108 protein-coding genes and 2 pseudogenes (1 of these 110 cut by a window edge) are annotated in these 114,160 nt (G+C 60.4%); 92 read left to right on the top strand and 18 right to left on the bottom strand.

Annotated elements, in window-relative coordinates:
• From flgK to M2401_RS20075, 60 genes and pseudogenes are all read left to right on the top strand, one after another.
• Positions 1–1,588: the 3' portion of a flagellar hook-associated protein FlgK gene (flgK, locus tag M2401_RS20370; RefSeq protein ID WP_259105505.1), read on the top strand. 482 nt of this gene lie to the left of the window's left edge; only the last 1,588 of its 2,070 coding nucleotides appear in the window; its start codon lies off the left edge, out of view; the stop codon is at positions 1,586–1,588.
• Positions 1,589–1,600: 12 nt separating this feature from the next.
• Positions 1,601–3,250 carry a flagellar hook-associated protein 3 gene (locus M2401_RS20365; RefSeq protein WP_259105503.1) on the top strand — a complete coding sequence of 550 codons (1,650 nt, stop codon included), beginning with the start codon at positions 1,601–1,603 and terminating at the stop codon, positions 3,248–3,250.
• Positions 3,251–3,353: 103 nt separating this feature from the next.
• Complete coding sequence (locus M2401_RS20360; protein ID WP_259105501.1) at positions 3,354–6,932, top strand: glycosyltransferase; 3,579 nt, start codon at positions 3,354–3,356, stop codon at positions 6,930–6,932.
• A 288-nt stretch (positions 6,933–7,220) separates the two neighbouring features.
• Complete coding sequence (rfbF, locus tag M2401_RS20355) at positions 7,221–7,994, top strand: glucose-1-phosphate cytidylyltransferase (protein ID WP_259105499.1); 774 nt, start codon at positions 7,221–7,223, stop codon at positions 7,992–7,994.
• The gene (gene rfbG, locus M2401_RS20350) at positions 7,976–9,058 is read left to right on the top strand and encodes a CDP-glucose 4,6-dehydratase (RefSeq protein ID WP_259105497.1); all 1,083 of its coding nucleotides are present in this window, start codon (positions 7,976–7,978) and stop codon (positions 9,056–9,058) included. The genes rfbF and rfbG overlap by 19 nt, the downstream gene beginning before the upstream one ends.
• Entirely contained in the window at positions 9,055–9,615 is a 561-nt protein-coding gene (locus M2401_RS20345; protein WP_259105495.1) for a dTDP-4-dehydrorhamnose 3,5-epimerase family protein, read from the top strand. Before rfbG ends, M2401_RS20345 begins: the two co-directional genes overlap by 4 nt.
• Positions 9,612–10,868: a class I SAM-dependent methyltransferase gene (locus M2401_RS20340; RefSeq protein ID WP_259105493.1), complete on the top strand. Its 1,257-nt coding sequence runs from the start codon at positions 9,612–9,614 to the stop codon at positions 10,866–10,868. The genes M2401_RS20345 and M2401_RS20340 overlap by 4 nt, the downstream gene beginning before the upstream one ends.
• A gap of 127 nt (positions 10,869–10,995) precedes the next feature.
• The gene (locus M2401_RS20335; RefSeq protein ID WP_259105491.1) at positions 10,996–11,853 is read left to right on the top strand and encodes an NAD(P)-dependent oxidoreductase; all 858 of its coding nucleotides are present in this window, start codon (positions 10,996–10,998) and stop codon (positions 11,851–11,853) included.
• Positions 11,843–12,910 carry a class I SAM-dependent methyltransferase gene (locus M2401_RS20330; protein WP_259105490.1) on the top strand — a complete coding sequence of 356 codons (1,068 nt, stop codon included), beginning with the start codon at positions 11,843–11,845 and terminating at the stop codon, positions 12,908–12,910. The genes M2401_RS20335 and M2401_RS20330 overlap by 11 nt, the downstream gene beginning before the upstream one ends.
• Before the next feature lie 18 nt (positions 12,911–12,928).
• The gene (locus M2401_RS20325; protein ID WP_259105489.1) at positions 12,929–13,663 is read left to right on the top strand and encodes a cephalosporin hydroxylase family protein; all 735 of its coding nucleotides are present in this window, start codon (positions 12,929–12,931) and stop codon (positions 13,661–13,663) included.
• Between the two features lie 68 nt (positions 13,664–13,731).
• Positions 13,732–16,659 (top strand): TIGR00180 family glycosyltransferase, encoded by a 2,928-nt coding sequence (locus M2401_RS20320; RefSeq protein WP_259105487.1) that lies wholly within the window; start codon positions 13,732–13,734, stop codon positions 16,657–16,659.
• 28 nt (positions 16,660–16,687) lie between these two features.
• On the top strand, positions 16,688–17,689 hold the full coding sequence (gene pseB, locus M2401_RS20315; RefSeq protein WP_259105486.1) for a UDP-N-acetylglucosamine 4,6-dehydratase (inverting): 1,002 nt from the start codon (positions 16,688–16,690) through the stop codon (positions 17,687–17,689).
• Positions 17,686–18,843, top strand: a complete 1,158-nt coding sequence (gene pseC, locus M2401_RS20310; RefSeq protein ID WP_259105484.1) for a UDP-4-amino-4,6-dideoxy-N-acetyl-beta-L-altrosamine transaminase — start codon at positions 17,686–17,688, stop codon at positions 18,841–18,843. Before pseB ends, pseC begins: the two co-directional genes overlap by 4 nt.
• Before the next feature lie 2 nt (positions 18,844–18,845).
• Positions 18,846–19,556: a pseudaminic acid cytidylyltransferase gene (gene pseF / locus M2401_RS20305; protein ID WP_259105482.1), complete on the top strand. Its 711-nt coding sequence runs from the start codon at positions 18,846–18,848 to the stop codon at positions 19,554–19,556.
• Positions 19,553–20,596: pseudogene (gene pseG / locus M2401_RS20300) on the top strand (UDP-2,4-diacetamido-2,4,6-trideoxy-beta-L-altropyranose hydrolase); the annotation flags it as partial. The gene pseF and the pseudogene pseG, both read left to right, overlap by 4 nt.
• Positions 20,597–20,632: 36 nt before the next feature.
• Positions 20,633–21,685, top strand: coding sequence for a pseudaminic acid synthase (gene pseI, locus M2401_RS20295; protein ID WP_259105479.1), 1,053 nt, complete (start codon positions 20,633–20,635; stop codon positions 21,683–21,685).
• A 416-nt stretch (positions 21,686–22,101) separates the two neighbouring features.
• A complete protein-coding gene (locus M2401_RS20290) occupies positions 22,102–23,028 on the top strand; it encodes a ketoacyl-ACP synthase III (protein ID WP_259105477.1) in 927 nt (308 codons plus the stop codon).
• A 56-nt stretch (positions 23,029–23,084) separates the two neighbouring features.
• Positions 23,085–24,380 (top strand): motility associated factor glycosyltransferase family protein, encoded by a 1,296-nt coding sequence (locus tag M2401_RS20285; RefSeq protein ID WP_259105476.1) that lies wholly within the window; start codon positions 23,085–23,087, stop codon positions 24,378–24,380.
• Positions 24,377–24,634 (top strand): hypothetical protein, encoded by a 258-nt coding sequence (locus M2401_RS20280; RefSeq protein ID WP_259105474.1) that lies wholly within the window; start codon positions 24,377–24,379, stop codon positions 24,632–24,634. The genes M2401_RS20285 and M2401_RS20280 overlap by 4 nt, the downstream gene beginning before the upstream one ends.
• 320 nt (positions 24,635–24,954) lie before the next feature.
• Entirely contained in the window at positions 24,955–25,806 is an 852-nt protein-coding gene (locus M2401_RS20275; RefSeq protein WP_259105473.1) for a flagellin domain-containing protein, read from the top strand.
• 370 nt (positions 25,807–26,176) lie between these two features.
• On the top strand, positions 26,177–27,025 hold the full coding sequence (locus M2401_RS20270) for a flagellin domain-containing protein (protein ID WP_259105470.1): 849 nt from the start codon (positions 26,177–26,179) through the stop codon (positions 27,023–27,025).
• 72 nt (positions 27,026–27,097) lie between these two features.
• On the top strand, positions 27,098–27,502 hold the full coding sequence (locus M2401_RS20265; RefSeq protein WP_259105468.1) for a flagellar protein FlaG: 405 nt from the start codon (positions 27,098–27,100) through the stop codon (positions 27,500–27,502).
• Positions 27,503–27,582: 80 nt separating this feature from the next.
• Positions 27,583–29,061, top strand: a complete 1,479-nt coding sequence (gene fliD / locus M2401_RS20260) for a flagellar filament capping protein FliD (protein WP_259105466.1) — start codon at positions 27,583–27,585, stop codon at positions 29,059–29,061.
• Positions 29,062–29,219: 158 nt separating this feature from the next.
• Positions 29,220–29,618 carry a flagellar export chaperone FliS gene (gene fliS / locus M2401_RS20255; protein ID WP_259105465.1) on the top strand — a complete coding sequence of 133 codons (399 nt, stop codon included), beginning with the start codon at positions 29,220–29,222 and terminating at the stop codon, positions 29,616–29,618.
• Between the two features lie 10 nt (positions 29,619–29,628).
• Complete coding sequence (gene fliT, locus M2401_RS20250; RefSeq protein WP_259105463.1) at positions 29,629–29,925, top strand: flagellar protein FliT; 297 nt, start codon at positions 29,629–29,631, stop codon at positions 29,923–29,925.
• 165 nt (positions 29,926–30,090) lie between these two features.
• Complete coding sequence (gene fleQ, locus M2401_RS20245; RefSeq protein WP_259105462.1) at positions 30,091–31,566, top strand: transcriptional regulator FleQ; 1,476 nt, start codon at positions 30,091–30,093, stop codon at positions 31,564–31,566.
• Positions 31,567–31,690: 124 nt separating this feature from the next.
• Positions 31,691–32,902, top strand: a complete 1,212-nt coding sequence (locus tag M2401_RS20240; protein ID WP_259105461.1) for a PAS domain-containing sensor histidine kinase — start codon at positions 31,691–31,693, stop codon at positions 32,900–32,902.
• Complete coding sequence (locus tag M2401_RS20235) at positions 32,899–34,314, top strand: sigma-54 dependent transcriptional regulator (protein WP_259105761.1); 1,416 nt, start codon at positions 32,899–32,901, stop codon at positions 34,312–34,314. The genes M2401_RS20240 and M2401_RS20235 overlap by 4 nt, the downstream gene beginning before the upstream one ends.
• A 263-nt stretch (positions 34,315–34,577) precedes the next feature.
• Positions 34,578–34,904, top strand: a complete 327-nt coding sequence (gene fliE / locus M2401_RS20230) for a flagellar hook-basal body complex protein FliE (RefSeq protein WP_259105458.1) — start codon at positions 34,578–34,580, stop codon at positions 34,902–34,904.
• Between the two features lie 14 nt (positions 34,905–34,918).
• The gene (gene fliF / locus M2401_RS20225; protein WP_259105457.1) at positions 34,919–36,712 is read left to right on the top strand and encodes a flagellar basal-body MS-ring/collar protein FliF; all 1,794 of its coding nucleotides are present in this window, start codon (positions 34,919–34,921) and stop codon (positions 36,710–36,712) included.
• On the top strand, positions 36,705–37,721 hold the full coding sequence (fliG, locus tag M2401_RS20220; protein WP_259105455.1) for a flagellar motor switch protein FliG: 1,017 nt from the start codon (positions 36,705–36,707) through the stop codon (positions 37,719–37,721). The genes fliF and fliG overlap by 8 nt, the downstream gene beginning before the upstream one ends.
• A gap of 9 nt (positions 37,722–37,730) precedes the next feature.
• Positions 37,731–38,537, top strand: coding sequence for a flagellar assembly protein FliH (gene fliH / locus M2401_RS20215; RefSeq protein WP_259105453.1), 807 nt, complete (start codon positions 37,731–37,733; stop codon positions 38,535–38,537).
• Positions 38,527–39,885, top strand: a complete 1,359-nt coding sequence (gene fliI, locus M2401_RS20210) for a flagellar protein export ATPase FliI (RefSeq protein WP_259105451.1) — start codon at positions 38,527–38,529, stop codon at positions 39,883–39,885. Before fliH ends, fliI begins: the two co-directional genes overlap by 11 nt.
• Positions 39,886–39,891: 6 nt before the next feature.
• Positions 39,892–40,341: a flagellar export protein FliJ gene (gene fliJ, locus M2401_RS20205; RefSeq protein ID WP_259105450.1), complete on the top strand. Its 450-nt coding sequence runs from the start codon at positions 39,892–39,894 to the stop codon at positions 40,339–40,341.
• Between the two features lie 286 nt (positions 40,342–40,627).
• Entirely contained in the window at positions 40,628–40,930 is a 303-nt protein-coding gene (locus M2401_RS20200; protein WP_259105448.1) for an STAS domain-containing protein, read from the top strand.
• A gap of 3 nt (positions 40,931–40,933) precedes the next feature.
• Positions 40,934–42,640 carry a fused response regulator/phosphatase gene (locus tag M2401_RS20195; RefSeq protein ID WP_259105447.1) on the top strand — a complete coding sequence of 569 codons (1,707 nt, stop codon included), beginning with the start codon at positions 40,934–40,936 and terminating at the stop codon, positions 42,638–42,640.
• Positions 42,641–42,721: 81 nt separating this feature from the next.
• Entirely contained in the window at positions 42,722–43,036 is a 315-nt protein-coding gene (locus M2401_RS20190; RefSeq protein ID WP_310504143.1) for an Hpt domain-containing protein, read from the top strand.
• 91 nt (positions 43,037–43,127) lie between these two features.
• Entirely contained in the window at positions 43,128–44,621 is a 1,494-nt protein-coding gene (locus tag M2401_RS20185) for a flagellar hook-length control protein FliK (protein WP_259105442.1), read from the top strand.
• 315 nt (positions 44,622–44,936) lie between these two features.
• The gene (gene fliL, locus M2401_RS20180; protein WP_259105441.1) at positions 44,937–45,443 is read left to right on the top strand and encodes a flagellar basal body-associated protein FliL; all 507 of its coding nucleotides are present in this window, start codon (positions 44,937–44,939) and stop codon (positions 45,441–45,443) included.
• A gap of 9 nt (positions 45,444–45,452) precedes the next feature.
• Positions 45,453–46,421 carry a flagellar motor switch protein FliM gene (gene fliM, locus M2401_RS20175; RefSeq protein ID WP_259105439.1) on the top strand — a complete coding sequence of 323 codons (969 nt, stop codon included), beginning with the start codon at positions 45,453–45,455 and terminating at the stop codon, positions 46,419–46,421.
• A 62-nt stretch (positions 46,422–46,483) separates the two neighbouring features.
• On the top strand, positions 46,484–46,948 hold the full coding sequence (fliN, locus tag M2401_RS20170; protein ID WP_259105437.1) for a flagellar motor switch protein FliN: 465 nt from the start codon (positions 46,484–46,486) through the stop codon (positions 46,946–46,948).
• Entirely contained in the window at positions 46,949–47,452 is a 504-nt protein-coding gene (gene fliO, locus M2401_RS20165; protein ID WP_259105435.1) for a flagellar biosynthetic protein FliO, read from the top strand.
• Positions 47,452–48,210 carry a flagellar type III secretion system pore protein FliP gene (gene fliP / locus M2401_RS20160; RefSeq protein ID WP_259105433.1) on the top strand — a complete coding sequence of 253 codons (759 nt, stop codon included), beginning with the start codon at positions 47,452–47,454 and terminating at the stop codon, positions 48,208–48,210. The genes fliO and fliP overlap by 1 nt, the downstream gene beginning before the upstream one ends.
• A 166-nt stretch (positions 48,211–48,376) precedes the next feature.
• Positions 48,377–48,646, top strand: a complete 270-nt coding sequence (fliQ, locus tag M2401_RS20155; protein WP_259105430.1) for a flagellar biosynthesis protein FliQ — start codon at positions 48,377–48,379, stop codon at positions 48,644–48,646.
• A gap of 6 nt (positions 48,647–48,652) precedes the next feature.
• Positions 48,653–49,438 (top strand): flagellar biosynthetic protein FliR, encoded by a 786-nt coding sequence (gene fliR / locus M2401_RS20150; RefSeq protein ID WP_259105428.1) that lies wholly within the window; start codon positions 48,653–48,655, stop codon positions 49,436–49,438.
• Position 49,439: 1 nt separating this feature from the next.
• Positions 49,440–50,576 carry a flagellar biosynthesis protein FlhB gene (gene flhB, locus M2401_RS20145; protein ID WP_259105426.1) on the top strand — a complete coding sequence of 379 codons (1,137 nt, stop codon included), beginning with the start codon at positions 49,440–49,442 and terminating at the stop codon, positions 50,574–50,576.
• A gap of 284 nt (positions 50,577–50,860) precedes the next feature.
• A complete protein-coding gene (gene flhA, locus M2401_RS20140) occupies positions 50,861–52,990 on the top strand; it encodes a flagellar biosynthesis protein FlhA (protein WP_259105424.1) in 2,130 nt (709 codons plus the stop codon).
• A gap of 11 nt (positions 52,991–53,001) precedes the next feature.
• Positions 53,002–54,330, top strand: a complete 1,329-nt coding sequence (gene flhF, locus M2401_RS20135) for a flagellar biosynthesis protein FlhF (RefSeq protein ID WP_259105420.1) — start codon at positions 53,002–53,004, stop codon at positions 54,328–54,330.
• A gap of 115 nt (positions 54,331–54,445) precedes the next feature.
• Complete coding sequence (fleN, locus tag M2401_RS20130) at positions 54,446–55,279, top strand: flagellar synthesis regulator FleN (RefSeq protein WP_259105418.1); 834 nt, start codon at positions 54,446–54,448, stop codon at positions 55,277–55,279.
• Entirely contained in the window at positions 55,276–56,019 is a 744-nt protein-coding gene (fliA, locus tag M2401_RS20125) for an RNA polymerase sigma factor FliA (RefSeq protein ID WP_259105417.1), read from the top strand. Before fleN ends, fliA begins: the two co-directional genes overlap by 4 nt.
• A gap of 256 nt (positions 56,020–56,275) precedes the next feature.
• A complete protein-coding gene (locus M2401_RS20120) occupies positions 56,276–56,650 on the top strand; it encodes a chemotaxis response regulator CheY (protein ID WP_259105415.1) in 375 nt (124 codons plus the stop codon).
• A gap of 19 nt (positions 56,651–56,669) precedes the next feature.
• Entirely contained in the window at positions 56,670–57,458 is a 789-nt protein-coding gene (locus tag M2401_RS20115) for a protein phosphatase CheZ (RefSeq protein WP_259105413.1), read from the top strand.
• Between the two features lie 33 nt (positions 57,459–57,491).
• Complete coding sequence (locus tag M2401_RS20110; protein WP_259105412.1) at positions 57,492–59,789, top strand: chemotaxis protein CheA; 2,298 nt, start codon at positions 57,492–57,494, stop codon at positions 59,787–59,789.
• A 53-nt stretch (positions 59,790–59,842) separates the two neighbouring features.
• Positions 59,843–61,009 (top strand): chemotaxis response regulator protein-glutamate methylesterase, encoded by a 1,167-nt coding sequence (locus M2401_RS20105; protein ID WP_259105410.1) that lies wholly within the window; start codon positions 59,843–59,845, stop codon positions 61,007–61,009.
• Positions 61,009–61,749: a flagellar motor protein gene (locus M2401_RS20100; RefSeq protein WP_259105409.1), complete on the top strand. Its 741-nt coding sequence runs from the start codon at positions 61,009–61,011 to the stop codon at positions 61,747–61,749. Before M2401_RS20105 ends, M2401_RS20100 begins: the two co-directional genes overlap by 1 nt.
• 5 nt (positions 61,750–61,754) lie before the next feature.
• Positions 61,755–62,642: a flagellar motor protein MotD gene (motD, locus tag M2401_RS20095; protein WP_259105407.1), complete on the top strand. Its 888-nt coding sequence runs from the start codon at positions 61,755–61,757 to the stop codon at positions 62,640–62,642.
• Between the two features lie 46 nt (positions 62,643–62,688).
• On the top strand, positions 62,689–63,480 hold the full coding sequence (locus M2401_RS20090) for a ParA family protein (RefSeq protein ID WP_259105406.1): 792 nt from the start codon (positions 62,689–62,691) through the stop codon (positions 63,478–63,480).
• Between the two features lie 108 nt (positions 63,481–63,588).
• Positions 63,589–64,521, top strand: coding sequence for a CheW domain-containing protein (locus tag M2401_RS20085; RefSeq protein ID WP_259105404.1), 933 nt, complete (start codon positions 63,589–63,591; stop codon positions 64,519–64,521).
• A gap of 57 nt (positions 64,522–64,578) precedes the next feature.
• Positions 64,579–65,058, top strand: a complete 480-nt coding sequence (locus tag M2401_RS20080) for a chemotaxis protein CheW (protein WP_259105403.1) — start codon at positions 64,579–64,581, stop codon at positions 65,056–65,058.
• Positions 65,059–65,460, top strand: coding sequence for a DUF2802 domain-containing protein (locus M2401_RS20075; protein ID WP_259105401.1), 402 nt, complete (start codon positions 65,059–65,061; stop codon positions 65,458–65,460).
• Between the two features lie 152 nt (positions 65,461–65,612).
• Here M2401_RS20075 and M2401_RS20070 read toward each other — a convergent pair whose 3' ends face one another.
• The gene (locus tag M2401_RS20070; protein ID WP_259105400.1) at positions 65,613–65,936 is read right to left on the bottom strand and encodes an EscU/YscU/HrcU family type III secretion system export apparatus switch protein; all 324 of its coding nucleotides are present in this window, start codon (positions 65,934–65,936) and stop codon (positions 65,613–65,615) included.
• Entirely contained in the window at positions 65,936–67,615 is a 1,680-nt protein-coding gene (locus M2401_RS20065) for a flagellar hook-length control protein FliK (RefSeq protein ID WP_259105399.1), read from the bottom strand. Before M2401_RS20065 ends, M2401_RS20070 begins: the two co-directional genes overlap by 1 nt.
• 254 nt (positions 67,616–67,869) lie before the next feature.
• On the opposite strand from M2401_RS20065, the gene ccmA reads away from it, so the two are divergent.
• The 10 genes from ccmA (at position 67,870) to M2401_RS20015 (ending at position 75,458) form a co-directional block, all read left to right on the top strand.
• Complete coding sequence (gene ccmA / locus M2401_RS20060; RefSeq protein ID WP_259105398.1) at positions 67,870–68,511, top strand: cytochrome c biogenesis heme-transporting ATPase CcmA; 642 nt, start codon at positions 67,870–67,872, stop codon at positions 68,509–68,511.
• Positions 68,508–69,179: a heme exporter protein CcmB gene (gene ccmB, locus M2401_RS20055; protein ID WP_259105397.1), complete on the top strand. Its 672-nt coding sequence runs from the start codon at positions 68,508–68,510 to the stop codon at positions 69,177–69,179. The genes ccmA and ccmB overlap by 4 nt, the downstream gene beginning before the upstream one ends.
• A gap of 73 nt (positions 69,180–69,252) precedes the next feature.
• The gene (locus M2401_RS20050; protein ID WP_259105396.1) at positions 69,253–70,062 is read left to right on the top strand and encodes a heme ABC transporter permease; all 810 of its coding nucleotides are present in this window, start codon (positions 69,253–69,255) and stop codon (positions 70,060–70,062) included.
• Positions 70,059–70,235, top strand: a complete 177-nt coding sequence (gene ccmD, locus M2401_RS20045; protein ID WP_259105395.1) for a heme exporter protein CcmD — start codon at positions 70,059–70,061, stop codon at positions 70,233–70,235. Before M2401_RS20050 ends, ccmD begins: the two co-directional genes overlap by 4 nt.
• Positions 70,232–70,696, top strand: a complete 465-nt coding sequence (ccmE, locus tag M2401_RS20040) for a cytochrome c maturation protein CcmE (RefSeq protein ID WP_259105393.1) — start codon at positions 70,232–70,234, stop codon at positions 70,694–70,696. Before ccmD ends, ccmE begins: the two co-directional genes overlap by 4 nt.
• A 6-nt stretch (positions 70,697–70,702) precedes the next feature.
• Positions 70,703–72,676 carry a heme lyase CcmF/NrfE family subunit gene (locus M2401_RS20035; RefSeq protein ID WP_259105392.1) on the top strand — a complete coding sequence of 658 codons (1,974 nt, stop codon included), beginning with the start codon at positions 70,703–70,705 and terminating at the stop codon, positions 72,674–72,676.
• Complete coding sequence (locus M2401_RS20030) at positions 72,673–73,206, top strand: DsbE family thiol:disulfide interchange protein (RefSeq protein ID WP_259105390.1); 534 nt, start codon at positions 72,673–72,675, stop codon at positions 73,204–73,206. Before M2401_RS20035 ends, M2401_RS20030 begins: the two co-directional genes overlap by 4 nt.
• Positions 73,203–73,676 carry a cytochrome c-type biogenesis protein gene (locus M2401_RS20025; protein WP_409033958.1) on the top strand — a complete coding sequence of 158 codons (474 nt, stop codon included), beginning with the start codon at positions 73,203–73,205 and terminating at the stop codon, positions 73,674–73,676. The genes M2401_RS20030 and M2401_RS20025 overlap by 4 nt, the downstream gene beginning before the upstream one ends.
• Positions 73,673–74,872, top strand: coding sequence for a c-type cytochrome biogenesis protein CcmI (gene ccmI, locus M2401_RS20020; RefSeq protein ID WP_259105389.1), 1,200 nt, complete (start codon positions 73,673–73,675; stop codon positions 74,870–74,872). The genes M2401_RS20025 and ccmI overlap by 4 nt, the downstream gene beginning before the upstream one ends.
• Positions 74,873–75,071: 199 nt before the next feature.
• Positions 75,072–75,458 (top strand): hypothetical protein, encoded by a 387-nt coding sequence (locus M2401_RS20015; RefSeq protein ID WP_259105387.1) that lies wholly within the window; start codon positions 75,072–75,074, stop codon positions 75,456–75,458.
• Between the two features lie 116 nt (positions 75,459–75,574).
• Here the strand turns inward: M2401_RS20015 and M2401_RS20010 are convergent, their stop codons facing one another.
• The 4 genes from M2401_RS20010 to M2401_RS19995 all read right to left on the bottom strand — a co-directional run bounded on the left by M2401_RS20010 (position 75,575) and on the right by M2401_RS19995 (position 80,410).
• The gene (locus M2401_RS20010) at positions 75,575–76,573 is read right to left on the bottom strand and encodes a sulfate ABC transporter substrate-binding protein (protein ID WP_259105386.1); all 999 of its coding nucleotides are present in this window, start codon (positions 76,571–76,573) and stop codon (positions 75,575–75,577) included.
• Between the two features lie 178 nt (positions 76,574–76,751).
• Positions 76,752–77,585, bottom strand: a complete 834-nt coding sequence (locus M2401_RS20005; protein WP_259105384.1) for an ion transporter — start codon at positions 77,583–77,585, stop codon at positions 76,752–76,754.
• A gap of 87 nt (positions 77,586–77,672) precedes the next feature.
• Positions 77,673–79,304, bottom strand: coding sequence for a methyl-accepting chemotaxis protein (locus tag M2401_RS20000; protein WP_310504142.1), 1,632 nt, complete (start codon positions 79,302–79,304; stop codon positions 77,673–77,675).
• Positions 79,305–79,798: 494 nt separating this feature from the next.
• Complete coding sequence (locus tag M2401_RS19995) at positions 79,799–80,410, bottom strand: TetR/AcrR family transcriptional regulator (protein WP_259105383.1); 612 nt, start codon at positions 80,408–80,410, stop codon at positions 79,799–79,801.
• A gap of 139 nt (positions 80,411–80,549) precedes the next feature.
• On the opposite strand from M2401_RS19995, the gene M2401_RS19990 reads away from it, so the two are divergent.
• Together M2401_RS19990 and M2401_RS19985 are read left to right on the top strand one after the other, a co-directional pair.
• Positions 80,550–80,771, top strand: coding sequence for a hypothetical protein (locus M2401_RS19990; protein WP_259105381.1), 222 nt, complete (start codon positions 80,550–80,552; stop codon positions 80,769–80,771).
• A 126-nt stretch (positions 80,772–80,897) separates the two neighbouring features.
• Positions 80,898–81,605 (top strand): SDR family oxidoreductase, encoded by a 708-nt coding sequence (locus tag M2401_RS19985; protein WP_259105379.1) that lies wholly within the window; start codon positions 80,898–80,900, stop codon positions 81,603–81,605.
• Here the strand turns inward: M2401_RS19985 and M2401_RS19980 are convergent.
• Complete coding sequence (locus tag M2401_RS19980; protein WP_259105377.1) at positions 81,602–82,051, bottom strand: multidrug/biocide efflux PACE transporter; 450 nt, start codon at positions 82,049–82,051, stop codon at positions 81,602–81,604. The two genes, M2401_RS19985 and M2401_RS19980, sit on opposite strands and share 4 nt — an antisense overlap.
• A gap of 89 nt (positions 82,052–82,140) precedes the next feature.
• Here M2401_RS19980 and M2401_RS19975 point away from each other — a divergent pair, with 89 nt between their 5' ends.
• Positions 82,141–83,025, top strand: coding sequence for a LysR family transcriptional regulator (locus M2401_RS19975; protein ID WP_259105375.1), 885 nt, complete (start codon positions 82,141–82,143; stop codon positions 83,023–83,025).
• Positions 83,026–83,179: 154 nt separating this feature from the next.
• On the opposite strand, the gene M2401_RS34635 is transcribed toward M2401_RS19975, so the two are convergent.
• The 3 genes and pseudogenes from M2401_RS34635 to M2401_RS19965 all read right to left on the bottom strand — a co-directional run bounded on the left by M2401_RS34635 (position 83,180) and on the right by M2401_RS19965 (position 86,320).
• Complete coding sequence (locus M2401_RS34635) at positions 83,180–83,989, bottom strand: methyl-accepting chemotaxis protein (protein ID WP_409033959.1); 810 nt, start codon at positions 83,987–83,989, stop codon at positions 83,180–83,182.
• Positions 83,990–84,034: 45 nt separating this feature from the next.
• Positions 84,035–85,063, bottom strand: a pseudogene (locus tag M2401_RS34630) (cache domain-containing protein); the annotation flags it as partial.
• 327 nt (positions 85,064–85,390) lie between these two features.
• Positions 85,391–86,320 carry a LysR family transcriptional regulator gene (locus tag M2401_RS19965; RefSeq protein ID WP_259105370.1) on the bottom strand — a complete coding sequence of 310 codons (930 nt, stop codon included), beginning with the start codon at positions 86,318–86,320 and terminating at the stop codon, positions 85,391–85,393.
• A 287-nt stretch (positions 86,321–86,607) separates the two neighbouring features.
• On the opposite strand from M2401_RS19965, the gene M2401_RS19960 reads away from it, so the two are divergent.
• From M2401_RS19960 to M2401_RS19950, 3 genes are all read left to right on the top strand, one after another.
• Positions 86,608–87,843, top strand: coding sequence for an OprD family porin (locus M2401_RS19960; RefSeq protein ID WP_259105368.1), 1,236 nt, complete (start codon positions 86,608–86,610; stop codon positions 87,841–87,843).
• 261 nt (positions 87,844–88,104) lie between these two features.
• A complete protein-coding gene (locus tag M2401_RS19955; protein WP_259105366.1) occupies positions 88,105–88,842 on the top strand; it encodes a DUF969 domain-containing protein in 738 nt (245 codons plus the stop codon).
• On the top strand, positions 88,839–89,789 hold the full coding sequence (locus M2401_RS19950) for a DUF979 domain-containing protein (protein WP_259105365.1): 951 nt from the start codon (positions 88,839–88,841) through the stop codon (positions 89,787–89,789). Before M2401_RS19955 ends, M2401_RS19950 begins: the two co-directional genes overlap by 4 nt.
• 85 nt (positions 89,790–89,874) lie before the next feature.
• Here the strand turns inward: M2401_RS19950 and M2401_RS19945 are convergent, their stop codons facing one another.
• Entirely contained in the window at positions 89,875–90,102 is a 228-nt protein-coding gene (locus tag M2401_RS19945) for a hypothetical protein (protein ID WP_259105363.1), read from the bottom strand.
• 575 nt (positions 90,103–90,677) lie between these two features.
• On the opposite strand from M2401_RS19945, the gene M2401_RS19940 reads away from it, so the two are divergent.
• Complete coding sequence (locus M2401_RS19940) at positions 90,678–91,409, top strand: CatB-related O-acetyltransferase (RefSeq protein ID WP_259105362.1); 732 nt, start codon at positions 90,678–90,680, stop codon at positions 91,407–91,409.
• Between the two features lie 3 nt (positions 91,410–91,412).
• Here M2401_RS19940 and M2401_RS19935 read toward each other — a convergent pair whose 3' ends face one another.
• Positions 91,413–92,357, bottom strand: a complete 945-nt coding sequence (locus tag M2401_RS19935) for an alpha/beta hydrolase (protein ID WP_259105361.1) — start codon at positions 92,355–92,357, stop codon at positions 91,413–91,415.
• Between the two features lie 103 nt (positions 92,358–92,460).
• Positions 92,461–93,369, bottom strand: coding sequence for a LysR family transcriptional regulator (locus M2401_RS19930; RefSeq protein WP_259105360.1), 909 nt, complete (start codon positions 93,367–93,369; stop codon positions 92,461–92,463).
• A gap of 144 nt (positions 93,370–93,513) precedes the next feature.
• Here M2401_RS19930 and M2401_RS19925 point away from each other — a divergent pair, with 144 nt between their 5' ends.
• The 8 genes from M2401_RS19925 to dctM all read left to right on the top strand — a co-directional run bounded on the left by M2401_RS19925 (position 93,514) and on the right by dctM (position 102,673).
• Entirely contained in the window at positions 93,514–94,353 is an 840-nt protein-coding gene (locus M2401_RS19925; RefSeq protein ID WP_259105359.1) for a MaoC family dehydratase N-terminal domain-containing protein, read from the top strand.
• A gap of 184 nt (positions 94,354–94,537) precedes the next feature.
• Positions 94,538–95,701, top strand: a complete 1,164-nt coding sequence (locus M2401_RS19920) for an acyl-CoA dehydrogenase family protein (protein ID WP_259105358.1) — start codon at positions 94,538–94,540, stop codon at positions 95,699–95,701.
• Positions 95,702–95,711: 10 nt separating this feature from the next.
• Positions 95,712–97,061, top strand: coding sequence for an MmgE/PrpD family protein (locus M2401_RS19915; protein WP_259105357.1), 1,350 nt, complete (start codon positions 95,712–95,714; stop codon positions 97,059–97,061).
• 169 nt (positions 97,062–97,230) lie between these two features.
• Positions 97,231–98,430 (top strand): CaiB/BaiF CoA-transferase family protein, encoded by a 1,200-nt coding sequence (locus M2401_RS19910; RefSeq protein WP_259105356.1) that lies wholly within the window; start codon positions 97,231–97,233, stop codon positions 98,428–98,430.
• A 234-nt stretch (positions 98,431–98,664) separates the two neighbouring features.
• Positions 98,665–99,483 carry a CoA ester lyase gene (locus tag M2401_RS19905; RefSeq protein WP_259105355.1) on the top strand — a complete coding sequence of 273 codons (819 nt, stop codon included), beginning with the start codon at positions 98,665–98,667 and terminating at the stop codon, positions 99,481–99,483.
• Positions 99,484–99,671: 188 nt separating this feature from the next.
• Positions 99,672–100,670 carry a TRAP transporter substrate-binding protein gene (locus M2401_RS19900; protein WP_259105354.1) on the top strand — a complete coding sequence of 333 codons (999 nt, stop codon included), beginning with the start codon at positions 99,672–99,674 and terminating at the stop codon, positions 100,668–100,670.
• A gap of 87 nt (positions 100,671–100,757) precedes the next feature.
• Positions 100,758–101,390, top strand: coding sequence for a TRAP transporter small permease (locus M2401_RS19895; protein WP_259105353.1), 633 nt, complete (start codon positions 100,758–100,760; stop codon positions 101,388–101,390).
• On the top strand, positions 101,390–102,673 hold the full coding sequence (dctM, locus tag M2401_RS19890; RefSeq protein ID WP_259105351.1) for a C4-dicarboxylate TRAP transporter large permease protein DctM: 1,284 nt from the start codon (positions 101,390–101,392) through the stop codon (positions 102,671–102,673). The genes M2401_RS19895 and dctM overlap by 1 nt, the downstream gene beginning before the upstream one ends.
• Positions 102,674–102,884: 211 nt before the next feature.
• On the opposite strand, the gene M2401_RS19885 is transcribed toward dctM, so the two are convergent.
• Both M2401_RS19885 and M2401_RS19880 read right to left on the bottom strand, forming a co-directional pair.
• Entirely contained in the window at positions 102,885–103,670 is a 786-nt protein-coding gene (locus M2401_RS19885; RefSeq protein WP_259105350.1) for an aldolase, read from the bottom strand.
• Positions 103,660–104,388, bottom strand: a complete 729-nt coding sequence (locus M2401_RS19880; RefSeq protein WP_259105348.1) for an HAD family hydrolase — start codon at positions 104,386–104,388, stop codon at positions 103,660–103,662. Before M2401_RS19880 ends, M2401_RS19885 begins: the two co-directional genes overlap by 11 nt.
• A gap of 98 nt (positions 104,389–104,486) precedes the next feature.
• Here M2401_RS19880 and M2401_RS19875 point away from each other — a divergent pair, with 98 nt between their 5' ends.
• The 3 genes from M2401_RS19875 (at position 104,487) to M2401_RS19865 (ending at position 106,595) form a co-directional block, all read left to right on the top strand.
• Positions 104,487–105,350: a LysR family transcriptional regulator gene (locus M2401_RS19875; RefSeq protein ID WP_259105346.1), complete on the top strand. Its 864-nt coding sequence runs from the start codon at positions 104,487–104,489 to the stop codon at positions 105,348–105,350.
• A gap of 104 nt (positions 105,351–105,454) precedes the next feature.
• Positions 105,455–105,940, top strand: a complete 486-nt coding sequence (locus M2401_RS19870; RefSeq protein WP_259105345.1) for a GNAT family N-acetyltransferase — start codon at positions 105,455–105,457, stop codon at positions 105,938–105,940.
• 385 nt (positions 105,941–106,325) lie between these two features.
• On the top strand, positions 106,326–106,595 hold the full coding sequence (locus M2401_RS19865) for a DUF1652 domain-containing protein (RefSeq protein ID WP_259105343.1): 270 nt from the start codon (positions 106,326–106,328) through the stop codon (positions 106,593–106,595).
• A gap of 175 nt (positions 106,596–106,770) precedes the next feature.
• Here M2401_RS19865 and M2401_RS19860 read toward each other — a convergent pair whose 3' ends face one another.
• Positions 106,771–107,106 carry a hypothetical protein gene (locus M2401_RS19860; protein ID WP_259105342.1) on the bottom strand — a complete coding sequence of 112 codons (336 nt, stop codon included), beginning with the start codon at positions 107,104–107,106 and terminating at the stop codon, positions 106,771–106,773.
• A 49-nt stretch (positions 107,107–107,155) separates the two neighbouring features.
• Positions 107,156–108,085 carry a LysR substrate-binding domain-containing protein gene (locus M2401_RS19855; protein WP_259105341.1) on the bottom strand — a complete coding sequence of 310 codons (930 nt, stop codon included), beginning with the start codon at positions 108,083–108,085 and terminating at the stop codon, positions 107,156–107,158.
• Positions 108,086–108,205: 120 nt separating this feature from the next.
• On the opposite strand from M2401_RS19855, the gene hutH reads away from it, so the two are divergent.
• The 4 genes from hutH to M2401_RS19835 all read left to right on the top strand — a co-directional run bounded on the left by hutH (position 108,206) and on the right by M2401_RS19835 (position 113,233).
• Positions 108,206–109,732, top strand: a complete 1,527-nt coding sequence (gene hutH / locus M2401_RS19850) for a histidine ammonia-lyase (protein ID WP_259105339.1) — start codon at positions 108,206–108,208, stop codon at positions 109,730–109,732.
• Between the two features lie 655 nt (positions 109,733–110,387).
• Positions 110,388–111,803, top strand: coding sequence for a pyridine nucleotide-disulfide oxidoreductase (locus M2401_RS19845; protein ID WP_259105338.1), 1,416 nt, complete (start codon positions 110,388–110,390; stop codon positions 111,801–111,803).
• 175 nt (positions 111,804–111,978) lie between these two features.
• A complete protein-coding gene (locus M2401_RS19840) occupies positions 111,979–112,917 on the top strand; it encodes a ketopantoate reductase family protein (protein WP_259105337.1) in 939 nt (312 codons plus the stop codon).
• 76 nt (positions 112,918–112,993) lie between these two features.
• Positions 112,994–113,233: a DUF465 domain-containing protein gene (locus tag M2401_RS19835; protein ID WP_259105336.1), complete on the top strand. Its 240-nt coding sequence runs from the start codon at positions 112,994–112,996 to the stop codon at positions 113,231–113,233.
• A 108-nt stretch (positions 113,234–113,341) separates the two neighbouring features.
• Here M2401_RS19835 and csrA read toward each other — a convergent pair whose 3' ends face one another.
• The gene (gene csrA / locus M2401_RS19830; protein WP_259105756.1) at positions 113,342–113,530 is read right to left on the bottom strand and encodes a carbon storage regulator CsrA; all 189 of its coding nucleotides are present in this window, start codon (positions 113,528–113,530) and stop codon (positions 113,342–113,344) included.
• Positions 113,531–114,160: the final 630 nt, after the last annotated feature.

Genomic DNA, 114,160 nt, shown 5'->3' with positions numbered 1-114,160 from the left:
TCAGTTGACCGACCAGGTCAACCAGATCAACTCCATCGCCGCGTCCATTGCCAGCCTGAACAAGCAGATCACTGCATCGTCGGCCGGCGGCACCAACCCCAACAGCCTGCTCGATGCGCGTAACGAAGCGGTACGTTCGCTCAACGAACTGGTTGGCGCCAAGGTGGTGGAAAACAACGGTAACTACGACGTTTATGTCGGCAACGGCCAGTCTCTGGTCAGTGGTACTACATCCTTCCAGATGAGCACCGGCCCGAGCACTGACGATCCGACCCAGTTCGCCGTGAAGATCAGCTACGGCGCCGGTAACACCACGGATGTCAGTTCGGTGGTCAGCGGCGGCAGCATGGGCGGCCTGTTGCGTTATCGCAGCGACGTACTGACGCCTGCGGTCAACCAGCTGGGCCAGGTGGCCCTGGCGCTGTCCGATACAGTCAACAGCCAGTTGCAGCAGGGTATCGATGCCAACGGTGACTTCGGCACCGCCCTGTTCAAGAGCATCAACGATCCGAGCATGACCAGCCAGCGCAGTATCGGCAAGGTCGGCAACACGGCGGGCTCCAGCAACCTGGATGTGAAGATCAGCGACACCAGCAAACTGACCGCCAGTGACTACTCGGTGGTGTTCTCCGACTCCGACAACTACACCGTGCGCTCGCTGCCCAATGGTGCGCTGGTCGGTACCGGCAAGATCAGCGATAACCCGCCGAAATCCTTCGACGGCTTCCAGCTCGCCCTGCAGACGCCATCGGCGACTCCGTTGCAGGCGGGCGATACCTTCAAGGTGACACCGACCCGCAATGCGGCGGCCGGTATCACCACGGTCATGACCGATCCCAAGGACATCGCGGCTGCGGCGCCATTGACCGGTTCGACCAGCGGTGCCAACCAGGGTAATTCAGGGTTTACCCAGCCGGTGGTCAACACCCAGGCCAATATCTACAACCCTACCGCCACCACCGACCTGCAGAACGCTCTCAAGGGCGCAACGCCGATGCGTGTGGTGTTCGGTGCGGTCGCCGCCGACGGTACCCAGCCCTACAGTCTGCTGGATGCCAAGGGCAACGCGGTCATGAACAACGCCACGCCTGCGGTCGCCATTACCGGCACCATCGTTCCGGGTCAGAGCAACACCCTGACCTTCGACCTGGGCTACACCGACTCGGCCAGTGCCAAGCAGACCCTGTCCATCAGCACCACGGTGACCGGCTCGCCGACTGCCAACGACACCTTTACCATCGGCCTGACCGCCGCCGGCTCGGCCGACAACCGTAACTCCAGCGCTGTGCTGGCGCTGCAAACCAAATCCACGGTCAATATCGGCGCGGCCGGCACGGGCAACAGCATGTCCGGCGCCTATGGTGCGCTGGTATCCAGTACCGGTTCCAAGGCTGCCCAGGGCAAGAGCGATGTCACGGCGACCACCGCCGTGGTTGCCAGCGCCAAGGCAGCACGTGACGGCGTGTCGGGCGTGTCCCTCGATGAAGAAGCGGCCAACCTGGTCAAGTACCAGCAGTACTACACCGCTTCGTCGCAGATCATCAAGGCCGCACAAACCATTTTCAGCACGCTGATCAACAGTCTTTAAGGAGTCGTAGACATGCGTATTTCAACTGCACAGTTTTACGAAGTCAGCGCTGCCAACTATCAGCGCAACTACGCCAACGTCATCGCCACCAACCAGGAAGTGTCGAGCCAGGTCAAGCTCAACACAGCGGCGGATGATCCGGTCGGCGCGGCCCGCTCCCTGCAACTGACTCAGCAGAATGCCCTGTTGAGCCAGTACAAGACCAATATCAATACCATCAACCAGAACGCCACCCAGGCGGAAACGGCGATGACTGGTATTCAGAATTCCCTGCAGCGTGCGCAGGAACTGATTATCGACGCCAGCACCGGTGCCAAGACCGACGCCGACCGCAAAGCCAATGCCGATGAGCTGGCGCAGATCCAGGCGACCGTACTGGGCCTGATGAACAGCCAGGACGCCAACGGCGACTACATTTTCTCCGGCTCCAAGGCCAAGACGCCACCTTACGTCATGGGCGCGGATGGCACCTACAGCTATCAGGGCGACCAGACCCAGATCAAGCTGTCGGTGGGTGATGGTATTTCCCTGGCCAGCAACTCCACCGGTTGGGATGCCTTTGAGCAGGCGGTCAACACTACCCGTACGGCCACTACCTGGACCGGCACCGGCGCCGACGACGGCAAGGCCGTGCTGTCCGGCGGTATCGTGACCAACGCCTCGGCGTACCAGGCTTCGTTTGCCCAGGGCCAGCCCTACGCAATCACCTTTACCAGCGGCAGCCAGCTGAAGATCGTCGACTCCGCTGGCAATGACGTGACCACAGAGGCCAGTCAGGGCGGTGCCTTCAACCCGGCCAACGCCAGCAACCAGACCATTACCTTCCGTGGCCTGGAACTGAACCTGAACATCAACCTGACCGATGCCGAAAAAGCCAGCCCGGCGGCCGAGAGTCTGGCCCTGGCCGGTGACCCGAGCGCTGTGCCGCCGGTCGCGCCGCACTCCTTCAGCCTGAGCCTGACGCCCAGCAGCGTGTCGACCACCCGAAGCGCCGGTAACCCGAGCACCACTGTGGTTTCCCAGGTTGCCGTGAGTAACCAGACCGCCTACAACAACGCCTTCCCGGCCGGTGGTGGCGCGGTCCTGCGTTTCGATTCGCCTGCGCCTCCGGCCCTGGCGACTGACCCGAGCACCACCTTCAGCCTGTATGCCGCGCCTTATGTGGCCGGCGCCACGCCAGTGGGCACCGGGACCATCACAGGTACGCCGCCTACCGCCACCGCGGCAGGCGTGACCTTTACCCTGGCCGGCACCCCGCGGGGCACCGATCAGTTCTCGGTACAGGCCAACACCACCCAGACCCAGAACGTGCTCAACACCCTGGGCGCGGCGGTCAAGGCGCTGTCGACTCCGGCTGACGGTAACGTGACGGCTACCCAGGCGCTGCGTGCCGCCATGGACTCGGCTCTGGGTAACGTCAAGAGCGCTATGGAGCAGCTCGGTTCGACCATTTCAGCAGGTGGTGCACGGCAGAACGCCGCCACCGACCAGGGGACGACCAACGATTCGCTGTCGAGCAACAACTCCCTGGAGCAGGCGGATATCGTCAACGCCGACCCTGTGGAGTCGATTGCCCGCCTGACCCTGCAGCAAACCATGCTGACCGCCTCGCAACTGGTGTTCACCCGCATGTCCTCGCTGAACCTGTTCAGCAAGCTGTAACAGGCGTTGCCTGGTTTGACCGAGCATCGACCGTTTTCTTTTTCAGCGGTTAAGGGGTGCTCACTCGTTTGAGTGAGTGCCCGCCGCTCGTGAGTCCCCCGCCGTGAATTCAGTGCCTCTCGTCAGCATCGTCATCCCCGCCTATCACGCCCGCTTTTTCCAGAAAGCGCTGCACAGCGCCATTGTGCAGAGCTACCCCAATATTGAAGTGGTTATCTGTGATGACAGCCGCGGTGATGAGATCCAGGACATCGTCGAGCGCCTGACGGTTGGCTGCGAAGTGCCCTTGCGTTACGTGCGCAACCCGCAGCGCCTGGGGTTTACCGGCAACTTGCTGGCGTGTCTGAACGAGGCGTCGGGCGAGTACATCAAGTTTCTCTGCGATGACGACCTGTTGTTTCCGGCCTGCGTCAAAATGCAGGCTGAGCTGCTGATCGAGCATCCCGATGTCACCATGGCGTTTGCCCAGCGTTTTATCTGGGACGCTGAAGATATCCAGTTGCCTCAGCGCCTGGAAAACACGCCACTGTTGTACACCGCCGGGATTTTCAAGGGCGATGACCTGCTGTCGCTGTTCGAGGGCTTTCCGTTCAACGTCCTGGGCGGCCTGAGCAGCGGGCTGTTGCGTCGGGCCGATGTGCAGGACTTCTTGCCGGCGCTGATCGAGTCCACGCCCGGCTTCACCGCAATGATCGACCTTGCGCTGTATGTCTGCCTGCTGCGCCGGGGCAACGTGGCGATGCTCAATACCATCCTCAGCGCCGAGCGGGTTCATGCCGAGCGCCTCAGCCACCTTCAGGAAGCGCGTGTACTGGTGCCTGACGAGCTCGACCTGTTGGTCGAAATGCTCAAGGCACGCAGTGGCGAGGACGCACCGGCCAAGGGCTGGGCGCGTTTTGTCACCCTCGATAACGCCGGGGGCGGCGCACGCGAGTGGCAAGAGCTGGCGCTGAACCGCAACCTGGGTAATCGTCAGGCGCTCATCCCGATGCGGGTGGGCACGTCCAGCGATAGTTTCGCCGAGGTCTACGCCCAGTGGCTGGCGTGTCGCTGCATGAGCGCGGTGCAGCTCAAGCTGCTGCCGGACACCCTGGCCAGTTGGCCAAGCCAGCCGAAAATCGTGCCGATCATCATCAATGACGGCAACGCCAATGCGGCCTTGAACATCACCCTGGACAGCCTGGCGGCGCAACACTATCCGCCGGAACTGATTTTGGTGCTCTCGGCCACTTGTACTGAAGGCGGTCTCGACGGGCACATTTTCAGCCTGCCCCTGCAGGACGATGGCCTGGCCCAGATCAATGGCATCCTGCCGCAGCTCGACGGTGCGGACTGGTTCTACCTGCTGCGCGCTGGCGACCGCCTGATCGACACGGCGCTGCTGGTGTTGGCCGACCGCATCGTCAACAACCCGCAGCTGCAGTGCTTGTACAGCGACGAAGATGCCTTGCTTGATGGCGAGTCGTCGCAGCCGGTATTCAAGCCGGACTTCAACCTCGACTTCCTGCGCAGTTACCCCTATATCGGTCGGCTCATGGCGCTGCGCCGTGAACCGTTCCTGGCGGCCGGCGGTTTTGCCGTGGAACATACGATTCTGGCGGCTCATGACGCGTTGTGGCGGATGATCGAGCGGGCCGATGCCGATGTGGTCGAGCGGGTCGCGGAAGTCCTGGTGTCATCGCAATTCAGCTTCCTGCAATGGCTGGCGCAGCCTGAACTGCCAGCGCTCAATGCCGACATCGTCGGCAATCACTTGCAGCGCTGCGGTATCGAATTCCACATGCAGCGCGGCACGTTGCCGTTGATCAACCGTATCGACTATCAGCACGCGGCGCGGCCGCTGGTGTCGATCCTGATCCAGCACAAGGACCAGCTTGCGGCCCTGCAGCGCTGTGTCGAGCTGCTGCTGGAGAAAACCGCCTACAGCCATTACGAAATTCTCATTATCGACAACGGCAGCACCTCGGCCGATGCCTGCGCCTGGCTTGAAAGCATGGCCCAGGTGGGTGGCGACAAGGTGCGGGTTATCTACACCCCCGCGTCCGACAACGCCGCACAGCTCTACAACCTGGGCGCGCAGCAGGCTCGCGGTGAGTACCTGCTGATGCTCACGCCGTATGCCGTGATCACCCAGCCCCAGTGGCTGGACGCCTTGCTCAACCATGCTCAGCGTGCCGAGGTCGGCGCGGTTTCAGGCAAATGGTTCAACCCCGATGGCGTGGTCATTCACGCCGGCATGACCCTTGGGCTGCAGGGGCCGGCCGGGCTGCACTTTTTCGGCGAGTCGGCGCGGGCCGATGGATACATGCAGCGCTTGCAGATCGACCATGACCTGAGCGCCGTGGGCACTGACTGCCTGATCGTGCACAAGCCGCTGTTCGAGCAATTGGGTGGGATGGACGAGGGGTTCAGCGAAGTGCTGTGGGGCGTGGACCTGTGTCTGCGCATCCGCCGCAGTGGTCATCTGGTGGTCTGGACCCCTTACGCGCAGATGGTCATCGGTGCCCGTCCGACGCCCGAGGATGATCTGGCTCGTTATCAGCGCCAGGTCGAGGAGCAGAAAGCCGTTTATGAACGCTGGATGCCGATCATCGCCCGCGACCCGGCCTACAACACCAACCTCAAGCTCACCGGCAGCAGTTTCAACCTGGAGCCGGGCCTGCGCAGCGGCTGGAGCCCGTTCACCCGGCATTCGTTGCCCTTTGTCCTGGCCCTGCCTATCAATACCTCGGCTATCGGCCACTATCGCGTGGTGCAGCCTTTTATCGAGCTGGAAGCGGTAGGCCGCATCGTTGGCCGGATTACCTACGAGTTGCCGCCGTTGCATGAGATCGAGCGTCATTCTCCTGACGTTGTCGTGTTCCAGGGCCGCTATGGCGATGGCTCGGTAGGCGAGGTCGAATCCCTCAAGCGTTATTCCAATGCCCGGCGCATCTATGAGCTGGACGACTATGTGATCGACGTGCCGAAGAAGAATGCCCACGCCCGTGGCATGCCTCCTGAAACCGGCAAATACATGCGTGAAGCCATCGCCCTGTGTGATCGCGTGGTCGTGTCGACGCCGGCGCTGGGCGATGCGCTGTCATCGATGCACCACGACATCCGTGTGGTTCCCAATATGCTCGCGCCGAAAATGTGGGAGCACCTGCGCGGCAAGCGGCGTATGGCGAAAAAGCCTCGGGTCGGTTGGGGCGGCGGCACCAGCCACACCGGCGATCTGGAGATCATTGCTGACGTAGTGCGCGAGCTGGCCGACGAAGTCGAGTGGGTGTTCTTCGGCATGTGTCCAGACAAGCTGCGGCCGTATGTCCATGAGTTTCATGGCTCGATTCCCCTGGCCAGCTACCCGGCGAAACTGGCCAGCCTGAACCTCGATCTGGCCGTGGCCCCGCTGGAATTCCACCTGTTCAATGACTGCAAGAGCAACCTGCGCCTGCTGGAATACGGTGCCTGCGGCTTTCCGGTGGTGTGCACCAACACCCGGGCTTATCAGGACTTCCTGCCTTGCACGCGGGTCATGACTAACAGTACCGAGGAATGGATTCAGGCCATTCGCATGCACCTGGCCGATCCCGAGGCCAGCTATCGCATGGGTGACCAACTGCGTGAGGCTGTGCATCGCGACTTCATGCTGCGGGGCGACAATCTGCACCACTGGGTGCATGGGTGGCTGGAAGACTGATCAGGGCTGCGGATTAATCATCTCTGTCCCGCAGAAACATCTGATGGGGGCGAACTGTGGGAGCCAATTCATTCGCGAATGAATCCGCTCCCACAATTCATTTGCGCCTGTCGTGCATATTGATCTCAAGGTTCGGGCAATCCGAGCTGGCGCGTTTCCTGCAAGTTCCCCAAAGATCGCCATAAATCGTGCATTTCCGTCGCGCACTGGCGAGTGCCGTGCCGTTTTTCCGGCGTGTGCTGCTCGACATGGAGTTGGCTGGGTGCTGTGGAACAAGAAGGGAACCAGATGAAGGTAGTCATTCTCGCGGGTGGTCTCGGTACTCGCATCAGCGAAGAGTCGCATCTCAAACCCAAGCCCATGATCGAAATTGGCGGCAAGCCAATTCTCTGGCACATCATGAAGCAGTACTCGGCTCACGGTATCCATGATTTCGTGATCTGCCTGGGCTACAAGGGTTATGCCATCAAGGACTTCTTCGCCAACTATTTCCTGCACACCTCCGACGTGACGTTCGACATGCGCAACAACCGCATGGACGTACACCAGAACTACAGCGAACCCTGGCGCGTCACCCTGATCGACACCGGTGAAGAAACCATGACCGGCGGCCGCCTGCTGCGTGCGCGGCGCTATCTGGAAAACGAAGAAGCCTTCTGCTTTACCTACGGCGACGGCGTCTCTGACTTGAATATCAGTGCCCTGGTCAATTTCCATCTGCAGCACGGCAAACATGCCACCGTCACGGCGGTACAGCCGCCGGGACGCTACGGCGCGCTGGATCGTGACGGCGACCGGGTGCTGGGCTTCACCGAAAAACCCCGTGGCGACGGCGGCTGGATCAACGGCGGCTTCTTTGTTCTGTCGCCCGAAGTGCTGCCATTGATCGACGACGACAGCACCACCTGGGAAGCCAGTCCGCTGATCAAACTCGCCGAGCAGGATCAGCTGCGCGCCTTCCAGCACGAGGGTTTCTGGCACCCCATGGACACCCTGCGTGACAAGAATTACCTCGAAGACCTCTGGCAGAAAGGGGAGGCCCCATGGAAACAATGGGACTGACCGCCGCGTTCTGGCAGGGCAAGCGCGTCCTGCTGACCGGCCATACCGGCTTCAAGGGCAGTTGGTTGACGCTCTGGCTGCAAAGCCTGGGTGCTCAGGTGACGGGCTTTGCCCTGGCACCGAATACCGAGCCGAATCTGTATGAACTGGCCCGGGTCGAGGAGGGCATCGACGATCAACGCGGTGACCTGCGCGACCTCGGCGCCTTGCTCGAGCTGATCGCCGAAGCGCAGCCGGAAATCGTCCTGCATCTGGCGGCCCAGCCATTGGTGCGTGAAGGTTATCGCGATCCGCTGGGCACCTATTCCAGTAACGTCATGGGTACCCTCAACCTGCTCGAAGCGATTCGTCAGGTCGGCGGCGTGCGTGCCTGCGTACTGGTGACCACCGACAAGGTCTACGCCAATCAGGAATGGTTGTGGCCGTACCGTGAAAACGAACCTCTCGGCGGTCACGACCCTTACAGCAGCAGCAAAGCCTGCTGCGAGCTGTTGGCACAATCTTATGCGGCGTCATTCTTCCCGGCTGACAAGTACGCCGAGCACGGCCTGGCCCTGGCCACGGCGCGAGCGGGCAATGTGCTGGGCGGTGGGGACTTCGCCCCGGAGCGCTTGATTCCCGACGTGCTCAAGGCCTGGTCCGCAGGAGAGCCGGTGACCTTGCGTTACCCACAGGCCGTACGCCCCTGGCAGCATGCGCTGGAGCCTTTGGCTGGTTATCTGCAACTGGCTGCGGCGCTCTATGAGCACGGTCCGGACTATGCCGGCGCCTGGAACTTCGGCCCCGGTGACAACGACATGTGCAGCGTCGGCCAGGTGGTCTCGACACTCGCCGAGCGCTGGCCGGACGCGCCGGGCCTCAAGGTCGAAAGCAGTGATCTGCACGAAGCCGGGCTGTTACGCCTGGATAGCAGCCGCGCCCGTCAGCGTCTTGACTGGAAGCCGCGCTGGTCGCTGCAGGACTGCCTGCGTCACACCCTGGACTGGCACCTGGCCTGGCAGGCCGGGCAAGACATGCGCGCTTTCACCCTGGAGCAACTGGACCTGTACCGGGAGCATTCATGAGTGACCTGCACTTGCAGGCTTTGCCGTTACCCGGCTTGTTCAGCCTGCAGCACAAGCGCCACGCCGACGCGCGCGGGCAGTTCTCGCGGTTGTTCTGCGAGGGCAGCCTGAGCGCGTTCGGCCGCGATTTTCATATCCGCCAGATCAATCATTCGGTGACCCGTGAGCAGGGCAGTGTGCGCGGGCTGCATTACCAGACCGCTGCCCAGCCAGAAGCCAAGCTGATCACCTGCCTGCGCGGCGCGGTATGGGATGTGGCGGTGGATCTGAACCCGGATTCGCCGACCTTCCTGCGCTGGCACGCTGAACGCCTGGAAGCCGGGGACGGTCGGAGTCTGTTATTGCCCGCCGGTTTTGCCCATGGTTTCCAGACCCTGACCGACGATGCCGAGTTGCTCTACCTGCACAGCGCCGACTATGCGCCGGAGCATGAGGGCGGTCTGTCGCCCCTGGACCCACGGCTGGCCATTGAGTGGCCGCTGGACGTCAAGAATTTGTCGGCGCGCGATGCCGGTCATCCGCTGCTGGACGCGAATTTTGCTGGAGTGCGTGTATGAATTGCCGAGGTTGTGGCGCCCATCTGACGTTGCCTTTGATCGACCTGGGCACTTCGCCGCCTTCCAATGCCTATCTGCGTGCCGAGCAACTGAGCCAGGCCGAGCAGTGGGTGCCGCTGAAAGTCGGGGTTTGCGAGCAGTGCTGGCTGGTGCAGACCGAGGACTACACCAGCGCGGAAAGTCTGTTCGACGCCGATTATGCGTATTTCAGTTCCTATTCCAGCTCTTGGCTGGCCCATGCCGAGCGTTATGTCGACGAAATGGTTGAGCGCTTCGGCCTCGGCGCCGACAGCCGTGTCGTGGAAATCGCCGCCAACGACGGCTACCTGCTGCAATACGTGGCCGCGCGCAATATTCCATGCCTGGGCATCGAGCCGACCCGCAGCACCGCAGCGGCGGCGCGGGACAAGGGCCTGGAGATTCGCGAAGTGTTTTTCGGCCGTGAAGCGGCCGAAAGCCTGGTCAGTGACGGTTGGTCCGCCGACCTGATGGCGGCCAACAACGTGCTCGCCCATGTCCCGGATATCAACGATTTCCTGCGGGGCTTCGCGACGTTGCTCAAGCCCACGGGCGTTGCGACCTTCGAATTTCCGCACCTGTTGTCGCTGATGGCCGATCATCAGTTCGATACCCTGTACCACGAGCACTATTCCTACCTGTCGTTGACCGCAGTGAAGACCTTGTGCGAGCGCAATGGCCTGGAAGTCTTCGACGTCAGTCTCCTGTCGACCCATGGCGGATCGCTGCGGGTGTTTGTCCAGCGCGTCGAGCCGTTGCGTCTTGACGGCCTGGGGCTGCATGACCAGAGCCGTCCGGTACAAGCCGCTGTGCAGGCGCTGCTCGATGAAGAGCGTGAGGCCGGGGTCATGACGACGGCGTTCTACGCCACCCTGGCGCCTGCTGCCGAGCGCATCAAGCACCAACTGTTGAACTTCCTGCTGCAGGCCAAGGCCGAAGGCAAGCGCGTCGCCGGTTACGGCGCGGCGGCCAAGGGCAATACCCTGCTCAACTATGCCGGGGTCAAGCCGGACCTGCTGGCCTGGGTCGCCGACGCCAACCCGCACAAGCAGGGCAAGTTCCTGCCGGGCAGCCGGATTCCCGTGGTTTCGCCCGAGCGCATCGCCGAAGAAAAACCGGATTACCTGCTGGTCCTGCCGTGGAACTTGCTGCATGAAGTCAGTGAGCAACAGGCGCAGTTACGCAGATGGGGCGGGCGTTTTGTGATTGCTGTGCCTGAGTTGACGCTGTTATGACGGCACACTCCTTTGTTGTGGGAGCGTGGCTTGCCCGCGAATCGGTTTGTGTGGCCAGCCAGGTATACCGCGTTACCGTTCTTCGCGGGCAAGCCACGCTCCCACAACTTGTGCTGCGAGGCGCTCAATGAACGTGCTCGTCACCGGCGCCACCGGCTTCGTCGGCCGCCATCTGGTCGCGGCCTTGCTCAAGCAGGGCTGCAAGGTACGTGCGGTCGCGCGCAATGTCGAAACAGCCCGGCACATGCCGTGGTTCGATGATGTGGAATTTATCGCCGCCGATATCCACAAGGCCGGACTGGATATCAGCGCCTTGGTCGACGCGATCGATGTGCTCGCTCACCTGGCCTGGCCCGGTCTGCCGAACTATCAGGGGCTGTTCCATTTCGAGCACAACCTGCCGGCCGACTATGCCTTTATCAAGGCGGCGGTCGAGGCGGGTGTCGGCCAGGTATTGGTCACCGGTACCTGTTTCGAGTACGGCATGCAGGATGGTTGCCTGAGCGAGTCCATGGCGGTCTTGCCGGGTAATCCCTACGGGTTGGCGAAGAACACTCTGCGTCTGTTTCTCCAGGCCCTGCAGAAGCAGACGCCGTTCACCCTGCAATGGGCGCGGCTGTTTTACCTGCATGGCCAGGGACAGAATCCCAACAGCCTGCTGGCAGCTCTCGACCGGGCCATCGATGCCGCAGACGCATCGTTCAACATGTCGGCGGGTGAGCAGCTGCGTGACTACCTTGCCATTGAAGACGCCGCTGCGCGTCTGGCCGGGCTGATTCGGCAGCCGGCGTTCGACGGCGTGATCAACTGTTGCAGCGGTCGGCCGGTATCGGTACGCGCACTGGTCGAAGGGCACATCCGCCAGCGCGGCGGCGCCATTGATCTCAATCTCGGCCACTATCCTTATTCCGTGCATGAACCCCTGGCGTTCTGGGGCGATGCGACGCTACTCAATCAGTTGCTGGGAGCCGACCATGGCTTATGAGCTGTACCGCGCCGCGGGCCTGCCGGTCTTGCAGAACCGTACATTCGCCGACGCTGCGACAGCCAGGGCTTCGGCCAGTGGCGATATGCTGCTGGTTCAGGACGAGCACAGCGGTCTGGTGCATAACCAGGCCTTCGATCCGGACTTGCTCAGTTATGACAGCGACTATCAGAACGAACAGGCGCTTTCCCCGGCTTTCAAGGCGCATCTGGAAGCCGTCGAAGGTGTGGTGGCCAAACATTTCAGTGGCCGTAGCCTGATCGAAGTCGGCTGCGGCAAAGGCTATTTCCTCGAGCAACTGCGCGGCCACGGCTACGACATTGTCGGCATCGACCCGGCCTACGAGGGCGACAGCCCTGACGTGATCAAGGCGCCGTTCACCCGCGACTCGGGGCTGACCGCCGATGCCGTGATCATGCGTCATGTGCTGGAGCACATCCGCGATCCGCTATCGTTCCTCGCCGAGATTGCCGCAGCCAATCAGGGCGGGCTGATCTATATCGAAGTGCCATGCCTGGACTGGATTCTGGAAAACCGCGTGTGGTTCGACGTGTTCTACGAGCATGTGAATTACTTTCGAATCGAAGATTTCCGCCGCCTGTTCGGCACCGTGCTGGAAGCCGGGCACCTGTTCGGCGGCCAGTACCTGTACGTGGTCGCTGACCTCGCCAGCCTGCGTCAGGCGCCGCTCGAGCCCGGCCCTCGGGTGCTGATGCCGACGGATTTCCTGCACAGCATCGAGCACGCCGTGCAGATCATTCAGGCGGCGCCGGAGCGTGGCTCGGCCATCTGGGGCGCGGCGTCCAAGGGCGTGATCTATTCGTTATTCCTCCAGCGCGCCGGTGTCGCGGTGGATCAGGTGATCGATATCAACCCGGCCAAGCAGGGGCGTTACCTGCCCCTGAGCGGCCTGCGCGTGTCCTCGCCCGAAGAGGCGCGGCTGACGCTGCCCGAAGGTGCCAACCTGTTTGTGATGAACTCCCGTTACCTGGAAGAGATCAAGCGCATGTCGGACGGCCGTTACAGCTATCACGCTGTGGACACCCATTCTTTCTAATTTCGTCGAGGCAGAAAAATGAACAAGACAGTAGCCCAGCAGTTCGAGGCTGAATGCAAGGCAGAGATCGCAGCCCAAGGTGCCGATCAGAAGCTGCAAGGCCTGGCCCGGGATTTCTATAACGAGTCGGCCCGGCACAAGTACACCTACCACTATTCCTGGATGGGCCGCCCGATCATCCAGCTGCCCCAGGACATGCTGGCCATGCAGGAACTGATCTGGCGCCTCAAGCCGGATCTGGTGATCGAGTGCGGTATCGCCCATGGCGGCTCAATCATCTACTACGCCTCGTTGCTGGAGTTACAAGGCCACGGCGAAGTGCTGGGCATCGATCGCGATATTCGCCCGCACAACCGCGAGGCCATCGAGTCGCACCCGATGAGCAAGCGTATCCGCATGATTGAAGGCTCCAGTATCGATCTGGCGACTGTCGAGCAGGTGCGTGAAATTGCCGCCGGCAAGAAAGTCATCGTCGTGCTGGACTCCAACCACACCCACGATCACGTTCTCGAAGAACTGCGCCTGTACTCGCCGCTGGTGTCCGCAGACAGCTACTGCGTGGTCATGGACACCATCGTCGAAGACATGCCGGCCGACGCTTTCCCGGATCGCCCGTGGGGCCATGGCGACAATCCGAAGACTGCGGTCTGGCAGTTCCTCAAGGAAGACGACAGCTTTGAAATCGACTACGAGATGCAGAACAAACTGCTGATCACGGTCGCCCCGGATGGCTACCTGCGCCGGGTCAAATAAGCAGTCGGTTTAGTCAAAAGACAGGTCTGGCCGGATAAGGGCCGATTCGAACGGTTGTGGGGAAAGTTATGCAAGGCAATTACGATTCTGAACATGCGACATATCTGCGCGAGCGCCTGACCATTGTGCTGTTGAGCCACAATCGGTCGGCCTTCCTGCGTCGGGCCATCCATTACTACAGCGCTTACCCTTGCACGTTGATGGTGCTGGATTCTTCGCCGACGCCGGTGGAAAACATTGACCTGTACCCCGAGGTCGATTATCGCCATGTGCCGCAGTTCACCTACTCGGCAGTTCAGGACAAGATCACCTACGGCCTGAGCCAGATCACTACGCCGTACATGGTGTTCGCCGCCGACGATGACTTCCTGCAATTCGATGCCCTGACCGAATCGGTGGACTTCCTTGGCCGCAACCCGGACTACAGCATCTGCCACGGCTACTGCCTGATGTACGTGGCTCACGGCAATCGAGTGGGTTACTACCGGCGTGACAAACAGGTTCAGGAAGATTACTCCTCGCCTGTGCCCCAGGAGCGCGTACTGGATTTCATGAGTCAGTACGTCCCGCCGTTCTATGCGGTAACCAAGACCTCCCTGCAATTGCAGTGGTTCTCCTCGCTGCCCCCCGCCACCCGTTTCGAGTGGAACGAAATCGGCCACGCCTACTTCATGCTGGCCAATGGCAAGGCGCGGATCCTGCCGATTCCGTATGTATTGCGTGAGCTGAATATCGGCGGTTCGGAGCACAACACTGACGTTATGACTGTGCTGGGCCATACCGATAATGCTTCAGTGGTCGAACGCGAGCGATTTGCCGAGTGGCTGGCCGAGCAGCCGACCGCGATCAAGGGCCTGGACGCTGAGCAGGCCAAGGCCTTTGCCATGGAAAGCTTCGCGGTCATGCTGGAGTCCCTGCAGAACCGCGTCGGCCTGACCGTGGAATACCTCTGGGATTCGACCTGGACCAATCCGCTTAACGGCCCGACCCGCAAGTTCGGCCCTCGGCAATATGTCGAGATGCCGTTTTACAACCAGACCTTTTTCGATCAACTGACGGCCATGGAATTCCTCGTGCATGCGATGCCGGCCGGCCGCCTGCAGCTCGAAGAACTCGAAGGCGTCTGGGTTCGCCAGGTCGAGCTGTTGCGTCTGCATGACAACGACACCGATGAAACCATCGTCAGTCGCCTGTGGCAGGCCTTTGACCAGAACCCGTTCGATCAACAGGTGGTCGACAGCCTGGCCAAGCGCCTGGAAACATTCGATGAAAGCGGGCTGGCCGACGAACTGGGCAGTTGGTCCGAGCAACTGCAGGAAATCCCTAAGGCGCTTGAAGGCGAGGGTTTCCCGGCGACGACTTCGGGCCATCTGTTGAGCTGGCTGGAAACCCGCGTTCCCGAGCCGGATCAATCGCAAGCCATCAGCCTTGCCCTGGCCGAGCGCGAGGACAAACTGCAATTCGGCATCATGATCCTGGATATGGACCACGATATCGACAAATTGCAGGCCACCCTGGACAGTCTTGTCGAAGGCCACTGCAAGTCGTTCAAGATCGTTGTGTTCACCACTGGCGAGCCGCTGGCCCTGACCACGGCGCAGAACACCCTGCACTTTATCCGGGTCACCCCGGCCAACTACATCGACAAGCTCAATCAGGTCGTGCGCCAGTCCACCAGCGACTGGATGCTGCTGGTCGAGGCCGGTGATCAGTTCACCCAGGCCGGTCTGTTGCGTGCCAGTCTGGAACTGCTGGGCGCGCCGGAGTGCCGTGCGGTGGCGGCGGACGAGATCCAGCGTCAGGAAAACGGCGCGTTGCGTGACGTGTTGCGCCCTGGCTTCAACCTTGATCTGCTGCAAAGTGCGCCGGGCTTGATGGCCCGCCATTGGTTGATTCGTCGTGACGTGTTGCTCGATGCCGGTGGTTACTCCGCCGAATTCAAGCAGGCGATGGAATTCGAACTGCTGCTGCGCATCATCGAGAAGGGCGGCCTGTCGTGGCTGGCCCACATGGACGAGCCGCTGCTGATCTGTCAGGCCCAGAGCCTGGAAGAAGAAAACGCCGACGAACGCCAGGCCCTGCTGCGTCATCTGACCGGCCGAGGCTATCGCGCCCAGGTCAGCGCCGGTGCGCCGGGCACCTGGCATGTGGATTATCGCCACACCGAACGCCCGCTGGTGTCGATCATTCTGCATCTCGATGACGACCTGGAATTACTGCAACGCTGTCTGACCGGCGTGCAACTGCGCACCCGTTATTCGCGTCATGAGGTACTGATCGCGGCCAATCCCGAGCAGTCTGCCGAGGCCAGCCAATGGCTGGAAGCGCTGGAGCGCCAGGGCGGCCGCGTGCGGGTGATCCGCAGTGCACAGGCCCTCAGCGGCGTTGCCCTGCAGAACCTGGCCTGTGCCCATGCTCAGGGCGAATACCTGGTGCTGCTGGAGAACGAAGGCGAAGTGGTCAATGCCAACTGGCTCGAACTGCTGCTTAACCAGGCCCAGCGTCCGGAAGTCGGCGTGGTCGGTGGCAAGCTGATCGATGGCTACGGTGTCGCGACCCAGGCCGGCCTGATCCTCGGCATGCGCGAGGGTGTCGGCTCGGCGTTCGTTGGCGCGGCAAGGGACGCGGCGGGTTACATGAACCGCTTGTTGGTTGAACAGAATTACTCGGCGGTTTCCGGCGTTTGCCTGATGGTGCGCAAGTCGCTGTTTGACGCGGTTGAAGGCCTGGACGAAGGCTTTGTCGGCGGCTACAGCGATGTTGATCTGTGCCTTAAAGTCGGCCAGCTTGGCTTCCTGACGGTGTGGACGCCCAAGGTTCAGGTCATTCATCCGGGTCATCTGCCCGAGGCCCCGCAGGCATTGGCAGCGCTGCGCGAGAAGTGGGCTGGGGCGTTCGATCATGACCTGGCCTACAACAAGAACCTGGCCCTGACCGGCAAGGGCTTCACTCTGGATCGCGACAACCGTCTCGACTGGGCACAGTTGCTCGCTTAAGGCCGTTCTCGGTCAAAGGATTCAAGGGATGTTCAACGGCAAATCGATTTTCATTTCAGGCGGCACCGGTTCGTTCGGGCGCAAATTCATCCGTATCCTGCTTGAGCGCTACCAGCCCAAGCGGGTCGTGGTGTTTTCCCGGGACGAGCTTAAACAGTACGAGATGCAGCAGGAATTCAATGAACCCTGCATGCGTTTCTTCCTGGGCGACGTGCGCGATGCCGAGCGTCTGCATCAGGGTATGCGCGGCATCGACTACGTGGTCCATGCCGCGGCGCTCAAGCATGTGCCGGCGGCGGAGTACAACCCCACGGAGTTCATCCGCACCAACGTCAATGGCGCGGAGAACATCATTGCCGCCGCCATCGCCAATGGCGTCAAGGGCGTGATTGCCTTGTCCACCGACAAGGCCGCCAGCCCGATCAATTTGTATGGCGCGACCAAGCTGCTGTCCGACAAGCTGTTTGTCGCCGCCAACAATATTGCCGGTGATCAGGCCACCCGTTTTGCTGTGGTGCGCTACGGCAACGTCGCGGGCTCGCGGGGCTCCATCGTGCCGTTTTTCAACAAGCTGATTGCTCAAGGCGCCAGCGAGCTGCCGATTACCGATGTGCGCATGACCCGCTTCTGGATCACCCTGGAACACGGCGTGGACTTTGTCATGAAGAGCTTTGCGCGGATGCAGGGCGGTGAAGTGTTCGTGCCCAAGATCCCGTCCATTCGTATCGTCGACCTGGCCCAGGCCATGGCCGCCGACCTGCCGCACAAGCTGGTCGGCATCCGTCCCGGCGAGAAGCTGCATGAGCTGATGGTGCCGCTGGACGATGCACGGATGACCCTGGAGTTCGCCGATCACTACACCATCGTGCCGTCGATCCGCTTCAATAACGTCGACGCTGATTTCAGCCTCGACGGGCTGGGCGAGCAGGGCAGGGCGGTGGCGGACGAGTTCGAGTACCGTTCCGACACCAATCCGCATTTCCTCACGGTCGAGCAGATCGCCGCCCTGCACGCTGATATCAAGCCATGATTCCGTATGGTCGGCAGAGCCTGGATCAGGCGGATATCGACGCCGTTGTGCAGGTGCTCGAATCGGACTGGCTGACCCAGGGGCCGACCCTCGAACGTTTTGAAGCAGCGGTGGCCGGGTATTGCGAAGCGGCTTATGGCGTGGCGGTATGCAATGCCACGGCGGCGCTGCACATCGCTTGTCTGGCGGCCGATCTGGGGCCGGGTGACTGGCTGTGGACCAGCCCTAATACCTTTCTTGCGTCGGCCAACTGCGCGCGCTTTTGCGGGGCCAGTGTCGATTTCGTCGATATTGATCCGCTGACCTGGAACCTTGATGTCCAGGCTCTGGCGCGCAAGCTCGAACAGGCCGAGCAGCAGGGGCGTCTGCCCAAGGTACTGATCCCGGTGGCCTTCAGCGGCCAGAGCTGCGACATGCGCGCCATCGCCGCCCTGGCCGAGCGCTACGGGTTTATCGTCATCGAAGACGCTTCCCACGCCGTGGGTGCCCGCTATGCCGGGCGTCCGGTGGGCAGTGGCGAGTATGCGGCGATGACGGTATTCAGTTTTCACCCGGTGAAGATCATCACCACCGGCGAAGGCGGCATGGTCCTGACCAATCGTCCCGAACTGGCCGAGCGCCTGCGGCGCCTGCGCAGCCACGGCATGACCCGCGACCCGGCGCAGATGGACGAAGCCAGTCATGGGCCGTGGTACTACCAACAGGTCGAGTTGGGTTTCAATTACCGCATGACCGACATGCAGGCCGCGCTGGGGCTGTCCCAGCTCGGCAAGCTTGACGCTTTTGTCGAGCGTCGTCGCGAACTGGCGGCACGTTATCACCGCCTGCTCGCCGGGCTGCCCCTGCAATTGCCTGCGGCCCAGACGGACGCCGAGTCGGCCTGGCACTTGTACGTGGTGCGTTTGCAGACCGAACGCATCGGCAAAAGCCATCGCGAAGTGTTCGAAGCACTGCGAGAAACTGGCATTGGGGTAAACCTGCATTACATTCCTGTGCATCTGCAGCCGTATTATCGCGCCCTGGGTTTTGCTCCCGGCGACTTTCCCGAGGCCGAGCGCTATTACGGGCAAGCGCTGACCCTGCCGCTTTATCCGGCAATGAGCGAAGCCGAACAAGACACCGTCGTCAGGCAGTTGCAACAGTCAGTGAGGTAACCATGAGCGCCGTCGCGATCATTCCTGCCCGTGGGGGCAGCCAGCGCATACCGCGCAAGAATCTCAAAAGCTTCAACGGCGCGCCGATGATCGTCTGGTCGATCCGCGCGGCTCTGGACAGCGGCGTATTTGAGCGGATTGTGGTCAGTACCGATGATCCGGAGATAGCCGAAGTCGCTCTGGCCCATGGCGCCGATGTGCCGTTCATCCGTCCCGCCGAGCTATCCGACCACCATACCGGCACCAGCCCGGTGATTCGCCATGCCGTACAGGCGTTGGCCGAGCAAGGCATGACCTTCGACTTCGCCTGTTGTCTCTACGCTACGGCGCCGCTGTTGCGCCCGCGCTATCTGCGCCAGGGTTTGCAAGCGATCGAGGGCGCCCTCGACAAGTCCTTTGCCTTCTCGGTGTGCACCTTTGCCTTCCCGGTGCAGCGGGCGTTGGTGCTGGAACCTTCCGGTGGCGTCGAGCCGATGTATCCCGAGTTCAGTGCCGTACGCTCCCAGGACCTGCCGCAGGCCTATCAGGATGCCGGGCAGTTCTACTGGGGGCGCAGCGCTGCGTGGCTGCGTGGCGACCCGGTGTTTTCGCCCCTGGGCGTGCCGATCATCCTGCCCCGGCATCTGGTGCAGGACATCGACACTGAGGAAGACTGGCTGCGCGCCGAATACATGTACGCGGCCCTGTTGGCCAGCGGCGAGTTGCACGGATGAGAGCACTGGTCCGGGCGGACGCCTCACTGGCGATCGGCAGCGGCCATATCACCCGCTGCCTGACCCTGGCCAATACCTTGCGCAGCCAGGGCGCCGAGGTGGTGTTCGCCTGTCGGGAACTGCCGGGGCATCTGCTTGAGCGGCTGCGGGAACAGGGTTTTAGCGCTTATGGCCTGCCGGGGCATTATCCCGATGAAGCACTCGAGGCCGATATCGAGAGCTTGCTGCCATGGCAGGCCGATATCGACGCCATGGCGACGGCACTGGCTGCCGAAGCGGCCTTCGACTGGCTGATCGTCGATCACTATGCCCTGGATGCCCATTGGCAAACCCTGGCCCGGCGTTTTGCACCCAGGTTGATGGCCATTGATGACCTGGCGAACCGCCGTCATGCCGTGGATCTGCTGCTGGACCAGAATTTTTCCGGCACCGCCCAGGCCTATGCGCCCTGGATCGACAAGCGCTGCCGTACCTTGCTCGGCCCGCACTACGCGCTGATGCGCGAGGCTTTCCAGTGCGAGCCGGTGGCAATCAAGCCCAGCGTACGAAGGGTTATTGTTAATTTCGGCGGCTTCGATGCCGTCGGCCAGACCTACGAAGCCATGAAGGCGATGACAAATTTTCCGCGCCTGGAGGTGGATTTCATCGCCGGGCTCGGCAACCCGGCCTGGGCCACCATGCAGGCGTTGGCCGAAGGTCGCTCCAACTGGCGCCTGCAAACCCACGTCAGCGATTTTGCCCCGCTGATGGCCGAGGCCGACCTGTTTATCGGTGCTGGTGGTGGCACTACCTGGGAGCGCGCCGCCTTCGGCCTGCCGACCATCTGTGTCGCCGTGGCCGCCAATCAGCAGCGTAATGCCGAGCTTTTGGCCGAGGCGGGCATGCACTTGTATTTGGGCACCAGCCAGCAGGTCAGTGTCGAACGCTTCCAGCAAGCCATCGGCCTGTTGGTGGATAATCCCTGGTTGCGCCACAGCTTTGCCCGCCAGTCCCGGCAACTGGTCGATGGCCGTGGCGCCCAACGCGTCGCCGAAGCCCTGCTGGCGCGCCCCTGAATCTTCAACGAGTACAGCGCAATGAGCAGTTTCAAGATAGGTTCACGTTTGATCGGTCCTGACGCGCCGCCTTTCGTCATCGCGGAAATGAGCGGCAATCACAACCAGTCTCTGGATCAGGCGCTGCGCATCGTCGAAGCGGCTGCCAAGGCCGGCGCCCACGCCTTGAAGCTGCAGACCTACACCGCCGACACCATGACCCTGGATATCGACGAGGGCGAGTTCTTCATCAAGGACCCGAACAACCTGTGGGCCGGTTCGTCGCTCTATGCGCTGTATGAAAAGGCCCATACGCCGTGGGAATGGCATGCACCGATCTTTGCCCGGGCGAAGGAGCTGGGGATGCTGGCGTTCTCCACGCCTTTCGATGAAAGCGCCGTCGACTTTCTCGAGAGCCTCGATGTGCCCGCCTACAAGATCGCCAGTTTTGAAAACACCGACCTGCCCTTGATCCGGCGCGTGGCCGCCACCGGCAAGCCGATGATCATCTCCACCGGCATGGCCAGCATCGCCGAACTCGACGAAAGCGTGCGTGCGGCGCGGGCGGCGGGCTGTACCGATCTGGTGTTGCTCAAATGCACCAGCACCTACCCGGCGACGCCACAGAACAGTCATATCCGCACCATTCCCCATTTGCGCGAACTGTTTGGCTGCGAGGTCGGGCTGTCGGATCACACCATGGGCGTGGGCGTCTCGGTGGCAGCGGTGGCCATGGGCGCCACGGTCATTGAAAAGCACTTCACCCTTGATCGTGCCGATGGCGGCGTCGATGCCAGCTTCTCTCTGGAACCTGCGGAAATGGCCAGTCTGGTCATGGAAACCGAGCGCGCCTGGCAGGGCCTGGGGCATGTGCAATACGGCGCCACGCAAGCCGAGCGCAACTCCCTGCAATACCGGCGCTCTCTCTATGTGGTGCGGGATATGGCCGAGGGCGAGGTGTTCAGCAAGGATAATGTCCGCGCCATTCGCCCTGGCCTGGGGCTGGCGCCCAAGCATATCGATGCGGTTATCGGACGTGCGGCACGGCAGGCCATCAAGCGGGGGACGGCGTTGGGTTGGGATGTCGTCGAGTAGAAAATTTGCAATCGCGACGTTTTTTTTCCAGGCGTCTGTGGGAGCGAATTCATTCGCGAAGGATCTTGAAAGCGCTACATCTCCATCGACTGTACTGGCCTGTTCGCGAATGAATTCGCTCCCACAGTTGCTCACAGCCCTTAGAGTGTTTGTGTAGCCAGTGAAGGTCATCCATCACCTTTGCGTAGGATCTGGCCTCCTACCATTGTCAGCCGATTCGTGAAAAGCGTATAAAACTTAGTGACCTATGAGTCACGAAGGGCATCTTCACTGTATCGTGCTCGCGGGCGAGGTCGACGCTTGGCTGAATTCATGACGTTTTGAAGTCATTCCGGCAGTCCCGCAGCCATCTGATTCGCAATGCCTCTCAATCTCAGAGCGGTGATATTCAAGATTTTTTATATTGGGAAGCCATGATGATTGGCATAAAAAGCATAGCGAGTTATGTGCCCACGGCCGGCATTGACAACTACGCGCAGGGCGCCAAATTCGGCAAGGATGATGAATTCATTCTTGGCAAGATCGGCTCAGCTTTTCTGCCGCGCAAGGATCAAGCCCAGGAAACTTCCGATTTGTGCGTCGAGGCGGTTAACGCCTTGTTCGCCGCCAATCCGCAACTCAAGCGCGAATCCATCGATGCACTGATCGTCATCACCCAGAACGGTGACGAAGACGGACTGCCGCATACCTCGGCCATCGTCCAGGACAAACTGGGCCTGCCGACTCACGTTGCGGCGTTCGATATTTCTCTGGGTTGCTCCGGTTACGTCTACGGGCTGTATGCGATCAAGGGCTTCATGGAAGCGGCAGGGTTGAAAAATGGCCTGCTGGTCACGGCTGACCCGTATTCGAAAATCGTCGACCCGGAAGACCGCAACACCACTATGCTTTTCGGTGATGCAGCCACCGCCACCTGGATGGGCGAAGACGCCGTCTGGCAACTGGGCAAGGCCAAGTTCGGCACCGACGGTTCCGGTGCGCCGCACCTGAAGGTCAATGACGGCGTGTTCTTCATGAACGGCCGCCAGGTGTTCAACTTCGCCCTGATCAAGGTCCCGGCGCATCTGCACGAACTGCTCGACGACTCGGGGCTGCAAAGCGCCGATATCGATGCGTTCTGCATCCACCAGGGCAGTGCGGCGATTGTCGATGCCGTGGCACGGCGCTTCGAGGGTGAGCCGGAGAAGTTCGTCAAGGACATGCTCGAGACCGGCAATACCGTCTCGTCGAGCATTCCACTGCTACTGGAAAAGCACCTGGACAACGGCAGCTGGAAGCGCGTTGCCCTCAGTGGCTTCGGTGTTGGATTGTCTTGGGGGTCGGCAATCATTTATCGTCAGTGATCCTGAACGATCTGAAACGGCGACATTGATGTCGCCGTTTTGCTTTGAGTGTGTCTATGAGTGAGATTTTTCAGCGCAATATCGCCGTACTGGGACAACGCTGGCCAGACCTGTTGCAGCGTCTGCTGGCCGAAGACCCGGACGTGCTGGACGCGCAATTGGTCAACGGCCAAGGCTCGACCCTGAGCATTAATGGCATCCAGCTGACCAGCCGCCATGACCGCATCAAGGAAGCGCAGTTGCAGGCCGACAGCCTGCCGCCCGACAGCCCGCTGCTGCACCTGTACGGCTGCGGCCTGGGTGATCTGCAACGCATAGCCCTGTCTTCAGCCACGCTGCAGCGCTTGCATGTCTATGTGCTCAATGGCGCGGTTTTCACCCTCGTGCTGCAATTGCTTGAGCAAGACGACTGGCTGAGCGACCCCCGGGTCGAGTTGTCTTACGCGGGTGACCACCGGGAAATCAGCCTGCCTTTCTTCGCCCTGCCTGCCGAACTGGTCCTGGCCGACGATTTCAATGCGCGGATTCGTGATCGACTGATCAGCGAGATTCACCTGACGTTTACCAATCGCGATTTCTCTGGCGAAGATCCGCAGATCCTTGAGCAATTGGCCCAGGGTATGGATTTGCTGCGCCAGGATGCCGATGTCGCCGACCTGTTTGGCAGTCAGCCGGGCAGGGAGGTCTTCGTGATCGCCACGGGGCCGAGTCTGGCCCAGCATCTGCCACGTCTGCTCGAGACCCGTGGATTGGCTGAGCGACCGCTGTTCATCTGCGTCGATACGGCCTATGTGCCCTTGCTAAACAGCGGCATCGCACCGGATATCGTCGTCAGCATCGATCACCGGATCACCCACTGGCATCTTCCCGTATATGATTCGCAGCATGTCTCACTGGTGTATATGCCGCGGATCGACGCGACGCTGCTGGGCGCCTGGAAAGGCCCCCGGTATGCCGGTTATTCATACAGCCCGCTGTACCAAAGTGTTCGTGAGCAAGTGCCCAAGGGCCAGCTCTACGTGGGTGGCAGCGTGATCCATCCGGCCATCGATCTGGCGGTGCGCATGGGCGCGGGGCGCGTCACCCTGTTCGGCGCGGATTTCGCTTTCCCCAACGACAAGACTCATACCGGCTGGGGCGACGGCACCCTGGGGCCCAAGTTGCACGAGTCCCGTCACTGGCTGCTGGACGGAAGCGGAAAGCGTGTACGCACCCAGTTGAATTTCCGCAGCTACCTGATCGAACTCGAGCGCTATATCGCCCTGCACCCGGAAGTGGAATTCTTCAACACCAGCCGCGACGGCGCGCTGATCGCAGGCACTGGCTTCGACCCTGAATGGACCCCGGTATGACTGACCTGCCTTCCCTCATTACCGCTGCTCAGCAATGCGCCCAGCTATTTCGCCTGGGCCGGGATATCGAAGCGGCGCTGGAAATGGTCGAGCTTTTTGAGCGTGCCATGCCAATGTTGGCTGAGCGCCCGGCTGCCGAACGGGAGTACGGGACGCAACTGCTGGAGCGGATGCTGGAGTGTCAGCAGCGGCAGGACTGGCTGGCGTTGGCGGATTATATGGAATATGAATGGGTGGAGTGTTTGCGGGGATAAATAGAGCGTTTTCCGTATTTACTTTTGGAAAACTCCTACAAAGTGGCTGTAGGAAAGTTAAATAAGTGGTCGGGAATTAATTTTTCCGGCCATTTTTTTTGAAAAAAATACAGTGTTGAAAAAGCCTTTTTAAATCAAAAGGAGAAGGTGTTTTTATACCCTGCACTTGTCGTGGTGGCGATTGTGTAATGTGCGGATTATGTGAATTTTTTCCGTTAAGTCATTGAAAAGAAAGTCGATAAATGGACTGTAGGCTTTCGGGTGAAATGGACTTCGCCCTGTTTTGAAAGCCAGCCGTTTCCATAACGAGGGACTTTCCAATGGCTATGACTGTTAATACCAATATTGCTTCTTTGACGGTACAAAAGAACTTGAATCGCGCCAGCGATGCGCTGTCGACTTCCATGGCTCGCTTATCTTCCGGATTACGCATCAATAGCGCGAAGGATGATGCGGCGGGAATGCAGATTGCCACGCGGATGGATAGTCAGGTGCGTGGGCAAAGTATCGCAATCAGAAACGCCAATAACGCTATATCGATGGCGAACACAGCAGAAGGCGCGCTCAGGCAGGTCAGCGAAATTGTCCAGCACATGCGTGGTCTGGCTCTGCAGGCCCGCAACGACGATAACGGGGAGGAGCAACGCCTTTCACTTAATCAGGATTTCGCGCAGAAGAGCGATGAGCTGACCCGAATCGCCGGTTATACCAATCTCGGGGGCAAGAATCTGCTGGATGGCTCGGCCGGGATCATGGAGTTTCAGGTGGGCGCCAACGTCGGGGAAGTCAATCGCGTCTCCTTGACCCTGGACAAGCAATTCGATGCAACTAGCTTGGGTATTGCCAGCACCCTCGCTTCGCTTAGTGGCGCGACCAACGCTGATGCTCACGCCAACATCGATAATGCTCTCACCGCTCTTGATGCGGCGATCACGCAGATCAACGCGAGCCGGGCCGAACTGGGAGCCGTTACTAACCGCCTCTCCAGCACCATTTCGAACCTGCAGAACATGAACGAAAATGCCGGAGCGGCTCTGGGACGTATTCAGGATGTCGACTTCGCTGCCGAAACAGCAGAACTGACCAAGCAGCAAACCCTGCAACAAGCGTCGACGGCGGTGCTGGCCCAGGCCAATCAGTTGCCGGCGGCGGTGTTGAAGCTGCTGCAATAGATAGAAGGCGCGACCGAGGCTTTTATATAGGAACACTAGCCTCGGTCTGCGCTTTCGATGATTTACTGTAGGAGCTGCCGAAGGCTGCGATGGCGGTTTACCCCGCAACCTTCGTTCGCAGCCTTCGGCGGCTCCTACAAAACCTCATTGGCATTCAACCGGCACAGGCTGCCAACTGGTTGAAAAGTAAAGGAGAACGGGCGATGGCGACGCCGACAAATGTCGGGATGTCGCGGTGATGGCAAAATTTTTGAAAAAAGCCCTCAAGGTCCCCGCACTCCCGACGATAACTATTACGAAGGTTCTCTAGGCCAACCCGGCGGTTGCCAGGGCCGGATAGCCGCAGCACCCAACCAATGAGGAATTCATCATGTCTTTAGGCGTAAACACTAACGTTGCTTCCCTGGCCGTTCAGAAAAACCTGGGCAAAGCATCCGACGCACTGTCGACCTCCATGACCCGTCTGTCTTCCGGTCTGAAAATCAACAGCGCAAAAGACGACGCAGCCGGCCTGCAGATCGCTACTCGTGAAACCGCTCAGATCCGCGGCCAGACAGTAGCCATCAAAAACGCCAACGACGGTATCTCGATGGCTCAGACCGCTGAAGGCGCTCTGCAAGAATCGACCAACATTCTGCAACGTATGCGTGAACTGGCAGTTCAGTCGCGAAACGACACTAACGGCACTGCAGACCGTACCGCTCTGAACGCTGAATTCGGTCAAATGTCTGACGAATTGACTCGTATCTCGGCTTCGACCAACCTCAACGGCAAAAACCTGCTGGACGGTTCGGCCGGTACCATGACTCTGCAAGTTGGTTCGAACACCGGTTCGGCTAACCACATTGACCTGGTTCTGAGCAGCAAATTCGACGCCGCCAGCCTGTCGGTTGCTTCGAGCTCCGTTTCGATCACCGGTACCAGCGCCACTGCAAGCACCAACATCGACAACGCGATCACCGCAATTGACGCCGCTCTGGCAGCGATCAACGCCACTCGCGCAAACCTGGGTGCTTCGCAAAACCGTCTGACCAGCACCATTTCCAACCTGCAAAACGTCAACGAGAACGCCACTGCTGCACTGGGCCGTATCCAAGACACCGACTTCGCAGCGGAAACTGCTAACCTGACCAAACAGCAAACTCTGCAACAGGCTTCGACTTCCGTCCTGGCCCAAGCTAACCAACTGCCTTCCGCTGTACTGAAACTGCTTCAGTAATTTCGGAATGAGTTTTAGCGGGGGAGTGTGCTTGCATGCTCTCCTGCTTTTTTACTTTGCGAGGTAGTGGATATGGACATGAGTACCAATCTGAACTTGTCTTACCCAGTCGTAAAACCGGTTCCAGCAACAACAGAACAGCCGGTCGCGACACCTCAAGTCGCATCCGCTGCGGTATCGGCTCCGGCACCTGTTGCCAAGTCGTCTTCGGATTCGTCGGCAAGTAATGACTCCAAGAAAGAAGCGCAGCAAAGCGCAGAAAAATTGAAGGCCGCGGTGCAGGAAATCGACAAGTTCGTCAAATCGATCCAGCGCAATCTCGAGTTTTCGATTGATGAGGACTCCGGAAAGGTAGTCGTCAAGGTCATTGCCAGCGACACCGGTGAGGTGGTTCGACAGCTTCCATCGGCTGAAGCACTGAAAATCGCAGACAGTCTGCAAAATGCGCACAGTCTGTTATTTGAAGCCAAGGCCTGAAACTGGCGTGAAAGATGCACCTGGTATCTTTTGATCATTGCTGTTGTCAAAAGATCGACGAAAACTGAAAGGAGATCCACATGGCAAGCCCAATTACGTCTACTACCGGTTTAGGTTCAGGTCTTGATATCGGCAGCATCGTCAAGGTGTTGGTGACTGCTCAGACCCAGGCCAAGACCGATCAGATCAGCAAAACCACCACGGACATCAGCACCAAGATTTCTGCGGCTGCGACGCTGAAAAGCGCGCTGACCACTTTCCAGACGTCATTGACCAATCTGGGTGATGTCACCAAGGGTGCGTTCAACGCCTATGCGGCGACGTCGAGCAATACCAGTACGCTGACTGCGACTGCCAGCAACACTGCAGTTGCCGGTACGTTCAAGATCCACGTTAACTCGCTGGCCACCGCTTCCAAAGTCGGCACTGCTGCTTTCTCCGGCGGGGCGACGAGTGCTATTCCGAGTGGCAATCTCACTGTCACTCAAAATGGCACTTCCACCAGCTTTACCATTGGCGCGGACGCGACCCTGCAGTCGGTGCGCGACCAGATCAACGCCAAGTCCAACACCAGTGGCATCAGTGCCAACGTGGTGACCGATTCCAACGGTTCTCGCCTGGTATTCAGTGGCGTTGACGTTAAGACCGGCAACCCGATTACGGGCGCTGGCTCGGATATCACTACTTCCAGTGATATCGCCGGTTTCACGATTGCGGCGGGGAGCACGCTTGATCCGACCTCTCCCACCAGCGCCGGCATTATTGGTGCGGCTGCGACCGATGCCTCGCTGACCGTCGATGGCCTGCCCATCACCAGCAAAAGCAACACCATCGATAAAGCGATTGGTGGCTTGTCGTTCAATTTGTTGTCAGCGGGAACGCAGACTACTGATAAGGATACTGGCGTCAGCACTTTTAGCGGCGCTGATTCGACGATTACCGTTGCCAGCAACACCAGCGGCCTGCAAACTTCATTGCAGTCGTTTGTCGACTCCTACAACGCGCTGGTCAAGACCATCAACAGTCTGACCACGGCGACGACTGATCCGACCACTGGTCAGCTGACCGTTGCCGCGGCTTATACCGGCGATTCGATGCCTCGCAACCTGTTGTCCGATCTGCGTCAGCAGTTGGTCAGCCCGGGTCCTGGCAGCGCGCTTTCGGTATTGTCGCAACTGGGCGTCAACACGGCCCAGGGTGATGGCACCTTGAGCATTGATGCTACCAAGTTCACAGCAGCGATGAGCAAGAACCTGGGTGGTCAGATCCAGCAGTTGTTCAGTGACACTACCGCGGGTCTGTCCAAGCGTATGACGGCGGTTCTCACGCCGTATACCCAGACCGGCGGTATCCTCGATACACGTACCACCCAGCTGAACAAGCAGCAGGATGATGTGGACAAGCAGAAGCTCTCTCTGGACCTGCTGACCACTAACCTGACTGCCAGTCTGACGGCCAAGTACAACGCGATGGACCTGGTAGTGGGGCAGTTGAAAGCCACCAACACCAGCATCACCTCGTTCTTCTCGTCGTTGAACGCACAGCAGAGCGCAAGCTAAGCTTTCTCTGTCTGGCGGCAAACAAAAACCCGGCAGCGCCCATCGCGTGCCGGGTTTTTGGCTTTATGAGACGGGCTAAAGTTTTCTTGTGTTGCGTCGATACACTGGTTATGCGACACAGTGGTTACATGAATTTTTGCAGTTTAATGAGGTAGAACATGAACCCGATGTTAGCCCTTCGGCAATACCAGAAAGTTAACAATCATGCCCAGACCTCGGAAGCCAGTCCGCACCGTCTGGTGCAGATGCTGATGGAGGCGGGTCTTGACCGTATCGCCCAGGCCAAGGGCGCCATCCAGCGCAAGGACATTCCTACCAAGGGCGTCCTGATCGGCAAGGCCATTGGCATTGTCGGTGGCCTGCGTGAAGGTCTGGACATGGAAAACCAGGCAGCGACCCTGGCCCGTGTCGATAACCTGTACGTTTACATGATGCAGCGCCTGGCTGAAGCCAATATCAAAAGCGACCCGCGCATCCTTGATGAAGTCAGCAGCCTGTTGACCACCGTCAAGGAAGGCTGGGATGCCATTGCGGACCAGGCGCCGCCAGCGGTCTGAGGAGAGAGTCATGAGTGCTGCGCTCAAGCGTATCGAAGAAACCCGTGAGGCGCTGGTAGATGCACTGGCCGAGCGCGACTGGGAGGCGATCGTCAAACTTGATCTGGCCTGTCGTGCCTGTGTTGATGATGTGATCAGCGAGGGCGCCCAGAACGAGCCGGAACTTCGCAGCAATCTGGAGGAGTTACTGGGGGTTTATCGTCAATTGATCGACGTTGCCACCGGTGAGCGTCAAGCGGTTGCCGATGAAATGGCTCAAGTGCGCAACGCGCAGAATGCAGCCAAGGTTTACCATCTGTTCGGTTAATAATAAAGATAATCGAAAAGATCTGCGCCATAAATTTGACTGTGCGTGGTTTTATAACTTAACTAGTGGTGTTACTATTTTCTGGCGTCCCAGAGCCATTTTGGCCGGATTGCCAAGCTTGCCCATCTCAATGGGCATTGAGTTGACTAGGGAAGTTGCTATTGCATGTGGCGTGAAATCAAGATTCTGCTGATCGATGACGATAGCCAGCGCCGCCGCGATCTGGCGGTCATTCTGAATTTTCTTGGCGAAGAAAATTTGTCCTGTTCCAGTCAAGACTGGCAGCAGGTTGTCGGTTCCTTGGCGTCTACCCGCGAAGTCCTTTGCGTACTGGTCGGCAGCGTTAATGCGCCGGGCAGCCTTCAAGGACTGCTTAAGACCATCGCTGCATGGGATGAGTTCCTTCCTGTTTTGCTGATGGGCGAAAATTCTTCCGTCGACCTTCCCGAAGACCTGCGCCGTCGCGTCCTGGCCACCCTGGAAATGCCGCCGAGCTATAGCAAATTGCTGGATGCCCTGCACCGTGCCCAGGTCTATCGCGAAATGTACGATCAGGCCCGCGAGCGTGGCCGCCATCGTGAACCGAACCTGTTCCGCAGTCTGGTCGGCACCAGCCGGGCGATTCAGCACGTCCGGCAAATGATGCAGCAGGTTGCCGACACCGACGCCAGTGTATTGATCCTCGGCGAATCCGGGACCGGCAAGGAGGTGGTAGCGCGCAACCTGCACTATCACTCCAAGCGTCGCGACGCGCCTTTCGTTCCGGTTAACTGCGGCGCCATCCCGGCCGAGCTGCTCGAAAGCGAGCTGTTCGGTCACGAGAAGGGTGCGTTCACCGGTGCCATCACCAGCCGTGCCGGCCGCTTCGAGCTGGCCAATGGCGGCACGCTGTTCCTCGACGAAATCGGCGACATGCCGCTGCCGATGCAGGTCAAGTTGCTGCGCGTGTTGCAGGAGCGCACCTTCGAGCGCGTGGGCAGCAACAAGACCCAGAGCGTCGACGTGCGCATCATCGCCGCGACCCACAAGAATCTCGAGGTCATGATCGAAACGGGCAGTTTCCGTGAAGATCTGTATTACCGCCTCAATGTGTTCCCGATCGAAATGGCGCCGTTGCGTGAGCGCGTGGAAGATATCCCGCTGCTGATGAACGAGCTGATTTCGCGCATGGAGCACGAAAAGCGCGGCTCGATCCGTTTCAATTCGGCAGCGATCATGTCCTTGTGCCGTCACGGCTGGCCGGGCAACGTCCGTGAGCTGGCCAACCTGGTGGAGCGCATGGCGATCATGCATCCCTATGGTGTGATTGGCGTGGCTGAGCTGCCGAAGAAATTCCGCTATGTCGATGATGAAGACGAGCAGATGGTCGACAGCCTGCGTAGCGATCTGGAAGAACGCGTGGCAATCAACGGCCATACGCCTAACTTCGCCACCGGGGCGATGCTGCCGCCCGAAGGTCTGGACCTCAAAGACTACCTGGGTGGCCTTGAGCAAGGGCTGATTCAGCAGGCGCTGGACGATGCCAATGGCATTGTGGCCCGCGCCGCCGAACGCCTGCGCATCCGTCGTACCACCCTGGTGGAGAAGATGCGCAAGTACGGCATGAGCCGACGTGAAGGTGACGAACAGGCGGATGATTGACGCCTGGGCTCGCGGTAAAAAATCAAACCTCTGAATTTTCAGGGGTTTTTTTTCGGCACGGGGATTGCTAAGTCTCTACCTGAACATACCGTTTAATGACGGTTCGCCACGCGAGAGATTATTTATGTCCCAGGCCGCCCAGTCGTCGTCCGATCTTACCGGTGAAGCCCAGCAGTCCCCTGAGCTGGAAAGCCGACAAGGGCTTGAGCAGGCCTTCCTGCTGTTTAACCAGATGTCTGCGCAACTGACTGATTCCTACAGCCTGCTGGAAGCCCGGGTCACCGAGCTCAAGGGGGAGCTGGCGGTGGTCAGTGCGCAGCGCATGGCAGAGTTGGCGGAAAAAGAGCGCCTGGCTTATCAACTGCAGAACCTGCTCGATCTGTTGCCGGGCGGGGTGATCGTGATCGACGGCTCAGGCATGGTCCGCGAGGCCAATCCGGCGGCAATCGATCTGCTCGGGCAGCCACTGATCGGTGAGCTGTGGCGCCATGTCATCAGCCGCTGCTTTGCGCCTCGCGAGGATGACGGTCATGAAGTTTCTCTCAAGGACGGTCGTCGTCTGTCCATCGCCACCCGTTCCCTGGATGCCGAGCCTGGCCAGTTGGTGTTGCTCAACGACCTGACGGAAACCCGCCATTTGCAGGATCAGCTCGCGCGTCATGAGCGTCTGTCGTCCCTGGGGCGCATGGTTGCGTCCCTGGCGCATCAGATTCGCACGCCACTGTCGGCCGCGTTGATCTACGCGAGTCACCTGCTGGAGCAGGAGCTGCCTGCAGCGACGCAACAGCGTTTTGCCGGGCGCCTCAAGGAGCGCCTGCACGAGCTGGAGCATCAGGTGCGCGATATGCTGGTGTTCGCCCGTGGCGAGCTGCCGCTGACTGATCGCCTGCCACCTGACGCGCTGTTTCAGGCATTGCAGACCGCCGCTCAGACCCATGTGCAGGATGTCCAGGTGCGTTGGCAATGCGACACCCGCGACGGCGAAGTGCTGTGCAATCGTGACACGCTGGTCGGCGCGTTGCTCAATCTGATCGAAAACGCCATTCAGGCCAGCAGTGCGCCTGCGCGCCTGAAGGTTCACGCTTATAGCCGCGGCAACACACTGCGGCTGTGCGTCAGTGATAACGGCAGTGGCATTGATGCTGCTGCCCTGGCGCGCATTGGTGAGCCGTTCTTTACCACCAAGACCACCGGCACCGGCCTGGGGCTGGCGGTGGTGATGGCAGTGACCCGTGCTCATCAGGGCATCGTTCAGTACCGCTCGCGTCTGGGGCGCGGTACGTGTGCCATTGTGACCTTGCCACTGATCCCGGCCAGCGCGGCGGACACACACTGATGATCAAGGTATTGCTGGTCGAGGACGATCGGGCGTTGCGCGAGGCGCTGGGGGAAACCCTGGAGCTGGCCGGTCATGACTATCACGCAGTAGGTTCGGCGGAAGAAGCCTTGAGTGCGGCTGCCGACGAGTCTTTCAGCCTGGTGCTCAGCGACGTCAACATGCCGGGTATGGATGGCCATCAGCTGCTGAGCGCTTTGCGCAGCCGCCATCCGCAATTGCCGGTGCTGCTGATGACCGCTCATGGCGCTGTGGATCGTGCCGTGGATGCCATGCGCCAGGGCGCTGCCGATTATCTGGTCAAACCGTTCGAACCCAAGGCGCTTGTGGCCCTGGTGGCGCGGCATGCCCTTGGGTTTCTCGGGCCTGTGGATAAAAGTGAAGGGCCGATTGCGGTCGAGCCTGCCAGTGCGCAGTTGCTCAATCTGGCCAGTCGGGTCGCGAAAAGCGATTCGACGGTGCTGATTTCCGGCGAGTCGGGCACTGGCAAGGAAGTACTGGCGCGTTTCATTCATCAGAACTCGCCCCGTGCCAGCAAACCTTTCATTGCCATCAATTGCGCGGCGATCCCCGACAACATGCTCGAAGCGACGCTGTTCGGTCATGAGAAGGGTTCGTTCACCGGCGCCATTGCTGCCCAGGCGGGCAAATTCGAACAGGCTGACGGCGGGACCATCCTGCTCGACGAGATTTCCGAAATGCCCATGGGCCTGCAAGCCAAGCTACTGCGGGTGCTGCAGGAGCGGGAAGTGGAGCGGGTGGGCGCGCGCAAACCGATCAACCTGGATATCCGCGTACTGGCCACGACCAACCGTGATCTGGCCGGTGAAGTGGCGGCAGGGCGTTTCCGTGAGGATCTGTACTATCGCCTTTCCGTGTTTCCGCTGGCCTGGCAGCCTCTGCGTCAACGAACTGCCGACATCCTGCCACTGGCCGAGCGATTGTTGACCAAGCACGTCAATAAAATGAAACATGCGCCAGTACGACTATCGGCCGATGCTCAGGCGTGTCTGGTGGGTTACGCTTGGCCGGGCAATGTGCGGGAATTGGACAATGCTGTGCAGCGAGCGCTGATTTTGCAGCAGGGCGGGGTTATTCAGGCTGAAGACTTCTGTCTGGTAGGGCCGGTGACCTGCGCGCCGCTGGCAAAAGCTGCGATTGCGCCTCAGCCTGTGGCCGTGGCGGCCGATAGCCTGCCAGTGGAGATGGGCGCCGGTGAGTCGGCGGGCGGCCTGGGTGACGATCTGCGTCGGCGCGAATTCCAGATGATTATCGATACCCTGCGCGCTGAGCGCGGTCGCCGTAAGGAAGCCGCCGAGCGCCTGGGGATCAGCCCCCGTACGCTGCGCTACAAGCTGGCACAGATGCGCGACGCGGGCATGGATGTAGAAGCTTATTTATTCGCGACGTAATGTGCATCCGATAGAGTTTGCCCTGCGTACATCGCAAGGAAGGGCTACAGAAAATTTTGCCTGCGCTGCAGGTCCCGGATTTACGGGGGTGTGGCGCAATGCATCGAGATGCTCGGGTTGTCGTGCGGTCAGTCATACCGCGACAACGGTTTTAAGTTCAAAGATGGCCTTTTGCCTTTATTTAGCTGGCACTCTTGTTGCTATGACTTTAGTGACCGCTTGATCGGTGTCAAAAAATTGCGGCCTTAACGAGAGATACGTCCATGAGCCAAGGTGTTGAATTTAATCGCTTGATGTTGGATATGCGCTCCATGCAAATGGAAGCGATGTCTGCACCCAAGACTACCGAAGCGCAAAACGTGGGCGGCAGCAGCTTTGCCGACATGCTTGGTCAGGCCGTGAACAAGGTCAACGACACGCAACAGGCGTCCAGCCAATTGGCCAACGCCTTCGAAATCGGCAAGACCGGTGTCGACCTGACCGACGTGATGATCTCGTCGCAGAAAGCCGCCGTTTCCTTTCAGGCCTTGACCCAGGTGCGTAACAAGCTGGTTCAGGCTTACCAAGACATCATGCAGATGCCGGTTTAAGGACGTATTGAGTCATGGCAGATGCAATCGCCGATAGCGTACCGGCCAAGTCCGGCGCCCCATCCAGCAAGCCGCCGTTGTTCGGCATGGCGTTTCTGGAAAATCTCTCCGAGATGACCATGTTGCGTCAGGTCGGCCTTATGGTCGGTCTGGCAGCGAGCGTGGCGATTGGCTTTGCCGTGGTCCTCTGGTCGCAGCAGCCTGATTACAAGCCGCTTTATGGCAGCATGACCGGGATGGATGCCAAGCAGGTCATTGACACCCTGACCCAGGCGGATATTCCCTACACGGTCGAACCCAATTCCGGCGCTTTGCTGGTCAAGTCCGAGGACCTCGGCCGTGCGCGCATCAAGCTTGCCGGTGCCGGTATTTCCCAGAACGACGGCAACGTCGGCTTTGAAATCCTCGACAAGGACCAGGGCCTGGGCACCAGCCAGTTCATGGAAGCCACCCGCTATCGTCGCGGCCTCGAAGGTGAACTGGCTCGGACTATTTCCAGCCTGAACAACATCAAGGCTGCACGGGTGCACCTGGCCATTCCGAAAAGCTCGGTATTCGTGCGTGACGAACGCAAGCCAAGCGCTTCGATTCTGGTTGAACTCTATGCAGGCCGCTCTCTGGAGCCGAGCCAGGTCATGGCCATCGTCAACCTGGTCGCCACCAGTGTGCCTGAGCTGAGCAAATCGCAGATCACCGTGGTCGATCAGAAGGGCACCTTGCTCTCCGACCTGGGCGAAAACAACGAATTGACCATGGCTGGCAAGCAATTCGACTACACCCGCCGCATGGAAGGCATGCTCACTCAGCGTGTGCAGAACATCCTGCAACCGGTGCTGGGCAATGACCGCTACAAGGCTGAAGTGTCGGCCGATGTGGATTTCAGTGCCGTCGAATCGACCGCCGAAAGCTTCAATCCCGATCAGCCTGCCCTGCGCAGCGAGCAGTCGGTCAATGAGCAGCGCTCGGCCAGTTCCGGCCCGCAAGGTGTGCCGGGCGCCCTGAGCAACCAGCCTCCAGGTCCGGCCACCGCACCGCAGACTACCGGTGGTGCAGCAGGTGGTGCAGCGCCGGCCATTGCTCCGGGTCAGCCACTGGTTGATGCCAACGGTCAGCAGATCATGGATCCGGCCACCGGCCAGCCCGCTCTGGCGCCATACCCGGCTGACAAGCGTGTGCAGTCGACCAAGAACTTCGAGCTGGACCGTTCCATCAGCCACACCAAGCAGCAGCAGGGTCGTCTGACGCGTCTGTCGGTTGCAGTAGTGGTGGATGACCAGGTCAAGATCAACGCGGCCAACGGTGAAACCACCCGCTCGCCATGGACTGCCGATCAATTGGCGCGCTTCACTCGCCTGGTGCAGGACGCCGTCGGTTTCGACGCCAGCCGCGGCGACAGCGTCAGCGTAGTCAACGTGCCGTTCTCCACCGAACGTGGCGAAGTGATCCCGGATATTCCGTTCTACTCGCAACCCTGGTTCTGGGACATCGTCAAGCAGGCCATGGGCGTCATCTTCATCCTGATTCTGGTCTTCGGCGTACTGCGTCCGGTGCTGAACAACATCACCAATCCGAAGAGCAAGAACCTCGATGGTTTCGGCGATTCCGAGCTGGGCGGTGGCATGGGCGGCATCGGTCACGACGGCGAACTGTCCAACGACCGCGTCAGCCTGGGTGGTCCGCAAAGTATTCTGTTGCCTAGCCCGAGCGAGGGTTATGACGCACAGCTGAACGCAATCAAGAGTCTGGTGGCCGAAGATCCGGGTCGTGTGGCCCAGGTCGTGAAAGAGTGGATTAACGCAGATGAATGATCGTGCGCTCGTAACCAAGCTGACCAAAGTCGACAAGGCCGCCGTGCTGCTGCTGTCGCTGGGTGAAACCGATGCGGCCCAGGTGCTGCGTCACATGGGACCCAAGGAGGTCCAGAAGGTCGGCGTGGCCATGGCCCAGATGCGCAACGTGCATCGTGAGCAGGTCGAAGAGGTGATGAGCGAGTTCGTCGACATCGTCGGCGATCAGACCAGCCTGGGCGTCGGTTCCGACGGCTATATCCGCAAAATGCTCACCCAGGCCCTGGGCGAAGACAAGGCCAACGGCCTGATCGACCGCATCCTGCTCGGTGGCAACACCAGCGGCCTGGACAGTCTAAAATGGATGGAGCCACGCGCGGTCGCCGACGTTATCCGCTACGAGCACCCGCAGATTCAGGCCATCGTTGTGGCTTATCTGGACCCGGACCAGGCCGGTGAAGTCCTTGGCCATTTCGATCACAAGGTGCGCCTGGATATCATCCTGCGCGTATCATCGCTCAATACCGTGCAACCTGCGGCACTCAAAGAGCTGAACCAGATTCTCGAGAAGCAATTCTCCGGCAACGCCAATACGTCCCGTACCACGCTGGGCGGTATCAAGCGGGCTGCCGATATCATGAACTTCCTCGACAGCTCCGTCGAAGGCACCCTTATGGACTCGATCCGCGAGATCGACGAGGACCTGTCGGTACAGATCGAAGACCTCATGTTCGTGTTCAACAACCTGGCCGATGTCGACGACCGCGGTATCCAGGCACTGTTGCGCGAAGTGTCCTCGGACGTGCTGGTCCTTGCCCTCAAGGGTTCGGACGAAGCGATCAAGGAAAAAATCTTCAAGAACATGTCCAAGCGTGCCGCCGAGCTGCTGCGCGACGACCTGGAGGCAAAAGGTCCGGTGCGAGTCAGCGACGTGGAAACCGCACAGAAAGAAATCCTCACCATTGCTCGCCGTATGGCCGAGGCCGGGGAGATCGTTCTCGGCGGCAAAGGCGGCGAGGAAATGATCTAAGGATCCAGCATGTCCAAGAAAGAACCGGCCAGCGAGCTGATCCGGGCCAAGGACCTTATTGGTCTGGACGTATGGTCCTTGCCCAGTTTCGACCCGCATGTCCCGGAGCCTGAGCCCGAGCCCGAACCGGTTGTTGAAGAACCGATCGAAAGCGAGGAAGTGCCGCTGGAGGAAGTCCAGCCGCTGACCCTCGAAGAGTTGGAGAGCATTCGCCAGGACGCCTGGAATGAAGGCTTTGCCACGGGTGAGAAAGAAGGCTTCCACAGCACCCAGCTTAAGGTTCGCCAGGAGGCCGAGGTGGCCCTGGCGGCCAAGATCGCCAGCCTGGAAGAGCTGATGACGCATTTGCTCGAGCCCATTGCCGGGCAAGATGCGCAGATCGAAAAGCACATCATCGGCCTGGTCGAGCATATTGCCCGGCAAGTGATTCAGCGTGAGTTGCAGACCGACTCGCAGCAGATCGCTCACGTCTTGCGTGATGCCCTGAAATTGCTGCCCATGGGCGCCAATAACATCCGCATCTTCGTCAATCCTCAGGACTTCCTGCTGGCCAAGGCCTTGCGCGAGCGGCATGAGGAAAACTGGCGGATTCTCGAAGACGATACCTTGCTGCCGGGCGGCTGCCGGATCGAAACCGAACACAGTCGTATCGATGCCAGCATCGAGACGCGCATCAGCCAGGCTTTCGCCCGTCTGCACGATCAGCAACACGAACAGGCCATGCACCCGGCGGCGGCCGACCTGCATGTCGATCTCGAAGCGCCCGTTGCCAAGGCCAGCCCGCAAGTGGCCACCGAGGCCAACGATGCGCCTTGATCGCACCAGTTTCGGCAAACGTTTCGGCGCTTATGCCGAAGCCATTTCCCTGCCGACCCAGCCCGTGGTAGAAGGGCGCCTGCTGCGCATGGTCGGCCTGACCCTGGAAGCCGAAGGCTTGCGGGCCGCCATGGGCAGCCGTTGTGTGGTCATCAACGACGACAGTCATCATCCGGTGGAAGTCGAAGCCGAAGTCATGGGCTTTTCCGGCGGCAAGGTGTTCCTGATGCCGGTGGGCAGCGTCGCCGGTATCGCGCCCGGTGCGCGAGTCGTGCCGCTGGCCGATACCGGGCGCCTGCCCATGGGCATGTCGATGCTCGGCCGCGTTCTTGATGGCGCCGGTCGTCCCCTGGATGGGCGCGGCCAGTTCAAGGCCGAAGACTGGGTGCCGATGGATGGCCCGCAGATCAACCCGCTCAAGCGCAACCCCATCAGCCAGCCGCTGGATGTAGGGATTCGCTGCATCAACGGATTATTGACGGTGGGCCGCGGTCAGCGTCTGGGCCTGTTCGCCGGTACTGGCGTGGGTAAGAGTGTGCTGCTGGGGATGATGACCCGCTTTACCGAAGCCGACATTATTGTCGTCGGCCTGATCGGCGAGCGGGGCCGCGAGGTGAAGGAGTTCATCGAGCATATTCTTGGCGAGGAAGGTCTCAAGCGCTCGGTGGTGGTGGCGTCCCCTGCGGATGATGCGCCATTGATGCGTCTGCGCGCCGCGATGTACTGCACGCGCATTGCCGAATATTTCCGCGACAAGGGCAAGAACGTCCTGTTATTGATGGATTCCCTGACCCGTTTCGCCCAGGCCCAGCGGGAAATCGCCCTGGCTATTGGTGAGCCGCCAGCAACCAAGGGTTATCCGCCATCGGTGTTCGCCCGTCTGCCCAAGCTGGTGGAGCGCGCCGGTAATGCCGAGGCCGGGGGTGGGTCGATCACCGCTTTCTATACCGTGCTTTCCGAAGGCGACGATCAGCAGGATCCGATTGCCGACTCGGCGCGCGGCGTGCTCGACGGCCACATCGTGCTGTCGCGGCGCCTGGCCGAAGAGGGGCATTACCCGGCTATTGATATCGAAGCGTCCATCAGTCGGGTCATGCCTGCGGTGGTCGACGCCGACCATATGGCCCGGGCGCAGTATTTCAAACAGTTGTGGTCGCGTTATCAGCAGGCTCGCGACCTGATCAGTGTCGGTGCCTATGTCGCCGGTGGCGACCGCGAAACCGATACGGCGATTTCCCTGCACCCGGCGCTGGTTCGTTATCAGCGTCAGGGCCTCAATGACAACGAAAGCCTGGAAACCAGTCGTACTCAGTTGGCTGCCGTATTCGGCCCCGCACCAGGCGGTTGATAAATCATGGCTCAGAGTCGCGCAACACGCTTGGCGCCAGTAGTCGAAATGGCGGAGTCCGCCGAGCGCACCGCTGCCCAGCGCCTGGGCCATTTTCAGGGCCAGGTGCGTGTTGCCGAAGGAAAACTGGGCGAGCTTGAGCGCTTTCGCTATGACTACCAGTTGCAGTGGATCAGCAAGGGCTCGGAAGGTGTATCCGGGGAATGGCTGATGAATTACCAGCGCTTTCTCAATCAGCTCGAAACCGCCGTTGGCCAGCAGAAACAGAGCCTGGCCTGGCACCAGGCCAACCTGGACAAGGCCCGAGATGCCTGGCAGCAGTGTTATGCCCGGGTCGAGGGGCTGCGCAAACTGGTGCAGCGCTACATAGATGAAGCCCGTGCCCTGGAAGACAAGCGTGAGCAGAAGCTGCTGGACGAACTGTCCCAGCGTTTGCCGCGGCATTCGCCGTTCTGACAGGTGCGCAATGTGCGAGGCCGAAGTCTGTGGGGTGAATTCTGTAGGAGTGAAATCTGTGGGAGCGAATTCATTCGCGAAAGCGTTATCCCAGACGCCACAAATGCGTCGGATGTACCGACCTCTTCGCGAATGAATTCGCTCCCACCATTTGCCTCCCGCAATTCGCTCCTGTCAGCCATCAGGTCCATTGAGGAATCTGGAGGGCCGACGTTTATTTGCTGGCGCCTGAGGACAGTGCTACACCTTCCTCAGGCGACGGTCATTCATTTCAGGAATACTTTCGATGCCGGTTACTTCCCTGCTGTCTTCTGATGCTCAGGAGCTGACGATCTTTATCGAGGGATCTTTCGACTTCAAGGCTCATCACGATTTTCGCAATGCCTACGAATCACTGGGGCGTGAGCAGCGCTATATCGTTGACTTGGGGGCCGTGAACTTTCTCGACAGCTCGGCCCTGGGCATGCTGTTGCTGTTGCGCGATCACGCCGGTGGTGAGCATGCACGAATCCGCCTGGTCAATTGCAGCAGCGATGTGCGCAAGATCCTGACCATCTCCAATTTCTCGAAACTCTTTCATATAGGTTGATCCATGCAGAGTTCGACGGGGGCTCTGTGCATTCTCATTGCTGACGATAACGCCAGCGACCGCCTGCTATTGTCGACCATCGTGCATCGCCAGGGGCATCGCGTGCTCAGCGCAGGCAACGGTGCCGAAGCGGTGGCGATGTTCGAGTCCGAGCGCCCGCACATGGTACTGATGGATGCGCTGATGCCGGTGATGGATGGCTTCGAAGCGGCCCGGCGTATCAAGCACAAGGCTGGCGAGTCGCTGGTGCCGATCATCTTCCTGACCTCGCTGACCTCAAGTGAGGCCCTGGCCCGTTGCCTGGATGCCGGTGGTGACGACTTTATCGCCAAGCCCTATAGCCCGGTGGTGCTGGCGGCGAAGATCAACGCGATGAACCGTCTGCGCCTGTTGCAGGAAACCGTGCTGCAGCAGCGTGACCTGATCTCCCGCCACCACGAGTATCTGCTCAACGAGCAGCGCGTAGCCAAGGCGGTGTTTGATCAGGTCGCCCATGCCGGCTGCCTGGATGCCGCGAATATTCGCTACCTGCAATCGCCCTATGCGCTGTTCAACGGCGATCTGTTGCTGGCCGCCTATACGCCTGCGGGCGACATGCATGTGTTGCTGGGGGATTTCACCGGCCATGGGCTGCCGGCGGCCGTTGGCGCAATGCCCCTGGCCGAGGTGTTCTATGGCATGACCGGCAAGGGCTACGGGTTGGCGGAAACCCTGCGCGAGATGAACGCCAAGCTCAAGCGCATCCTGCCGGTGGACATGTTCTGCTGCGCCACATTGGTGTCCGTGGATTTTCGTCTGGGCCAGGTTGAGGTATGGAACGGCGGCCTTCCTGACGGTTATCTGCTGCCGGTGGCCGGAGGAGGGCGGATACCGCTGGTTTCCCGGCATCTACCCCTCGGCGTTCTTGGCGTCGAAGCGTTCGATGCGGCGACCGAGGTCCATCCGTTCCGGGTCGGAGACCGGCTGTTTCTGTTGTCTGATGGCGTGCTCGAGACCCGCGATCAGCACGAGCGACTGTTTGGCGAGCAGCGTCTGCATGAGGTGTTCGACGCCAATCGCGAGCCACATCTGCTGATTGATGAAATTCAACAGGCGCTCAACGCGTTTGGCGGTCAGGCGCGCGATGATGTCAGCATGGTGGAAATCGGCTCATTGACCCTGCCTCCTGCGCAAGGGCATCGCCACGCTCTGCATGATGATGGTCAGTTCAGCCCGCTGGACTGGGCGTTGACCTTCGAGTTTCGCGGTTCGACCCTGCGTCGGTTCAATCCCTTGCCCAGGCTGCTTCAGCTATTGTTGGAAGTGCGCGGCCTGCGTGCGCGCAGCAGCGAGTTATTCAGTGTGCTGAGCGAGTTGTATAGCAATGCTCTGGAGCATGGCGTGCTGGGACTCGATTCTGCGTGGAAGCGCGATTGCGCCGGTTTCGCTCGCTATTATCAGGAGCGCGACAGTCGTTTGGCGCAATTGGACAGTGGGTTTATTCGCCTGCACCTTGATGTGTCTGCCCTTGGCGAGGGCGGTTGCCTGCGGATCCGGGTCGAGGACAGCGGTGCAGGGTTCGATGCTGGACACCTGCTGGCGCGGGCACCGGTTGTCGATGAGTTGCACGGGCGCGGTCTGCGCCTGGTTCGCGAGCTGAGTGATTGCTCGCACTGGTCCATGGACGGGCGTACTGCCTGTGTGGAGTTTGTCTGGGGGGCGGTGGCATAATCCCCGGATTCTTGATCAAGGAGTGAACAAGTGTCGATCATTCATCTGGATTACAACGTGCTCAGCACCTTGCAGGAAGTCATGGAGGGGGAGTACGTCACGTTGCTCGATGTATTTGTCCGTGACGCCGAGCAGCGTATTTCGCTGCTGCGCCAATCTGCCAGCGGTCCAGACATGGATCTGCAGGAGTTGAGCATGACCGCCCACAGCTTAAAGGGCAGCAGCAGTAACATGGGGGCCTTGCGCCTGTCCGAGTTGTGCCACCAGTTGGAAGAGCGGGCTCGCCGACACGAGGTGGTCGGCCTCGATGAGCTGATCGGCAGTATCGCCACCGAATACGCGACGGTGAAGCGGCTGTTCGATGCCGAGCGACAACTGCTGACTGCGCAGTCCTGAGTGTTTATTCGGCGTTTAATTCTCTGATATCTGAAACTGGCCCGGACTTTGCTATTAGTTCTGGTAACCAGCTGCTCATGCGGAGACCGACATGCCACTTGCCCCCAATGCTCTTCTTCAGACCAATGCTACTGCCACGACCAAGGCGGCCTCGGCCATCCAGTCGAGCAAGGCTGTAGAAACCAGCAAGGACAATGCTTCCAGCTTCTCCGACGTCTATTCCAAGCAGGCTAAGGTCAAGTCGACAGACGAGCGTGACACGCCGAGCAAGACCGTGCGTGACAAGGCACCGGCCGAGAAGAGCAAGGCTGTGGCCGACAAGGACAAGCCTGCCAGTGACGACAAGACGACGTCCACGCAGTCAACGGTTGCCGATAGCGGCAATACCTTGCCTGTCACACCGGTGGCAAGTTCCGATCAGAAAAGCGACGACAGCAGCCCCGCGCCCGTTGATCCTTCTTTGTTAACCGATGCGGCACCCGACCCGACGTTGCCGGTGGTCGATCCGACCCAGGATCCGGCCTTGCTGGCACTGGCTGCCCAGGCTGCCGCCCAGCCACCGGTAGAGCCGGTGGTGGATGTAACACCCAAGCCGGTGGTTGATCCCTCGGCCGCCTCGGCCGCAGCTGCAGCGGCAACCACTGTGTCGCAGGCGACTACGCCGACACCGGTTGCCCAGGTCACGCCGCCTGCTGGCGAAAAACCGTTCGATCCGTATGCCGATCCGCTGGAAGGGCTGTCGGCCGTACAACTGGCATTGGAGAACGCCAATGCCAAGGCCCAGTCCACAACCCAGACTGCGCAGTTGACCAACACGACGGCCAAGACCGGCAAGACCCCGGCTGATACTGGCAATGTCGATCCTTCGCAGAACGTCGCCAATAACCTGACGGCTCTGGCTGACCAGTTGCCGGTGCAGAAGAGCAGTACGGAGAGCAGCGACAAATCCTTCGGCAGTGTCATTGATGGCGGCCTCAAGGATGGTCAGGCTGCGGCGACCGACACGCGCGTGGATAACTTCGCTGATCGCCTGGCGGCCATGAGCCAGGCGGCGCAACAGGCCAAGGTGCCAGCTGCCGCCTCTGCTGCACCGCTGATCAACCAGCCGCTGGCCATGCACCAGAGCGGCTGGAGCGAAGGTGTTGTGGATCGGGTCATGTATCTGTCGAGTCAGAACCTCAAGTCGGCGCAGATTCAACTGGAGCCTGCTGAGTTGGGTCGCCTGGATATCCGCGTCAACATGGCTCAGGACCAGCAGACTCAAGTGACCTTCATGAGTGCTCATGTGGGTGTTCGTGAAGCGCTGGAAAGCCAGATGGGCAAATTGCGTGAGTCGTTCAACCAGCAAGGCCTGGGTCAGGTCGACGTCAGCGTCGCCGACCAGTCGCGCCAACAGTCCCAGCAACAGCAGGCTCAGGAAGAGCAGGCTGCCAACGCCCAGCGTTCCGGTTCGGGCAGTCGTAACGGTGGCTCGGGTTCAGGCGACGGTACCTCCGATGACAGTGCCATTGCCGATGCGGCGATTCCTTTGAGTCAGCCGGCGACGCGGGTCATTGGCACCAGTGAAGTGGATTATTACGCCTGATCAATTGCGCGCAATTGGGATCTCACCCTGTCGCGATATAAGCAGGCGACAGGGTGGAATCGAATCATGCGGTAGCCAATTGTGGGAGCGAATTCATTCGCGAAAAGGTCGGCACGGTCGACACATCTTCTGTTGATCACATTACCGCTATCGCGAATGAATTCGCTCCCACAATCATCATTCGTAGCGTGCTGTTCTTCCTCTGAATTGCCCTCTGCATCTTTAATTGCTTAAAAAATGTATTACTCTGGCATAACACTTGCTGCCCCTCTGTCACGCATCAGCGAACCCCTCGAATAGTGACGGATTATTGGCATGGCGAAGAGCGAAGCAGCAGTTAAAGACCCCGCATCCAAAGGCAAACTCAAGCTCATCATCGTCGCCGTAGTCGCCTTGCTGCTGGCCATAGGCTTGTCGGTAGGTGCGACCTGGTACTTTGTGCACAAGGCTGACAGCAAGCCAGACCCTGCCGCCGTTGCCGCCGCCGAGGCTAACGCCAAGCACCCGGCGGTGTTCGAGGCGCTGACACCGGCCTTCGTGGTGAACTTCAGTTCAGGTGGGCGCACCCGCTACATGCAGGTGAGCATCACCATGCTGGCCCGTAATGCCGCAGACCTTGAAGCGCTGAAAGTGCATATGCCGGTCATTCGCAATAACCTGGTCATGCTGTTCGCGGGGCTGCCGTTCGAGCAGCTGTCGACCCCGATCGGCCAGGAAATGCTGCGTCAGAAAGCCACCGCCAGCGTGCAGGAAGTGGCCCAGAAAGAACTCGGCAAGACTGTCATCGAGCAGTTGCTGTTCACTAACTTCGTATTGCAGTAGGACCACGACATGGCCGTGCAAGACCTGCTGTCCCAGGATGAAATCGACGCCCTTTTACACGGTGTCGATGACGGGCTGGTCCAGACCGAGAGCGCTGCCGAGCCTGGCAGCATCAAAAGTTACGACCTGACCAGCCAGGACCGGATTGTCCGGGGGCGCATGCCGACCCTGGAAATGATCAACGAGCGTTTCGCCCGCTACACCCGCATCAGCATGTTCAACCTGCTGCGCCGTTCGGCGGACGTGGCGGTGGGCGGCGTACAGGTCATGAAGTTCGGCGAGTACATTCACTCGCTGTACGTGCCGACCAGTCTCAACCTGGTCAAGCTCAAGCCGCTGCGCGGTACGGCTCTGTTCATCCTTGACGCCAAGCTGGTGTTCAAGCTGGTGGACAACTTCTTCGGCGGTGACGGTCGTCACGCCAAGATCGAGGGGCGTGAATTCACCCCGACCGAGCTGCGCGTCGTACGCATGGTGCTGGATCAGGCGTTCATCGACCTCAAGGAGGCCTGGCAGGCGATCATGGAAGTGCACTTCGAGTACATCAACTCGGAAGTGAACCCGGCCATGGCCAACATCGTCGGCCCGAGCGAGGCGGTGGTGGTCTCGACCTTCCACATTGAGCTCGACGGTGGTGGCGGTGATCTGCATGTGACCATGCCGTATTCTATGATCGAGCCGGTGCGCGAGATGCTCGACGCCGGTTTCCAGTCGGACCTGGACGACCAGGACGAGCGCTGGGTCAAGGCGCTCAAGGAAGACGTGCTGGACGTTGCTGTCCCGCTCAGCGCTGTGGTCGCTCGTCGGCAATTGTTGCTGCGCGATATTCTGCACATGCAGCCTGGCGATGTGATTCCCGTGGAGCTGCCTGAACACCTGGTGATGCGCGCCAATGGCGTGCCGTCATTCAAGGTCAAGCTGGGCTCGCACAAAGGCAACCTGGCCTTGCAGGTAATAGAACCGATAGAGCGGCGCTGAGCCTTCGGGCCTGTACCGTTATTTTGCTATGACCATGAATTAATGCTTGTCGAGGACAACCGATGGCTGATGAAAACGAAATCACGTCTGCAGAAGATCAGGCGTTGGCTGATGAATGGGCAGCTGCACTGGGTGAATCCGGTGAAGGTGGCCAGGCAGATATCGACGCACTGCTGGCAGCTGATGAAGGCCACTCTTCCTCCAGTCGCATGGCGATGGAAGAGTTTGGCGGTGTGCCGAAAAACAACAACCCGGTTACCCTGGATGGTCCCAACCTGGATGTGATTCTCGACATTCCGGTGTCGATCTCCATGGAAGTGGGCAGCACCGACATCAACATCCGTAACCTGTTGCAGCTCAACCAGGGCTCGGTCATCGAACTCGACCGCCTGGCGGGCGAGCCGCTGGACGTACTGGTCAACGGCACCCTGATCGCCCATGGCGAGGTGGTGGTGGTCAACGAGAAGTTCGGCATTCGCCTGACGGACGTGATCAGCCCGAGTGAACGTATCAAGAAGTTGCGCTGAGTGAAGCGTTTCCAGGGTGTGCTTCTGTCTCTGTGCCTGAGTTTGCCATTGCTGGCCGGTGCGGCGGAACCTGTGGCGGCGACACCGGCTGTGGTCGCTGCGTCGTCTGCTGCGGCGCCTGCGGCATCAGCGGTGGCGCCAGCGGCTAACGCTATGGGCACGGGGCTGGGCGGGCAGTTGACGCAGATGGTCCTCGGCCTGTTGCTGGTAATCGGCCTGATTTTCCTGCTGGCCTGGGCGATGCGTCGGGTCCAGCGGGTCGGCCCAGCCAATGGGCAGCTTATCGAGCTGCTCAGTTCCCGGGCCATTGGTCCGCGCGATCGTCTGGTGTTGGTCCAGGTCGGTAGCGAGCAGATTCTGCTGGGCATCACCCCGGGTCGGATCACGCCGCTGCATGTGCTCAAGGAGTCGGTGACGGCGCCGGTGAGGCAGCCTGCGACGCAGGAATTCGCCCAGCGCCTGATGGAGCTGCTGGGCAAGGATCAAAAGGACGACAAGAAGTGATGTCGCGCATTCTATTGCTGCTGTTGCTGGTTCTGGCGGCGCCTGCGGCCTTTGCGGCCGGGCCCGACTTATTGTCGATCCCGGCGATTACCCTGGCCACCGGCGCCAATGGCCAGCAGGAATACTCGGTCAGCCTGCAAATTCTGCTGATCATGACTGCGCTGAGCTTTATTCCGGCGTTCGTCATGCTGATGACCAGTTTTACCCGGATCATCATCGTCTTCTCGATTCTGCGTCAGGCCCTGGGCCTGCAACAGACGCCGTCCAACCAGATCATGACCGGCATGGCCTTGTTTCTGACCCTGTTCATCATGGGGCCGGTGTTCGATCGGGTTAATCAGGATGCCTTGCAGCCGTATCTGGCCGAGAAAATGACCGCCCAGGACGCCTTTGTAAAAGCCCAGGTGCCGATCAAGGACTTCATGCTGGCGCAGACCCGCACCAGCGACCTCGAGCTGTTCATGCGCCTGTCCAAGCGCACCGATATCGCCACGCCGGATCAGGCGCCGCTGAATATCCTGGTGCCGGCCTTTGTGATTTCCGAACTCAAGACCGCGTTCCAGATCGGTTTCATGATCTTCATTCCGTTTCTGGTCATCGACCTGGTGGTCGCCAGTGTGCTGATGGCCATGGGTATGATGATGCTGTCGCCACTGATCATTTCCCTGCCGTTCAAGATCATGCTGTTCGTGCTGATCGATGGCTGGGCGCTGATCATCGGCACCCTGGCCAGTAGTTTTGGTGGTGTGTCGCCATGAAGCGGGGTCAGCCAGGAGCGAAGTGTGGGAGCGAATTCATTCGCGAAGGGGCCAGTACATCCGGCGCATGTGTGTTGCCCGTAAACTCGCTTTCGCGAATGAATTCGCTCCCACACAGAGCAGTTATTTCAACCTGTTATGCGTTGGTTGATGAGAGGGTGGCCCCATGACTCCGGAAGTTGCCGTCGATATTTTCCGTCAGGCCCTGTGGCTGACCACCATGCTGGTTGCGATTCTGGTGGTGCCGAGCCTGCTGGTCGGGCTGTTGGTGGCGATCTTTCAGGCCGCGACCCAGATCAACGAACAGACCCTGAGCTTTCTGCCGCGCCTGTTGGTGATGCTGATCACCCTGATCGTCATTGGCCCGTGGCTGCTGAAAATGTTCATGGAATACATCCTGTCGTTGTACGGCAGCATTCCGAACGTGATCGGCTGATCATCCATGCCCTCCGTCCTGGCGTTGACCGATACCCAGATCAGTACCTGGGTCGCCGCCTTCCTGTTGCCGCTGTTTCGTATCATTGCCCTGCTCAGCACCATGCCGATTTTCGGTACAACCCTGGTACCGCGCCGGGTGCGTATGTACGCCGCGCTGGCGATCACCGTTGCCATCGCTCCCAGCCTGCCGCCCATGCCACCGGTTCAGGCGCTTGACCTGAGTGCGCTGCTGCTGGTCGGTGAGCAGATCATCATCGGCGCGGCCATGGGGCTGTCTCTGCAACTGTTCTTTCAGGCTTTTGTGATCGCCGGGCAGGTGGTGGCGATTCAGATGGGTATGGGCTTCGCTTCCATGGTCGACCCCACCAACGGCGTTTCGGTGGCGGTGATCGGGCAGTTTTTCACCATGATGGTGACGCTGGTGTTCCTCGGCATGAACGGCCATCTGGTGGTATTCGAAGTGCTGGTGGAAAGCTTCACCACGCTGCCGGTGGGCCAGGCCTTCGATGCCGGCAACATCTGGGAGTTGGTCATGCGCCTGAGTTGGGTGTTGGGCGCCAGCCTGATGCTGGTGTTGCCGGCCATCACCGCGCTGCTGATCGTCAACATCGCCTTCGGGGTGATGACCAAGGCCGCGCCGCAGTTGAATATCTTCTCCATCGGCTTCCCGCTGATCCTGGTCCTCGGCATGCTGATCCTGTGGCTCAGCATGGCGGAAATTCTCAATCAATACCGGCCGCTGGCCGTCGATGCCTTGCAGTACCTGCGAAGCATGGTCGGAGCCCGCTGATATGGCCGAGAACGAGAATGGCCAGGACAAGACAGAGGACCCCACGGACAAACGGGTCAGGGACTCCCGGGAAAAAGGTGAAATCGTTCGCTCCAAGGAGCTGAGCAATCTGGTGTTGATGATCGCCGGGACCTGGGGCCTGCTGGTGTTTGGCGCGGGCATTGCGCAGATGTTCATGACGGTGATGCGCACCAGTTTCACCATCAGTCGCGAAATGATCATGGATCACACCTACATGACCCGCTTCCTCCTGGCGGCGGTCAAGGAAGCGCTGATAGCCATGCAGCCGTTCATGCTGACCATGGTGCTGGCGGCCCTGATCGGCCCGATCCTGTTGGGCGGCTGGATGTTTACTACATCGGCCCTGGCGCCCAACTTTGCCCGCATGAACCCCTTGCCGGGGCTCAAACGCATGGTCTCGGTCAATGCCTTGATCGAGTTGCTCAAGTCCACGGCCAAGTTCTGCATCATTCTTGCGGTTGCGGTGGTGGTCCTGCGCAAGGATCAGAAAGACTTGATGGCCATCGGGTACGAACCGCTTGAGCAGGCCATCATTCACTGCCTGCAAGTGGTGGGTTGGAGCGCCCTGTGGATGGCCTGCGGCTTGATCATCATTGCTGCGGTGGATGTGCCGTTCCAGATCTATGAGGGGCACAAGAAGCTGTTGATGACCAAGCAGGAAATTCGCGATGAGCACAAGGACAGCGACGGTCGGCCCGAGGTCAAGCAACGTATTCGCCAGTTGCAGCAAGAGCTGTCCCAGCGCCGCATGCTCTCGTCGATTCCCGATGCCGACGTGATCATTACCAACCCGACCCACTTTGCCGTGGCGCTCAAATACGACCCGGAGAAGGGTGGGGCGCCGATGCTGCTGGCCAAGGGTACGGACTTCATCGCCCTGAAAATTCGTGAGATCGGGGCCCAGCATCAAGTCCTGATTCTCGAGTCGCCAGCCTTAGCGCGTTCGATTTATTACAGTACCGAGCTGGATCAGGAAATTCCGGCAGGCTTGTATCTGGCCGTGGCGCAGGTGCTGGCCTATGTCTATCAGATCCGTCAATTCCACGCCGGTCGCGGCAAGCGCCCAACGCCGCTGGGCGATATCAGCATCCCGCCGGATCTGCAGCGCGACGCCTGACGCGTCCAGATGTTTTTGCGACGGCGGTTTGTGTCGCGAATCCTGTGGGGGCGAATTTATTCGCGAAGAGGCCATTACATTCGACGCATTTTCATAGTCTGTAGTACCGCCTTCGCGAATAAATTCGCTCCCACTCTCGGCCCGCGCTTGCTCCGGCCGGTTCGGTGTGTTGCAAGTGGATATTTCCTACAGCCTTCTCCTGCATAGTTGGACAGCTTCTTGCAATAACTTGATCAGGTCGCTTCTAGCGTCAAGTTTTTGATTTAGCACGCAGGTACGAATCGGTGGATCGCTCTCAATTAATCAGTAGCGCACGCAGCAATCTGGCAGGCCTGGGCAAGGGTCAGCTTGGCGTACCGTTGTTGCTGTTGGTCATGCTGGCAATGATGATGTTGCCGATACCGCCGTTTTTGCTCGACGTGTTCTTCACCTTCAACATCGCCCTTTCCATCGTTGTCCTGCTGGTCTGCGTATACGCATTGCGGCCACTGGATTTCTCGGTATTCCCCACCATCCTGCTGGTTGCGACCCTGTTGCGCCTGGCGCTGAACGTGGCGTCCACCCGGGTGGTCATGCTTCACGGTCAGGATGGTCACGCCGCAGCCGGTAAGGTGATCCAGGCGTTTGGTGAAGTGGTGATCGGCGGCAACTACGTGGTCGGTGCCGTAGTCTTCGCCATTCTTATGATCATCAACTTCGTCGTGGTTACCAAGGGTGCCGGGCGGATCTCCGAGGTAAGCGCGCGCTTTACCCTTGACGCGATGCCGGGCAAGCAGATGGCGATCGACGCCGACCTCAATGCCGGCCTGATCGATCAGGCTCAGGCCAAGGCACGCCGCCTTGAAGTCGGGCAGGAGGCCGAGTTCTACGGTTCCATGGACGGTGCCAGCAAGTTCGTGCGCGGTGACGCCATCGCCGGTCTGCTGATTCTGTTCATCAACCTGATCGGCGGCATGCTGGTCGGTATCTTCCAGCACGGCATGAGCTTCGCCGATGCGGCCAGGGTCTACGCGTTGTTGACCATCGGTGACGGTTTGGTGGCGCAATTGCCATCACTGCTGTTGTCCACCGCTGCGGCGATCATGGTGACCCGAGCTTCCGGTTCGGAAGAAATGGGCAAGCTGATCGGTCGCCAGATGTTCTCCACGCCCAAGGCGTTGGTGGTGGCTGCTGGCCTGATCATCGTTATGGGTCTGGTGCCCGGCATGCCGCACTTCTCTTTCCTCGGCATGGGTATGTTGGCGCTGGGTGGTGCCTACCTGCTGTGGCGTCGTCAGAATATGGTCAAGGTTCAGGCGCTGGCCGAGGTTCAGCGTCAACAGGAACTGCTGCCATCGCCGACCCGGGTCCAGGACTCCAAGGAGCTGGGCTGGGATGACGTGACGCCGATTGACATGATCGGTCTGGAAGTGGGCTACCGCCTGATTCCTTTGGTGGATCGCAATCAGGGCGGACAATTGCTGGCGCGGATCAAGGGCGTGCGCAAGAAGCTGTCCCAGGAGCTGGGCTTCCTCATGCCTACCGTGCACATCCGCGACAACCTCGATCTGGCGCCCAGCGCCTATCGCCTGACGCTAATGGGTGTGACCCTGGCCGAAGCCGAGATCTACCCGGAACGCGAACTGGCGATCAACCCGGGTCAGGTGTTCGGCACGCTCAACGGCATCACTGCCAAGGATCCGGCATTCGGTCTGGAAGCGGTGTGGATCGAAATCAGCCAGCGGCCTCAAGCGCAGTCCCTCGGCTACACGGTGGTGGACGCCAGTACCGTGGTCGCCACGCACTTGAACCAAATTCTCTACAAGCATTCTCATGAGCTGATCGGCCATGAGGAAGTGCAGCAACTGATGCAATTGCTGTCCAAGAGCTCGCCGAAGCTGGCTGAAGAGCTGGTGCCGGGGATCCTCTCGCTGTCGGCGCTGCTCAAGGTGTTGCAGGCGCTGCTGTCCGAGCAGGTGCCGGTGCGGGACATCCGCAGCATCGCCGAGGCCATCGCCAACAATGCGGCGCGGAGTCAAGATACCGCCGCTTTGGTGGCGGCAGTGCGGGTCGGTCTGAGCCGCGCAATCGTGCAAAGCATCGTGGGGACTGAGCCGGAGCTGCCTGTCATCACGCTGGAGCCAAGGTTGGAACAAATATTGCTCAATAGTTTGCAGAAGGCTGGTCAGGGTCAGGAAGAAGGCGTTCTTCTCGAGCCGAGCATGGCTGAAAAGCTCCAGCGTTCACTGATCGAAGCTGCCCAGCGCCAGGAAATGCAGGGTCAGCCGGTGATTCTGCTGGTCGCAGGTCCCGTCCGTGCAATGCTCTCGCGTTTTGGCCGACTGGCCGTACCGAACATGCACGTTCTGGCGTACCAGGAAATTCCGGACAACAAGCAAGTCACCATCGTAGCGACTGTCGGGCCCAACGGCTGAGGTAGTGAGTCATGCAAGTTAAGCGATTTTTCGCCGCCGATATGCGTCAGGCCATGAAACTGGTTCGTGATGAGCTGGGCGCTGAAGCGGCCATCATCGGCAACCGGCGTATTGCCGGAGGTGTCGAGCTGACTGCCGCGCTGGATTACAAACTCTCGGCGCTGGCGCCGCGTGTACCGAACATGGAACTCGAAGACGAGCTGCGCAAGACTCAGTCGCGCATCGTCACCGCCCAGGCCGAGCTGAACAACCGTGGTGAAGTTGGCGCGACCAACCGCCAGTTGTTCGCCGGGCTGCCGCTGGACGCCACTGATACCCATATCGAGCCGACCCTCGAAGAGCCGCCTCGTCCGCTTACCTATTCCAGCGCGCCTGCTGCTGCGCAACCAGCGGGTGGTCAGCGCGCCTACGAATCCATGCGTTCCGAACTCAATGGTCTGCGTGAGCTGTTGGAAGTCCAGCTCGGCTCTCTGGCCTGGACCCAGTTGCAGGGCAGCCGCCCGCAGCAGGCCAACCTGTGGCGCCGCCTGCAACGTATCGGCCTGTCCGGCCCGTTGTCGCGCGACCTGCTGGCCATGATTCCGGATGTCGATGAGCCGCGTCAGGCCTGGCGCCTGCTGCTGGCGCATCTGGCGCGGATGATCGTGGTGCCGGAAATCGAACCGCTGGAAGAGGCGGGCGTGATTGCCATGGTCGGTCCTGCCGGCATGGGCAAGACCACTACGCTGGCCAAGCTGGCGGCGCGTTACGTGCTCAAGTACGGCGCGCAGAACATCGCCCTGGTGAGCATGGACAGTTTCCGTATCGGCGCCCAGGAGCAGCTCAAGACCCTGGGCCGCATTCTCAATGTGCCGGTGACCCACGTCGATCCGGGCCAGTCCCTGGCTCAGGCGCTGGAGCCGCTGCTGCGCAAGCGCGTGGTGCTGATCGATACCGCCGGCCTGCAGGCCAGCGACCCGGCCCTGCGTCTGCAACTGGAAAGCCTGGCCGGTCGCGGCATCAAGGCACGCAATTATCTGGTCCTGGCCACTACCAGCCAGAAGCAGGTGCTGACGGCCGCCTATCACAGCTACAAGCGCTGTGGCCTGGCCGGTTGCATCCTGACCAAACTCGACGAGACCGCAAGCCTTGGCGAAGTGCTGAGCCTTGCGATCAGTCACGAACTTCCCGTGGCCTATCTTACCGATGGGCCGCGTATACCAGACGATCTGCATCTGCCCCGTCGGCACCAGTTGGTGACCCGTGCGGTGAATGTGCAGATGCAGGAAGAGCCTAGCGAGGAAGCGATGGCTGACATGTTTGCCGATCTGTATCACAACCCCAGCAAGAGAGTGGGCTGAGTGAGGCAATACACAGGAATGTATCTGCATCGATGGTCTGCCAGGCACTGTTCTTCATTGAACGTGCAGCCCGCAACGTGGCTTCGGTCTAAGCAAGACAAGGTAAAGAGATAACATGGGCAGCATGCATCCCGTACAGGTGATCGCGGTGACCGGCGGCAAGGGTGGCGTCGGTAAGACTAACGTGTCAGTGAACCTTTCACTGGCCTTGGCTGAGCTCGGCCGGCGCGTGATGCTGCTGGATGCCGACCTTGGCCTGGCGAACGTCGATGTACTGCTGGGCCTGACGCCCAAACGTACGCTTGCCGATGTCATCGAAGGCCGCTGTGAGCTGCGCGACGTGCTCTTGCAGGGCCCTGGCGGCATTCGCATCGTGCCGGCCGCCTCCGGCACCCAGAGCATGGTTCACCTGTCGCCAGCGCAGCATGCCGGCCTGATCCAGGCGTTCAGCGATATCGGTGACAACCTGGACGTGCTGGTGATCGACACCGCCGCCGGGATCGGCGAGTCGGTGGTCAGCTTCGTGCGCGCAGCTCAGGAAGTACTGCTGGTGGTGTGTGACGAGCCCACGTCCATCACCGATGCTTACGCTCTGATCAAGCTGCTCAACCGCGACTACGGCATGAATCGTTTCAGGGTCCTGGCCAACATGGCCCAGAGCCCGCAGGAAGGGCGCAACCTGTTCGCCAAGCTGACCAAGGTTACTGACCGTTTTCTTGACGTAGCCCTGCAATATGTCGGTGCCGTGCCCTACGATGAATGTGTGCGCAAGGCTGTGCAGAAGCAGCGCGCCGTTTATGAGGCTTTCCCGCGCTCCAAATGTGCACTGGCGTTCAAGGCCATTGCCCAGAAGGTCGATACCTGGCCGTTGCCCGCCAACCCTCGTGGGCACCTGGAGTTCTTCGTCGAACGCCTTGTCCATCAGACCAGCGCGGGACCGGTTCAATGACAGCGAGTGGCTATCGTATGTACAGCAAGGCATCCAAGGATTCGCAGTATGAGCTGATCGAGCGCTATGCCCCTCTGGTCAAGCGTATTGCCTATCACTTGCTGGCCCGTCTGCCTGCCAGCGTTCAGGTCGAGGACCTGATCCAGGCCGGCATGATCGGCCTGCTGGAAGTGTCGACCAAGTACGACTCCACCAAGGGTGCCAGTTTCGAGACGTATGCGGGCATTCGCATACGGGGTGCGATGCTCGACGAAGTGCGCAAAGGAGACTGGGCGCCACGCTCGGTTCACCGAAATACACGCATGGTCAGTGACGCAATTCGCTCAATTGAAGCGAAAACCGGTCGTGACGCTAAAGATCACGAGGTTGCTGCCGAACTCCAATTGAGTCTCGATGATTATTACGGGATTTTGAATGATACCTTGGGCAGTCGCCTGTTCAGTTTCGACGACCTGTTACAGGACGGCGGTGAACATGAGGGGCTGCACGAGGACGGCGCAAGTGGATCACTTGAACCGTCGCGCGATCTGGAAGACGAGCGTTTCCAGGCCGCGTTGGCAGACGCGATTGCCAACTTGCCGGAGCGTGAGAGGCTGGTGTTGGCGCTGTACTATGACGAGGAGCTGAACCTCAAGGAAATCGGTGAGGTCCTGGGGGTCAGCGAATCGCGTGTCAGCCAGTTACACAGCCAGTGCGCAGCTCGTTTGCGAGGGCGTTTGGGGGAGTGGCGAGCGCGCTGACAGATCTCTGGCGAGGCCTTGGGTGTCGTCGAATCTGTGGGTCGGCTGTGCAAAGCGTTGCGTGGTAAGAAGATAGAAAGACAGGAGCGGGTCGCGGGGGACCTTCAAATGTAGTTGCCCTTGGGCTCGACACCTGTTATTTGCCAAGCCCGTCGTCGTTTAGTGCAGCCGGTGAGCTGTGCCGGTATTAGATTTAACAGCGCGTTCAGGTACTGAATGCGTTAAAGACTGCTTGGAGGTCGAATTGGACAAGAACATGAAAATCCTCATCGTTGATGACTTTTCAACGATGCGGCGGATCATTAAAAACCTGTTGCGTGATCTGGGGTTCACCAACACGTCTGAAGCAGACGATGGGGTAACAGCCCTGCCCATGCTGCAAAGTGGCGCCTTTGACTTTCTCGTGACCGATTGGAACATGCCTGGCATGTCCGGTATCGATCTGCTGCGCCAGGTGCGTGCCGATGAACGCCTGCGTCACTTGCCGGTGTTGATGGTGACTGCCGAAGCCAAGCGGGAACAGATTATCGAGGCCGCACAGGCCGGTGTGAACGGTTATGTGGTCAAGCCGTTTACTGCTCAGGTGCTGAAAGAAAAGATCGAAAAAATCTTTGAGCGCGTAAATAGCTGATGTAGGCCGCGAGGGCGCTATGGAGCACAAAGATTCGTCAATGGGCGACTTCGAGTCGACCCTGAAGAAACATGCTAAGGAGTTGGTGAGCAGCCTTGAAAAAGGCCGGTTCGGCGACGCCGTGCAACTTATCCATGAGCTTAACCAGACCCGAGACCGCGGCCTGTATCAGGAAGTCGGCAAACTGACCCGTGAGCTGCACAGTGCGATTGTCAATTTTCAGATTGACCCGCACATGCCGCAAGCCGAGGAAGTGTCTCAGATCACTGATGCCACCGAACGCCTGTCGTATGTTGTCCGGCTGACGGAAGGCGCCGCCAACCGTACGATGGATCTGGTGGAGCAAAGTACACCGCTGATGCATGGCCTCAGCGGTGATGCCAGGGAATTGAGCAAGGATTGGGGACGCTTCATGCGCCGGGAAATCGGCGCCGAAGAGTTTCGCGAGTTGGCACGCAAAGTGGACGGTTTTCTGTCGCGCAGCGAGAAGGAAACAACACTGGTCGCCGCTCATCTCAATGACATTCTGCTGGCCCAGGATTACCAGGACCTCACCGGTCAGGTGATCAAGCGGGTCACGCAGTTGGTCACGGAAGTTGAAAGCAACTTGCTCAAACTGGTGCTGATGGCCAGTCAGGTCGATCGTTTCGCGGGCATACAACACGACGAAGAAGCGATCCGCGCAGAAAATGATCCAGAAAAACATCTGTCCCAGGGTGAAGGTCCGCAGATTCATGCCGATAAGCGTGAAGACGTTGTATCGGGACAGGACGATGTAGACGATCTGCTATCGAGCCTGGGCTTCTAGGTCTGTTGACGGTTAATTTTAGGGAGCACCCCAATGAGCTTCGGCGCCGATGAAGAGATCCTTCAGGATTTTCTGGTAGAGGCCGGCGAGATTCTGGAGCAGTTGTCTGAACAATTGGTCGAGCTGGAAAGCCGACCGGATGACGCAGACCTGCTCAATGCAATTTTTCGCGGTTTTCACACTGTAAAAGGGGGCGCCGGCTTCCTCCAGCTCCATGAGCTGGTGGAGTGCTGCCACATCGCCGAGAACGTCTTCGACATCCTGCGCAAGGGTGAGCGTCGCGTTGACTCGGAATTGATGGACGTGGTCCTTGAGGCACTCGATGCGGTGAACGGCATGTTCAGTCAGGTGCGTGAGCGCACGGACGTCACGCCTGCCACCCCTGAGCTGCTGGCTGCCCTGGCTCGCCTGGCGGAACCGGCTTCGGCGGACGTTGCTGCAGAACCGGAACCGGTTGCGGCGGCGCCCGTGGTTGAAGAGGCTCCCGTCGAGGCTGCTTCCGACGAAATTACCGATCATGAATTCGAGCAACTGCTCGACTCTCTCGATGCGGCCAAGGCTGCAGCGGCAGCTCCTGCCGCGCCTGTAGCGGCGGCTCCGGCTGCGGCTGGCAGTGACGAGATCACCGACAGCGAATTCGAATCCCTGCTTGACCAGTTGCACGGCAAGGGCCAGTTTGCCCCGGATGCGGTGTCTGCTGCACCGGTTGCAGCCAAGCCTGCTGCTCCGGCTGCCGGTGCCACCGAGTCGGGTGATATTACCGACGAAGAATTCGAAGCCTTGCTTGATCAGTTGCACGGCAAGGGTTCCTTTGATGCCGCAGCGGCAGCACCACCCGTAGTCGCCGCCGCACCTGCTGCGACTGCCCCTGCTGCTGGCGGCAAGGCCAGTGATGAAATCACTGACCATGAATTCGAAAACCTGCTCGATGAGCTGCACGGCAAGGGCAAGTTCGAGCCTGCTGCGGTAGCCGCGCCAGCAGCGGTGGCCAAACCGGCCGCCGCTGCCGCCGCTCCTGCTGCCAAGCCGGCTCCGGCCGCCGCGCCAGCAGCCGCTGCCAAGGCAGAACCGGCCAAGGCTGCCGCACCTGCTGCAGCTCCGGCACCTGCCCGCGCGCCTGCCGCTGCTGCGGCTCCGCCACCGGAAAAACCGGCGTCGGAAGCCGAGACCACGGTACGGGTTGATACAGCCCGTCTCGACGAAATCATGAACATGGTCGGCGAGCTGGTACTGGTGCGTAACCGCCTGGTACGTCTGGGGCTCAACAGCGGCGACGAAGCCATGTCCAAGGCGGTGTCCAACCTTGACGTGGTAACGGCTGACCTGCAGACCGCGGTCATGAAGACGCGCATGCAGCCGATCAAGAAGGTTTTCGGGCGCTTCCCGCGACTGGTTCGTGATCTGGCGCGGCAACTGAAGAAAGAAATCAACCTGGAACTGGTTGGCGAAGAGACCGACCTGGACAAAAACCTCGTCGAGGCCCTGGCCGACCCGCTGGTCCACTTGGTGCGCAATGCGGTCGACCACGGTGTCGAAACCCCGGAAGAACGCGAAGCCTCGGGCAAGCCACGGGGCGGCAAGGTCGTACTGTCGGCGGAGCAGGAGGGTGACCATATCCTCCTGTCTATCTCCGATGACGGCAAGGGTATGGACCCGGCTGTATTGCGTGCCATTGCGGTCAAGCGCGGTGTGATGGACAAGGATGCAGCCGATCGCCTGAGCGACAGCGACTGCTACAACCTGATCTTCGCCCCGGGCTTCTCGACCAAGACCGAGATTTCCGACGTCTCCGGACGCGGCGTGGGCATGGACGTGGTGAAAACCAAAATCGCCCAGCTTAACGGCTCGATCAATATCTACTCGACCAAGGGCCAGGGCTCGAAGATCGTCATCAAGGTGCCGCTGACCCTGGCGATCATGCCGACGCTGATGGTCATGCTGGGCAACCAGGCGTTCGCCTTCCCACTGGTCAACGTCAACGAGATCTTCCATCTGGACCTGTCCACTACCAACGTCGTCGACGGTCAGGAAGTGGTCATCGTGCGCGACAAGGCGTTGCCACTGTTCTACCTCAAGCGCTGGCTGATCAGCTCGGCGGCGTACGAGGAACAGCACGAAGGCCATGTAGTGATCCTCTCGGTCGGCACCCAACGCATCGGCTTTGTCGTCGATCAGTTGGTCGGCCAGGAAGAAGTGGTAATCAAACCGCTGGGCAAGATGCTGCAAGGTACGCCGGGTATGTCGGGCGCCACCATTACCGGTGATGGCCGTATTGCCTTGATCCTCGATGTACCGAGCATGCTCAAGCGTTACGCCGCACGGCGTATTTGATTCTGGGAGCGCGGGCAGCCTGAGTGCTGCCCGTGGCGCCCTTTGGAGTGTTTATGGCAGTCAAGGTCCTGGTGGTGGATGATTCCGGTTTTTTCCGCCGCCGTGTTACGGAAATTCTCTCTTCGGACCCCAACATCCAGGTCGTCGGTACGGCGACCAATGGCAAGGAAGCGATTGAGCAAGCGCTGTCGCTAAAGCCGGATGTGATCACAATGGACTACGAAATGCCGATGATGGACGGCATTACCGCTGTCCGCCACATCATGCAACGCAGTCCCACCCCGGTGTTGATGTTCTCCTCGCTGACCCACGAAGGTGCCCGCGTCACGCTGGACGCCCTGGATGCCGGCGCGGTGGATTTCCTGCCGAAGAATTTCGAAGACATCTCGCGCAACCCCGAGAAGGTCAAGCAGCTGCTGTGCGAGAAGGTTCACAGCATCTCGCGCAGTAATCGTCGTTTCAGCGGCTTCAACGCTCCGGCTCCGGCTGCGGCACCTGCTGCGGCCGCGCCAGCAGCCAGGACGGCTGCGCCAGCCCCGGCGCGGACTATCCCGTCGCGCACCGCCGCCCCGGCACCGGCTGCCAGCAGCCACAGCCATGCTCATCATGCAGCGCCTGCCGCGCACCATGCGCCAACATCGCCTGCGCCCAAGCGCAAGGCCTACAAGCTGGTAGCGATTGGTACCTCCACCGGTGGCCCGGTGGCGCTGCAACGGGTTCTGACTCAACTGCCTGCCAGTTTCCCGGCGCCTATCGTACTGATCCAGCACATGCCTGCGGCCTTCACCAAGGCCTTTGCCGAGCGTCTGGACAAGCTGTGCAGCATAAGCGTCAAGGAAGCCGAGGATGGTGACGTCTTGCGTCCCGGCCTGGCGTTGCTGGCACCCGGCGGCAAGCAGATGATGGTCGATGCCCGCGGCACGATCAAAATCCTGCCCGGTGACGAGCGTCTGAACTACAAACCGTGCGTGGACATCACGTTTGGCTCGGCGGCCAAATCCTACGGCGACAAAGTGCTGGCGGTGGTTCTCACCGGCATGGGCGCTGACGGCCGTGAAGGCGCGCGTCTGCTCAAGCAGGGCGGCAGCCATATCTGGGCTCAGGATGAAGCCAGCTGCGTGATCTACGGCATGCCCATGGCCATCGTCAAAGCGGACCTTGCCGACGCGGTGTACAGCCTGGACGAAATCGGTAAGCACCTGGTCGAGGCCTGTATCTGATGGATGTACTCAGCCTGATTGGCCTCATCCTGGCGTTCGTGGCAATTGTCGGCGGCAACTTTCTGGAGGGTGGACATGTTGGCGCTCTGCTTAACGGTCCGGCTGCCCTGATCGTCCTCGGCGGGACCCTGGCGGCTTCGCTGTTGCAGACGCCACTGAGCTCGTTCAAGCGCGCCGTGCAGATCCTGCTGTGGATTCTGTTTCCGCCACGCATCGATCTGCCGGCCGGTATCGACCGGGTAATCAACTGGAGCATGACCGCGCGCAAGGAAGGTTTGCTGGGCCTGGAGTCGGTTGCCGACACCGAGCCTGACGACTATGCCCGCAAAGGCCTGCAACTGTTGGTCGACGGCGCCGAGCCCGAGGCGATCCGCAGCATCCTGGAAGTGGATTTCATCACCCAGGAAACCCGCGATATCCATGCGGCCAAAGTCTTCGAGAGCATGGGCGGCTATGCGCCGACCGTGGGCATCATCGGTGCGGTCATGGGTCTTATCCATGTGATGGGCAACCTGGCCGATCCGAGCCAGCTGGGTAGCGGCATCGCCGTGGCCTTCGTTGCCACCATCTACGGCGTGGCCTCGGCCAACCTGATCCTGTTGCCCATTGCCAACAAGCTCAAGTCCATCGCCATGCGCCAGTCGCGCTACCGCGAGATGCTTCTGGAAGGGTTGCTGTCCATTGCCGAAGGTGAAAACCCTCGCTCCATCGAACTCAAGCTGCAAGGCTTCATGGAGTAGGGCTCATGGCCAGACGTCGACCGCCCGAAGAACATGAGAATCACGAACGCTGGCTGGTGTCCTACGCGGACTTCATTACCCTGCTGTTTGCCTTTTTTGTGGTGATGTACTCGATTTCGTCCCTAAATGAAGGCAAATACAAGATTCTCTCCGAGGCGCTGGTCGGGGTTTTCAACGATGTCGAGAAAAGCACCAAGCCGATCCCTATCGGTGACAATCGCCCCCACACCGTCAAGCCCGCCGAACCCCTGGTCAAGGACAGTGAGCAGACTGACGCCGGGATCGGCCAGAAGTCGTCCGATCCGCTGCAATCTATCGCCAACGATGTGCGCGATGCCTTCGGCGACCTGATCAAGTCCAACCAGCTCACCGTGCGTGGCAACGAGCTGTGGATCGAGATCGAACTGAATTCGAGCCTGTTATTCGGCAGTGGCAATGCCATGCCCAGCGACAATGCATTCACCATCATCGAGAAAGTGGCGAAGATCGTTAAACCTTTCGACAACCCGATCCACGTCGAGGGTTTCACTGACGATCAACCGATCAATACTTCGCAGTACCCGACCAACTGGGAGCTGTCTTCGGCGCGCTCGGCCAGTATTGTCAGGATCCTCGCGATGGAAGGGATCAACCCCGCACGCATGGCTTCAGTGGGCTATGGCGAGTTCCAGCCGGTGGCCTCCAATGCCACTGCGGAAGGGCGTGGCCGCAACCGCCGGGTCGTACTGGTGATCTCGCGTAATCTTGAAGTTCGTCGTAGCTTGACCGGTACCGGAGCGGCCAATGCACAGCCGGATGCGGCGTTGAAGCGTGCTGGCACACAAACTGCACCGACGCCACTCAAGCCGACGATACCGAACAGGACCGTCAATTCTCCGTCACCCGCCCCATAGGTCGTTTCTCGTTTTGGCGATGGCCATGGCGGGAGGAAAAAGCACAATGAGAGTCTGGGCAGTAGCCAATCAAAAAGGCGGAGTGGGCAAGACCACATCCTCCATCGCGTTAGCGGGCCTGCTGGCAGAGGCGGGCAAGCGCGTGATCGTTGTCGATCTCGATCCGCATGGCTCCATGACCAGCTATTTCGGGCACAACCCCGATACTCTGGAACACAGTGCTTTCGACCTGTTTCTGCACAAGGGCATAGTGCCCCAGGACTTGCCGGGGCAATTGCTGTTGCCTACCAGTGACGAGCGTATTTCCCTGCTGCCATCGAGCACCGCTCTGGCGACCCTGGAGCGTCAGACGCCCGGGCAGGGTGGCCTCGGCCTGGTAATCGCCAAAAGCCTGGCGCAGCTATGGCAAGATTTCGATTACGCCATCATCGACAGCCCGCCGTTGCTGGGTGTCTTGATGGTCAACGCCCTGGCGGCGAGTCAACAATTGGTCATTCCGGTGCAGACCGAGTTCCTTGCCGTCAAAGGTTTGGAGCGTATGGTCAACACCCTGGCGATGATCAACCGTTCGCGTAAGCAACCGTTGCCCTACACCATCGTCCCGACCCTGTTCGATCGGCGCACGCAAGCGTCCATGGGTACCCTCAAGCTGCTGCGCGACAGTTTTCCCGAGCATGTCTGGAAAGCCTATATTCCTGTCGATACCCGTTTGCGCGATGCCAGCCGCAACGGCGTGACGCCGTCGCAGTTCGACAACAAGAGTCGCGGTGTCCTGGCTTACCGGGCCTTGCTCAAGCATTTGCTCTCTGAACAACTCGCCGCAGCGCAGGTGGCTTGAAGTGGACCTGAGAACTTTATTACCTGACGTTGCGTGCAGACATTCAAGTCAGGTGTCGATGCAGCCGATAACGTCAGCAAGTGGCTGCAATCTTTGGCGGGTACTGTCATGAATCAGCGCCCAACGGAACGTCCTGTCGATACGGCCACGCGCCCGCAATTGGCGCTGCAATCCTATCTGGATGCCCTGCTTCAGGACGCGACCGAAGATTTGGCCGTCGTCGAAACGCAACTGGTCGAGCCCGATGGCTTCGATGAGTTCGAGGCTGCGGTACGGGAAGAGATGGCCCACGACGCGCGCATGCTGGCGCCAGTGGTCAGCCCTGTCGCAGTTGCCGTAGCGGCACCTGCTCCGGTGGCTGTCGCGGTGCCGGTGGCGCCGCCGGTCGAGGTCAAGGTCAAGCCAGCGGTACGGCTCGATATGCCGCTGGCGGTGCCTGCGCCGGTGAAGGTTGCCGAGGCCGTGGTCACGCCGACGCCGACTGTGGCGCTGGTGGAGCCGGTAGTGGAAGTGCACCTGCCGACGCAGATGCAGCGTATACCGCCGCCGCCACCGGCGACGGGCAGTGAGCGCCCCGAGTGGGCGTCCGAGCCGTTCGAGTGCCTGTTGTTCGACGTCGCCGGGTTGACCCTGGCGGTGCCGCTGGTGTGCCTGGGGTCGATTTACTCCCTGGCAGGCCATGAATTGACGCCGTTGTTCGGCCAGCCGGACTGGTTCCTCGGGATTCTGCCGAGCCAGGCGGGCAACCTGAAGGTGCTGGATACGGCGCGCTGGATCATGCCGGATCGTTATCGCGACGATTTCCGCCAGGGCTTGCAGTATGTGATATCGGTCCAGGGTTACGAGTGGGGGCTGGCAGTACATCAGGTCAGTCGCTCGTTGCGCCTGGACCCGGAAGAAATTAAATGGCGCGCTCATCGTGGCCAAAGGCCATGGTTGGCCGGTACAGTGATCGAACATATGTGTGCGCTGCTGGATGTTGCCGAGTTGGCAGAGTTGATTGCCAGTGGCGCGGTCAAGCAGATGCACAAGATCAAATAATCATGGGACGGCGTTAACCGCGTCGCCCGCACAGCACGAACGTAAGGGGTAAGGGGTATGAAGAAGTCGTCTGCACAAGGTTCCGATGATCCCATTCTGCAGTGGGTGACCTTCCGCCTGGACAACGAGTCGTACGGCATCAATGTGATGCAGGTTCAGGAAGTGCTGCGCTATACCGAAATCGCGCCGGTTCCGGGTGCACCAAGCTACGTGCTGGGCATCATCAACCTGCGCGGTAACGTCGTTACCGTGATCGACACCCGTCAGCGCTTCGGCCTGCCGCCAGTGGAAGTCAGCGACAACACCCGTATCGTCATCATCGAGGCCGACAAGCAGGTCGTCGGTATCCTGGTCGACAGTGTTGCCGAAGTGGTTTACTTGCGTCAGTCGGAAGTCGAAACCGCGCCAAACGTGGGCAACGACGAATCGGCCAAGTTCATCCAGGGCGTCTGCAACAAGAACGGCGAGCTGCTGATTCTGGTCGAGCTGGACAAGATGATGTCCGAAGAAGAGTGGTCCGAGCTGGAGAACATCTGATTGATTCTCGAGGTAGTCGTCGCGGTCCTGGCTGTGCTCTGGATCGCGACGCTGGTGATGTTCCTGTCCCAGGGCAAGCGGCAGCGTAAGCTCGACAACGAGCGTGACGAACGCGACGCCCTGCGCGACCAGCGTTATCGTGAATTGGCCCGTCGTGTGGACAATTTCCAGAATGGCACGATACGCATGGGGCAGGATCTGCACGAGTTACGGGCGACGGTTGCACCCTTGCCCGACAAGCTGACTGCGCTTGAACAGCGCGACCCTTCTTCCTTGTCCTTCGCTCAGGCAGCGCGCCTGGTCGGCATGGGCGCCAGCGTCGACGAACTGACCCAGGCCTGTGGCCTGACTCAGGCCGAAGCCGAGCTGATGAGCAAGCTGCATCGGAATACGACGGAGTAGCTCGTTCTTTTAGAGCGAAATGTCAGAGTGCGTTGTGGGAGCGAATTCATTCGCGAAAGCGGTATTCCAGACGACAAAGATCAGTCGAATGTACTGCCCTCTTCGCGAATGAATTCGCTCCCACAATCCTCGCCCCGAGATTCTCATTGCGGTTAAGCCCCCGGCGTGATATCCCGCTCGATTGGCGGCGCATTCGGGTCGCGGCCTTCGGGGAACTTGCCCTTCAGGTGCCACGCAAAGGCGATGATCTCGGCGATGGTGCGATAGAGCGGCTCGGGAATGCTGTCGCCAAGCTCCATGCGCGCCAGCAGCTTGACCAGCTCCGCATTCTCATAGATCGGCACTTCAGCTTCCCGGGCAATGGCCAGGATGGCTTCGGCCAGTTGATCGTCGCCCTTGGCCGACAGCGTCGGGGCCTGGACGCCGTCATAGGTCAGGGCAATGGCCTGGCGCGGGGTAGTGTCGCTGCTGCTCATCAGGCGGTCTCGTCAATCCAGCGTTGTTCAAGTTTGGTACGCGGGCCCTGGGCCGGCTTGCCCTGGTTGCAGGCCAGTTCACCGACTGTCAGGCCCGAGGCTATCAGGCGTTCGCGCAGATAACCCAGCTCCCGGGAGATCAGATCCGCAGCGTCAGAGCGCTCGGCCCACATCTGGGTCGACAGGCTGCCGCGCAGCAATTGTGCCTGCACCTGCAATGGCCCGAGCGGGTCGAGGTCGAACGCCAGTTCAATCTTCCACAGCTTCTCACGGGTATCGCGGTTTTCATTACCTTCGCCGTCCGGCTTTTGTTCCTGCTCCGGCACGTCATCGCGCTGCATACGGACCTGCAACGGCACGACGTCCTGACCGTTACGCATGGGGATTTCCATCTGCCAGGTGCTGGTCTGGGTGCCGTCGGCGTGGGTACGGGTCTGTTCCAGCCCGCCCAGTTGATGACTCTGCAGGCGTGAAACGGCGGCTGCTGCGAGCTTGAGCAACATCTCCAGATCATCCTTTTCGCCCGCGATAACCGAGCGCGAAGGCAGGGGGAAGTTGATCATTTGCGGGCGTTCGGCCACCTGGCCCAGGGTGCCGAGGGCGCTGCGGATCACCGCAGGCATCATCCGCGCCAGCATGTTTGAGGCGGCGACGGCGTCGTAACTGGTGTTGTCCGGCAGGCCTGGCAGGATCTGTGCGATCAGCCGGCTCAGGTTGGCCTTCAAGTCCGGCGACTGCATCGGGTCGGTGCCGGCCAGCAGTTTGGCCTCCATGAAGGTGCCGCTGGCACTGATTGCCTGAGCGACGCCCTTGGCCGTGGTCATCTGCTGAATATCCGGCAGATCTGCCAGTAACTGGTCGATGCTGTCCTGCACCGCTGCGGGCAGTGCGGTCGGCGCGGCGCTGCCGGTGAGACTCGCCGGGACGCTGGCTGCTGCGTTGTTCTGCAGGGTCTGCAGAGCATTGATCAGTACGTCCAGTGAGCCCTGGCGCCCTTGCTGGGTGGCCAGTTGCTGGGTGGCGGCAAGCTGGTCCAGACCCGTGCTCAGGGGCACGAAATTCAGGCTCTGACTACCCTGGACCTGAGCGTTGAGCAGGCTGCCGATGGGCAACGGCCGCGGGCTTTCGATGCTCAGGGTGGTCCCGGCCTGGGCAGTATTGAGCAGAACCACGATTGAGCGATACAGGGCGGCGTTCTGCGCATTCTGCGCTGTAGAACCCGGCTGAGCCGCAGGCTGGCCACTGAGCTGGGCCAGAGTGTCGGTCACCACTTGGCTGGTCAGGACCTTGGCCTGGAGCAGGGTCCCGACCGGGAGTTTCTGCGTGTCCAGGCGCGTCAGCACGCTATTGAGCGCATTATTGATCTGCTGCAAGGACAGACTCAGCGTATTGGCCGATGCTTGGGTGACAGTCAGGCTGGTGCCGGGTGTCAGGGGCAGCGTGCTAGTCACCGGGACCATGCTCTGGGTGCCGTTACCCTGGATCAGTTTGAGCAGCAACTGGTAGGTCTGGTCCCCGGTCTGCTTGAGGTTGACCACTTCCGCGGTCACGGCTTCCCCCGGCGCAACCAGGTTTTTCATCGGTTGCAGGAGCTGGAATATCTGCCCTGCGGAAACACCGGCGCGCGCCAGGGCCATGGCCGCAGAAGCTTGGGAAAGACTGGGAATATCAGCTGGCATTAATTGCGACCCTGGAAATTGCCCTCTTGCGATGAGGAGAGACATGTATAATTCCGGCCCTCGAAGAAGCCGGCAGGCAATCAAGCTGCACCTCTATAACGGCCATTTCAAGGGGTACTTGAGTTCCTCTTGTGTGATGACGGATCCGCCAACGCCCAACGCGCCCCAAGTAGGAGCTGCCGAAGGCTGCGAATGGATCTGAAACCTTTCGCAGCCTTCGGCAGCTCCTACACATCAGATTTCTGGATCAGCTTATGAGCCGTCCTCTTCCCCTGCTGCAAGCAACCGCCCTGGCGTGCGAGCGTGACTGGCGCATGTTGTTCGAGAACCTCGAGCTGCAGATCGTTCCCGGCGACATGTTGCAGATCAGCGGCCCCAACGGCAGCGGCAAGACCAGCCTGCTGCGTCTGTTGTGCGGGCTGATGCAGCCCAGTGCCGGTGAAATCCTGCTCAATGGCCGGCCGTTGATCGAGCAACGTGCCGAGCTGGCCCGGCAACTGCTGTGGATCGGCCATGCTGCCGGGATCAAGGAGCTGCTGACCCCGACCGAGAACCTGACCTGGCTTTGTGCCTTGCACCGTCCGGCCGATGGCACTGCCATCGCCCAGGCGCTGGAAGCGGTGGGCCTGCGCGGCTTTGAGGATCTGCCATGCCACACCTTGTCGGCGGGGCAGCATCGTCGGGTGGCTCTGGCCCGGTTGTATCTGGACAGCCCGGCGCTGTGGATTCTCGATGAGCCCTTCACCGCCCTGGACAAGCAGGGCGTCGCGCAACTGGAAGCGCACCTGGCCGAACATTGTGAGCAGGGCGGCATGGTCGTACTGACCACACACCATACCCTTACCCGTATGCCGACAGGTTATCGGGACATTGACCTGGGACAGTGGGCCGTATGAGTCATGTCTTTACTCTGCTCGTCGCCCGCGAGGCACGTCTGCTGTTTCGTCGTCCGGCGGAGCTGGCCAACCCGTTGGTGTTCTTTGCGATTGTGATCGCGCTGTTCCCGCTGGCGGTAGGCCCCGAGACGCAATTGTTGCAAAGCCTGTCGCCGGGGTTGGTGTGGGTGGCGGCCTTACTGTCGGTGCTGCTCTCGCTGGATGGGCTGTTTCGCAGTGATTTCGAGGACGGCTCCCTGGAACAGTGGGTCCTTTCGCCGCACCCTCTGGCTCTTCTGGTATTGGCCAAGGTACTGGCACACTGGGTTTTTTCCGGCCTGGCCCTGGTGCTGCTGGCACCGCTGCTGGCCCTGATGCTGGGCCTGCCGGCGCAATGTCTGCCGGTATTGCTGGCCTCATTGTTGCTGGGTACACCGATTCTCAGCCTGCTCGGCGCCGTGGGCGCGGCACTGACTGTTGGTTTGAAGCGCGGTGGTCTGTTGCTCGCGTTGTTGATTTTGCCGCTGTATATCCCGGTGTTGATCCTGGGCAGCGGCGCGTTGCAGGCGGCCCTGATGGGCATGCCTGCCACCGGTTACCTGTTGTGGCTGGGCAGTCTGACCGCCCTGGCGGTGACCCTGGCACCCTTTGCGATAGCCGCCGGCCTGAAGATCAGTGTCGGTGAATAATTGAGGTTTTGAGGAGCGCGCCGCATAGTCGGGCCTCTTACCGAACCCTGCATCCGTGATGAAAGGCAATCTGATGAAAGGCAGTGTGAATAGCAGCGTCAAGCGCGGCATCAGTTGGGCCTGGTTCCACAAACTGGGCTCGCCGAAATGGTTCTATGGCATCAGCGGCCGGCTGCTGCCGTGGCTAAGTGTCGCCGCCTTGTTGCTGCTCAGTATCGGTATCGTCTGGGGCCTGGCCTTCGCGCCGCCGGATTACCAGCAGGGCAACAGCTTCCGCATCATCTATATCCATGTCCCGGCGGCCATGCTGGCGCAGTCCTGCTACGTGATGCTGGCGGTGTGCGGTGTGGTCGGGCTGGTCTGGAAGATGAAACTGGCCGACGTCGCCCTGCAATGCGCAGCCCCCATCGGCGCCTGGATGACCGCTGTGGCCCTGATCACCGGTGCCATATGGGGCAAGCCGACCTGGGGCGCCTGGTGGGTCTGGGACGCGCGCCTGACCTCGATGCTGATCCTGCTGTTTCTGTACTTCGGTCTGATCGCTCTGGGTAACGCCATTACCAACCGTGACAGCGCGGCCAAGGCCTGCGCAGTGCTGGCTATTGTCGGTGTGGTCAATATACCGATCATCAAGTATTCGGTTGAATGGTGGAACACCCTGCATCAGGGCGCCACGTTCAGCCTCACGGAAAAACCGGCGATGCCCGCCGAAATGTGGCTGCCGCTGCTGTTCACAGTGCTCGGGTTCTACTGTTTTTTTGGCGCGGTACTGCTGTTGCGCATGCGCCTGGAAGTGCTCAAGCGTGAGGCGCGGGCCAGTTGGGTCAAGGCTGAAGTGCGCAAAAGCCTCGGCCACCCGGCAGAGCAAGGGGAGCCATTGTGAGTTTTGTTTCATTCAGCGATTTTCTGGCGATGGGGCATCATGCTCTGTTTGTCTGGTCGGCCTATGGCATCTGTGTCGCCGTGCTGATCCTCAATGTGGCGTTGCCGTTGCTGGCCCGTCGGCGTTACCTGCAACAAGAAGCGCGACGTCTGCGCTGGGAGAACCGTAAGTGAATCCGTTGCGCAAGAAGCGCCTGTTGATCATCGTCGCGATCCTCGCCGGGGTCGGTATTGCCGTCACCCTGGCCCTTAGTGCGCTGAAGGAAAACATCAACCTGTTCTACACCCCGACCCAGATCGCCTCGGGCGAAGCGCCCCACGACACGCGCATCCGTGCCGGTGGCATGGTGGAGAAAGGCTCGCTGAAACGCTCCGCTGATTCCCTGGATGTTCGGTTTGTGGTCACGGATTTCAACAAGTCGGTGACCATCACCTATCGCGGCATCCTCCCGGATCTGTTCCGTGAAGGGCAGGGCATCGTCGCTCTGGGCAAGCTCAACAGTGATGGCGTTGTCGTTGCCGATGAAGTGCTGGCCAAGCATGACGAGAAGTACATGCCCCCCGAAGTGACCAAGGCCCTGAAGGAAAGCGGCCAGGCTGGCCCGGACTCCACCCCACCTGCGAAACAAGGGTAAAGAACGATGATTCCTGAACTCGGCCAACTGGCCATGATTCTGGCGCTGTGCTTTGCCATGGTGCAGGCCAGCTTGCCCCTGTGGGGCGCCTGGCGCGGTGACCGGCAATGGATGGGCCTGGCCCAGCCAGCGGCCTGGGGCCAATTTGCCTTTCTGGTATTTGCCTTCGGCTGCCTGACCTGGTCGTTCATGAACGATGACTTCTCCGTCGCCTATGTTGCAGAGAACTCCAACAGCCATTTGCCCTGGTACTTCAAGTTCAGCGCAGTGTGGGGCGCCCATGAAGGCTCTCTGTTGCTGTGGGCGCTGATTCTCGGCGGCTGGACCTTCGCCGTCTCGGTATTCTCCCGGCAACTGCCTCAGGTCATGCTGGCGCGGGTACTGGCGGTAATGGGCATGATCAGCGTTGGCTTCCTGCTGTTTCTGATCGTCACCTCCAACCCGTTCAGCCGCATCCTGCCGCAGATCCCGGCTGACGGTCGCGACCTTAACCCGCTATTGCAGGACATCGGCCTGATCGTCCATCCGCCGATGCTGTACATGGGTTATGTCGGTTTCTCCGTGGCCTTCGCCTTCGCCATTGCCGCCTTGCTCGGCGGTCGCCTCGACGCCGCTTGGGCGCGCTGGTCGCGGCCCTGGACCATCGTTGCCTGGTCGTTCCTCGGCGTGGGCATCACTCTGGGCTCCTGGTGGGCCTACTACGAACTTGGCTGGGGTGGCTGGTGGTTCTGGGACCCGGTGGAAAACGCCTCGTTCATGCCCTGGCTGGTGGGCACGGCGCTGATCCACTCCCTGGCCGTTACGGAAAAACGCGGCGTATTCAAGAGCTGGACGGTGTTGCTGGCCATTGCCGCGTTCTCCCTGAGCCTGCTCGGCACCTTCCTCGTGCGCTCCGGCGTGCTGACCTCGGTGCATGCCTTCGCGTCCGATCCGGCCCGCGGCGTGTTTATCCTGATCTTCCTGCTGTTCGTGGTCGGCGGCTCGCTGACCCTGTTCGCCCTGCGCGCCCCGGTGGTGAAGAGCCATGTCGGCTTTGGCCTGTGGTCGCGGGAAACCCTGCTGCTGGGCAATAACCTGATTCTGGTAGTCGCCGCATCGATGATCCTGCTCGGCACCCTCTACCCCATGGTGCTGGACGCCATGAGCGGGGCGAAGATGTCGGTCGGTCCACCGTACTTCAACGCTCTGTTCGTACCGTTGATGGCGCTGCTGATGCTGGTCATGGCAGTAGGCGTACTGGTGCGCTGGAAAGACACCCCGGTCAAATGGCTGGCAAGCATGCTCGCTCCGGTACTGGTGGGCACAGCCGTGCTCGCTGCCATCGCCGGTTTTGCCCTCGGCGATTTCCAGTGGGCGGTGCTGGCGACCTGTGCCCTGGCTGCCTGGGTGCTGCTGGCCGGCATTCGCGACCTGCTCGACAAGACCCGCCACAAGGGTCTATTCAAGGGCATGCGCAGCCTGACCCGCAGCTACTGGGGCATGCAACTGGCGCATATCGGTATCGCGGTTTGCGCTCTGGGTGTGGTCCTGTCCAGCCAGCACAGCGCCGAACGCGATTTGCGCCTGGCCCCCGGCGACTCCACCGAACTGGGCGGCTATAGGTTCGTCTTTGAAGGCGCCAAGCATTATCAAGGCCCCAACTTCACTTCGGATCGCGGCACCATTCGTGTGATGCGTGATGGTCAACTGGTCACCGTACTGCATCCGGAAAAGCGTTTGTACAGCGTCCAACAATCGATGATGACCGAGGCCGGTATCGACGGCGGTTTCACCCGCGACCTCTATGTGGCCATGGGTGAGCCTCTGGATAACGGCGCTTGGGCGGTGCGGGTGCACGTCAAGCCGTTCGTGCGCTGGATCTGGTTCGGTGGCCTGATCACCGCGCTGGGCGGGCTGCTCGCGGCTCTGGACCGGCGTTATCGGGTCAAGGTCAAGAGCAAGGTTCGTGAAGCTCTGGGCCTGGCGGAGGTTGCGGCATGAAGCGCTGGATCATGCTGTTGCCACTGGCGCTGTTTCTTGGCGTGGCGTTGTTTCTTTATCGCGGCCTGTATCTTGACCCCGCCGAGTTGCCTTCGGCGCTGATAGACAAGCCGTTCCCCGAGTTCTCCCTGCCCGCCGTGCAGAGCGACAAGCTCATGACCCGCGCCGACCTGCTGGGCAAACCGGCACTGGTCAATGTCTGGGGCACCTGGTGCGTGGCCTGTCGCGCCGAGCACCCGGTGCTCAACCGGCTGGCTCAGCAGGGGGTGGTGATCTACGGCGTCAACTACAAGGACGTCAACGCCGACGCCTTGAAGTGGCTCAAGGAGTTCCATGACCCGTATCTGCTCAACATCCGTGACGAAGACGGCAGCCTGGGCCTCAATCTGGGGGTCTACGGCGCACCGGAAACCTTCTTGATCGATAGCAAAGGCATCATCCGCTACAAGCATGTCGGCGTGATCGACGACACTGTCTGGCGTGAGCAACTGGCCAGTCGCTATCAAGCCCTGGTGGATGAAGCGAAATGATCAAGCGCCTGCTGACCGCTGCCGTACTGAGCCTCGGGCTTGTCACCTTGGCCCACGCTGCCATTGATGCCTACACCTTTCGTGATGAGGCCGAGCGTGCCCGTTACGCCGAGCTGACCAAGGAACTGCGCTGCCCCAAGTGCCAGAACCAGGACATCGCCGACTCCAATGCGCCGATTGCCGCTGACCTGCGCCGCGAGATCTACCGCATGCTCGGCGAAGGCCAGAGCAATCAGCAGATCATCGATTTCATGGTCGACCGCTATGGCGATTTCGTTCGCTATAAACCGGCCCTGAGCGCCCGTACCTGGCTGTTGTGGTTTGGACCGGCCGGGCTGCTGCTCGGCGGCGTGCTGGTGATTGCCATGATCGTCGCACGGCGTCGCAGCCAGGGCCGCAGGGATGTTGACGTTCTTTCTGACGAGGAGCGCGAGCGCCTCGCCCATCTGTTGGATAAAAACCGCGAATGACTGATTTCTGGCTGGCGGCCGGCCTGCTGTTGCTGGTGGCCCTGAGTTTCCTGTTGATCCCTGTGCTGCGTGGCCGTCGTGCCCAGCGTGAAGAAGATCGCACCGCCCTTAACGTTGCCCTGTATCAGGAGCGTATCGCCGAGCTGCAAGGCCAGCAGGCCGACGGCGTGCTGAGTGAGGCGCAGCTGGAAAGCGGCCGCGCCGAGGCCGCCCGTGAGCTGCTGACCGATACCGAAGGCGCCGATACCGCCCGCACTTCGCGCCTGGGCAAGCCGCTGCCGCTGCTGGCTGCCGTGTTGGTGCCAGTGCTGGGCTTTGGGCTGTACCTGCATTTCGGCGCCAGCGACAAGGTCGAGCTGACCCGTGAATTCGCCCAGCCGCCGGCGTCCATCGGCGAAATGACCCAGCGCCTGGAGCGGGCGGTCAAGGCGCAACCGGACTCTGCGGAAAGTGTTTACTTCCTCGCCCGCACCTATATGGCCCAGGATCGCCCGGCCGACGGCGCGGCGATGTTCGAGCGTGCCGTGGCTCTGGCCGGGCGTCAGCCTGAACTGCTCGGGCAGTGGGCACAGGCGCTGTATTTCGCTGCCGACAAGAAGTTCACGGCGCAAGTCCAGGCCCTCACCGATGAAGCGCTCAAGGCCGACCCACGGGAAGTCACCAGTCTCGGTCTGCTCGGTATCGCCGCCTTCGAGAGCGAGCGTTACCAACAGGCAGTGGATTACTGGACTCGCCTGCTCGCCGTACTGCCGGCCAATGATCCATCGCGCTCGGCGCTGCAGGGCGGTATCGACCGCGCCAGCGAACGGCTGACGGCCATTGGCGGCAAGGTTGCGGCGCCCGTTGCGGCCAAGACAGCCCTGATCAAGGTCCGCGTTGATCTGGCGCCGGAACTCAAGGCCAAGGTCGCGCCGGGAGACAGCGTGTTCATCTTTGCCCGCGCCGTGTCCGGCCCTCCAGCGCCGCTGGCCGTCAAGCGAGTCACTGTGGCCGACCTGCCAGTGGACGTCGAACTGGGCGATGCCGATGCAATGATGCCGCAGCTGAAACTGTCGAACTTCCCTGAAGTCCAACTTCTGGCGCGGGTATCCCGCGCGGGGCAACCGACCGCCGGTGAGTGGGTAGGGCGCAGCAAGCCGTTGGCCAGCAGCGTGACCGAACCCCAGACACTGACTATCGATAGCCCTGATCAATAATTGCCGGGGTTTTTGCAGGCAATCCTGCCCCGACCTGTGGGAGCGAATTTATTCGCGAAAGCAATCTTTCAGGCGCCGAAGATGTATTGAGTCTACCGGCCTCTTCGCGAATGAATTCGCTCCCACACGAGCCCGGTAATTCAGCCGGGCAGGCGTAGTTTGATTAGATCCCATTCAATTCGACAGCAGGGAGTTCACCATGTACCGCACCGCCCGTATCAGTTTGTTGGCCATGGTTATGGGATTAAGTGCCTGTGCGGTACAGCCCCAGGCGCCACGCAGCGAGCAGCCGATCCCGAGCCTGCCGTCCTCCCAGCCCAGCACTCCACGCGGCACCACGCCACAAACCCCCGCAGCCCCGCAGAAAACTTCCAGCCACTTCGCCCCCCCTCCTGGCGGCCATAGCCACTGGGACGAGCGCCTGGGCGTGCACGTACTGGATAACGCCAGCAACACCTTCTACCGCCAGCGTACCTACTACCGCTGGGACAACGGCTGGACCTGGGCCCTGAGCCCCGACGGCCCATGGCAAGCCACTGATGGACATGGTGTACCACCGGGATTGAGTCGTCAGTTCGGGAATTGAATCGGGTGGGAGAACCGCCTGGGTGGCGATCGAGTGCGAAGCGTTCGGTAAACCCCAGTGGGTTCCTGCAGGACATGCGATGTATCTGATACACCGCAGCCATCTCCAGTCAGGGATTATTTCCCCGGATAAATCTGATCAAACACCCCACCATCAACAAAGTGGGTCTTCTGCACCGTGCGCCAGTCGCCAAAGGTTTTCTCTACCGAGAGGAAGTCAACTTTCGGGAAGCGGTCGGTGTATTTCGCCAGTACAGCCGGGTCGCGTGGACGCAGGTAGTTCTTCGCAGCAATTTCCTGGCCTTCGGGGGACCAGAGGTACTTCAGGTAGTCTTCGGCCAGAGCACGGCTGCCTTTCTTGTCGACCACGGTATCGACCACAGAGACCGGCGGCTCGGCTTCGGCGGAAACGCTTGGGTAGACCACTTCGAACTGATCGCGGCCGAACTCGCGGGCGATCATTTCAGCTTCGTTTTCGAAGGTGATCAGCACGTCGCCGATATGGTTGGTCATGAAGGTAGTGGTTGCACCACGGCCGCCGGTATCCAGTACCGGGACGTGCTTGAACAGTTCGCCGACGAATTTCTTCGCCGCCGCTTCATCGCCGCCATTCTTCAGGGTGTAGCCCCAGGCGGAGAGGTAGGTATAGCGGCCGTTGCCCGAGGTTTTCGGGTTAGGCACTACCACTTCCACGCCGTCCTTGACCAGGTCGGACCAGTCTTTCAAGGCTTTCGGGTTGCCCTTGCGCACGATAAAGACCGTGGCCGAGGTGAACGGCGCGCTGTTGTTCGGCAGGCGGGTGACCCAGTTATCCGGCACCAGCTTGCCGTTGTCGGCCAAGGCGTTGATATCGGTGGCCATGTTCATGGTGATGACATCAGCCGGCAGACCGTCGATCACCGAACGCGCTTGCTTGCTCGAACCGCCAAACGACATCTGGACCGCAACGTTTTCCTTGTGCTCGGCTTCCCAGTGTTTCTGGAAGGCGGCGTTGTAGTCCTTGTAGAAGTCGCGCATCACGTCGTAGGAGACGTTAAGCAGGGTAGGGGCAGCCATGGCGGCGCTGCTCAGGGCTATGCCTGCGGCCAGTAGCGAGGCGGCGAAGAGTTTTTTCACTGCGCATTCCTTGTAATAGATGAAACCGGATGTGGTGCCCGCCGCAGGAGCGGCTTCAGCCGCGAGGGCGTGCTCGCGGCTGAAGCCGCTCCTGCGATGCGTTCTGTGTGGGTGATAGCGTAATGCCGCGACTATAGCCGGACTGCAATAGGCCTTTAAAGATTAAAAACGTATTTGCTTATGCTTTCTTTGCCGGCCCTGGGAACAGCGCATTCCCACAGCGCGAGCAGAATGCGGCGTCATGTTCATGGCTGTTTTTGGTACATACCGGGCAGTCGCGCTGCAACTGGTCGCCGCGCATGGCATTGGCCAGTTCGGCGGTGAAGATGCCGGTGGGTACGGCGATGATCGAGTAGCCGGTGATCATCACCAGAGACGAGAGCATTTGCCCCAGAGTGGTCTTGGGCACGATATCGCCGAAGCCCACGGTGGTCAGGGTGACGATGGCCCAGTAGATGCCCATGGGAATACTGGTAAAGCCGTGTTCAGGGCCTTCGATCACGTACATCAGGGTGCCGAACACCACCACCAGGGTCGAGACCGAGACCAGAAAGACGATGATCTTCTGCTTGCTGCCGCGCAACGCTGACAGCAGGTAATTGGCCTGTTTCAGGTAAGGCCCGAGCTTGAGCACCCGAAAGATCCGCAGCATGCGGATGATGCGCACGATCAGCAGGTATTGGGCGTCGGCGTAATAGATGGCCAGGATGCCCGGCACGATGGCCAGCAGGTCGACCAGGCCGTAGAAGCTGAAGGCGTATTGCAGAGGCCGGGGCGAGCAGTACAGGCGCAGGGCGTATTCGATGGCGAAGACGGCGGTGAAGCCCCATTCGATCCAGGCCAGTTGGTCGGCGTAGTTGCGATGGACCGACTCGATACTGTCGATAATGACGATAAACAGGCTGCACAGGATGATGACCAGCAACGCCTGGTCGAAGCGTCGTCCGGCAGGGGTGTCGGTCTGGAAAATGACGATGCGCAGTTGCTCGCGCCGACTGAGGTTGTTGTCCATGAAGTTATGTCCCCAGTGAAGAGGGCCAGAGCCTGAGGGATTGCGCTTGCCAACGCAACCCTGAGGCCCGGCCTGGGGGAAATGGACTCAGACCTTGAACTGGCGCAGCAGGCTGTTCAACTGCTCGCTGAGGTCCTTGAGGTGCAGGCTCGCGGTGCTGGACTGCTCGGCGGCCAGCGCGGTGCTTTGCGATAGCTGCGCGGCCTGGGTCACGTTCTGATTGATGTCCTCGACCACATGGGACTGCTCCAGGGTCGCACTGGCGATGGAGGTATTGAGGCTGTTGAGGTTGCGCAGTGCCTGAATGATCGAGCCCAGGCTTTGCCCGGCCAGGTTGGCCTGCTCAATGGTCAGTTGCGAGGAACGGCTGCTGTCGCCGATCACTTTTACCGCCGCGTTAGAGTGCGTCTGCAGGCGCTCGATCATGCCCTGGATTTCCGCCGTGGACTTCTGCGTACGCTGGGCCAGCAGGCGGACTTCGTCGGCGACCACGGCAAAGCCGCGGCCTTGCTCACCGGCCCGGGCCGCCTCGATGGCAGCGTTGAGGGCCAACAGGTTGGTCTGTTCGGCAATCGAACTGATCACCTCCAGTACACCGCCGATCTGCGTGCTTTCGCTGGACAGGGTGCGGATCACTTCCACTGCCTGCTCGATGGTCCCGGACAGGTGGTCGATCTGGCGCAGACTGCTGTCGATATTGACCTGGCCCTGATTAGCCTGGGCTTCGGCATCGCGCATTTCCTTGGCGGCATGCTCGGCGTTTTTCGCCACGTCCTGCACGCCATAGGTCACTTCGTTGACGGCGGTGGCCACCAGATCCATTTGCTGGGACTGCTGCTGACTGCGGCTCAGGGCCTGGGCGGAATCATTGCCCATGGCGCTGGAGGCCTGGCCGAGGCTGGTCGCTGATTGTTGCAACTGGTTGATGACCCCGCGCAGCTTGGCGGTGAAGTCGTTGAAGTGTCTGGCCAACTGGCTGACTTCGTCGCTGCCGTGGGTGTCCAGGGCACGGGTCAGATCGCTCTCGCCGCTGGCGATATTGGCCATGGCGCCCACAGTGACCTGCAACGGCTTGACGATGCTGCGCGCGATCATCACCACCAACAGGCCCATGAACAGCATGATCACCGCACTGACCAGCGCGGCATACATCATCTGCTGGCGGAACTCGGCGACCACGTCATCGACATACACGCCCGAACCGATGATCCAGCCCCAGGGTGCGAACAATTGTACGTAGGAAGTCTTCTGCACCGGCTCGCTGGCGCCGGGCTTGGGCCAGCGATAGTTGACCGGACCGGCGCCCTTGCTCTTGGCCACTGCGACGATTTCGTTGAACACCGCGAAGCCGTCCGGGTCGCGGATGGCGGAAAGATCCTGGCCTTCGAGCTTGGCGCTGACCGGGTGCATGATCATCACCGGGCGCAGATCGTTGATCCAGAAATAGTCGGTCTGGTTGTAACGCAGCCCGCGAACCGCGCTCAGGGCCTGTTGCTGGGCCTGTTCGCGCGTCAGGGTGCCGGCCTTTTCCAGGCCGTTGTAATAGTCGAGAACCCCACTGGCTGCCTGCACAAGGTGCATGGTTTTCTGCGCCTTGGCCTCATACAGGTCGGTATGCACCTGCTTGAGCATCACGGCGGCGAGGGTGAACAGCATCAGCAACGATACGATGAGAATCAGCCACAGACGGCGGCTGATGGAGAAGTTGCGCATGGTCATGATCGCGGCCTCGTAGTGTTTTTATTGGGGCTTTAAAGGCTTTCGGCTATCACACTACAAATCTGAGAGTGATGTGAGATTTTTCTTTCTAGAGCGTAGGCGTATATGGCTAAAGTCTTACACGACGAGAGGGTGTTTCGCGCTATTGCCATTTTTTCGGATAGCGGTAAGATTGGATCCAACAACCGCAGCCAAGGAAGCGCTGCGGGATCAAGGACGATCGACCATTGTCAGGACGGCAGCCGACAGGATGTTGGATGGTCACACCAAAACCCGCTTCGGCGGGTTTTTTTATGGCTTTGAAAATGGATCTGGAGCGAGTGCTGTGGGAGCGCAGCAAATACTTGGCAGGTGGAATAATCTGGTGGGAGCGAATTCATTCGCGAAAGCGGTATCCCAGACGAAGCAGATTTATTGGATATACAGGCCTATTCGCGAATGAATTCGCTCCCACAGGTTCTGCTTCCACATCTCTGCGCCAGCTGAACACAGGTCTACACCCGATCCAGCTCACACCCCTTGAGCACCAGCCGGATGATGGTCTGGGTCGCGGCTTCGTAATCGCTGTCGTCGAGCTTGTCCTTGCCGGTGACGCTGGAGATCTGCCAGTCGAAGTCGGCGTAGGTCTGGGTCGCGGCCCAGATGCTGAACATCAGGTGATGAGGGTCGATGGGGGCGATCTGGCCGCTGTCGATCCAGGCCTGGATGCAGTCGATATTGTGCTTGGCCTGGCCGTTGAGCTGCTGCACCTGTTCAGGCGTCAGGTGCGGTGCGCCGTGCATGATTTCGCTGGCGAAGACTTTGGAAGCAAAGGGCAGGTCGCGGGAAATGCGGATCTTGGAGCGGATGTAGGCGCTCAGGACATCGGCCGGGACGCCGTCGCGATTGAACGGTGTGGAGGCGCGCAGAATCGGTTCGATGATGCTTTCCAGCACCTCGCGATAAAGGTTTTCCTTGGACTTGAAGTAGTAATAGACGTTGGGCTTGGGCAGCCCGGCCTTGATCGCGATATCGCTGGTCTTGCTGGCAGCGAAGCCTTTGTCGGCAAATTCCTCGCTGGCTGCGCGCAGGATCAGCTCTTTGTTGCGCTCGCGAATACTGCTCATAAACCCGTTGATTCCTTGCCGGCCCGGCGGTTGCGAATGGTAGCACCGGCTTCGCGCGCCGCTCAAGGCAGGTGCACCCGCGCGGCGCTACTGGCATATTGATGTCGCTGGTGGACGAACGACGAGGACCCCCGCATATATGAACAGCCCTTTGTTTTCCAGCGTAGTGGCCTACGCCCAGCAATGTGAGCGGCAACTGGTGGAGATCCTCCATCTGCGCCCCGGCCTGGACCGGCACCAGGTGTCGACCTGGGTCGATGAGCAGAGCCACGCGCGCACTGATCGCGATCCCCTGGACCTGCTGCGCTCGATCAACGCTCAAGTCCGGGCGGGCAAGGCTTTGCCCTGGGAAGACCAGTAACTCTCGTCGTAACCCGATAAACCCCCTTGCGATTCGCGGGCGGACCCGGCATTATCCTATAAGATTACGATCATAATCCAATTGATCGCCAACCTATTCGCCACCCATTCCAGCAGGGGCAACATCATGCAAGTCAAAGACTCCATCGCTTTCGTCACCGGCGCCAACCGCGGTATCGGCCTGGCCTTCGCCCAGGAGCTGCTCGCCCGCGGGGCGAAAAAGGTCTATGCCGGGGTACGTAACCCCGAGGGCGTCAACATTCCGGGCGTGGTAGCGGTCAAGCTCGACGTGACCGACGACGCCTCGGTGGCCGCAGCCGTTGCCCAGTGCGGCGATGTCACGCTGCTGGTCAACAACGCCGGTATCGCCGGCGTACGGGAGAATTCCCTGGATGCGGCGGTGATCGAGGACTCGCGGCGCTTCTTCGAAACCAACTACTACGGCGTGATCCGCATGAGCCAGGGCTTTGTCCCGGTGCTTGAGGCCAATGGCGGCGGTGCCATCGTCAATGTGTTGTCCAACGCGACCTGGGTTTCGCTGCCGATCCTGACTGCCTATTGTGCGAGCAAGTCAGCCGCCTGGAGTTTTACCAACGCCCTGCGCATGGACATTCGCGAGAAAGCCATCCAGGTGCTGGGTCTCCATGTGGGCTTCGTCGACACCGACCTGACCCAAGGCCTCGATGCGCCGAAGGTTTCCCCGCAGTCCGTGGCCATTGAAACCCTCGACGCCCTGGAAGCGGGCAAGGAAGAAGTGTTCGCCGACGAAGGCACCAAACAGCTCCAGGCCGGCCTGGCGCACTCGCCGTATCTGTTCCTGCCTGAATCCGCTTAACGCTCTGCTGCCCTGGCGCCCCCTGCGGGCGCCAGGCGCTCACGCAGGGTGTCGTAGAGCCAGTTGAACATCAGGGTATATGGCAAGAACAGCAACAGCAGGCCGATATCCAGCAACAACGCATCCCACAGGCTGATCGACAGCCACCACGCCGCCAGCGGCACCACCACCAGCACCAATCCCCCCTCGAACGCCAAGGCATGCAGCACGCGCAGGCCCATGGACATGGCCAGTTGCAGCCGCGCCCGCAAGCGGTCGAACAGGCTGTTGAACAGCATATTCCAGAGCATGGCAGCAGTTGACACCATCACCGTCATGGCGCCCATGCGGCTCAATGAATGATCCATGAGCCAGGCGAGCAATGGCGCGAACAGCAGCACGCCGATGATCTCGAACAGCAGGGCATGGAAGGCGCGTTCTTTGAGGGATTTCCCCTTGGCAGGCATGACAGGTTTTCTCTTGATGCGAAACAGGCCTGCATTGTCATCGGTCCTTGCGTTACAGTGAAAATGGTCTCCATCGGAAAAACCGATATATGAATTACTCCCCCGAAGCGCTTGAGGCGTTTGCCCAGACCGTTGCCCTGGGTTCTTTCAGCGCGGCGGCGCGGCGTCTGGGCAAGAGCCAGTCCACCGTCAGCGAAGCCATTGCCCGCCTGGAAATCGATCTGGGCCTGGAGCTTTTCGATCGATCTGCCCGGCACCCGGTGCTGACCGAAGCAGGCAGGGCGATGCTCGGTCGTATCGAGGATGTGCTCGCTGCCTCGGACAAACTGCGCCGCGCCGCCGGGCGCCTGGCCGAGGGCATGGAGCCGCGCCTGACCCTGGTGCTGTCCGATGCCAACCCCTTTACCGACTTCGAAGCGCGCATGAGCGAACTGGACGAGCGCTTTCCCGAGCTTGAGCTGGAATGTGTGTTTGCCGAGCACGGCGATGCGATCAACCTGATCCAGTCGGGCCGCGCTTCACTGGGGTTACTGTCGGCGCAAGCGGCTTATCCGCCGGAAGTCGGCTACGCGACCATTGCCGAACGCGCCGATTTCGGTCTGTTCGTCGGTCATAAACATCCGCTAGCAGCAGAGACGGCGGTGGATTATCAGAAGCTGGCAGGCTATCGCGCCCTGCGCCTGAATACCCTGGTCGACCAGGGTGTGCCCACCGACGACCTGCCCACCAGCGGCCATCGCAGTTGGTCGGCGCCCAATTACTTGCTGCTGATGGATATGGCAGCGTTCGGCTTCGGCTGGTCGGCGTTGCCGCGCTGGCTGGTCTCGGGGTATGCGGGCGGGCGGCTGAAGGAACTCGACGTTCCCGGCTGGCCGCGCAGCTCGGCAGTGGACGTGATCTGGTCGCGCCAGCGCAGCCTGGGGCCGGCGGGAACCTGGCTGCTGGATACCTTTATCCGGCATCGGGGGGAGTGATGTTGGCGACTGTCTTGGCTTGAACGGGTTTTTTGTGGGACCGGCTTCAGCCGGGAAGGCAATGGCTCTGACACCGAAGATGTTTTGCCTGTACCGGCCTTTTCCCGGCTAAAGCCGGTCCCACTGGGGGAGCGTAAAGTGTGAGGTCCAAGTTTTAGATACGGAAGGTATTGACCAGTTGCTGCAACCGCTTCGACTGATCTTCCAGTTCGGTACACGCCTGCAACGTCGACTTCAGGTTACCGACCATGGCCTGGTTCAGGTCGGTGATATGGCTGATATCCCGGTCCAGGTTATCCACCACTGAGGTCTGTTCTTCCGTTGCGGCGGCCATGGAGACGTTGATCTCGTTCATCTCGCCGATCCCTGCCAGCACACTGTTCAGGCGTTCCCCGGCCAAGTGCGCGGTCTTGACGTTGTCATCGCTGTGGCGCTGGCTGGCGAGCATGGCGGTGACCGCACTGCTGGCACCGACCTGCAATTCCTCGATCATGCTCTGGATTTCATTGGCCGACTGTTGGGTGCGCTGGGCCAGGCTGCGTACTTCATCGGAGACCACGGCAAAGCCGCGTCCGGCGTCCCCGGCCCTTGCTGCTTCGATGGCGGCGTTGAGGGCCAGCAGATTGGTCTGGTCGGAAATCCCCTTGATCACATCGAGGATACGGCCGATGCGCAGGGTCTTGTCGTTGAGACTCTCGATGTCCTGGCGGGTGCTGATCACCTGGGATGACAGCTGCGACATCGCCAGCAGGCTGCGCTCGACCACTTGCCGACCATGCTCGGTCTGCTCCCGGGCATCGGCGGCGCGGTGGGAGGCATGGGCGGCGTTCTGGGCGATTTCCTGGGCGGCGGCGCCCAACTGATTGATTGCCGCGGCGACGTTATGGGTCAGGGCGGCCTGGGCGTCGGAGCTGTCCAGTGACGAGTGCGACGCCTGGCTGACCCGAGTGGCGAGGGCGGTCACCTGGCTGCTGGAAGTCAGCACCTGGCCGATGGACTGCTGGATGCGCTCGACAAAACGGTTGAAGGATTGGGCCAGTACGCCGAACTCATCTCTGGACTGGCTGTTCAGGCGTTGGGTCAGATCGCCTTCACCTTCGGCAATGGATTCCATGGCCTTACCCATGCTGTGCAGCGGGCGCAGCAGCGCCTGGATCAGCAGGCCGAGCAAGGCCAGGGTGACCAGCACGGCGACGATAGTTGCTATCAGCGCCGAGCGACGGAATTCATGCAGCGCGGCGTAAGCTTTATCTTTATCCACGGACAGACCGATCGACCACTTCACCGATGGCAGCCCACCGATCGGCGTGAAGGTGATGATGCGGGTGGCGCCGTTTTCCTCGACTTCGCTGAAGTCGCTACTGATTGTCGGAGCGCCATTGGGGAAGGCCTGGGCCAGGGTTTTGGTCACCAGGGCCTTGTCCGGGTGCACCAGAATCTTGCCGTCGGCACTGACCAGGAACGCATAGCCGATACCGTTGAGGTCTACGGCGTTGATGATCCTGGCCAGTTGCTCCAGGCTGAGGTTAGCGCCCAACACCCCGGCGACCTGGCCCTTGGCGTTGATCGGCACCGCCTGGGTCATCACCAGATAATCCGTGCCTGCGCCGATATAGGGTTCGGTCAACGCCGGCTTGAGGCTCTGGGCAGCATCCTTGTACCAGGGTCGCTGGCGGGCATCGAAGCCATCGGGCATGACCCGCTGCGGGCGAATGACGAAGCGCCCGTCAGCCAGGCCGACATAGCTGGCAACAAAAGTTGAGGTGACGATGTCCTGCTCCAGCAGGCGCGCAATGTTCTCCGGCGTTGGCTCAGCGGCCATGCTTTCGGCCACGCCTTGCAACAACAGAATCCGTCCCGATAGCCAGCTCTCGATATTGATGCCCAACACCTTGCCCATGCCCTGCAAGTTGCGTTGCAGCGCCTCGCGGGTACTGGTGCTCTGGCGATAGTCGTTGAACAGGGCAAAGGATAGAAACACCACGACTACGATCAGGCAGGCGCCGAACAGAATCTTGTGGCCGAACTTTAGTGACATGCGCATGACGCCTCCCGTGATCAATGCTGGCAAACCCGACTTGCAGGTTTAATGAGGCGAAGGGCTTTGTCGAACGAGAAAAAAGACGGGGCGGGCATTGGTTTTTTTTGTGGGCAGTGATGGGGCGCGCAAGTGCTTCTGCTATCTATAAGGTGCGCCAATCAGGTGCGCAAAGAGGTGGTGATAAGGCAAATTGTGGGAGCGAATTCATTCGCGAAAGCGGTGTTCCAGGCGATGAAGATGCGTCGAATCTACCGGCCTTTTCGCGAATGAATTCGCTCCCACAGAATTTTCTCTCACATCGTTTTGCGTGAGTGGCTGAAAGGGCTACAGAACATCCAACACATAAGGCACCGCCCCGCGCGGCGATTCGGCGTGAAATTCCTCGACCACTTCCCGGGTCAAGCTGACGATATCTTCCACCAACTCCATCCCCGCGCCACTGCGCCAGCTGGCGACGATGTCCATCACCGAGGGCAAGGCGATGTCGTTGAGCAGGGTCAATACGCCCTGGGCCAGTTCACCGCGCACCAGTTGTGCGGGCATGGCGCCGATGCCGAAGCCGTCCCGTACCAGGCGGGTGATGGCCGAGGCCGAGTTCACGCAGTTGATCCGCGGGTTGATGATATTGGCATTGTGCAGCAGGTTGAGGATGTCCTGATGGGGCCGCGAGTTACGCGAGAAAGTGACGATGCGCTCCTGGGACAGCTCTTCCAGTGACTCGTAAGTGCGGTCGTACGGCGAGCCGGTGGGCACCACCCAGTGCATCGGATAGCGGATCAGCACGGCATTGCGCACGCTGTCGAAACGCAGCATGTCGGTCTGGAAAATGATGTCCTGATAACCCTTTTCCAGTTGCGCACAGAGGTTGCTGGCGGTGTCGGCGGTCAGCTCGATCTCCAGTAGCGGGTAACACTTCATCAAGCGTGTTACCAGCGGGCTGAGCCAAGTGTGTATGACCGTATCCATTGCCCCGATGCGTATCCGCCCGCGCACCTGGCGCGGATCCTTGATCGCCGCCTTCATGCTTTGCATCGTATCCATCATGTGCTCGGCGTATTCCAGCACCCGCTGTCCTTCGGGTGTCAGGGACACACCCTTGGAGTCGCGCACGAACAGGCGCACGCCCATTTCGTCCTCCAGGGCGGCGATACGGCTGGAAATCGACGCCTGGGTGCTGAAGAGTTTTTCCGCCGTCAGCCGGAAGCTTTTCAGGCGCGCGACCCAGACGAATGTTTCCAGAAATTTAAGGTTCAACGGGGGATTCCTGCTTCAAAAGGCCAATGCATATCCATAGGAAATTGCAGGTTATATGCCAGACAGTGAAAAGAAATTCTTATGAGGCATAGCGGTTTTTTCCCGTTGGACGCAAAACGCCACCTTGCCGAAAGATTGACCCCGACGAGAGAGGTCACCCCCGCAGCGTAAAGCCAGCAGGGACAGGCCTTCGGGGTGACGGCTCCTTGTGCCGCGCCATTTCAATAACAAATGCGCTCTGCCAGCAGACGGCCCAACGCCGCTGTGCGCTCAAGGGGAGGCTGTAAATGTACGAGCATAAACTCAAGGTTTTCTGTGCGCTTGCACTGGGTACCAGCACATTGGGCTACGGCCTGCAGGCTCAGGCGGATTTTCTCGCCGACAGCAAGGGCGAACTGGAAGCGCGCAACTTCTACTTCAACCGTGACTTCCGCCAGAGCGGCGCCCGGGACAAGGCTGAAGAGTGGGCACAGGGCTTCCTGCTGCGTCTGCAATCGGGCTACACCGCCGGCACCGTCGGTTTCGGCCTGGACGCCCTGGGCATGGTCGGCCTCAAGCTCGACTCCGGTTCGGGTACGGCAGGTACCGGCCTGTTGCCAGCGGATCTGTCTTCCGGCGGTTCCCAGGATGACTACGCCAAACTGGGCCTGACCGCCAAGGCCAAGATCTCCAAGACTGAACTGAAAGTCGGCACGCTGTTCTTCCGCGATCCGGTGGTGTCCTCCAACGATACCCGCCTGTTGCCGCAGACCTTCCGCGGCGGCCTGGTCACTTCTCAGGACCTGACCAACTTCAAGTTTATCGGCGGTCACATTGACCGGATCAAGGCCAACAGTTCCACCGACTTTACCGAAATGACCGCCAACCGCATCGGCGGCCTGAGCAACGACTTCAACTTTGGCGGCGGCGACTACCAGATCACTCCGCAACTGTCCCTGAGTGCCCGTTACGCACAACTGGAAAATGTCTACGACCAGTATTACGGCGGCCTGGTGCATGTTCTGCCCCTGGGTGCCGGGCAGAGCCTGAAGACCGACCTGCGTTACTCGAAAAGCTCGGAAGACGGCAATTTCCGCGATCTGGACAACCGTGCCATGGGCGGCATGGTCACCTACAAACTCAACGCTCACTCGTTCGGCGCCGGTTACCAGCGCATGAGCGGCAGCGACCCGTTCCCCTACATCACCGGCAGCGATCCGTATCTGGTCAACTTTATCCAGATCGGCGACTTCGCCAACATCCATGAACGTTCCTGGCAGGCCCGCTACGACTACGACTTCGCCTCCCTGGGCATCCCTGGCCTGACCTTCATGACCCGCTACGTATCCGGCGACAACGTACAGCGTGCCGCTGGCGGCGAAGGCAAGGAATGGGAACGCAACATGGACATCGGTTACGTGATCCAGAGTGGCGCCCTGAAGAACCTGGGGGTCAAATGGCGTAACGCTACCGTGCGCTCCAACTTCGGTAACGACCTCGACGAAAACCGCCTGATTGTCAGCTACACATTGCCGCTTTGGTAACAGCTTGTGCGAACACTGGATCCTTGGATCTCTGTGGGAGCGTGGCTTGCCCGCGAAGAACGCTGACTCGGTATTTCTGACACACCGCTGTGACCGTTTCGCGGGCAAGCCTCGCTTCCACAAGCATTGCAATCCGGATGTTTGCCGTGTTTGACCAGAGTGGCCCAATCCCTGCTGTGACAACTGTCAGCCGGGATGACACCCGATGTGTTTTCCGCCGTTTTTCCAGCCCGCAAGGCTGACAACGAAGAGACGTTACCTATGCAAACCGCTATCAATCTCTGGCCGCTGCTGGGCGTGCTGGTTATCGTTCTGGGTTTTGTCCTGCGCTTCAACCCGATGCTGGTGGTCGCCCTGGCGGCAGTCGCTACCGGGTTCGCCGCGAGCATGCCGTTGGACACCATCCTCAGCACCATCGGCGCCGGGTTCATCAAGACCCGCACCTTGCCCCTGATCATCCTCCTGCCCCTGGCCGTGATCGGCCTGCTGGAGCGCCACGGCCTGCGTCTGCATGCGCAGAACTGGATCGCGCGTTTCACCGGTGCCACCGCCGGGCGGTTGTTGATCGCTTACCTGTTCGTCCGCGAGACCACCGCAGCACTGGGCTTGACCAGCCTTGGTGGGCATCCGCAGATGGTCCGTCCTTTGCTGGCGCCCATGGCCGAAGGCGCGGCGGAATCGCGTTTCGGCAAGCTGCCGGAAGCCATCCGCATCAAGCTGTTGGCCCTGTGTGCGGCCACCGACAATATCGGCCTGTTTTTCGGTGAAGACATCTTTGTCGCCTTCGGTGCCATTGCCTTGATGCACACCTTCCTGCTCGGCGCCGGCATCGATGTCGAACCGATGCATATCGCGGTCTGGGGCATCCCTACGGCGATCAGCGTGTTCATCATCCATTCCATCCGCCTGTATCGCTTCGACCAGCGCCTGAGCCGCGAACTCAAGGCCCTGCCGCAAGCCGCCACGCCGATCGCCACCGCCCAGGAGAGCACCCAATGATTATCTCGATCCAATACCTGTACTGGTTGGCCGGGATCGTCCTGGCCATCACGTCGGTCATGACCCTGCTCGACGCCAGTAACCCCAAGCGCTGGAGCGCCGGGTTGTTCTGGGGATTGTTCGCCGTGGCCTTCCTGATCGGTGAGCGCCTGCCTGCCGATGTGGTGGGTGCCGGTGTGCTGGTGATGGCGGTCATCGCCGGATTTGGCGGTGTCGGCTTCGGCAAGCACGACGACCTGCCGGATGCGGCCCGTCGTGCCAGTGCCGGACGCCTGAAGAACAAGCTGTTTATCCCGGCGTTGGCGATTCCGTTGGTCACCGTGTTTGGCGCGGTGTTCCTGAGCAAGGTCAAGTTCGGCGACGTCGCCTTGCTCGACCCGGCCAACAGCACCTTCGTGTCCCTGGGTATCGGCAGTCTGATCGCCCTGGCCCTGGCCTGCTGGTTGACCCGCGACACGCCGGTACAGGCCATGCGCGAATCCCGGCGCCTGACCGAAGCCCTGGGCTGGGCCCTGGTATTGCCGCAGATGCTCGCCATGCTTGGTCTGATGTTCAATGACGCCGGCGTCGGCAAGGCCGTGGCGCACCTGGCGACCCACTACATCAATATGGACTGGCGCCTGGTAGCGGTCGCCGTCTACGTGCTCGGCATGGCCTTGTTCACCATCGTCATGGGCAACGGCTTCGCCGCTTTCCCGGTGATGACCGGCGGCATCGGCGTACCGGTACTGGTCGGCGTATTCGGCGCCAACCCGGCGGTGATGGCGGCCATCGGTATGTTCTCCGGCTACTGCGGCACGCTGATGACGCCCATGGCGGCCAACTACAACATCGTCCCGGCAGCATTGCTGGAATTGCCCGACAAATATGCGGTGATCAAGGCCCAGGTGCCGACGGCGCTGGCGATGCTGGTGGTCAATATCGTGTTGTTGTATTGCCTGATGTAGAGCCCGTTTCGCTGTGGGACCGGCTTTAGCCGGGAAGGCATATTCCCGGCTAAAGCCGGTCCCACAATGAAAACCTCATTCCAAATCAGGTGATGACGCTGTCAGCCCTGTCTGAAACCTGCTTCTCCATCGCCGCCATCACCTCACACCCGTCATCCAGTAGCAGCCGCGCAGCATGGGTCAGGTGGGGTTTGTCGCAGGCGTCGGCACCTTCCAGACATTCCAGAAGATTGCGGGCCAGGCGAATGCGCTGGTCGGCGTTGGCGAAGAGGGTGTGTAGTGGGGCAGGGGGATTGGGTGTTGCTTTGAACATAGTTGGCAATCTCTGAGCGTTTGATAAAGCGGCCACCTATCACTTCCACATGAATGGGTGGCAACCGTGCGCAGGTGTGGAAGACCGGTCTCAGAGGCCCGGCGCGCCTCAAGGCGCCCAACGCACAGCCGCCATAGCTCAAATTGACAACAACGAGGGTCGGCAAAAATCGAGAGACGTCTGCTTTCTGAGAGGTCTGGGCTTCCACACCCGGTCGCTGAATACAGCGACCGACGCAGCCTAGACACCTCAATAGGCAGGTGCAAGCGCTTGGGATTTTCTCGGAAATTTCACTCAGAAGAAAGAGAAATGCCCTGCGATTTTATTATTCATCAGTGGCCATGTGGGAGCGGATTTATCCGCGAAGGGGCCAGTACATCCGACACACGTGTATCGCTTGATAAGGCGCCTTCGCGGATAAATCCGCTCCCACCTGTCTTATTCCAACTCATGCAGCCGGATGACCACCCGGTTTTGCCTTTTTGGTATTTGCCATCATTGTGAGATGATTCCTGATCTTATGTAGGACGGCGTGGCGCCTGCTACCGCGTCGTCAATCTCTGTGGAATCTGCCAATGAATTTCCTCAAGCGAGCGCTGCTGGATCGCAAGCTGAAAAAAGCGCTCGCGCTGAATCAGTGCCGCCTGGACAGCGGGATCAAGGGCCTGCGCCGCGATACCGAGCTGACGCTGGAGTACGGGGTCAAGTTGCATCAGGTCAAGATCATGTCGCGCAAGCTGAGCATCGGCGCCTACACCGATATTGTCAGTGGCACCGAGTTGCATGACGTTGCCAGCATCGGCCGCTACTGCTCCATCGCCAAGGACGTAATCATCGGCCAGGACCGCAAGTCCCACCCGTTGAGTTGGCTGACGTCTCACAGCGGCCTGGTCAGCCTGCGGCAGAAACTGGGCGGGATTGCCCCGCATCATGATGGCGTCCAGCAGACGGTGATCGGCCATGATGTGTGGATCGGCATGGATGTGTTGATTCTCGAAGGCGTGACCATCGGCACCGGCGCGGTGATCGGCGCGCAGTCCCTGGTCAACAAGGACATCCCGCCCTATGCCATCGCCGTTGGCTCACCCGCCAAAGTCGTGCGTTATCGCTTCGACCCAGAGGTGATCGACGGATTATTGGCCAGCCAATGGTGGAACCTGCCCGCGCAACGCCTGGCGCAGTTGCCCATCGAAGAGCCCCAGGCAATGTTGGCGCAGCTGAATAAACAAGTGGTCGCCGACAGCCATCCGGGCAAGGTAGTGATTAACAGTCGCCCCTTCGCCGCCCGCCAGATCCCCGCCGAATAACCCTTAGCCCGCCGTCGCCTGATCTGCCGTCTGCTGGGTGGCGGTACGCGCCGGTGGGTCGAGCAGGGTACGAATGGCCTGGCTGTAAGCCTGACGGCCGAGGTTCATGCTGTTGTTATGGGTCGCGCCGGGTACCAGCAGCAGGCTTTTCGGCTCCCGCGCGGCTTCGTACAGGGCCTTGCTGAAACGCGACGGCACGTATTGATCGCCAGTACCGTGGACGATCAGCACCGGCATATGGATATCGGCGATCTTGTCGACGCTGTCGAACTTCTGCGACAGCAACCAGCGCACCGGCAGCGAGGTTTTCTTGCTGGCAACGGCGGTGGCGACTTCGGCTAACGTCGTGAAGGTCGATTCGATAATCAGCCCTCGTGCCTGCACCGGTTCGTGAGCCCGTTGGGCATCGCGGCCCAGTTCGGCGGCCAGGTCCACGGCCACTGCGCCGCCCAGGGAATGCCCGTATATCAGGCGCCGACGCGGGTCCGGTTGCAGGGTTTTCAGGCGCTCCCAGGCCACCCGGGCATCTTTGTAGACGCTGCTTTCCGACGGCAGCGGCCCCTTGCTCTGACCAAAGCCGCGATAGTCGATGGCCAATACCGAAAAGCCCAGGGCACGCAGTTGCTCGATGCGAAACAACTGGCCGGTGAGGTTCCAGCGCGCGCCATGCAGGTAGAGGATGGCCGGGGCGTCCTGGCGCGTCGACGGCCACCACCAGGCGTGAATGTTCTGCTGGGTGCCGAAGTCCGAGGCCTTGAGTTCGAACTCCTGCACGCCCTTGGGCAGGCCGCTGTACCAGCTGGCATCGCCGGGTTCGATGCCGAACACCAGTTTGCGTTCCTCATGCTGCAAGGCCACGCAGCCCACGGGCAGGCCGACGATGAGCAGGGCCAGGCAGGTCCAGCGCAGCCAGCGGGTTTTCAGGCGTGAGAAAAAGACAGTGGGCATGGGCGAGACTTCCGCGCAGCGGGACAGACAGATGCGGTGCAGTCTGCCAGATTTTCCAGCGGGCTTTGTAATCTCCGGATAAACGCCATTTGTGGGACAGGCCTCATTGCAATTCGGCTGGGCTGCTGTCCTGTGGCATCAACGTCGCAATCAACGCCCTGACCGTCCCCGGCAGCGCATCGAGTTCGCGCACGAGAATGCTGCGTTCGCGCACTGCCCAGCTTTCGTCGAGCTGGATGGTCACCAGTTCCATGGTGCGGCTGTGCCGGATCGCTGCCGATTCGGGAATGATGCCGATGCCCACGCCCGCTTCGACCATGCGGCAAATCGCCTCGAAACTGGAGACCTGAATGCGCAGGGACAGTTGCTCGCCGATGCGGTCGACATGGTCGCGCAGGAAGCTGAGCAGGGTGCTGCCTTCGTGCAGGCCGATATGCTGGTAGGCCAGGGTCTGCTTGAGGGTGACCTGCTCGAATTGCGCCAGTTCATGGCCGGTCGGCACGGTCAGCACCAGGCGGTCGGTGCTGAAGTGCATGACTTGCAAGCCAGCGGCCTCGACCGGCCCGGCGATGATGCCCATATCGGTGCTGCCATCCAGTACGCCACGGACGATATCCCGGGACAGGCGCTCCTGCAGGTCAACGGTCACGCCGGGGCGTTTGGCCAGGAAGCCCGCCAGCACTTCGGGGAGGAATTCGGTGACCGCCGTGGTGTTGGCGAAGATGCGGATATGCCCGGCCGAGTCGGTGCCGTAGTGGGTGAACTCGCTTTTCAGGTAATCGACCTGGCGCATGATCAGCCGCGCATGCTTGAGCAACTGCTGCCCGGCCGGGGTCAGTTCCACGCCGCGGCTGTCGCGGTACAACAGGCGGGTGTCGAGCTGGCCTTCCAGGGCCTTGATCCGCGCACTGGCGGCGGCGGGGGAAAGGAACGCACGGCGGGCGCCCTGGGTCAGGCTCGGCGATTCGCCAATGTGGATAAACAGGCGCAGGTCTGCCAGATCGAAATGCATGCCGGAGGTCTCATTGTTTTTGGAGTGTTGAGCGCTAGACGCGTTCAGCATACATGAACGCCGGATTACACAAATGTAAATTCTCAGAATGCCAAACCCCCAGCATGATGGCCTCATAACAAAACCGCCAAAGAGGTTATCTGCATGAGCGCTACAGCTTCGCCCACGGATTACAGTGCCTGGATTGGACGCACCGAAGAGGCCTGGGACCACCTGAGCCACAACCTGGTCAAGCGCATCGCCGCGACCTTCGGTGAGCCTGTCCCGGCTGATGGCGAGGCGCTGCCGCCGCTGTGGCAGTGGTGCTTCTTTCAGGAACCGGTGTTCGAATCCCTGCTCGGCACTGACGGCCATCCGGCCCGTGGCGGCTTCCTGCCTCCTGCCGACAATCGCAATCGCATGTGGGCCGGTGGCCGCGTCGAATTCATTGCGCCACTCAAGGCCGGCGCCGATGCTCACCGCCTGTCGACCATCCTGCATATCGAAGAAAAGCACGGCCGTACCGGTTCGCTGCTGTTCGTCACGGTGCGCCACGACTATTCGCAAAACGGCGAACTCTGCGTGCGTGAAGAGCAGGACATCGTCTACCGCGAACCCAACCCTCCCAAGCTCAACAGCGGTGATGCCCCGCCTGCCGGTGACTGGAGCGAAAGCGTCAAGCCGACGCCGACCCTGCTGTTCCGATACTCCGCCGTGACCTTCAACGGCCACCGCATTCATTACGACTACCCCTACGTGACTGAGGTCGAGGGCTACGCCGGGCTGGTGGTGCACGGGCCGATGATTGCCACCCTTAATCTGCGTGCCTTCATTCGCGCCAATCCGCAGGCCAAGGTCCGTCATTTCGCCTATCGCGGCGTGCGTCCGTTGACCGTGCCGACGCCCTTCGTGGTCGGCGGCCAGGTGCTGGAAGCGGGCAAGGCGCAGCTGTGGGCCGGTAATGAAGCGGGTGTGGCGCAGAGCGCAGAAGTTCAGTTCGACTGAGACCGAGAAGGCTCAAATTTTTTTATCTGGATGGGAATTTGTGGGGCCGGCTTTAGCCGGGAAAGCGTCAGTGGAACAAATGCCGCCTTCCCGGCTAAAGCCGGTCCCACAGTCCTGTGCAAAGCGACCTACACCGCCCCATGGCCCCAGTGATGGCAGGCCATGATGTATCTGAGGACACACGATGAACCCGTACGAAAACGAAGACCTGAATGCCATCCGCGAAGGCGTGCGTGCCCTCTGCGCTGAGTTCGACGCCGCCTACTGGCGCAAGATCGATGAAGAAAAAGGTTTCCCGGAAGCCTTCGTCAAGGCCATGACCGACGCCGGCTGGCTGTCGGCGATGATTCCGGAAGAGTACGGCGGCTCGGGCCTGGGCCTGACCGAAGCCTCGGTGATCCTCGAAGAAGTGAATGCCTGCGGCGGCAACTCCGGCACCGTGCACGGCCAGATGTACAACATGTTCACCCTGCTGCGTCACGGCAGCGAAGAGCAGAAGCGCTACTACCTGCCGAAACTGGCCAGCGGCGAACTGCGCCTGCAGTCCATGGGCGTGACCGAGCCGACCACCGGCACCGACACCACCAAGATCAAGACCACGGCGGTCAAGCAGGGCGACAAGTACATCATCAATGGGCAGAAGGTGTGGATCTCGCGCATCCAGCACTCGGACCTGATGATCCTGTTGGCCCGCACCACGCCGCTGGCCGAAGTGCAGAAGAAGTCCGAAGGCATGTCGATATTCCTCGTCGACCTGCGCGCGGCCATCGGCAACGGCCTGACCGTGCAGCCCATCGCCAATATGGTCAACCACGAGACCAACGAGCTGTTCTTCGACAACCTGGAGCTGCCCGCCGACAGCCTGATTGGCGAGGAAGGCAAAGGCTTCCGCTACATCCTCGACGGCCTGAATGCCGAACGTACCCTGATCGCCGCGGAGTGCATCGGTGACGGCCGCTGGTTTACCGAGAAGTCCGCCGCCTATGCCCGCGACCGCGTGGTCTTTGGCCGCCCGATCGGGCAGAACCAGGGCGTGCAGTTCCCGATTGCCGAGGCCCATATCGAAATCGAGGCCGCCGACCTGATGCGCTGGCGCGCCTGTGAGGAATACGACAACGGCAAGAACGCCGGTGCCAGCGCCAACATGGCCAAGTACTTGGCGGCCAAGGCGTCCTGGGAAGCGGCCAATGCCTGCCTGCAGACCCACGGCGGTTTTGGCTTCGCCTGTGAGTACGACGTCGAACGCAAATTCCGCGAGACCCGCCTGTACCAAGTGGCGCCGATCTCTACCAACCTGATTCTTTCCTACGTCGCCGAGCATCTGCTCGAACTGCCACGCAGCTTCTGAGGACACGCACATGAGCCATACCCAAGCGCTGGTCGCGTTCCTCGCTGACCTGACTTACGAGCAAATTCCCGGCCCCGTGCTGGATCGCACCGAAGACCTGTTCCTCGACTGGCTGGGCTCGGCCCTGGCCAGCCAGGGCGCCCACCCGATCCCGCTATTCGAGCGTTACGCCCGGCGCATGGGCCCGGCTGAAGGCGCGGCGAAGATCGTGGTCAATGGTCGTGGCACTTCTGCGTACTTTGCCGCCTTCGTCAACGGCGCCTCGTCGCACCTGGTCGAACAGGACGATCTGCACAACAGCTCCGTGCTGCACCCGGCCACCGTGGTGTTCTCGGCGGTGTTGGCGGCGGCTCAGGATCTGGGCAAGTCCGGCAAGGACCTGCTGCTGGCCTCGGTGGCCGGTTACGAAGCCGGGATTCGCATCGGCGAGTTCATGGGCCGTTCCCATTACCGGATCTTTCACACCACCGCCACCGTCGGCACCCTCGCTGCGGCTGTGGCCGTGGGCAAGCTGCTGGGCTTCAATCGCGAGCAGTTCACCAACCTGTTGGGCAACGCCGGGACCCAGGCCGCCGGCCTGTGGGAGTTCCTGCGTGATGCCGCCGACTCCAAGCAGCTGCACACCGCCAAGGCCGCCGCCGATGGCCTGCTCGCGGCCTATATGACCGAAGACGGCCTGACCGGTGCGCGCAATATTCTTGAAGGTGATCAGGGTATGGCAGCCGGCATGTCCACTGACGCCGACCCGGGCAAGCTGTCGGATCGTCTGGGCAGCCGCTGGGCATTGCCGGAAACCTCGTTCAAGTTCCACGCTTCGTGCCGCCACACCCACCCGGCCGCCGATGCGCTGCTGCACCTGATGCAGCGGGAAAGCCTGGGCCATGAGCAGATCGCCAAGGTCGTCACACGTGTGCATCAAGGTGCTATCGATGTGCTGGGCCGCGTTGTCGTGCCGACCACGGTGCACCAGGCCAAGTTCTCCATGGGCGCCGTGCTGGGCCTGATTGCCGTGCATGGCAGCGCGCAACTGATCGAATTCCGCGACCTGGCCCTGACCGATCCTCGGGTTGCCGCCTTCCGCGAGAAGGTCAGCATGGAGCTGGACGAGGAAGTCGACGGCGCCTATCCGGCGCGCTGGCTGGGTAGGGTGATCGTCACCACCACCGATGGCCGCGTACTCAGCGCTGCCATCGACGAGCCTAAAGGCGATCCGGGCAACACCCTGTCGCGGCCTGAACTGGAAGACAAATTCCAGCGTCTGCTGGCGTTTTCCGGCGCGCGTACGGCTGAGCAGGGGCGTGAGCTGATTGCCAGGGTCTGGTCGCTGCGCGATGCGCGCAGCCTGGCGGATTTGATCTAAAGAACAACGCACTCTGTGGGGCTGGGTTCTGTGGGAGCGAATTCATTCGCGAATGCGGTATTCCAGCTCCCACAAATGCATCTGATGTGTTGAATTTTTCGCGAATGAATTCGCTCCCACCGAATTCGCCTCCGCAGCGTGGCGGGAAGGCGATACGAGGTAAATAAACATGACTCAAACCAACCCCCGTCCCCTGGACGGCATCACCGTGGTCAGCCTTGAGCATGCCATCGCCGCGCCGTTCTGCACGCGGCAGCTGGCGGATATGGGCGCGCGGGTGATCAAGATCGAGCGCCCAGGCAGCGGCGATTTCGCCCGTGGCTACGACCAGCGCGTCGATGGTCTGGCTTCGCACTTTGTCTGGACCAACCGCTCCAAGGAAAGCCTGACCCTGGACCTGAAACAGGACGAGGCAGGTGGCATTCTCGAGTCCCTGCTCGGCCAGGCCGACGTCCTGGTGCAGAATCTCGCACCCGGCGCCGCCGCACGCATGGGCCTGTCGTTCGAGGCGCTGCATGAGCGTTTCCCTAAACTGATCGTCTGCGATATCTCCGGTTACGGTGAGGGTGGGCCTTATGAAAAGAAGAAAGCCTACGACCTGCTGATTCAAAGCGAAGGCGGCTTTCTGTCGGTGACCGGCGGCCCCGATGAAGACGAAATGGCCAAGGCCGGTTGCTCCATCGCCGATATCGCCGCGGGCATGTACGCCTATACCGGTGTGCTCTCGGCGCTGTTGCTGCGCGGCAAGACCGGGGTCGGTAGCCGCATCGACGTGAGCATGCTGGAAAGCCTGGCCGAGTGGATGGGTTACCCGATGTACTACGCCTACAACGGCGCGCCGCCTCCGCCACGGGCTGGCGCATCGCACTCGACCATCTACCCCTACGGGCCGTTCCCCACTGGCGGCGGCAACACGGTGATGCTCGGCTTGCAGAACGAACGTGAATGGGCGCTGTTCTGCGAGAAGGTCCTGCTCGACCCGGCCCTGGCTACGGACGAGCGTTTCAGCGCCAACTTCAAGCGCTCGGAAAACCGCGAAGTGCTGCGCCAGATCATCGTCGACGGCTTTGCCGCCCTGAGCGTGGACGAAGTGGTCGCGCGTCTTGAAGACGCGCAGATCGCCAATGCGCGGGTCAACGATATGCAGGGTGTGTGGAACCATCCGCAGCTCAAGGCCCGGGATGGCTGGCGCGAAGTGGACAGCCCGGCGGGCAAGTTGCCGTCGCTGCTGCCACCGGGACGCAACGCCGCCTTTACCCCGCGCATGGACGCCGTCCCGGCACTGGGGCAGCACACGGCGAGCATCCTGGCGGAGCTGGGTTTCTCCAGTGAAGACCAGGCGCGGTTGGCGACGACCGGGGTGGTTTGAGTTGCACCGGAATGAAAAGGGTGAAGGGATAGATTGTGGGAGCCAACGGTGGGAGCGAATTCATTCGCGAAAGCTGCATTCCAGGCGATGCATACCTATTGGATGTACCGGCCTATTCGCGAATGAATTCGCTCCCACAATGCTCTCCCATAGAGGTTGCTACCACAGAATTTACTCTTAAAGAAAACGCTCCTACCTGGGCGGTATTTCAACGATTAAACGAGGAAAACCAGCATGTCTCCATCCATCGTCCGCAGCGCGCTGTTTGTGCCGGGCAGTCGGCCCGAGCGGTTTGCCAAGGCGTTGGCGGCCGGTGCCGACGCGGTGATCGTCGATTTCGAAGATGCCGTCGAAGAGCCGCTCAAGCGCCAGGCCCGGGACAATCTTGCGGCCTTCCTGCAGGCCAATCCCGAAGCCTTGGTATGGGTGCGGGTCAATGCGCCTGACCACGCCGAACACGCTGCTGACCTGGCCTTCTGCAAGGCCCACCAGGGCGTGGTCGGGGTGCTGCTGCCCAAGGTGGAAAGTGCGGCCCATGTAGCCGCCGTCCACGCCACCGGCAGGCCGATCTGGCCGATTGTCGAAAGTGCCAGGGGCCTGCTCGCTCTGGCCGAAATTGCCCATGCGCCAGGCGTCGAACGTCTATCCTTCGGCGGCCTCGACCTGGCCCTGGACATGGACCTGAACAACGGCACCGCCGCGGCGCAGTTCGTCCTCGATCAGTCGCGCATGGCCGTGCAGTTGCATTCGCGCAGCGCCAATCTGCTGCCACCACTGGACGGCGTCTTTCCGGCCATTGGCGATCCGGATGGCCTGGCCGCTTCGGTGCGTCACGCCTACGACATGGGCTTTGGTGGCGCGCTGTGCATCCATCCCAAGCAGGTGTCTGTCATCCATGAGGCCCTGGCGCCAACGGCAGAGATGCTGTCCTGGGCGCAGCGGGTGGTCGACGCCAGCGCGGCTGCCAGCGGTGCCGGAGCCTTCCAGCTGGATGGGCAAATGGTTGATGCACCGGTTTTGTTGCGTGCACAACGCTTGTTGGCACTGGCTTGAGTGCTACATTCAGCGTGCAAACGGGAAAAATCTTACGGCGTTCAGCTCCGCCGAACGCTGGGTTACACAAAAGCTAATTCTACAAACGCTCCAGGTTGGGCATGTTAGAGCTAGCAAAAGGCTACACCCGCTTCTCAACAACGGCCCTCAGAGGCCGAATCGCTGACAACAATAACAAGGTGAAATCAATGTTGAAGCTGACCAAGGCGCTGTTCTGCGCAGCTGCATTTACAACGTTCGCCGGGATGGCCTACGCCGACCCGATCGTCATCAAGTTTGCCCACGTCGTTGCGGAGAACACTCCGAAAGGTCAGGGCGCGCTGCTGTTCCAGAAAATGGTCGCCGCGGACCCCGCGCTGAAAGACAAGGTCAAGGTCGAGGTATATCCGAACTCGTCGCTGTTCGGCGATGGCAAGGAAATGGAAGCGCTGCTGACCGGCAACGTACAGATGTTGGCGCCGTCCCTGGCCAAGTTCGAGCAATACACCAAGAAAACCCAGATCTTCGATCTGCCGTTCCTGTTTGACGACCTTGCAGCCGTAGACCGTTTCCAGAACGGCCCACAGGGTAAGGCCTTGCTCAGTTCCATGGACGAAAAGGGGATTCACGGCCTGGCCTACTGGCACAACGGTTTGAAGCAACTGTCGGCCAACAAAAAGATGGTCGAGCCTAAAGACGCCCGTGGCCTGAAGTTCCGTGTACAAGCGTCCAGCGTGCTGGAAGCGCAGTTCGTGGCCTTGCACGCCAACCCGCGCAAGATGAGCTTCGCCGAGGTTTACCAGGGCCTGCAGACCGGCACCGTCAACGGCACCGAGAACACCTGGTCGAACTATGAAAGCCAGAAGGTCAACGAGGTTCAGCCGTTCTTCACTGAATCCAACCACGGCCTGATCGACTACATGGTCATCACCAACTCCACCTTCTGGAACGGCCTGCCTGCGGATGTGCGTAGCGAGCTGCAGAAGATCATGGACCAGGTCACCGTGGAAGTGAACAAACAGGCTGAAGCCCTGAACCAGACCGCCAAGCAGAAAATCATCGACTCGAAGACCAGCGAAGTCGTGACCCTTACGCCTGAGCAACGGGCCAAGTGGCGCGAAGCGACCAAGTCGGTGGTGGATCAATTCTCTGCTGAAATCGGCCCTGACCTGATCAAGGCTGCACAAGATTCGAACAAGGCTCAGTAAGCCGCCTGATAACGCTGTAACAGGCCCTGATGCTGTGTGGCCGCCCGGTCCCGGGTGGCCACTGTCTCTACGTTCGGAGAACTTTCTATGCAATCGCTGAAGCGAGTCTGGGAGCATCTGGAGGAGGGCTTTATCGCCTTTCTGCTGGCTGCCATGACGCTGGTGACATTTGTCTATGTGGCGCTCAATAACATTTACACGCTGTTCTACACCCTGAGCGACAAGTGGGCGTTCAGCAGCGATTTCTTTGCTTACCTCGGCGACCACACCATGGGCTACGCCCAAGGCATGACCTGGAGCGTCGCCCTGACCAAGGCCATCTTCGGCTGGCTGATTTTCTTCGGTATTTCCTACGGCGTGCGCACCGCTGGCCACCTGGGCGTGGATGCCCTGGTCAAGCGCTTCAGCAAGCCGGTACAACGCTGGCTGGCGATCCTCGCCTGCTTGTGCTGCATGGCCTATGCCGGGCTGATTCTGATGGCCAGCTACAAGTGGGTCTCGGCGCTGTTCGTCGCCCATATCGGTGCCGAGGACCTGGATAAGTTCGGCATCCAGGTCGCCCATATCACGGTGATCGTGCCCCTGGGCTTTGCTCTGGTGTTCATTCGTTACCTGGAAATTCTCTATCGCATCTGGACCCACCGGCAGACCGGCCTGGGCCTGGCCGATGAGGCCGCCGAAGCCACGAAACTGGCCAACCCTGGTGAGGAGCATCACTGATGACGGTCATCTGTCTGTTCCTGTTGCTGTTCGTTTTCATGTTCCTGGGTGTGCCCATTGCGATCTCGCTGGGCCTGTCCGGGGCGATGTCGATCCTGCTGTTCAGCCAGGACTCCCTGAGTTCGCTGGCGATCAAGCTGTTCGAAACGTCTGATAGCTACACCTTCCTGGCGATTCCGTTCTTCCTGCTGTCCGGGGCCTTCATGACCACGGGCGGCGTGGCGCAACGGCTGATCGATTTTGCCAACGCCTGTGTCGGCCATATCCGTGGCGGCCTGGCGATTGCCGCAGTACTGGCGTGCATGCTGTTTGCGGCGTTGTCCGGCTCATCGCCAGCCACGGTGGCGGCGGTGGGTTCGATTGCCGTCGCAGGCATGGTGCGCTCCGGTTATCCGAAGGAGTTCGGCGCGGGCATCATCTGTAACGCCGGTACCCTGGGCATCCTCATTCCGCCGTCCATCGTGATGGTGGTGTATTCGGCCGCAACCGAAACCTCGGTGGGCAAGCTGTTCATTGCCGGTGTGGTGCCGGGCCTGCTGCTGGGCGTGATCCTGATGGTGGTGATCTACATCGTCGCCCGCATCAAGAAACTGCCGGCCCAGCCACGGGTGTCCTTCCGTCAGTGGCTGACCACGGCACGCCGCGCGTTCTGGGGCCTGTTGCTGCTGGTGATCATCCTCGGCGGTATCTACAGCGGCATGTTCACTCCGACGGAAGCGGCGGCGGTGGCGGCAGTGTACTCGGCCTTTGTCGCACTGTTCGTGTACAAGGACATGCGCCTCAGTGACTGCCCGAAAGTGCTGCTCGAGTCCGGGCGCCTGTCGATCATGCTGATGTTCATCATCGCCAACGCCATGCTCTTTGCCCATGTGCTGACCACCGAGCAGATCCCGCAACAGATCACCAGTTGGGTGATCAGCGGCGGCCTGACGCCAATCGGCTTCCTGATCATGGTCAACGTGGTGTTGCTGGTGGCAGGCAGTTTCATGGAGCCGTCGGCCATCGTGCTGATCCTGGCGCCGATCTTCTTCCCGATCGCCACCAAGCTGGGCATTGACCCGATCCACCTGGGCATCGTCATGGTAGTGAACATGGAGATCGGCCTGGTGCACCCACCGGTGGGCCTGAACCTGTTCGTGACCTCGGCGGTCACCGGCCTGACCCTGGGCCAGACCATCCGCGCGGCGATGCCGTGGCTGTGCATCCTGCTGGCGTTCCTGATCCTCGTCACCTACGTGCCGATGATTTCCCTGGCGCTGCCGAACTGGTTGGGGATGCCGTAGCCTTTAAGTTGTTCAGCAATTCCCTTGGCCCCTGTGGATATGCTCCCGGGGGCCTTTTTTATGGGTAATGAGCTTAAGGAAAACCTGTGGGAGCGGATTCATCCGCGAAGGCGGCATTCCAGTCGATAGAAATGCATTGGATGTATTGGCCTCTTCGCGAATGAATTCGCTCCCACAATTCGCTTCCAGAGATTTCAGCGGCAAGGGGATATCAGCTACGAAAATCCGGCTCGGTCCTGGCCAATATCCGCTTCACACTCTCCAGATGCAGTTGCGCGCTCTCGGCTTCGCCGTAACGCATCTGCCGCGCCGTGCGCTCGGCAATCTCCGGTGACACCGGCTTCAGCGGCTTGCCGCTGCTCATGGCCTTGAGCTGCACTTCGGCGGCACGCTCCAGGTAGTACAGGTCGTCCCAGGCCATGGCGATACTCGGCGCCGTCACCATCACACCGTGGTTCTGCAGAAACAGGATATCGGCCTGCCCCATGGCGGCGGCAATCCGGTCGCCTTCGGACTCGTCCAGGGCCAGGCCGTTGAAGTGCTCGTCCACGGCTATGCGCCCATAGAACTTCAGCGCGGTCTGGCCGGCCCAGAGCAGCGGTTCGCCACTGAGCATGGTCAGGGCCGTGGCGTTGGGCATATGGGTATGGAATGCCGCCATTGCCGTGGGCCGGTGCCGGTGCAGGCGGGCATGGATGTAGAAGGCCGTGGCTTCGGGCTTGCCGTCGCCACTGACCAGTTGCCCGTGGATATCGCAGATCAGCAGGCTGGAAGCGGTGACCTCTTCAAAGGCCAGGCCGTAGGGATTGACCAGGAACAGCTCGGGATGCCCCGGCACCACGGCGGAAAAGTGATTGCAGATACCCTCGCTCAAGCCCAGGCGCGCCGCCATGCGCAGGCTGGCGGCCAGGTCGACGCGGGCGGCCTGGATCGCCGCTGTATCGAGATCACCGGAGTAACGGCTGGTACTGCGCAGCAGCCCGCAATCATGCGCCATGGCGGTCGTGCTCCTCATCGATCCAGCCTTGGGCGCGCAGCAGGTCAGGCACTTTGCCCAGGTCGCTCAGCACTGCGTCCGGGGTGTAATCGAGCAGCGGCTGGCGCCGGGTGCCACGGTCGATCCACACGCAACGAAAACCCATGTCGCGGGCCACGGTCAGGTCAAGATGCGGGCTGGCGCAGATATGCACGGCCTGGTCCTGGCTGATGCCCAATTCACGGTGAGCGTGCTCGAACAGCCGGTGATCGGGTTTGTAGGCCCCGGCCTGTTGCGCGGTGATAACCCGGTCCACATAGCCGCCCAACTGCGCCACGTTACCGGCAATGATGTCGTCGTCGGTGTTGGAGACGATGCACAGCATGAAGCCCTGTGCCTTGAGCCAGGCGAGGGTGGCGAGCACTTCCGGGAAGGGCTGCATCTGGCTGATATACCCGGTCAGTTCGTCGGCATCGCGGGGTTCATAGGGCAGCTCGAGGCCTTCGAGGGTCAGTTGCATCGACAGCCGGGAAATCTCGGCGAAGGAGCGGTGCGGCGGCGTCTGCTCGAGGCGGTGCTCGTGTTCGTCATAGACCTGGATGAAGGCGTCGGGGTCCAGTTCGCTGCGCTGTTTGCGGGCAAGCAGGGCGCGGACCTGGGCGAGCAGGCCTTCGTCCCACTGGATCAGGGTGCCGTAGCAGTCGAAGGTCAGCCAGAGCGGGCGGGTGGAGGGGGTCATGTCGTTGTCCTGTGAATGGGTACAGGATCAATCTAGGCAGGATATGAATAATCGTAAAATTAAATTATGATCGATAAATAATTCGATTGGTGAATGTTATGTTCGATCTCGAGCTGTTGAAGACTTTTGTCAGCGTGGTCGACGCGGGCGGCTTTACCAAGGGTGGTGAGCGGGTCAACCGCACCCAGTCCACGGTCAGCCAGCAGATTCGCAAGCTGGAAGAACAGCTCGATCGCCCGCTGTTGCTGCGCCAGCGGGCCAGTAAACATATCCAGCTCACCGAAGATGGCGAACGCCTGATCGGTTACGCCCGGCGTTTGGTAGGCCTGGCCATGGAGGCCCATAACGTCATGCAGAGCGGGCAGGCCAGTGGCGTGGTCAAGCTGGGAGTGCCCGAGGATTTCGACGTCCAGCGGCTGATGGGCCTGCTGGCCGGCTTTGCCCGGCAGTACCCCCAGGTGCGCCTGGACACCCTCAATGGCCTGAGTGTCGACCTGCACGCGCAACTTGAGGCGCGGGATATCGATCTGGCCCTGGTCAAGCGCGACGTCAGGCCCGAAGCCGGGCAGGCGCCGTCTCTGGCCAGTTGGCCCGAGCAACTGAGCTGGGTCGCTGGGTCAGGCATGCAGACGATCGCCGACCCGGTGCCACTGGCGGTCTTTCCCCAGGGCTGCATCTACCGCAACCGCATCATCCACGCCCTGGAGGCGGCGGGGCGCACCTGGCGCGTGGCCTTTGCCAGCCAGAGCCTGGTGGGCATTCAGGCGGCGGTCTCGGCCAATCTGGGCATCGCCCTGCTGCCCACTTCGGCGGTGCTGCCGAGCCATCGACTGTTGCGTCCTGACGAAGGTTTTGCCGCAGTGCCGCCCAGCGAACTGGCGCTGATATCGGCCAGTCGCCTGTTATCGGAACCGGCACGCAAGTTGACGGAATATCTGCAGCAGACCCTGTCCACTCAATGACTTGCCGGGAGTCATGGGCACAACGAGATTATTTTGACAGTAGGCAATACGGGATCGGTGGCTTCGCATATAGTGTGTAGGCTTACTTACGAGGATCCTGCCCCATGTTCCTGCACCGTCCCCTGGAAGAAAAAGACATCCCCGCTGTATGTGCCTTGCCGCAGAACGCTGATGAGCTGTTTTATATGTTCCCCCGGGCGACGTGGCCGCTCACGGCAGTGCAATTGAATGATGCCCTGGAGGAGCGCTCCGACTCCACCGTGGTCGAGCTCAATGGCGAAGTAGTCGGTTATGCCAACTTTTCCCTGGCGCATTTTCGTGGCCGTTGTTCCCTGGGCAACGTGATCATCGCCCCGGAAGCGCGCGGCAAGGGCGTGGGCGGTTACCTGATCGGCTGCATGACTGACCTGGCGTTCGACAAGCACGAAGCTAAGGAACTGACCGCATCCTGCTACAACCACAATGTGCCAGGCCTGCTGTTTTATCCGCGTCTGGGCTTCAAGCCATTTGCCGTGGAAGAGAAGCGCGACAAGCGCGGTGCGCGGGTGGCGCTGATTCATTTGCGTCTCAAGCGTCCGGAAGCCGTCTAGACGCTGACCGTTCTGTCAGGAAAACAGCTCATACGCTGATCGCCGCACAGGGTGTGACGTCTGGTCGCAGGCCTGTGCGGCGAGTTGTTTTTCTGCCTGAAACTGCGAGTTTTTCCACTGTTATTGTGGATTAACCGCGCGATGAATCGATTCTGCCGGTTTTTTTGAACCCCGCTCTTTAGTTATGGGCGTTATTCTTTTTTTGCGGAAGTTGCGAGTTGTCAGGGCCTAGGGTATAAGTTTATTAGTTCGTTAACTGGCCGATTCTTCGGCGGTATTTATTTGACGAATAATTTATGCCCATTCGTCTTTGCTATAAAAAGGTTTAGTCACAGGCTGGCGAGTTGTGCATGGCAGCTACACAGGATTTCTGGAGAACATGGCAATGATTGCTTATCGACTTTCCCCGCTCGAACTGCGCAGTATCATCGAGCAGGCTTTTCTGCCTTTACGCTGTACCTGCAATATCGCTGCAGACAACTCGATGACCGTGCAAATCCTTGATCCGCAAGGCGATCAGGGTGAATTGCTGGTCACTGGCATTTCCCTCGACAGGCTCAATACCAGCCGGGATATCTCTGAACTGGTAGCGGAGCTGCGCTATGATCTGGCCCATACCCAACACAGCGCCTTGCGGGCCAACGCACGCCGTTGAGCCCTTGCTGACTACATAACCGCCGCTTCTCAAGTCGTTGACGAGAGAGGTCGCGGTTATTCGTTTTTGTTCGTGCGCGCTTCTAATTAAACATAACGATTAAACAACAGTTATCGGACAACTTGGCCGTCGCCCGAAACTATGTGTAATTGTTTCAAAACGATAATGGAACAACTCAATGCATTGAGCGTTTGCGTTCGTTTTTGAACAATATCCTGAACTCATGCGGCTCGGCGTCATTTAACGAATCCTGTCGTTCGATAGGCCCTGCTTCAATCTTCCCCTCCAGTGCAACGCGAATGACCATGGACTTGCCCAGGCCATCAGGCAGGTCGCCAACAATGGTCAACTCGCGTAACTCTTCGCCATCGCGCTCGACATTGACCAGCCTGACCCGGCAAGTGGCCTGCATGGGGATCGGCCCGAACAGGGTGTCGCGCGAATAATCGATTTCGGCGATGCCACTGCGGGCATCTTTTTCTACATTCATTTGGATTGCCTCGGTTTCCATTTACCGGTTTTTTCACGGGTTACGGAACATGGAGGCAATGGCTGTCGCTTTAGTTCGATCCATCGCTACGAACGGTCGGTTCCAGTGCGCCGGTCAGCCATTCGCGCAGCGCGCGGATTTTCGGCAACTGCGCCCGTTGCGGCGGGTAGACCAGGTAATACGCCATGCCTTGACTCAGTTCGATGTCGAACGGCGCCACCAGTACGCCGTCATTGAGGCTTTCGCGGATCAGGTTGATATCACCGAGGGCAACGCCCTGGCCGCGGGTCGCCGCAGACAGGGCCAGTTCCAGGGTATCGAAGCGTTGCCCGCGATGGGCGGCGATACCCTTGACCCCGGCGCTTTCCAGCCAGCGGCTCCAGCCGTGCAGGGGAATGCAGTGCAACAGCGCCAGGCTCCTGAGGTCTTCGGGGTGATGCAGGCGGCGGGCGATTTCCGGCGAGCACACCGGGGTCAGGCGCTCGGGCATCAGGGCGATGGCTTCGAGGTTTTTCCAGTCACCACGGCCTTGAATAATGGCGGCATCGACGTCGGTGTCTTCGAAGTGCGGCTCCCAGGAGTCATAGGTGGTTACCCGCACGTCGACATCCGGCATCACGCTGCGCCAGTCCGGCAGCAGCGGCAAAAACCAGCGGGTGGCGATGGTCGGTGGCATGCGCAGGGTCAGTACCTGGCCGGCACTGCGCAGGCTGTTGCAGGCCTGGACCACGCGGCCGAAGGCTTCATCTACCACCGGCAGCAAGGCTTCCGCTTCCGGGGTCAGGCGCAGCCCGGTCTTGTGGCGGATAAACAGGATCACGCCCAGATGTTCTTCCAGTTGCTGGATCTGCCGACTGACCGCGCTCTGGGTGACGAACAGCTCCTTGGCAGCACGGCTGAACGTGCCGCAGCGGGCGGCGCTGGCGAACACTTCCAGGGCCAACAGGGGCAGGCGCCGACGGGGGAAGTCGGGATTATCCAATGTATGCGTTTCGATCATGGATCGCATGAGAAATTACCGCGTTTACGCAAGTGTCGCCGCAGCTTAACGTAATCGCATCTGTCGACCTATGCTTCTGAGCGCATGGATCGGCGCACTTCACCTTCAGGAGTTCCGGCAATGAATCGCGTCATCCTCGAACACTCGCTTTCACGGGCCCAGGTCGTCAGTATTGCCAGCGCCCAGGCCGTGCTGGAATTGGCTCCGGCGGCCCGGGAGCGCATCGAGGCTGCCCATGCCATCGTCCGTTCGGTGGTGGAGAAAAATATCCGCGCCTATGGCGTCAATACCGGGGTCGGCGCCCTGGCCAATACCGTGGTGCCGCCCGCCCTGCAAAGCGCGTTGTCGCACAATATTCTGATGAGTCATGCGGTGGGCGTTGGTCAACCCCTGAGCGTGGCCCAGACCCGGGCGGTGATGGCGGCTGCGATCAACAATTTCGCCCATGGCTATTCCGGCCTGCGCCTGGTGGTGGTGGAGCGCCTGGTCACGCTGCTCAACAGCGGTTGCACGCCCGTGGTGCCGGGGCAGGGATCGGTGGGTTATCTGAGTCATATGGCTCATATCAGCCTGGCGCTGATTGGTCACGGTGAGTGCCTGCTCGACGGCGAGTGCCTGTCGGCGGCAGCGGCCCTGCAGCGACTGGGGCTGACGCCACTGGTGCTGGAGGCCAAGGAAGGGCTGTGTCTGGTCAATGGCACGCCTTGTGTTACCGGCATGGCCTGCCTGTTGCTGGATCAGGCCGAGCGGCTGATGGACTGGGCCGATGCGATCTCGGCCATGAGCTTCGAAACCCAGCGCTGCCAGTTGCGCGCCTTCGATCCGGTGCCCATGGCGTTGCGCCCCTCCAAGGGCTTGCTCAAGGTCGCCCATGACCTGACCGCCTGGCTCGACGGCTCGGCCATTCTCGCCGCCGCCAGTGGGCGGCAGACCCAGGATGCCTTGAGCCTGCGCAGCATTCCCCATGTCCACGGCGCGGTACGTGACAGTCATGAGCAGGTGGCGGCGGTGGTCGAGCGCGAGCTGACCTGCGTCACCGACAACCCGATGATCTGCGGTACTGCCGACGATCCGCAGATCTACTCCGAGGCCCACGCGGTCGGCGCGGCCATGGGCCTGGCGATGGATCAGCTAGGGATTGCCCTGGCCGAACTGGCGTCGATTTCTGAGCGCCGGCTTGATCGTATGGTCAATCCGCTGGTCAATAACCTGCCGGCCTTCCTGGCAGGGGCCAGTGGTGTGGAGTCGGGGTTCATGATCGCGCAGTACACGGCGGTTTCCCTGGTGGCGCAGAACCGTCGTCTGGCGGCGCCTGCCAGCCTCGATGGTGGCATTACCTCGGGCCTGCAGGAAGACACCCTGTGCCACGCCACCCCGGCCGTGCTCAAGGCCCAGACGATCGCCGAGAATCTGCAGATGATCCTCGCCATCGAACTGCTCGCGGCCTGCCAGAGCTATGACCTGCTGGACTCAGAACTCCCCGCAGCACCCCGCACTAGCGCCTTGTATCTGCGCCTGCGCGAGGAGATTGCGCGCTACGCCGATGACCGTCCATTGGGCCGGGATATGGCTGATGCGGCGCGGTTTATTCAACAGCAGACGCCACAGGCAATTGCTGATGCGGGGCAATTGCAGTTGGTGGCGTAGGCTTTGCGCACAATCTCCTGAATCAACGGTGCTCTGAGGGAGTGCATTGTGGGAGCGAATTCATTCGCGAAATCGGTATGCCAGGCGATGAAGATCCGTCGAATATAGCGGCCTCTTCGCGAATGAATTCGCTCCCACAAGATTTTCTCCCTGCCCCGGTTAATGTTTGCTGCGCGATAGCGCGGCGTGGATGACGGCGGGGATCTCCCACAAGATTGTTCGCACCTCTGGCAGATTCGATATAAAAAAATATAATTCCCGGGTCGATTGTTCTTCGTCTGGCGTCAAAATTATTTTTCTTTTTAAAACATGTATTTATTAAATCTGAATTAGATAATTAGGTGTCATGCATAAATTTGACACTTTCCCGACTTTTTGAAATTATCTGTTTTAGTTTTTTGCTTGACTACTTTCTGTCCGGCTTCCCGCAGCAGTGGGGGCGACGCCATCCGCGTCATCGGTGAGCCTGTATCTGCCCCAGCGTTTCATCACCTTCGTTTCACCTCCATAACTCCATGTTCACGCCGGGCGGTAGCGTTGCCGGTGGCTGGCCTTGCCTGCTTTTCATTGCACTTGTGCGTTTCCTGCTTGATGGACTTTCCAGATTGACGTCGGACGGTCTCCGTTTGTCGATCCAAAATTAGGGAGTTTCATCATGTTTACAGAATCCATGGGAATCGAGTGTGGCTGCGTGGTCGGCGGCGCAGGGCCAGCGGGTATGGGGTTGCTGTTCAATGCCCTGAAAAGCGGGACATTGGCGGCACTGGCGCGCGATGGCCTGATCATTGTTGACAGCAGCCCGACGCCTGGCGCGGGTTGCCTTGGGGATTACCGGATCACCGCCAACTCAGTGGGCGATGTCTTTCTCGACTGCCTGCGCCACCCGGCATTGCGAGAGATTTTCGAACCATTGGAGGGCGCGCTGGCTTACTGGCGCGTCCGCTATCAGGCACAAAGCGCATTGCCGCTACCCGATATTGGTCAGTTGCTGACTGAGGCTTCGAGCCTGTTTTTCGAACATATCGTCAATCACTACGGGGTCAAGCTGTGGCACAGCAGCACCATTACCCAAGTGGTGGCCGACAGCGAGGGTTACGAGGTCTGGGTCGAGCACGAGGGGCATCTTCACTGCATTCGCAGCCGTACTCTGGTGCTTAATCTCGGTGGCCGCCAGGACTCGCAATATTTGCTCGACGGTCTGGCCGATCAGGGCTTGTATGTTCCGCCCTCGGCAAGCATCCACAGTGCCGACCGGCTGTTACGGATGAATTCGGTGCAACTGCGCCAGCAGTTCGCCGACGCCCTGGCCAGTGACAAGGGCATTACGTTGGTCGGCGGCTCTCACAGTGCATTCTCGATGCTTGAGAACCTCGCTGATGCCCTGGAATTTGCCGGGCTCAAGACCCTCAATCTGGTGCATCGATCGCCCATCCGCCTGTTCTATGAAAGCGCCGAAGAGGCACGGCAGTCGGGCTACGTGTTCAACCCGCAGCAGGATGTCTGCCCGGTGACGGGGCGGATAAACCGCTCCGGCGGTCTGCGTTATCGCGCCCGGGATGTGGGGCGCGCGGCGGTGGAACGCGGGCGGGTCGGCAATACCGGGGTAAGCGTGCGCCTGCTGTCGACTCGCGAGGACCGGGAGGCGGTGCAACAGGCCTTGGCTGATTCCTGCATGGTGGTGCAATGCACCGGCTATCAACCGCGCCTGCCGGTCTTGATGCGCCGCGATGGATCCATGATCAGCCTGCGCGAGGCGAAGGGCGGGCTGGATTCTGATCCCGGTGGCTGCCCGATTGATGAGCACGGCCTGCGTCTGCACGGCCTTCATCTGTTCGGCCTGGGGGCCGGTCTGGGAGTGGATCCGTCGTTGGGTAGCGAAGCATCGTTCGATGGCCGTATCTACGGCGTCTGGCAGTTCCACCACGATGCCAGTCGTGCGGTGATCGAGGCGGTGCTTGAGCGCCTGCGTTACAAGTCCAGAGAGATCGATGTGGCCGCGCCCAATCTGGTCGAACGCCTGGAAAACGGCCTGCCGTTCCTGTTCCCCGGCTTCGCTGGCATCAAGGCCTGATTCCCCTCCAGGGCTTGCTTGCCTTTTCCCGGCAGCCTTTGGCTGTCCGGGATTTTTTTGTTCTCGACAGCGGGCGGTTTATTTTCAATGATGGCCGTCATTCTATTGGCGTGCCGGGCTTTGACTATGCTCGGCCTGAGTCTGCAACGTTATGGACTGACTGGAGGGCGATGCAATGCGAATTCTGATTGTGGGTGCGGGGGCCATTGGCGGCTATTTTGGTGGGCGGCTGCTGGAGGCGGGGCGTGATGTGACTTTTCTGGTGCGCGCCGGGCGTGCCGAAGAGCTCGACCGCGACGGGCTGGTCGTGCGCAGCCCACTGGGCAACATCCTCTACCCGTCACCGCCCCATGTGCTGACTGAAATGCTGGGCGGCGTCTATGACCTGATTGTGCTCAGCTGCAAATCTTATGATCTGGACGCGGCCATGGAGTCGTTCGCAGCGGCGGTCGGTCCCGAGACCCTGATTCTGCCATTGCTTAACGGCATGGGGCATATCGAACGCCTGAGCGAGCGCTTCGACCGCAGCAACGTGCTGGGTGGCCAGTGCCTGATTTCTCTTGATCGTGATGCGTCCGGGGCAATCCTGCACCTTAACGATACCAATCAGTTGTCCTTCGGCGAGCTGGATGGCGCCACGACTCCACGCATCCTGCGAGTGGCCGAGGCCCTGGCCGACGCTGGTTTCGATGCCAGCCTGAGCCTGCGTATCGTTCAGGAAATGTGGGAGAAGTGGTGTTTCATCGCCACCGGCGCGGGTATTACCGGATCCATGCGTGCCAGTATCGGCGATGTCCTGGCGGCGGGAGGCGAGGCTACGGTTATCCGCCTGCTCAACGAATGTGCCGGCATTGCCGATGCGGCCGGGCATGCCCTGCGACCTGAAGTGCGTCAGCGTTTTCTGACGATGCTGACGACACCCGGCTCGAAAATGACGGCGTCGATGCTGCGCGATATCGAACGCGGTGCGCCCATCGAGGTTGAGCATGTGCTGGGCGATCTGATCGCGCGTCGTGCTGCCCCGGGCCTGCCTGCAACGGCCTTGAGCGTACTGGATTTTGTCTGTTTGCAGCTGCGCTCCTACGAGGCCCGCCGCCTGCGCGAGGGGCATTGATCGCGGGCAGGTTTTGCGGCAGTTACAGCTGCTAGGCTTAGAGCGTTATCAACGTCCCTATGAGAGGTGCCCAGCTATGCCGGTCAAGCACGATTTATTCAAGGACTTGGGATTTACCCGGGAACAGGTTGCAGAGCGCAGCAAGGCTGACAAGAAACTCAATCAGCTGTTGGTCGACTACGACGAAATTGATGCCGGAGTCCTTAAAGCCGAGGCTGGAGCGGCAGGCAGTGTCAGCGACGAGCAGTTGAACAGGCTCAAGGAGAAGCGCCTGCGTATCAAGGACGGCATCATGCAGCACATGCAACAGACCTGACGTCGTTCGGCGGGCGAAAAAAAACGGCATCCACTGGATGCCGTCTGGCCGCGACCCGCCACGGGCAAGTGGCAGGTCGGCATCGAAAAGCCGTGTGACGCTATAAATTCATTGTGGGTCTTGCTGAGGGGCGAGTTCCGCCTGGATCCGCTTGTAGATTTCTTCCCGATGCACGGAAACATTTTTCGGGGCATTGATTCCCAGGCGTACCTGAAGACCTTGAACGCCAAGAATCGTGACGGTGATCTCGTCACCAATGTTTATGCTTTCGCCTACTTTGCGGGTGAGTATCAACATAATCTTTTCCTTGATGGCCTCTTGAAATGCCTCTACCAAGAGGCTGGCGTTTGCCTTTACGTGGTGATTGTTGCCGACTGCATCCAAATGCGTCCATCAGTATGACGTTGCTACGGTTAATTAAATTCCCTTGTCATTTCCCTGTCACCGAGATTTGCGTCATCGGCTTGACGGCGGTGCCAATTCTGCCTGTTTTGTAGCGCAAATGCCCGTATTTACTGGCGCATGTCCAAAGTCATCTGTTTCAGCGCTGAAAAAACGGCCTTTGACACGGGTTGACGTGGCAGCGGAGACGGACGCTGGCATGCGGACATCATCCATTGACTCTCAGCGTATGCGAGATTTCGTGGTTTTGCCTGAACCTTGCCATTCAATAGACAAAAAAAGCGAAAAAATGCGTAGGAAAAGCACCTTTTGATTGGTGAAATTTTCTTAATCTTGAAGGGGGATTTGCTACGAGGGCCTGTAGGAGATGCCCTATAAGGCGAGGGAGATGATGTCAGGCGGTCAACACGAGGAGGAGTTGGCGATGCCTGTAGGAGCAACTGTCTTCAGTGCCTTTGATCACGACTAATTATCTCAGGGCGTCGTAGGTCCTGCCCCGCCGAGCAAGTCGGTGTCTTTCTGGCC

The sequence above is a fragment of the Pseudomonas sp. JUb42 genome (genome assembly GCF_024807945.1).
In the GTDB taxonomy this organism is placed as follows: domain Bacteria; phylum Pseudomonadota; class Gammaproteobacteria; order Pseudomonadales; family Pseudomonadaceae; genus Aquipseudomonas.
This window is presented reverse-complemented; position numbering and strand designations above follow the sequence as displayed.

What these genes read in the sequence shown, in the direction of transcription:
- M2401_RS20365 (WP_259105503.1), top strand. Translation starts at nt 1,601, where the DNA reads ATGCGTATTTCAACTGCACAGTTTTACGAAGTCAGCGCTGCCAACTAT.
- rfbF (WP_259105499.1), top strand. Translation starts at nt 7,221, where the DNA reads ATGAAGGTAGTCATTCTCGCGGGTGGTCTCGGTACTCGCATCAGCGAA.
- rfbG (WP_259105497.1), top strand. Translation starts at nt 7,976, where the DNA reads ATGGAAACAATGGGACTGACCGCCGCGTTCTGGCAGGGCAAGCGCGTC.
- M2401_RS20345 (WP_259105495.1), top strand. Translation starts at nt 9,055, where the DNA reads ATGAGTGACCTGCACTTGCAGGCTTTGCCGTTACCCGGCTTGTTCAGC.
- M2401_RS20340 (WP_259105493.1), top strand. Translation starts at nt 9,612, where the DNA reads ATGAATTGCCGAGGTTGTGGCGCCCATCTGACGTTGCCTTTGATCGAC.
- M2401_RS20335 (WP_259105491.1), top strand. Translation starts at nt 10,996, where the DNA reads ATGAACGTGCTCGTCACCGGCGCCACCGGCTTCGTCGGCCGCCATCTG.
- M2401_RS20330 (WP_259105490.1), top strand. Translation starts at nt 11,843, where the DNA reads ATGGCTTATGAGCTGTACCGCGCCGCGGGCCTGCCGGTCTTGCAGAAC.
- M2401_RS20325 (WP_259105489.1), top strand. Translation starts at nt 12,929, where the DNA reads ATGAACAAGACAGTAGCCCAGCAGTTCGAGGCTGAATGCAAGGCAGAG.
- M2401_RS20320 (WP_259105487.1), top strand. Translation starts at nt 13,732, where the DNA reads ATGCAAGGCAATTACGATTCTGAACATGCGACATATCTGCGCGAGCGC.
- pseB (WP_259105486.1), top strand. Translation starts at nt 16,688, where the DNA reads ATGTTCAACGGCAAATCGATTTTCATTTCAGGCGGCACCGGTTCGTTC.
- pseC (WP_259105484.1), top strand. Translation starts at nt 17,686, where the DNA reads ATGATTCCGTATGGTCGGCAGAGCCTGGATCAGGCGGATATCGACGCC.
- pseF (WP_259105482.1), top strand. Translation starts at nt 18,846, where the DNA reads ATGAGCGCCGTCGCGATCATTCCTGCCCGTGGGGGCAGCCAGCGCATA.
- pseI (WP_259105479.1), top strand. Translation starts at nt 20,633, where the DNA reads ATGAGCAGTTTCAAGATAGGTTCACGTTTGATCGGTCCTGACGCGCCG.
- M2401_RS20290 (WP_259105477.1), top strand. Translation starts at nt 22,102, where the DNA reads ATGATTGGCATAAAAAGCATAGCGAGTTATGTGCCCACGGCCGGCATT.
- M2401_RS20285 (WP_259105476.1), top strand. Translation starts at nt 23,085, where the DNA reads ATGAGTGAGATTTTTCAGCGCAATATCGCCGTACTGGGACAACGCTGG.
- M2401_RS20280 (WP_259105474.1), top strand. Translation starts at nt 24,377, where the DNA reads ATGACTGACCTGCCTTCCCTCATTACCGCTGCTCAGCAATGCGCCCAG.
- M2401_RS20275 (WP_259105473.1), top strand. Translation starts at nt 24,955, where the DNA reads ATGGCTATGACTGTTAATACCAATATTGCTTCTTTGACGGTACAAAAG.
- M2401_RS20270 (WP_259105470.1), top strand. Translation starts at nt 26,177, where the DNA reads ATGTCTTTAGGCGTAAACACTAACGTTGCTTCCCTGGCCGTTCAGAAA.
- M2401_RS20265 (WP_259105468.1), top strand. Translation starts at nt 27,098, where the DNA reads ATGGACATGAGTACCAATCTGAACTTGTCTTACCCAGTCGTAAAACCG.
- fliD (WP_259105466.1), top strand. Translation starts at nt 27,583, where the DNA reads ATGGCAAGCCCAATTACGTCTACTACCGGTTTAGGTTCAGGTCTTGAT.
- fliS (WP_259105465.1), top strand. Translation starts at nt 29,220, where the DNA reads ATGAACCCGATGTTAGCCCTTCGGCAATACCAGAAAGTTAACAATCAT.
- fliT (WP_259105463.1), top strand. Translation starts at nt 29,629, where the DNA reads ATGAGTGCTGCGCTCAAGCGTATCGAAGAAACCCGTGAGGCGCTGGTA.
- fleQ (WP_259105462.1), top strand. Translation starts at nt 30,091, where the DNA reads ATGTGGCGTGAAATCAAGATTCTGCTGATCGATGACGATAGCCAGCGC.
- M2401_RS20240 (WP_259105461.1), top strand. Translation starts at nt 31,691, where the DNA reads ATGTCCCAGGCCGCCCAGTCGTCGTCCGATCTTACCGGTGAAGCCCAG.
- fliE (WP_259105458.1), top strand. Translation starts at nt 34,578, where the DNA reads ATGAGCCAAGGTGTTGAATTTAATCGCTTGATGTTGGATATGCGCTCC.
- fliF (WP_259105457.1), top strand. Translation starts at nt 34,919, where the DNA reads ATGGCAGATGCAATCGCCGATAGCGTACCGGCCAAGTCCGGCGCCCCA.
- fliG (WP_259105455.1), top strand. Translation starts at nt 36,705, where the DNA reads ATGAATGATCGTGCGCTCGTAACCAAGCTGACCAAAGTCGACAAGGCC.
- fliH (WP_259105453.1), top strand. Translation starts at nt 37,731, where the DNA reads ATGTCCAAGAAAGAACCGGCCAGCGAGCTGATCCGGGCCAAGGACCTT.
- fliI (WP_259105451.1), top strand. Translation starts at nt 38,527, where the DNA reads ATGCGCCTTGATCGCACCAGTTTCGGCAAACGTTTCGGCGCTTATGCC.
- fliJ (WP_259105450.1), top strand. Translation starts at nt 39,892, where the DNA reads ATGGCTCAGAGTCGCGCAACACGCTTGGCGCCAGTAGTCGAAATGGCG.
- M2401_RS20200 (WP_259105448.1), top strand. Translation starts at nt 40,628, where the DNA reads ATGCCGGTTACTTCCCTGCTGTCTTCTGATGCTCAGGAGCTGACGATC.
- M2401_RS20195 (WP_259105447.1), top strand. Translation starts at nt 40,934, where the DNA reads ATGCAGAGTTCGACGGGGGCTCTGTGCATTCTCATTGCTGACGATAAC.
- M2401_RS20190 (WP_310504143.1), top strand. Translation starts at nt 42,722, where the DNA reads ATGGAGGGGGAGTACGTCACGTTGCTCGATGTATTTGTCCGTGACGCC.
- M2401_RS20185 (WP_259105442.1), top strand. Translation starts at nt 43,128, where the DNA reads ATGCCACTTGCCCCCAATGCTCTTCTTCAGACCAATGCTACTGCCACG.
- fliL (WP_259105441.1), top strand. Translation starts at nt 44,937, where the DNA reads ATGGCGAAGAGCGAAGCAGCAGTTAAAGACCCCGCATCCAAAGGCAAA.
- fliM (WP_259105439.1), top strand. Translation starts at nt 45,453, where the DNA reads ATGGCCGTGCAAGACCTGCTGTCCCAGGATGAAATCGACGCCCTTTTA.
- fliN (WP_259105437.1), top strand. Translation starts at nt 46,484, where the DNA reads ATGGCTGATGAAAACGAAATCACGTCTGCAGAAGATCAGGCGTTGGCT.
- fliP (WP_259105433.1), top strand. Translation starts at nt 47,452, where the DNA reads ATGTCGCGCATTCTATTGCTGCTGTTGCTGGTTCTGGCGGCGCCTGCG.
- fliQ (WP_259105430.1), top strand. Translation starts at nt 48,377, where the DNA reads ATGACTCCGGAAGTTGCCGTCGATATTTTCCGTCAGGCCCTGTGGCTG.
- fliR (WP_259105428.1), top strand. Translation starts at nt 48,653, where the DNA reads ATGCCCTCCGTCCTGGCGTTGACCGATACCCAGATCAGTACCTGGGTC.
- flhB (WP_259105426.1), top strand. Translation starts at nt 49,440, where the DNA reads ATGGCCGAGAACGAGAATGGCCAGGACAAGACAGAGGACCCCACGGAC.
- flhF (WP_259105420.1), top strand. Translation starts at nt 53,002, where the DNA reads ATGCAAGTTAAGCGATTTTTCGCCGCCGATATGCGTCAGGCCATGAAA.
- fleN (WP_259105418.1), top strand. Translation starts at nt 54,446, where the DNA reads ATGGGCAGCATGCATCCCGTACAGGTGATCGCGGTGACCGGCGGCAAG.
- fliA (WP_259105417.1), top strand. Translation starts at nt 55,276, where the DNA reads ATGACAGCGAGTGGCTATCGTATGTACAGCAAGGCATCCAAGGATTCG.
- M2401_RS20120 (WP_259105415.1), top strand. Translation starts at nt 56,276, where the DNA reads ATGAAAATCCTCATCGTTGATGACTTTTCAACGATGCGGCGGATCATT.
- M2401_RS20115 (WP_259105413.1), top strand. Translation starts at nt 56,670, where the DNA reads ATGGAGCACAAAGATTCGTCAATGGGCGACTTCGAGTCGACCCTGAAG.
- M2401_RS20110 (WP_259105412.1), top strand. Translation starts at nt 57,492, where the DNA reads ATGAGCTTCGGCGCCGATGAAGAGATCCTTCAGGATTTTCTGGTAGAG.
- M2401_RS20105 (WP_259105410.1), top strand. Translation starts at nt 59,843, where the DNA reads ATGGCAGTCAAGGTCCTGGTGGTGGATGATTCCGGTTTTTTCCGCCGC.
- M2401_RS20100 (WP_259105409.1), top strand. Translation starts at nt 61,009, where the DNA reads ATGGATGTACTCAGCCTGATTGGCCTCATCCTGGCGTTCGTGGCAATT.
- motD (WP_259105407.1), top strand. Translation starts at nt 61,755, where the DNA reads ATGGCCAGACGTCGACCGCCCGAAGAACATGAGAATCACGAACGCTGG.
- M2401_RS20090 (WP_259105406.1), top strand. Translation starts at nt 62,689, where the DNA reads ATGAGAGTCTGGGCAGTAGCCAATCAAAAAGGCGGAGTGGGCAAGACC.
- M2401_RS20085 (WP_259105404.1), top strand. Translation starts at nt 63,589, where the DNA reads ATGAATCAGCGCCCAACGGAACGTCCTGTCGATACGGCCACGCGCCCG.
- M2401_RS20080 (WP_259105403.1), top strand. Translation starts at nt 64,579, where the DNA reads ATGAAGAAGTCGTCTGCACAAGGTTCCGATGATCCCATTCTGCAGTGG.
- M2401_RS20070 (WP_259105400.1), bottom strand. Translation starts at nt 65,936, where the DNA reads ATGAGCAGCAGCGACACTACCCCGCGCCAGGCCATTGCCCTGACCTAT.
- M2401_RS20065 (WP_259105399.1), bottom strand. Translation starts at nt 67,615, where the DNA reads ATGCCAGCTGATATTCCCAGTCTTTCCCAAGCTTCTGCGGCCATGGCC.
- ccmA (WP_259105398.1), top strand. Translation starts at nt 67,870, where the DNA reads ATGAGCCGTCCTCTTCCCCTGCTGCAAGCAACCGCCCTGGCGTGCGAG.
- ccmB (WP_259105397.1), top strand. Translation starts at nt 68,508, where the DNA reads ATGAGTCATGTCTTTACTCTGCTCGTCGCCCGCGAGGCACGTCTGCTG.
- M2401_RS20050 (WP_259105396.1), top strand. Translation starts at nt 69,253, where the DNA reads ATGAAAGGCAGTGTGAATAGCAGCGTCAAGCGCGGCATCAGTTGGGCC.
- M2401_RS20035 (WP_259105392.1), top strand. Translation starts at nt 70,703, where the DNA reads ATGATTCCTGAACTCGGCCAACTGGCCATGATTCTGGCGCTGTGCTTT.
- M2401_RS20030 (WP_259105390.1), top strand. Translation starts at nt 72,673, where the DNA reads ATGAAGCGCTGGATCATGCTGTTGCCACTGGCGCTGTTTCTTGGCGTG.
- M2401_RS20025 (WP_409033958.1), top strand. Translation starts at nt 73,203, where the DNA reads ATGATCAAGCGCCTGCTGACCGCTGCCGTACTGAGCCTCGGGCTTGTC.
- ccmI (WP_259105389.1), top strand. Translation starts at nt 73,673, where the DNA reads ATGACTGATTTCTGGCTGGCGGCCGGCCTGCTGTTGCTGGTGGCCCTG.
- M2401_RS20015 (WP_259105387.1), top strand. Translation starts at nt 75,072, where the DNA reads ATGTACCGCACCGCCCGTATCAGTTTGTTGGCCATGGTTATGGGATTA.
- M2401_RS20005 (WP_259105384.1), bottom strand. Translation starts at nt 77,585, where the DNA reads ATGGACAACAACCTCAGTCGGCGCGAGCAACTGCGCATCGTCATTTTC.
- M2401_RS20000 (WP_310504142.1), bottom strand. Translation starts at nt 79,304, where the DNA reads ATGACCATGCGCAACTTCTCCATCAGCCGCCGTCTGTGGCTGATTCTC.
- M2401_RS19995 (WP_259105383.1), bottom strand. Translation starts at nt 80,410, where the DNA reads ATGAGCAGTATTCGCGAGCGCAACAAAGAGCTGATCCTGCGCGCAGCC.
- M2401_RS19990 (WP_259105381.1), top strand. Translation starts at nt 80,550, where the DNA reads ATGAACAGCCCTTTGTTTTCCAGCGTAGTGGCCTACGCCCAGCAATGT.
- M2401_RS19985 (WP_259105379.1), top strand. Translation starts at nt 80,898, where the DNA reads ATGCAAGTCAAAGACTCCATCGCTTTCGTCACCGGCGCCAACCGCGGT.
- M2401_RS19980 (WP_259105377.1), bottom strand. Translation starts at nt 82,051, where the DNA reads ATGCCTGCCAAGGGGAAATCCCTCAAAGAACGCGCCTTCCATGCCCTG.
- M2401_RS19975 (WP_259105375.1), top strand. Translation starts at nt 82,141, where the DNA reads ATGAATTACTCCCCCGAAGCGCTTGAGGCGTTTGCCCAGACCGTTGCC.
- M2401_RS19960 (WP_259105368.1), top strand. Translation starts at nt 86,608, where the DNA reads ATGTACGAGCATAAACTCAAGGTTTTCTGTGCGCTTGCACTGGGTACC.
- M2401_RS19955 (WP_259105366.1), top strand. Translation starts at nt 88,105, where the DNA reads ATGCAAACCGCTATCAATCTCTGGCCGCTGCTGGGCGTGCTGGTTATC.
- M2401_RS19950 (WP_259105365.1), top strand. Translation starts at nt 88,839, where the DNA reads ATGATTATCTCGATCCAATACCTGTACTGGTTGGCCGGGATCGTCCTG.
- M2401_RS19945 (WP_259105363.1), bottom strand. Translation starts at nt 90,102, where the DNA reads ATGTTCAAAGCAACACCCAATCCCCCTGCCCCACTACACACCCTCTTC.
- M2401_RS19940 (WP_259105362.1), top strand. Translation starts at nt 90,678, where the DNA reads ATGAATTTCCTCAAGCGAGCGCTGCTGGATCGCAAGCTGAAAAAAGCG.
- M2401_RS19935 (WP_259105361.1), bottom strand. Translation starts at nt 92,357, where the DNA reads ATGCCCACTGTCTTTTTCTCACGCCTGAAAACCCGCTGGCTGCGCTGG.
- M2401_RS19930 (WP_259105360.1), bottom strand. Translation starts at nt 93,369, where the DNA reads ATGCATTTCGATCTGGCAGACCTGCGCCTGTTTATCCACATTGGCGAA.
- M2401_RS19925 (WP_259105359.1), top strand. Translation starts at nt 93,514, where the DNA reads ATGAGCGCTACAGCTTCGCCCACGGATTACAGTGCCTGGATTGGACGC.
- M2401_RS19920 (WP_259105358.1), top strand. Translation starts at nt 94,538, where the DNA reads ATGAACCCGTACGAAAACGAAGACCTGAATGCCATCCGCGAAGGCGTG.
- M2401_RS19915 (WP_259105357.1), top strand. Translation starts at nt 95,712, where the DNA reads ATGAGCCATACCCAAGCGCTGGTCGCGTTCCTCGCTGACCTGACTTAC.
- M2401_RS19910 (WP_259105356.1), top strand. Translation starts at nt 97,231, where the DNA reads ATGACTCAAACCAACCCCCGTCCCCTGGACGGCATCACCGTGGTCAGC.
- M2401_RS19905 (WP_259105355.1), top strand. Translation starts at nt 98,665, where the DNA reads ATGTCTCCATCCATCGTCCGCAGCGCGCTGTTTGTGCCGGGCAGTCGG.
- M2401_RS19900 (WP_259105354.1), top strand. Translation starts at nt 99,672, where the DNA reads ATGTTGAAGCTGACCAAGGCGCTGTTCTGCGCAGCTGCATTTACAACG.
- M2401_RS19895 (WP_259105353.1), top strand. Translation starts at nt 100,758, where the DNA reads ATGCAATCGCTGAAGCGAGTCTGGGAGCATCTGGAGGAGGGCTTTATC.
- dctM (WP_259105351.1), top strand. Translation starts at nt 101,390, where the DNA reads ATGACGGTCATCTGTCTGTTCCTGTTGCTGTTCGTTTTCATGTTCCTG.
- M2401_RS19885 (WP_259105350.1), bottom strand. Translation starts at nt 103,670, where the DNA reads ATGGCGCATGATTGCGGGCTGCTGCGCAGTACCAGCCGTTACTCCGGT.
- M2401_RS19880 (WP_259105348.1), bottom strand. Translation starts at nt 104,388, where the DNA reads ATGACCCCCTCCACCCGCCCGCTCTGGCTGACCTTCGACTGCTACGGC.
- M2401_RS19875 (WP_259105346.1), top strand. Translation starts at nt 104,487, where the DNA reads ATGTTCGATCTCGAGCTGTTGAAGACTTTTGTCAGCGTGGTCGACGCG.
- M2401_RS19870 (WP_259105345.1), top strand. Translation starts at nt 105,455, where the DNA reads ATGTTCCTGCACCGTCCCCTGGAAGAAAAAGACATCCCCGCTGTATGT.
- M2401_RS19865 (WP_259105343.1), top strand. Translation starts at nt 106,326, where the DNA reads ATGATTGCTTATCGACTTTCCCCGCTCGAACTGCGCAGTATCATCGAG.
- M2401_RS19860 (WP_259105342.1), bottom strand. Translation starts at nt 107,106, where the DNA reads ATGGAAACCGAGGCAATCCAAATGAATGTAGAAAAAGATGCCCGCAGT.
- M2401_RS19855 (WP_259105341.1), bottom strand. Translation starts at nt 108,085, where the DNA reads ATGATCGAAACGCATACATTGGATAATCCCGACTTCCCCCGTCGGCGC.
- hutH (WP_259105339.1), top strand. Translation starts at nt 108,206, where the DNA reads ATGAATCGCGTCATCCTCGAACACTCGCTTTCACGGGCCCAGGTCGTC.
- M2401_RS19845 (WP_259105338.1), top strand. Translation starts at nt 110,388, where the DNA reads ATGTTTACAGAATCCATGGGAATCGAGTGTGGCTGCGTGGTCGGCGGC.
- M2401_RS19840 (WP_259105337.1), top strand. Translation starts at nt 111,979, where the DNA reads ATGCGAATTCTGATTGTGGGTGCGGGGGCCATTGGCGGCTATTTTGGT.
- M2401_RS19835 (WP_259105336.1), top strand. Translation starts at nt 112,994, where the DNA reads ATGCCGGTCAAGCACGATTTATTCAAGGACTTGGGATTTACCCGGGAA.
- csrA (WP_259105756.1), bottom strand. Translation starts at nt 113,530, where the DNA reads ATGTTGATACTCACCCGCAAAGTAGGCGAAAGCATAAACATTGGTGAC.